The 102,098-nt window shown below is 38.0% G+C and carries 83 protein-coding genes and 1 pseudogene; 53 read left to right on the top strand and 31 right to left on the bottom strand.

Features of this window, described 5'->3' with window-relative positions; all coding sequences use genetic code 11:
* Positions 1 to 66: 66 nt before the first annotated feature.
* The 3 genes from CXF71_RS00410 to CXF71_RS00400 form a co-directional block, all read right to left on the bottom strand.
* Positions 67 to 2,181, bottom strand: a complete 2,115-nt coding sequence (locus CXF71_RS00410) for a S9 family peptidase (RefSeq protein ID WP_101231021.1) — start codon at positions 2,179 to 2,181, stop codon at positions 67 to 69.
* A 230-nt stretch (positions 2,182 to 2,411) separates the two neighbouring features.
* Positions 2,412 to 3,302 (bottom strand): protease HtpX, encoded by an 891-nt coding sequence (gene htpX / locus CXF71_RS00405; protein ID WP_101231020.1) that lies wholly within the window; start codon positions 3,300 to 3,302, stop codon positions 2,412 to 2,414.
* A 510-nt stretch (positions 3,303 to 3,812) separates the two neighbouring features.
* Complete coding sequence (locus CXF71_RS00400) at positions 3,813 to 5,909, bottom strand: MFS transporter (protein WP_101231019.1); 2,097 nt, start codon at positions 5,907 to 5,909, stop codon at positions 3,813 to 3,815.
* A 340-nt stretch (positions 5,910 to 6,249) separates the two neighbouring features.
* On the opposite strand from CXF71_RS00400, the gene CXF71_RS00395 reads away from it, so the two are divergent.
* The 4 genes from CXF71_RS00395 to CXF71_RS00380 all read left to right on the top strand — a co-directional run bounded on the left by CXF71_RS00395 (position 6,250) and on the right by CXF71_RS00380 (position 10,832).
* Complete coding sequence (locus CXF71_RS00395) at positions 6,250 to 7,137, top strand: LysR family transcriptional regulator (protein WP_101231018.1); 888 nt, start codon at positions 6,250 to 6,252, stop codon at positions 7,135 to 7,137.
* A gap of 141 nt (positions 7,138 to 7,278) precedes the next feature.
* Positions 7,279 to 7,521, top strand: coding sequence for a PA3496 family putative envelope integrity protein (locus CXF71_RS00390; protein WP_101231017.1), 243 nt, complete (start codon positions 7,279 to 7,281; stop codon positions 7,519 to 7,521).
* A 304-nt stretch (positions 7,522 to 7,825) separates the two neighbouring features.
* Positions 7,826 to 8,863 (top strand): glutathione synthase, encoded by a 1,038-nt coding sequence (gene gshB / locus CXF71_RS00385; RefSeq protein WP_101231016.1) that lies wholly within the window; start codon positions 7,826 to 7,828, stop codon positions 8,861 to 8,863.
* Positions 8,844 to 10,832 (top strand): flavohemoglobin expression-modulating QEGLA motif protein, encoded by a 1,989-nt coding sequence (locus tag CXF71_RS00380; RefSeq protein WP_232771324.1) that lies wholly within the window; start codon positions 8,844 to 8,846, stop codon positions 10,830 to 10,832. Before gshB ends, CXF71_RS00380 begins: the two co-directional genes overlap by 20 nt.
* Positions 10,833 to 10,948: 116 nt before the next feature.
* Here CXF71_RS00380 and CXF71_RS21385 read toward each other — a convergent pair whose 3' ends face one another.
* The gene (locus CXF71_RS21385; RefSeq protein ID WP_157826670.1) at positions 10,949 to 11,122 is read right to left on the bottom strand and encodes a hypothetical protein; all 174 of its coding nucleotides are present in this window, start codon (positions 11,120 to 11,122) and stop codon (positions 10,949 to 10,951) included.
* 308 nt (positions 11,123 to 11,430) lie between these two features.
* On the opposite strand from CXF71_RS21385, the gene CXF71_RS00375 reads away from it, so the two are divergent.
* The 3 genes from CXF71_RS00375 to CXF71_RS00365 all read left to right on the top strand — a co-directional run bounded on the left by CXF71_RS00375 (position 11,431) and on the right by CXF71_RS00365 (position 15,354).
* Complete coding sequence (locus CXF71_RS00375; protein WP_157826669.1) at positions 11,431 to 13,353, top strand: DUF3604 domain-containing protein; 1,923 nt, start codon at positions 11,431 to 11,433, stop codon at positions 13,351 to 13,353.
* A 119-nt stretch (positions 13,354 to 13,472) separates the two neighbouring features.
* On the top strand, positions 13,473 to 14,342 hold the full coding sequence (locus CXF71_RS00370) for a peptidyl-prolyl cis-trans isomerase (protein ID WP_101231013.1): 870 nt from the start codon (positions 13,473 to 13,475) through the stop codon (positions 14,340 to 14,342).
* 13 nt (positions 14,343 to 14,355) lie between these two features.
* Positions 14,356 to 15,354: a HupE/UreJ family protein gene (locus tag CXF71_RS00365; RefSeq protein ID WP_101231012.1), complete on the top strand. Its 999-nt coding sequence runs from the start codon at positions 14,356 to 14,358 to the stop codon at positions 15,352 to 15,354.
* A gap of 84 nt (positions 15,355 to 15,438) precedes the next feature.
* Here the strand turns inward: CXF71_RS00365 and CXF71_RS21470 are convergent, their stop codons facing one another.
* Positions 15,439 to 15,597 carry an alpha/beta hydrolase gene (locus CXF71_RS21470; RefSeq protein ID WP_198559791.1) on the bottom strand — a complete coding sequence of 53 codons (159 nt, stop codon included), beginning with the start codon at positions 15,595 to 15,597 and terminating at the stop codon, positions 15,439 to 15,441.
* The gene (locus CXF71_RS21465; protein ID WP_198559792.1) at positions 15,582 to 16,040 is read right to left on the bottom strand and encodes an alpha/beta hydrolase fold domain-containing protein; all 459 of its coding nucleotides are present in this window, start codon (positions 16,038 to 16,040) and stop codon (positions 15,582 to 15,584) included. Before CXF71_RS21465 ends, CXF71_RS21470 begins: the two co-directional genes overlap by 16 nt.
* 64 nt (positions 16,041 to 16,104) lie before the next feature.
* Here CXF71_RS21465 and CXF71_RS00355 point away from each other — a divergent pair, with 64 nt between their 5' ends.
* From CXF71_RS00355 to CXF71_RS00335, 5 genes are all read left to right on the top strand, one after another.
* Entirely contained in the window at positions 16,105 to 16,278 is a 174-nt protein-coding gene (locus CXF71_RS00355) for a lipid A-modifier LpxR family protein (RefSeq protein WP_232771323.1), read from the top strand.
* A 312-nt stretch (positions 16,279 to 16,590) separates the two neighbouring features.
* On the top strand, positions 16,591 to 17,487 hold the full coding sequence (gene htpX / locus CXF71_RS00350) for a protease HtpX (RefSeq protein ID WP_101231010.1): 897 nt from the start codon (positions 16,591 to 16,593) through the stop codon (positions 17,485 to 17,487).
* A 139-nt stretch (positions 17,488 to 17,626) separates the two neighbouring features.
* Positions 17,627 to 17,941 carry a MipA/OmpV family protein gene (locus CXF71_RS00345; protein ID WP_101231009.1) on the top strand — a complete coding sequence of 105 codons (315 nt, stop codon included), beginning with the start codon at positions 17,627 to 17,629 and terminating at the stop codon, positions 17,939 to 17,941.
* Between the two features lie 77 nt (positions 17,942 to 18,018).
* A complete protein-coding gene (locus tag CXF71_RS00340) occupies positions 18,019 to 18,927 on the top strand; it encodes a hypothetical protein (RefSeq protein ID WP_101231008.1) in 909 nt (302 codons plus the stop codon).
* A 799-nt stretch (positions 18,928 to 19,726) separates the two neighbouring features.
* Complete coding sequence (locus CXF71_RS00335) at positions 19,727 to 21,901, top strand: sensor domain-containing protein (protein WP_101231007.1); 2,175 nt, start codon at positions 19,727 to 19,729, stop codon at positions 21,899 to 21,901.
* 418 nt (positions 21,902 to 22,319) lie between these two features.
* Here the strand turns inward: CXF71_RS00335 and CXF71_RS00330 are convergent, their stop codons facing one another.
* The 7 genes from CXF71_RS00330 to CXF71_RS00300 form a co-directional block, all read right to left on the bottom strand.
* Entirely contained in the window at positions 22,320 to 23,102 is a 783-nt protein-coding gene (locus tag CXF71_RS00330; RefSeq protein WP_101231006.1) for a slipin family protein, read from the bottom strand.
* Positions 23,086 to 24,450, bottom strand: a complete 1,365-nt coding sequence (locus CXF71_RS00325) for an NfeD family protein (protein ID WP_101231005.1) — start codon at positions 24,448 to 24,450, stop codon at positions 23,086 to 23,088. The genes CXF71_RS00330 and CXF71_RS00325 overlap by 17 nt, the downstream gene beginning before the upstream one ends.
* Positions 24,451 to 24,530: 80 nt before the next feature.
* Entirely contained in the window at positions 24,531 to 24,848 is a 318-nt protein-coding gene (locus CXF71_RS00320; protein ID WP_101231004.1) for a chaperone modulator CbpM, read from the bottom strand.
* Between the two features lie 5 nt (positions 24,849 to 24,853).
* On the bottom strand, positions 24,854 to 25,795 hold the full coding sequence (locus CXF71_RS00315; protein WP_101231003.1) for a DnaJ C-terminal domain-containing protein: 942 nt from the start codon (positions 25,793 to 25,795) through the stop codon (positions 24,854 to 24,856).
* Between the two features lie 435 nt (positions 25,796 to 26,230).
* The gene (locus tag CXF71_RS00310) at positions 26,231 to 27,931 is read right to left on the bottom strand and encodes a phosphoethanolamine transferase (protein WP_232771322.1); all 1,701 of its coding nucleotides are present in this window, start codon (positions 27,929 to 27,931) and stop codon (positions 26,231 to 26,233) included.
* 447 nt (positions 27,932 to 28,378) lie between these two features.
* Complete coding sequence (locus CXF71_RS00305) at positions 28,379 to 28,744, bottom strand: diacylglycerol kinase (protein ID WP_101231001.1); 366 nt, start codon at positions 28,742 to 28,744, stop codon at positions 28,379 to 28,381.
* A 225-nt stretch (positions 28,745 to 28,969) separates the two neighbouring features.
* Positions 28,970 to 29,866: a sulfite exporter TauE/SafE family protein gene (locus CXF71_RS00300; protein WP_232771321.1), complete on the bottom strand. Its 897-nt coding sequence runs from the start codon at positions 29,864 to 29,866 to the stop codon at positions 28,970 to 28,972.
* 131 nt (positions 29,867 to 29,997) lie between these two features.
* Between CXF71_RS00300 and CXF71_RS00295 the strand changes: the two genes are divergently transcribed.
* From CXF71_RS00295 to CXF71_RS00285, 4 genes are all read left to right on the top strand, one after another.
* Entirely contained in the window at positions 29,998 to 30,261 is a 264-nt protein-coding gene (locus CXF71_RS00295; protein ID WP_232771320.1) for an alpha/beta fold hydrolase, read from the top strand.
* A 33-nt stretch (positions 30,262 to 30,294) separates the two neighbouring features.
* Complete coding sequence (locus tag CXF71_RS21590; protein ID WP_232771319.1) at positions 30,295 to 30,522, top strand: SDR family NAD(P)-dependent oxidoreductase; 228 nt, start codon at positions 30,295 to 30,297, stop codon at positions 30,520 to 30,522.
* Between the two features lie 62 nt (positions 30,523 to 30,584).
* Entirely contained in the window at positions 30,585 to 30,989 is a 405-nt protein-coding gene (locus CXF71_RS21585; protein WP_232771318.1) for an SDR family NAD(P)-dependent oxidoreductase, read from the top strand.
* Entirely contained in the window at positions 30,976 to 32,427 is a 1,452-nt protein-coding gene (locus CXF71_RS00285) for an NAD-dependent succinate-semialdehyde dehydrogenase (RefSeq protein WP_101230999.1), read from the top strand. Before CXF71_RS21585 ends, CXF71_RS00285 begins: the two co-directional genes overlap by 14 nt.
* 106 nt (positions 32,428 to 32,533) lie before the next feature.
* On the opposite strand, the gene CXF71_RS00280 is transcribed toward CXF71_RS00285, so the two are convergent.
* Positions 32,534 to 32,725, bottom strand: coding sequence for an acyl-CoA dehydrogenase N-terminal domain-containing protein (locus tag CXF71_RS00280; RefSeq protein WP_232771317.1), 192 nt, complete (start codon positions 32,723 to 32,725; stop codon positions 32,534 to 32,536).
* Positions 32,726 to 33,168: 443 nt separating this feature from the next.
* On the opposite strand from CXF71_RS00280, the gene CXF71_RS00275 reads away from it, so the two are divergent.
* The 6 genes from CXF71_RS00275 (at position 33,169) to CXF71_RS00245 (ending at position 42,133) form a co-directional block, all read left to right on the top strand.
* A complete protein-coding gene (locus CXF71_RS00275; RefSeq protein ID WP_101230998.1) occupies positions 33,169 to 34,002 on the top strand; it encodes an AAA family ATPase in 834 nt (277 codons plus the stop codon).
* A 7-nt stretch (positions 34,003 to 34,009) separates the two neighbouring features.
* Positions 34,010 to 35,182 carry a vWA domain-containing protein gene (locus tag CXF71_RS00270; RefSeq protein WP_101230997.1) on the top strand — a complete coding sequence of 391 codons (1,173 nt, stop codon included), beginning with the start codon at positions 34,010 to 34,012 and terminating at the stop codon, positions 35,180 to 35,182.
* A gap of 71 nt (positions 35,183 to 35,253) precedes the next feature.
* The gene (locus CXF71_RS00265; RefSeq protein WP_101230996.1) at positions 35,254 to 35,781 is read left to right on the top strand and encodes a DUF3750 domain-containing protein; all 528 of its coding nucleotides are present in this window, start codon (positions 35,254 to 35,256) and stop codon (positions 35,779 to 35,781) included.
* Positions 35,782 to 36,400: 619 nt separating this feature from the next.
* Positions 36,401 to 37,780 (top strand): Na+/H+ antiporter NhaA, encoded by a 1,380-nt coding sequence (nhaA, locus tag CXF71_RS00255; RefSeq protein WP_101230994.1) that lies wholly within the window; start codon positions 36,401 to 36,403, stop codon positions 37,778 to 37,780.
* A 292-nt stretch (positions 37,781 to 38,072) separates the two neighbouring features.
* Positions 38,073 to 40,754, top strand: coding sequence for an aconitate hydratase AcnA (acnA, locus tag CXF71_RS00250; protein ID WP_101230993.1), 2,682 nt, complete (start codon positions 38,073 to 38,075; stop codon positions 40,752 to 40,754).
* Positions 40,755 to 40,768: 14 nt separating this feature from the next.
* Positions 40,769 to 42,133, top strand: coding sequence for a class II fumarate hydratase (locus CXF71_RS00245; RefSeq protein WP_101230992.1), 1,365 nt, complete (start codon positions 40,769 to 40,771; stop codon positions 42,131 to 42,133).
* Between the two features lie 107 nt (positions 42,134 to 42,240).
* On the opposite strand, the pseudogene CXF71_RS00240 reads toward CXF71_RS00245, so the two are convergent.
* Positions 42,241 to 42,561, bottom strand: a pseudogene (locus tag CXF71_RS00240) (EAL domain-containing protein); the annotation flags it as partial.
* A 569-nt stretch (positions 42,562 to 43,130) separates the two neighbouring features.
* Between CXF71_RS00240 and CXF71_RS00235 the strand changes: the two are divergent.
* From CXF71_RS00235 to CXF71_RS00160, 15 genes are all read left to right on the top strand, one after another.
* Positions 43,131 to 44,534, top strand: coding sequence for an MFS transporter (locus CXF71_RS00235; RefSeq protein WP_101230991.1), 1,404 nt, complete (start codon positions 43,131 to 43,133; stop codon positions 44,532 to 44,534).
* Between the two features lie 328 nt (positions 44,535 to 44,862).
* Positions 44,863 to 45,576: a Crp/Fnr family transcriptional regulator gene (locus tag CXF71_RS00230; RefSeq protein ID WP_101230990.1), complete on the top strand. Its 714-nt coding sequence runs from the start codon at positions 44,863 to 44,865 to the stop codon at positions 45,574 to 45,576.
* 155 nt (positions 45,577 to 45,731) lie between these two features.
* Complete coding sequence (locus CXF71_RS00225) at positions 45,732 to 47,351, top strand: AMP-binding protein (protein ID WP_101230989.1); 1,620 nt, start codon at positions 45,732 to 45,734, stop codon at positions 47,349 to 47,351.
* A 128-nt stretch (positions 47,352 to 47,479) separates the two neighbouring features.
* Positions 47,480 to 48,883, top strand: coding sequence for an aldehyde dehydrogenase family protein (locus tag CXF71_RS00220; protein ID WP_101230988.1), 1,404 nt, complete (start codon positions 47,480 to 47,482; stop codon positions 48,881 to 48,883).
* A 55-nt stretch (positions 48,884 to 48,938) separates the two neighbouring features.
* A complete protein-coding gene (locus CXF71_RS00215) occupies positions 48,939 to 49,760 on the top strand; it encodes an acetoacetate decarboxylase family protein (RefSeq protein ID WP_198559790.1) in 822 nt (273 codons plus the stop codon).
* Complete coding sequence (locus tag CXF71_RS00210) at positions 49,757 to 50,929, top strand: 3-hydroxyacyl-CoA dehydrogenase NAD-binding domain-containing protein (RefSeq protein WP_101230987.1); 1,173 nt, start codon at positions 49,757 to 49,759, stop codon at positions 50,927 to 50,929. The genes CXF71_RS00215 and CXF71_RS00210 overlap by 4 nt, the downstream gene beginning before the upstream one ends.
* Before the next feature lie 51 nt (positions 50,930 to 50,980).
* Complete coding sequence (locus CXF71_RS00205) at positions 50,981 to 51,784, top strand: acetoacetate decarboxylase family protein (protein ID WP_101230986.1); 804 nt, start codon at positions 50,981 to 50,983, stop codon at positions 51,782 to 51,784.
* A gap of 43 nt (positions 51,785 to 51,827) precedes the next feature.
* Positions 51,828 to 52,808, top strand: a complete 981-nt coding sequence (locus CXF71_RS00200) for a 3-hydroxyacyl-CoA dehydrogenase family protein (protein ID WP_101230985.1) — start codon at positions 51,828 to 51,830, stop codon at positions 52,806 to 52,808.
* 244 nt (positions 52,809 to 53,052) lie between these two features.
* The gene (locus CXF71_RS00195; protein WP_101230984.1) at positions 53,053 to 53,859 is read left to right on the top strand and encodes a response regulator; all 807 of its coding nucleotides are present in this window, start codon (positions 53,053 to 53,055) and stop codon (positions 53,857 to 53,859) included.
* A gap of 21 nt (positions 53,860 to 53,880) precedes the next feature.
* Positions 53,881 to 54,984 (top strand): hybrid sensor histidine kinase/response regulator, encoded by a 1,104-nt coding sequence (locus CXF71_RS00190; protein WP_157826668.1) that lies wholly within the window; start codon positions 53,881 to 53,883, stop codon positions 54,982 to 54,984.
* Between the two features lie 443 nt (positions 54,985 to 55,427).
* The gene (locus CXF71_RS00185) at positions 55,428 to 56,231 is read left to right on the top strand and encodes an Npun_F0296 family exosortase-dependent surface protein (RefSeq protein ID WP_101230982.1); all 804 of its coding nucleotides are present in this window, start codon (positions 55,428 to 55,430) and stop codon (positions 56,229 to 56,231) included.
* A 434-nt stretch (positions 56,232 to 56,665) separates the two neighbouring features.
* Positions 56,666 to 57,562 (top strand): MBL fold metallo-hydrolase, encoded by an 897-nt coding sequence (locus tag CXF71_RS00175; RefSeq protein WP_232771316.1) that lies wholly within the window; start codon positions 56,666 to 56,668, stop codon positions 57,560 to 57,562.
* Between the two features lie 221 nt (positions 57,563 to 57,783).
* Positions 57,784 to 58,461 (top strand): hypothetical protein, encoded by a 678-nt coding sequence (locus CXF71_RS00170; protein WP_101230979.1) that lies wholly within the window; start codon positions 57,784 to 57,786, stop codon positions 58,459 to 58,461.
* 252 nt (positions 58,462 to 58,713) lie between these two features.
* Positions 58,714 to 59,646, top strand: coding sequence for a glutaminase A (glsA, locus tag CXF71_RS00165; RefSeq protein WP_101230978.1), 933 nt, complete (start codon positions 58,714 to 58,716; stop codon positions 59,644 to 59,646).
* Positions 59,647 to 59,737: 91 nt separating this feature from the next.
* Positions 59,738 to 59,995, top strand: a complete 258-nt coding sequence (locus CXF71_RS00160) for a hypothetical protein (protein WP_198559789.1) — start codon at positions 59,738 to 59,740, stop codon at positions 59,993 to 59,995.
* A 139-nt stretch (positions 59,996 to 60,134) separates the two neighbouring features.
* On the opposite strand, the gene CXF71_RS00155 is transcribed toward CXF71_RS00160, so the two are convergent.
* Positions 60,135 to 61,589 carry an FAD-dependent oxidoreductase gene (locus CXF71_RS00155; protein WP_101230977.1) on the bottom strand — a complete coding sequence of 485 codons (1,455 nt, stop codon included), beginning with the start codon at positions 61,587 to 61,589 and terminating at the stop codon, positions 60,135 to 60,137.
* 404 nt (positions 61,590 to 61,993) lie between these two features.
* On the opposite strand from CXF71_RS00155, the gene CXF71_RS00150 reads away from it, so the two are divergent.
* The 3 genes from CXF71_RS00150 to CXF71_RS00140 all read left to right on the top strand — a co-directional run bounded on the left by CXF71_RS00150 (position 61,994) and on the right by CXF71_RS00140 (position 70,386).
* Entirely contained in the window at positions 61,994 to 63,667 is a 1,674-nt protein-coding gene (locus CXF71_RS00150) for a DUF342 domain-containing protein (RefSeq protein WP_101230976.1), read from the top strand.
* Between the two features lie 600 nt (positions 63,668 to 64,267).
* On the top strand, positions 64,268 to 68,875 hold the full coding sequence (gene gltB / locus CXF71_RS00145) for a glutamate synthase large subunit (protein ID WP_101230975.1): 4,608 nt from the start codon (positions 64,268 to 64,270) through the stop codon (positions 68,873 to 68,875).
* Between the two features lie 20 nt (positions 68,876 to 68,895).
* Positions 68,896 to 70,386 (top strand): glutamate synthase subunit beta, encoded by a 1,491-nt coding sequence (locus tag CXF71_RS00140; RefSeq protein ID WP_101230974.1) that lies wholly within the window; start codon positions 68,896 to 68,898, stop codon positions 70,384 to 70,386.
* Positions 70,387 to 70,479: 93 nt separating this feature from the next.
* Here CXF71_RS00140 and CXF71_RS00135 read toward each other — a convergent pair whose 3' ends face one another.
* Entirely contained in the window at positions 70,480 to 71,499 is a 1,020-nt protein-coding gene (locus CXF71_RS00135; RefSeq protein WP_101230973.1) for a TIGR04552 family protein, read from the bottom strand.
* A gap of 544 nt (positions 71,500 to 72,043) precedes the next feature.
* On the bottom strand, positions 72,044 to 72,172 hold the full coding sequence (locus tag CXF71_RS21775; protein WP_269800787.1) for a hypothetical protein: 129 nt from the start codon (positions 72,170 to 72,172) through the stop codon (positions 72,044 to 72,046).
* Between the two features lie 317 nt (positions 72,173 to 72,489).
* Here CXF71_RS21775 and CXF71_RS00130 point away from each other — a divergent pair, with 317 nt between their 5' ends.
* Positions 72,490 to 72,786 carry a hypothetical protein gene (locus CXF71_RS00130; protein ID WP_101230972.1) on the top strand — a complete coding sequence of 99 codons (297 nt, stop codon included), beginning with the start codon at positions 72,490 to 72,492 and terminating at the stop codon, positions 72,784 to 72,786.
* Between the two features lie 157 nt (positions 72,787 to 72,943).
* Here the strand turns inward: CXF71_RS00130 and CXF71_RS00125 are convergent, their stop codons facing one another.
* From CXF71_RS00125 to CXF71_RS00080, 10 genes are all read right to left on the bottom strand, one after another.
* Positions 72,944 to 74,239 carry an HD domain-containing phosphohydrolase gene (locus CXF71_RS00125; RefSeq protein ID WP_101230971.1) on the bottom strand — a complete coding sequence of 432 codons (1,296 nt, stop codon included), beginning with the start codon at positions 74,237 to 74,239 and terminating at the stop codon, positions 72,944 to 72,946.
* A gap of 126 nt (positions 74,240 to 74,365) precedes the next feature.
* Positions 74,366 to 75,466, bottom strand: a complete 1,101-nt coding sequence (locus tag CXF71_RS00120) for an acyltransferase family protein (RefSeq protein ID WP_101230970.1) — start codon at positions 75,464 to 75,466, stop codon at positions 74,366 to 74,368.
* 42 nt (positions 75,467 to 75,508) lie between these two features.
* Complete coding sequence (locus CXF71_RS00115; protein ID WP_101230969.1) at positions 75,509 to 76,453, bottom strand: glycosyltransferase family 2 protein; 945 nt, start codon at positions 76,451 to 76,453, stop codon at positions 75,509 to 75,511.
* Entirely contained in the window at positions 76,413 to 77,555 is a 1,143-nt protein-coding gene (locus tag CXF71_RS00110) for a polysaccharide pyruvyl transferase family protein (protein ID WP_101230968.1), read from the bottom strand. Before CXF71_RS00110 ends, CXF71_RS00115 begins: the two co-directional genes overlap by 41 nt.
* Positions 77,548 to 78,816, bottom strand: a complete 1,269-nt coding sequence (locus tag CXF71_RS00105) for an O-antigen ligase family protein (protein ID WP_101230967.1) — start codon at positions 78,814 to 78,816, stop codon at positions 77,548 to 77,550. The genes CXF71_RS00110 and CXF71_RS00105 overlap by 8 nt, the downstream gene beginning before the upstream one ends.
* 283 nt (positions 78,817 to 79,099) lie before the next feature.
* Positions 79,100 to 80,491, bottom strand: a complete 1,392-nt coding sequence (locus CXF71_RS00100) for a GumC family protein (protein ID WP_101230966.1) — start codon at positions 80,489 to 80,491, stop codon at positions 79,100 to 79,102.
* Between the two features lie 7 nt (positions 80,492 to 80,498).
* Positions 80,499 to 81,776 carry a polysaccharide biosynthesis/export family protein gene (locus tag CXF71_RS00095; RefSeq protein WP_101230965.1) on the bottom strand — a complete coding sequence of 426 codons (1,278 nt, stop codon included), beginning with the start codon at positions 81,774 to 81,776 and terminating at the stop codon, positions 80,499 to 80,501.
* A 301-nt stretch (positions 81,777 to 82,077) separates the two neighbouring features.
* Entirely contained in the window at positions 82,078 to 82,758 is a 681-nt protein-coding gene (locus CXF71_RS00090) for a sugar transferase (RefSeq protein WP_101230964.1), read from the bottom strand.
* Positions 82,758 to 83,825, bottom strand: coding sequence for a WecB/TagA/CpsF family glycosyltransferase (locus CXF71_RS00085; protein ID WP_157826667.1), 1,068 nt, complete (start codon positions 83,823 to 83,825; stop codon positions 82,758 to 82,760). The genes CXF71_RS00090 and CXF71_RS00085 overlap by 1 nt, the downstream gene beginning before the upstream one ends.
* A 418-nt stretch (positions 83,826 to 84,243) precedes the next feature.
* Positions 84,244 to 84,975 carry a putative nucleotide-diphospho-sugar transferase gene (locus CXF71_RS00080; RefSeq protein WP_101230962.1) on the bottom strand — a complete coding sequence of 244 codons (732 nt, stop codon included), beginning with the start codon at positions 84,973 to 84,975 and terminating at the stop codon, positions 84,244 to 84,246.
* 492 nt (positions 84,976 to 85,467) lie between these two features.
* Here CXF71_RS00080 and CXF71_RS00075 point away from each other — a divergent pair, with 492 nt between their 5' ends.
* The 4 genes from CXF71_RS00075 (at position 85,468) to CXF71_RS00060 (ending at position 90,036) form a co-directional block, all read left to right on the top strand.
* A complete protein-coding gene (locus CXF71_RS00075; RefSeq protein ID WP_101230961.1) occupies positions 85,468 to 86,946 on the top strand; it encodes a sigma-54-dependent transcriptional regulator in 1,479 nt (492 codons plus the stop codon).
* A gap of 181 nt (positions 86,947 to 87,127) precedes the next feature.
* On the top strand, positions 87,128 to 88,396 hold the full coding sequence (locus CXF71_RS00070; protein ID WP_101230960.1) for an oligosaccharide flippase family protein: 1,269 nt from the start codon (positions 87,128 to 87,130) through the stop codon (positions 88,394 to 88,396).
* Between the two features lie 10 nt (positions 88,397 to 88,406).
* Positions 88,407 to 89,420 (top strand): glycosyltransferase family 2 protein, encoded by a 1,014-nt coding sequence (locus CXF71_RS00065; protein WP_101230959.1) that lies wholly within the window; start codon positions 88,407 to 88,409, stop codon positions 89,418 to 89,420.
* A gap of 205 nt (positions 89,421 to 89,625) precedes the next feature.
* Entirely contained in the window at positions 89,626 to 90,036 is a 411-nt protein-coding gene (locus tag CXF71_RS00060; protein WP_101230958.1) for a hypothetical protein, read from the top strand.
* Here the strand turns inward: CXF71_RS00060 and CXF71_RS00055 are convergent.
* Together CXF71_RS00055 and CXF71_RS00050 are read right to left on the bottom strand one after the other, a co-directional pair.
* Positions 90,020 to 91,867, bottom strand: coding sequence for a sensor histidine kinase (locus CXF71_RS00055; protein WP_101230957.1), 1,848 nt, complete (start codon positions 91,865 to 91,867; stop codon positions 90,020 to 90,022). The two genes, CXF71_RS00060 and CXF71_RS00055, sit on opposite strands and share 17 nt — an antisense overlap.
* A complete protein-coding gene (locus CXF71_RS00050; protein WP_101230956.1) occupies positions 91,854 to 93,116 on the bottom strand; it encodes an ABC transporter substrate-binding protein in 1,263 nt (420 codons plus the stop codon). The genes CXF71_RS00055 and CXF71_RS00050 overlap by 14 nt, the downstream gene beginning before the upstream one ends.
* 281 nt (positions 93,117 to 93,397) lie before the next feature.
* On the opposite strand from CXF71_RS00050, the gene CXF71_RS00045 reads away from it, so the two are divergent.
* The 8 genes from CXF71_RS00045 (at position 93,398) to CXF71_RS00010 (ending at position 100,110) form a co-directional block, all read left to right on the top strand.
* Entirely contained in the window at positions 93,398 to 93,805 is a 408-nt protein-coding gene (locus CXF71_RS00045; protein WP_101230955.1) for a MerR family transcriptional regulator, read from the top strand.
* Entirely contained in the window at positions 93,798 to 96,110 is a 2,313-nt protein-coding gene (locus tag CXF71_RS00040) for a heavy metal translocating P-type ATPase (protein ID WP_101230954.1), read from the top strand. The genes CXF71_RS00045 and CXF71_RS00040 overlap by 8 nt, the downstream gene beginning before the upstream one ends.
* A 10-nt stretch (positions 96,111 to 96,120) precedes the next feature.
* The gene (locus tag CXF71_RS00035) at positions 96,121 to 96,477 is read left to right on the top strand and encodes a cupredoxin domain-containing protein (RefSeq protein WP_101230953.1); all 357 of its coding nucleotides are present in this window, start codon (positions 96,121 to 96,123) and stop codon (positions 96,475 to 96,477) included.
* A gap of 98 nt (positions 96,478 to 96,575) precedes the next feature.
* Positions 96,576 to 96,947: a hypothetical protein gene (locus tag CXF71_RS00030; RefSeq protein ID WP_101230952.1), complete on the top strand. Its 372-nt coding sequence runs from the start codon at positions 96,576 to 96,578 to the stop codon at positions 96,945 to 96,947.
* Positions 96,948 to 97,494: 547 nt separating this feature from the next.
* Positions 97,495 to 97,755, top strand: coding sequence for a DnaJ domain-containing protein (locus CXF71_RS00025; RefSeq protein ID WP_101230951.1), 261 nt, complete (start codon positions 97,495 to 97,497; stop codon positions 97,753 to 97,755).
* 71 nt (positions 97,756 to 97,826) lie between these two features.
* Complete coding sequence (locus CXF71_RS00020; RefSeq protein ID WP_101230950.1) at positions 97,827 to 98,288, top strand: hypothetical protein; 462 nt, start codon at positions 97,827 to 97,829, stop codon at positions 98,286 to 98,288.
* A gap of 190 nt (positions 98,289 to 98,478) precedes the next feature.
* On the top strand, positions 98,479 to 99,126 hold the full coding sequence (locus tag CXF71_RS00015; protein WP_101230949.1) for a hypothetical protein: 648 nt from the start codon (positions 98,479 to 98,481) through the stop codon (positions 99,124 to 99,126).
* A 63-nt stretch (positions 99,127 to 99,189) separates the two neighbouring features.
* Positions 99,190 to 100,110, top strand: coding sequence for a hypothetical protein (locus tag CXF71_RS00010; RefSeq protein WP_101230948.1), 921 nt, complete (start codon positions 99,190 to 99,192; stop codon positions 100,108 to 100,110).
* 864 nt (positions 100,111 to 100,974) lie between these two features.
* On the opposite strand, the gene CXF71_RS00005 is transcribed toward CXF71_RS00010, so the two are convergent.
* Positions 100,975 to 101,715, bottom strand: coding sequence for a hypothetical protein (locus tag CXF71_RS00005; protein WP_101230947.1), 741 nt, complete (start codon positions 101,713 to 101,715; stop codon positions 100,975 to 100,977).
* Positions 101,716 to 102,098: the final 383 nt, after the last annotated feature.

The raw sequence follows: 102,098 nt of genomic DNA, 5'->3' as shown, positions 1-102,098 counted from the left end.
TCAAAACAACGAAGAAATTGGGGCTATTTAACGCGTAGATACGATAAAAATAATAAGGTTAACAATTTACTCTGCTAATAATGAGATAAAAAAGCTCATCTCTAAGGCCTTTTCTTTTAAACTTTTAAAACGGCCTGATGCGCCGCCATGTCCTGCCTCCATATCTGTTTTAAATAACAGTAAGTTATCATTTGTTTTAAGTTCTCGCATTTTTGCTACCCATTTCATTGGTTCAAAATACTGCACTTGAGAGTCGTGCAAGCCAGTCGTAACGAGTATATTTGGGTAGTGTTGAGCGCTGATATTATCAATCGGGGAATAAGCTAAAATATTATTGTAGGCTTGTGCTTCGTTTGGATTGCCCCATTCGTCATATTCATTAGTGGTTAGCGGTATGGTTTCATCGAGCATGGTCGTTAACACGTCTAAAAATGGCACATGAGCACCAATGGCTAGATATAGCTCTGGTGCTTGATTCACCACCGCGCCCATTAATAAACCCCCGGCGCTACCGCCAGAAGCGAATATTTTATCTGTAGCACCATAACCTTGTGCAACTAATGCCTTAGTGACATCAATAAAGTCATTAAATGTATTTTGTTTATGTTCTTTTTTACCTGTTTCGTACCACTGCCTACCCAACATTTCTGAGCCACGAATATGGGCGATAACGTAAACAAAGCCTCGGTCGAGTAAGCTTAAGGTTTGACTGGAAAAGTCTGGATCTATGGTAATCCCATAAGCACCATAACCGTATTGCAGTAGAGGATTAGTACCATCCTTTTTAAACGTATCACTGCGATAAACAATGGATACCGGAACGTCTATACCATCACGTGCGGTAATAAATAAACGCTCTGATTGATACTCTTCTTTGTTAAAATCACCTAATACTTTTTGTTGTTTAAGTAGCTTTCTTTCACCTGTCGCTAAGTCGAACTCAAAGAGTGAACCAGGGGTTGTTAAGCTTGAATAATATAACCTTGCAATGGTACTTTTGGGTTCAGGGTTTTCATCAAGACATGCAAAATAACAGGGGTCATCAAAAGATAATGGATATTGATGACCCATATTGTTTGGGTTAGTCGTGTGAACAATAAAACGAATTTGGCCATGTTCTCGTTCGGTAACCACAATGTAGTTATCAAATAATTCTATGCCTTCTAGCAGCACATCTTCTCGGTGTGAGATCACTTCTTGCCAGTTCTTAATATCATCAACTTTATCGGCAGCAACTTTCATTAATCGAAAGTTTTTAGCGTGATAGTTGGTCACAATATAAAAATGGTCACCCATTTTATCAGCGTGATATTCGTGTTGTTCTTGATATGGCAATAGATCAATAAATTCGCCATCAGGCTCATCGGCACTTAGCGCTAAATAATGTGTTGATTCAGTGGCGTGTAAACAAATATAAATTTGTGAATCATCTCTGCTCTTATCTAAACTCATATAAAAACTATGGTCGTCTTCTTCATAAACGAGAATATCATCAGATTGAGGCGAGCCTAGTTTGTGACGATAAACTTGGGTACCTAATAAGGTTTCTAGATCTTTTTTTACATAGAACACGCTTTTGTTGTCATTAGCCCAAACAATTTGTCCTTCTGTTTCAACGAGAACGTCCGCTAAGTATGCCTCTGGTGAATCAGAGCAGCTGCTTAACTTGCCTAAGTCTTTAAAATTAATAGTGTAAATACGGCGGCTGTCAGTGTCTTCAGATATTGACATTATTTTATCATTAGGACTGATGGATAAGTCACCTATATCATAAAATTCATGACCTTCGGCTCGCGCATTAACATCTAATATTAGGGTGTTATTTTCACCAGAAAAGCTTGTTGCTCGGTAATAATTTGAATACTCTTGCTCGCCATTAATTTCACTGTGATACCAATATTTACCATCTTTGGTTGGCACGGTATTATCGTCTTTTACTATCCTGTCTTTAAGTTCTTTATACAGTAATTCTTGTAAAGGTTTTTGCTCGGCTAACATAGCATCAGCGTAATTATTCTCAGCATTAAGATGTGACAATATTGTTTCATCGCTACGATGGTCATCACGCATCCAATAATAATTATCCACACGTTGATGATTATGTATTGTCATTTCATGGGGTATTTTCTTAGCGATTGGCGCGGCAATATTTTTGTTTGATGTGGGTAAAAGTATAGGCACTAAGTGCTCCTATTTAAAATAATAGTGATATTTACAATAACAATAACAATAACAATAACAGTTTATTAAACCATAAAAAAGTTGTCGCTACATCACAGAAGTAGTGGAACGGAAAGAGTAAAAGTATGGCTAATAGCAGGCTATGGGATGGTATGCCGCGCCAAATTGGAATGTTTTAACCAGCACAAGTAAACAATAACTTAGTGTCATTGGTATAACATTCCATTAATTTAGCGCGTTAGCATTCTTCGTTCTAACGCCTCAAGTCTATCTTCAATTGGTGGATGAGAAGCCCATAAATGGGTAAAGCCTTTCTTTGTTTTTTCACCTATACCAAATGCGGCTAATTGTTCAGGTAGTGCTTCAGGCTCATTTTGAGCTAAACGTTTTAAAGCTTTGACCATATTTTTATGGCCTGCTAAATCTGCACCACCGGTATCAGCTATAAATTCACGTTTCCTAGAGAAATACATCACAATAACGCTGGCGAGTATTGACAAGAGAACTTGTGATATAAGCACGGTAACCAAGTAGCCAATGCCATGCCCTTGTTCATTCTTTAATATTACGCGGTCAACTACATGACCAACGATGCGAGATAAAAAGACAACAAAGGTATTAACCACACCTTGAATTAGCGTTAACGTTACCATGTCACCATTAGCAATATGGCTCATTTCATGGCCAAGTACGGCTTCTATTTCACCTTGGGCCATTTTATCAAGTAGTCCTTGAGATACCGCGACTAAGGCATTGTTTTTACTTGCACCAGTAGCAAAAGCATTCATTTCAGAGGAAGGGAAAATGGCAACTTCAGGCATTTTAATACCAACAATGCTGGCTTGTTTTGCTACCGTTTCTATTAACCATTTATCAATGTTGGTTGTTGGCTCAGTAATAACTACTGCGCCAGTCATTCTTTTTGCCATCCATTTAGAGATGAATAAAGAAATAAATGAACCGCCAAAACCTATAACACCTGACAATATGACTAGAGATTGAATATTTAAGTCAGAGCCATTTTCTGCCAATATGCTATCAACACCTAACAAGCTTAACGTGACACTTAACACAAACATAATGGCGATATTAGTCAGTAAAAATAGAAATATTCGTTTCATTATCATTCCTAAATATTGAACCTTTAAATACATTTTAGATGTATCAAGGGTAAGATGAAAATATTTTATAAGATATACTGAAACATTTATGTATTAAATCAGGTTATGAATGTGGAAGGTACGGCTAGCTTGCTTACTGCTTTACTTAGACCAAGCAACTTGAAATAAACTATAGCCGTGCCAAGGGTGAGTATCGTTTTAATAGTGATACAAAATACGCTCAATACTAGAGCGATACATATCACCAATGTGAAACAGAACTGGAGGCGTTAGACAGACAAACACCTATGATTATCGGATGGTTTCAATGGACAACGAACGCAAGAGTAACTGTAATCATACTGCCCTTGATACGGTCAAAGGTCTTGATACATAGGTAAAAAAACAGATAAATTATGAACACTACCGTTACAGCGGTGAAATAGCCTATATTATTGAAAATATTGATTTTAATTAATAATGCCTGAAACACAGCAAGCAATATAAAAATTATTGTGTGGCTATTCAAACCTAAGTTATAATATTTTCTTCAGGTTTGTCATCAATAGAGACACTTAAATCAGTATTTTCGACGGCCTCTGACTCTTGTAATAACGCTACTATTTCAGAGGCAACCTCAGGGACAGAATCAATGATTGTACTGGCAATATCTACCGCATATTCTGGAATGGTTTCTACTACTTGAGATAAATAGTCATTAACAGCACTTTCAATATTTTCTAACGCATCAGTTGCACAGTTTTGTTCATTTTCACTTTGAATTAAGTTATTCACATAAGCACCAGCAATAACATTGGAGGATTCTGGTAATGCTTCGGATACGGCTAACGCTAATTCAGCGGAATATTCCGGAGATACATCGCTTAAGCGGTTATAAAGCTCAGATGCTGTTTGTTCAGAGGCAGCGGCACTACGATCCACCGGACGCATTTCATCTAAAGAGTTTGAAAATTCGGTCATATATTGTTCTGTCATTTCTAACAGCCCACCTGAATCGTCTGCAGACATATTTTCTGCGGCTAATTCCATTACTCGAACCCCATTATCAGGCATAGAATTGGCTATCGCGACAATAATATTTGTATATTGCTCTGGATAGGATGTTGTTATCCACTTAACTAACTCTTCTGCCTTTTCTGGAGAGGCATTGGTTAACGCTTCTGCTATATGAATAGCCATTTCAGGCGCAGCTGTTGTGATCGCGCCATACAATTTACCAATATCGATTTGTTCAATGGTACTTAGTGCAGCAGCTAAATTGGATGCGTTAGTAGGATCGCGCAGTGCTAAAGCTTTTGCCATATTAACGGCAGCTGCAGGATTTTTTGTCGCCAGACTTACCGCAACTTCAACTTCTGGACTGTTATCGAATGCCGGTTCAGCATAATCTGTGCGCGGATCTAATTCAGAAACAGCGCCAGAGGGAGTCTGCATAAAGAAGTTCTCTTGTTCATCATGGGGTAGGGCAGAACGTTGCTGCATACGCATAATAATAAAAATTAATAAGGTCGTAGCAGTAATAGCCATAAGGGTAAATAACGCGCTGCTACCAAATGAGTTCATAACAACTGAGGCAACATACGGCCCTAAAATACTGCCTAATGCATATATGACTAATAACGAAGACATTGCTGTTAAAATCTGTTCTTTTAATACTTTATCAAAGGTTTCGGACATACTCATAGGATATAGGCAGGCAGCCATGCCGGTAAGTACTGCAATGGCTAAGAGGCTTAAATTAAACATGCCTAGGGAAATAAGCATAGGAATTAAGAAAGAAATTAAAATAATGGTTAAGACCATTACCAACATTATTTTACGACGATCGAAATGGTCAGAGAGATAAGCAATGGGGAATTGTAATATTATTGCACCAGAAATAGCCGCTCCCATAAATATCGATAAATTCAGATCTTTAATGCCATTATCACTGGCGAAAATGGGAAGCATATTCAATAGCGCCGCATAGATGAGACCACAATAAAAGCAACTAACGGCCCCCAGAGGAGATAGCTTAAAAATAGTCACCAAAGACATCGATTGACTGTCTTCAATGTGTGGACCTTGCTGTTTACTGATAACAATAGGTGTAATTGCCAGGCTGAATAAAATACCCGATATAACAAATAAAGTCATACCCTCTATGGGGGCAATACTTAATAAAAATTGTCCAGAAAACAATGCGCTCATCAACACCATTTGGTTAATAGAAAGTATTTTAGCTCTATTTTTTTCAGTGGCACTGTAACTTAACCAGCTATCAAGCGTTGCATTAGCACACGCCATACAAAAACCAGTAATAATCCTCATACACCCTAGAATTATGGGGTCAGGATAAAGGCCGGACAATAAAATAGCCACAGATGTTAAACTGCCACACATTGCAAATATTCTGATATGGCCAACACGCTGCAATAACTTACGGCTATAAATAGCACCGACCAGAAACCCCACTGATAACATCGATAAAACGAGGCCGATACTATCAATGCTAACGCCATCATGTTGCATACGAACAGGCAATAAAATGTTGCTTAAGCCGTACCCCGTCATTAACAAAAAACAGCTTGTTAATAGCATAAGAAAAGGTCTGATTGTCATTATCATTACGATATTCTCTTATTTTCTGGAGAGAGGAACTATGTTACTAACAGTACATGTAATTGATGACGTATGTGGAGAAATTTTATTGGTTTCTCTAATTTAGATGGGCCTATAAACAAATAATATATAGGGTCAGATATTAATGAGACTTAAAATGGTTGTACCTTAAGTTGTAATATCTTGAGTGAATATACATTGTTATAGAAATTATTAATTAGAAATAAAACCTGTAATAATCTCACACTTACAGCTATTGACAGGCTATATTTTTTGGCGGATTATGCCGCTAACTAACTAGGTTGTAAAATAAATAATAATTATCGTATTGATAAGAGAAAATGTAATGGACATTGAGTTAATTAAGACTTTTTTGGAAGTTAAAGACTGTCGTCATTTTGGTAAAGCGGCCGAAAACTTGTATCTTACTCAGGCTGCTATCAGCACCCGAATTCGTCAGTTAGAAAGGTATTTTGGGGTGACATTATTTCAAAGAGCGAGAAATAATATACAACTAACATTGGCTGGTGAAAGGCTGGTTCCTCATGCTGAAAACATGTTAAATACCTTGCGAATGGCTAAACAAGATGTAGCACTCGCTTCTGAGCAGGTGACGCAAATATCTATTGCAGGTACACCCAATACTTGGGATGTTTATATTCATGATGCGATTTCAAAAATATATATGAATCAACCTCAGATTAGTTTGATTGCTGAAATTTTATCCCGAGAACAACTCACAAGACAATTACTTGAGCGCACGTTGGATGTTGCTATTTTGTTTGATCCCCCTAAAGTTGAAGAGTTAATGATTGAATCATTACATATGTTCAAATTAGTGCCCGTGACGACTTTTCAAAATAAGATAACAAATCCCTCCGAAGTTAAACGTTATATTATGATTGACTGGGGCACGAGTTTTATTAATTGGCATGCTAAAGAAGTGAAGGGAATATCTATACCCGCAATTAGAACCAGTACGGCACGAATTGCGCTTGATCTTATGTTGCAATGTGGTGGCAGTGCATACCTACCTGATATGCTAGTAAAACCATTTATTGAACAAGGTAAACTATTTGAAATTGATAAATTACCGGTATTTGAACGGGAATTATTTAGTGCTTTTCATAAAGAAAATGCGAATGAAGAACGTATTGTTGAAATTAAGAACCTGTTAAGAAAAGACGACCCCGAAGCGCCGGCTATTATGAAACCCAGTAATACCAGAAACTGATTATTCGATCGTACAATCATTTTTCAAATCAATATCAAAGTAAAATATTTTTATCGTTAACTTAAAAATATTTTACTTTTCTTACCGAGGAAAAACGTAGATTATCCGCTTTTAATGTGATTATTTTTGGTGAAAGAACAAATGGCCAATAATTCTACTTATGAATTATCTTCCTCTAACGAATTAGACTTTATCAATGAAGACCCTTCAAACGAAGGTGAAAATGATATTGCTGAATTTGAATTAAACATAAGCCCATCTGAAGGTGAAAGTTCAAAACAAAGTAATAAGCGTAATTTCCTCGCTAAGAAAAAAATTGAACAGTTACAAGAAGAACGCCGACTTAAAAAGTTTGATGATGATTATTATGACGATTGGGATTAATTAAGCTCATTTATAGCCGCTACCAATGAAAGTGTAATATTTCAGTGGAAATTAAAATGACGTTAGGCAAGATAAATACTTTAAACATAGTCTTTCTATGGTTTAAGTATTAATCGTAGTGTAACGTCATTTTTAAACCCATTAAATAAGCAAACTGGAACATACACCTTGAATGGTAACGGGCATATAGCCATATCATTATTTTCAAGCTAACGTTAAACTTAGCGTTATACTAATAACTTTATATAATTCTTATCAAATCACTGTCTTGTGATTTGAATGTTACTGATCAAAGGACAATCCATTGAATATACTTTTCTTGATGTACCCTTGGGATAAAATTGAACCCGAAACAGATTCCACTTTACGGTTAATACACGAGTGTGTTTCACGGGAGCATACTGTCGCAATTGCCACGCCTCATAATTTAACCATGAGAGATTCTGTTTCAAGCGCTTTTTGCCAAGTTTTTAAAAAAGGCTCATCGGCTTCTACAAATGTGGTGTCATTTTATAAAAAAGCCGTATTTAAAAAATCACAATTACCTCTGGCAGGCTTTGACGCGATTATTATGCGCGATAACCCGCCATTAAATCCGATAACCTTAAATTTTCTTGATTCGGTTCGTGAAGATGTTTTTATCATGAACGATATTGATGGTTTACGTATTGCTAATACTAAACTTTATACCGCTTCATTTGACGATCCTACAAATCATTTTATTCCCGTTACTCATGTATCTAAAACGCCTGAGTACTTAGTTGACGTATTAAACGAATCTGCGTCCGGAAGAATGATCATGAAACCACTAGATGGTTATGGTGGACAAGGAGTTATTTTAGTTGAGAAGAGTGCACAGAAAAGTTTCCTTTCCTTATTAGAGTTTTATATAAACAGCGGTGAAGGCGGGAATTACGTAATTTTACAGGAATATGTCGAAGGTGCCGATGCCGGTGATGTGCGTATTTTGATGTTAAACGGTGAGCCTATTGGCGCCATGAAGCGAGTTCCGGCCTCAAATGAAGTACGTTCAAACGTGCATGCTGGCGGTACCGTTATTAAGCACACCCTAACGAAAAATGAAAAAGCACTGTGTAAGCACATTGGTCCTAAATTAGTACGCGATGGTTTATATTTTGTTGGAATAGATGTAATTAATGAAAAATTAATCGAAGTTAATGTGCAAAGCCCTGGCGGAATTATGCGTATTAATAAATTAAATAATGTGAAATTACAAAAGAAAGTTATCGATTTTGTTGAAAGTGTCGTCAATGCCAAAGAAGCGTTAGCGCAACGTAAAAATGAGTTTAGAAAGGCGATTGATGATGCTCACGTTATCTGAAAAAGAATGTATCGCACTCATTAAAAAAGGTGAGTGTTTTCATGCTGAAGTAGAGTCGGGCGCTTTCATCATCAAAATTGATGAATACGCGCCTATTATCTGCGCGGCTATTCATAATGGCCAAAGACTGCGTTCAGAGCTTGAGAAGTCATTCTTATTATCTGATGAAGAACAATTCTATGAAGAAGATCCCTATACGGATGAACTAATTTCTTCTTTTCCTATACAGATTATTGGTAATGATTCTCGGTTTGAATATGATCTTAATCGCGCTAAAGCTTTATCAACCTATTTTAAGACAGCGTGGGATAAGCAAGTTTGGGATAAACCGTTAACTCCAAAGCAACGCGTAAAAAGTCATAACAAACATCAGTCATTTTACAATGTATTAGAAGCCATAATCGCCGTTATCGAAAAGCAATTTAACAACGCCATTGTCTTTGATATTCATGCTTATAATTACAAAACACTAGAAAAAAACACCCCAACGTTCAACATTGGCTCTGAACAAATAGACGTTGAACGATGGGGAAGAGTTGTTTCATTATTTGAGAAACAACTCAATCGAATCGTTTTACCTAACCTTAATGTCAGAGCAGCCACCGACGAAGTTTTACAAGGTCGCGGGTATTTGATTACCCATATAAATGCTCATTTCGACAATACCTTGGTTATTCCGACCGAAGTTAAAAAAATATTTATGGATGAATCATCGGGTGAGCTTTATCCACTGGTATTAGAAGAGCTCAAAGCGGGATTTAAAAATGCTATCAGTGAAACAGCAGCATTTTTTGTACGTCGCTATGGAAAAAGGAAAAAAACACAAAAAGCCGATATATTATCTTCTACCATTAGTCCTGAAGTTTTAGCTTTAGACAAAAAGCTTTTTGCACTGTGTAAGAGTGTTGAAACGCTAAACTTTATTAACCCTATTAACTTAATTGCCCAGCGAAGCAAATTCTTCAAGCAAAGAAATCACAACTCACCAAGTTTTAATTATAGACAGCTCAATATTGACCCCTACAAGTTCAGAGAAAACTTGTATAACTTACCCGTAAGTGACATATATGATGCCGATATTCAGCAATTATATCGCCATGTCATTGATAATTTGGCAAGTAAAATAGACTTGCTAACAACGATTGGGACCGATGATTTTGTTTATAATTCATTAAAATATTATGGTGAACCGAGTCTTAGTGACATTGCTAATGCGAGATTTATTCTGCATTTAAATGATGATGAGCAAGACGAAGTCTTACTGACTGCAGATGATGCTATAGAGTATTTTAGACACCAAGCAAAAGAATGGAAACTGCATTGTAAAATTGAAAAATCTGGGAAATTAGTCGCCAAAGCGATGGTGAATAATGAAAAAGCTTTGCTGCTTATAAACAAAGAAGCTTCATTTACCCAAAAAGAATTACATGCATATGCTTATCATGAACTTGGTATACACATGCTCACCACCATAAATTCAAAACAACACCCCTTAAAAGTATTTAGTTTAGGACTCACCGGTAATACTCATGCGCAAGAAGGTTTAGCACTTTATAGTGAATATCGCTCAGGTAGTCTAACTATTAAACGATTAAAAACCATCGCATTACGTGTGATAGCTGTTCAATATATGCTTGAGCATGGTGATTTTGTGAAAACCTATAATACCTTGATGAATGAATTCGAGTTAGATAAAGAGTTTGCCTTTACCCTAACTACCCGTGTATATCGTGGCGGTGGATTCACCAAAGATTATTTATATTTAAAAGGATTTAGAGATATTTTAGCCCTGGCCAAAGAAGGGCCTATTGATAACTTACTGGTGGGGAAAGTGGGTTTACTTGACTTTAACATCGTCTCTGAAGTTGTTGAAAGGGGTATGATCGCAAGGCCAAAATCACTGTTTGACTTGGCTTCTCAACCATCAGGTGATAGCGTGTTAGATTTTGTTGTCAACTCTATTAAGTAAGCTGACCTTTTGATAAACAGCACCTGTTCAATATTGATGCTTATCGTTAAAGCGTCGATAACAGGTGCTTTCAGTTGTTGATTTATCGCAATTATGATTGTTTTTCTTGTTTATATTTATACATTCATTGCTCGGCGAGAGATAAAAACAATGCAATAGGGGCCTGTTAAACTAGCCAGCTTTTCATTTTGAGCAAAACGATTACCAATTTTTGTTAAGGACGCTACATGGATGGTGTTCTTAGAGAATACAGGAGCATATTCTCCTGAATAACCATTCTCTTCAATCAATGCCTTGCCTCTAAGCCTTTTAATTCTCGCTGAGTGGGAAAGAACTTAATCAACTTGGTATAATATAAATTTACTGAGTATGTAGGTTTAAATCGAGTACATGGTAGTGAATACTCAGACCTACTTAGATAGCGGGCAACCTTTTATCCATTAGTGTAAGCCTGCAATATAGACTACATAATCAATTGGATAATTAAATTTTTTTTGATATAACGTATTTTGTAATAAATCTTTTAATTTTCCTCATCTTAAACTACTATTTATGTTCGAAAGTAATAATAACCTTTTAACTTGAATTGGAGTTCACCGTGAAATTAACTTACCTAAGCTGCTTAATTGGCGTTTTATTAGTGCAAGGATGTGGTCAGCCTTCGACCGAAAAAAATTCTGTAAACGCAGCAGCAGAGGACAGTAAGGTTGCTAAAGTAACAGTAGAACAAAAACCAGCACCAGCAAAAACACCTCAATATGCACAAAATGTTTATTTTGGCGATACCCATTTACATACATCTAACTCATTTGACGCCGGTGCTTTTGGTAATACACTGCCACCCGATGTCGCCTATCAATATGCTAGAGGCGAGCAAGTTACCGCTTCAATGGGACTAAAAACCAAATTAATCAAACCACTCGACTTCTTAGTCGTGGCCGATCATTCAGATAATATGGGTATGATCCCTGATTTATACGCAGGAAAAAAAGAAATTATTGCCAACCCTATGGGTAAAGAATTTTACGATGGCTTAAAAGCAGGTAAAAACCATGAAGTTGCTATTGAGTTAATCAAACAGTTTTCTCAAGGTACATTGCCTGAAGAATTAAATTACGATCCACAATCTCAGGGGTATAAAGATACTTGGAACCGTATTATTGATTCAGCGGAAAAATATAATGACCCGGGTAAGTTTACCGCTTTTATTGGTTATGAGTGGACCTCTTTAATTAAAGGGGGCAACATGCATCGTGTGGTTATTTATCGTGATGGTGAAGAGAAGGGCCGTCAAATGGTACCTTATACCACTACACCACCTTATGGTAACCAAAACCCACGGGAGTTATGGAAATGGATGCAAACCTACGAAGACAAAACTCAAGGTAAAATACTCGCCATTGCTCATAACGGTAACTTGTCTAACGGTATTATGTTTCCTATGGCCGAACAGTTTAATGGCAGCGCGCTGGATAAAGAATACGTAGAGTCTCGCGCTCGTTGGGAGCCTTTATATGAAGTAACTCAGATGAAGGGTGATGGTGAAAGCCATCCATTTTTATCACCTAATGATGAATTTGCTGATTTTGAAAACTGGGAGTTTGGTAACTTAGACTTGTCTGAGCACAAAACCAATGACATGCTTGCTGGCGAATATGGCCGTGAAGCCCTTAAAACGGGGTTAGTATTAGAGGAAAAATTTGGCACCAACCCTTATAAGTTTGGCTTAATTGGCTCAACTGATTCTCATACGAGTTTAGCAACTACTGAGGCAGATAACTTCTTCGGAAAAATGTCAACAATGGAACCCAGTGAAGCGCGATTAACGAAACCAGCGATGCAAGGTAAAGACATTACCATTAATTACCGTGCCGTTGTTTCTTCTGGTTTAGCCGCTGTTTGGGCAACCGAAAATACCCGAAAAGGTTTATTTGATGCTATGGAGCGTAAAGAAACTTACGCCACTACAGGACAACGCATTCAAGTGCGTTTCTTCGCAGGTTGGGATTATAACCAAGCTGATTTAGACGGTGACTTTGTAAAATCAGGTTACGAGAAAGGCGTACCAATGGGGGGCGATTTAGCGGCTAAAACAGCTAATGCACCAAGTTTTATGGTTGTTGGTATGAAAGACCCAGATGCAGCAAATTTAGACCGTTTACAAGTGGTTAAGGGTTGGATGGATACTAATGGTAAAACCCATGAACGTATTTTTGATGTCGCTTGTAGTGATAACCGCAGTATTGTTGAACGACGCTGTGACAAATTGGTAGGCAATACTGTCGATGTAAAAACGGCTACCTATACGAATGACATAGGTGAAACATCATTAAAAGCGCTATGGGTTGACCCTGAGTTTGATGCGGCACAAAATGCATTTTACTATGTACGGGTACTTGCCATTCCAACACCTCGTTGGACAACATATGATGCGGTTAGATACGGCGCAGAACTACCAACAGATGTACCTGCAACAATTCAAGACCGCGCTTATACCGCTCCTATTTGGTATAACCATTAGTTGCTACTAAACATTAACGTGAATTAGACTAGCTTTTACCTTAATTAATATCATTCCTGAGCGAACTGTTTGGGAATGGTATTTTTATTTTTCTTAATATTGATTATTCTATATACCGTATGTCACAGTTTCCTTTTAAAAAAATCCTCACAGAGCCTTTATTACATTTCATTTTAATCGCATTATTATTTTTTGTGCTTTACGAGCTTATTAATCCTAACGTTGCTGATGACTCAAAAATAATTACGATTAGTGATAACCGGATTGAGCAACTTAAAAAGGGCTTTGAAAAAACCTGGACGAGAAAGCCAACAAAACAAGAGCTTGATAAAATTATTGAAAGTTATGCCCTCGACGAAATTTATGCTCGAGAAGCTAAAGCATTAGGCTTAGGTGAAAATGATGAGGTGATCAGGCGTAGACTTCGCCAAAAAATGGAATTTATACTACAAGACATGTCAGTTTTACAACAACCATCAACAGAAGAGCTCAATAGTTATTATCAACGCAATATTGATAATTATAAACAAGATAACCAATACTCTTTTGAACAAGTTTATATTATGGATAGCCGACCAAAAAATCAATTAGCTGAGCTTTTAACACAGCAAAAACAGCGTATTCTTCTTGGAAAAGTTCCACAAGGCGACACAAGTATGTTGCCGACTACCCTTGATAATAAATATTCTCATCAAATTAATAGGCAGTTCGGTATTGGTTTTAATGCTGCTTTAGACGAAGCACCATTTAACCAATGGGTTGGACCGATAAAATCGGGTTTAGGCTTACATTTTATTAAGGTTAGTCAACGCAATACCGGAACGGCTTCAGCTTTATCTGAAATAAAAGATCGTGTCATTAAAGACTGGCGCTACCAACAGAACAAAATATTTATCGCGAACTATCAAATGTCATTACTCAAACAGTATCAATTGAACATCGAAAACAATAATGTTGTTAGCAATGCCACGTTATCTACCACTAGGTAATGAGGAATTAAACATGAACGTAATTAGAAGTTTATACGTTTTTTTATGGTTTTTATTCAGTCTGATTTTTATAAGTCCCAATGTTTGGGCCGATAATATGCGCCCGGCATCATTAACAATTGAAGCGATTGATGACAGTAATTTTACGGTTATTTGGAAAATACCAGCACTTGGCAATAAACGATTAAAACTCGCGGTTGATTTCGATAAAGACACCCAAATTAGCCAGCCTAAACAAGCACAGTTTTTTTCAAATGCATATATTGAAACCTGGCAAGTGCGCCGCACAGAAGGTTTAACAGGTATAGCGTTTACTATAAACGGTTTATCTAACACGGTTACCGATGTATTGGTTCGCATTATTGATCATCAAAAGCAAACGACTACAACGGTATTAACGCCAGATAATCCGAGTTATAAACAAGAAGGTAAAATATCTGATCAGGCAACGGTGAGTACCTATATTTTTTTAGGAATAGAGCATATTCTCATTGGTTTTGACCATTTACTGTTTGTTGCCTGTTTAGTTTTTATTTCTCGCAGTAAACGAAAACTATTATTCACCATTACAGGTTTTACCCTTGCCCATTCTCTGACGTTAATTATGGCGGCAACGGGTGTGGTGAGTATTGCTATTGCGCCAGTAGAGGCGGTTATCGCGCTCAGTATTGTATTTTTGGCGGTAGAAATAGCGAAACAAAACCCTAACAGTTTAAGTTTTAAATACCCCGTATTAGTGTCAGCAAGTTTTGGCTTATTGCACGGTTTTGGCTTTGCATCGGTATTAGCAGAAATAGGTTTACCGAAAGATGAAAAAATTACCGCGCTATTATGTTTCAATATTGGTGTTGAACTAGGACAATTATTTTTTATTACTTTGTTAATGTTTGTTTTTTGGTTAATTAAAGTGATTAAACGTGATGTGGTTTTGCATGATTTTCATCGAGTCATTAGCTACTTTTCAGGTTCGGTTGCGATGATTTGGCTGATCAATCGTTTATCTCAGTTTTAAATATTCTGATTTAACTTCCTCATTTAACATTGAATTATTGCCAACCAGTGCTTTACTATTTACTGGTTGGCAATATGAGCATGACTATTTAAGATGCTTTCTAAAAAAGTTGTCAATTTCATTTTGAGCATCTTTTGATTCAGGAAAGTCAGTTAATATTCCCAACATGTACTGGCCATGTGATAAACCATCATAAACATGTAAATCAGCAGCTACGCCAGCGTTTCTTAATTTACGATACATTCGAACCTTAATAACAAATCTCTGGTACCTGAAATTAAAATGGTAGGTGGAAAGCCTGTAACATCACCATATATTGGTGAAACTAGAGGACCCGTGAAGTTGCCTTTGGGCGCATAAAGGTCAAAGGTTGCATCAATTAATCCCTCACGCTTTCCTAATGGATCTAAACCTTCAAGTGTGTGCCAAGTATCTTTTTTAACTGATAAATCAGAAGAAGGTGTACCAACAAATATTGCGCCCGGTATTTCAAGTCCAAGTTCTTCAAGTTTATGCATGGTGGCTAACGTTATATTGCCTCCAGCAGAAGAACCAAACATTGCGGTTTTAGCAGCATCTTGAGTTTTTAATATTTCTGTCCAAACCGCTACGGTATCTTCTAGCACATCACTATAGTCATGTAATGGTGGCTGCCTGTAATCTATAGAGATAACTTTTGCATTCAATCCTTCTACAACCCAAATAGCTTCTCGTAATGAGGATTCACCACCACCGAAAACGAAAGCACATGTGGCGTTATATAGTGCTGATATTGCCCAAAAAAGTTGGCTAAGTATTGGCATCGTAGGGCCAGCATCTGGCACTGAGCAATTACAAGGTTCAATACATAAATTATTGGGCGCAAGTACACCACAAGGCTGGCCATATCAAGTTGAAAACACCGCTACCTTTCAACTTTTATAACAAAGAATATCTAAGTGATGATAAAAGCTGGCATGGTTATGGGCTATTACAGCTCTCTTGGCAAATGTAAAAATTAATGTATGGGTAAATTATTAACCATCAGCATAAAGATAACCTTTAGCGATCAGCCATTTCAAATTTATAATTAATTATGCTTAAGGTATAATTTTCAAAGTAATGGCATATTCACACATTGGCTTAGTTATTTAACACATCAAAAAGCCGGCATCTTAAATAAACTATGATCCACCAAGCTGATGAGTAGCAATGTTAACTTAACTTTTAGCTTAGCTTTTAACTTTAGGAATAAAAATGAAACGTATACTACTGTTTTTAATAACCAACATCGCCATTATGCTGATGTTAAGTATAACCCTCTCCCTTCTTGGGGTTGATAGCATATTGGCAGAGAATGGATCGGATTTAAATATTCAGTCTCTAGTGATACTTTCCGGTGTGATTGGTTTTGGTGGTTCATTTATATCATTGTTAATTTCTAAATGGATGGCAAAACGCATGACTGGCGCTGTTGTTATTAAACAGCCAAGCACTAACATTGAAAAATGGTTAATAAGCACAGTAGAAAAACAAGCAAAAATTGTCGGTATAAAAATGCCAGAAGTCGCTATATTCCCTTCAGAGCAAATGAATGCCTTTGCTACCGGCGCAAGTAAAAATAATGCCTTAGTTGCTGTGTCACAAGGCCTGCTCGATAATATGGCACAAGGTGAAATTGAAGCGGTAATGGGTCATGAAATGAGTCATGTAGCTAATGGCGACATGGTGACCTTGACACTTATTCAAGGCGTTGTGAATACCTTTGTGGTGTTCTTATCGCGCATTGTTGGTCATGTTGTTGACCGAGTCATATTAAAAAATGAACGTGGTCATGGTATTGGTTACTTTGTTACGGTTATGGTTTCACAAGTCGTGTTATCCATACTTGCGAGTACTATTGTGATGTATTTTTCAAGAAAACGTGAATTTATTGCTGATACCGGTGGCGCTGATTTAGCGGGTCATCAAAATATGATTAATGCATTAAAACGCTTAGCGCAAAAAGAGCCTGAAGCGCTTCCTGAGCAGTTAGCCGCTTTTGGTATTGGTGAAAAAACCAAACAAGGGATTAGTCATTTGTGGGCTTCGCATCCGCCAATAGAAGCGAGAATTGCTGCTTTAGAAAACCGCGCTTTGACAAAAAATAAGTAATCATCATTTTTTGGGTAAGCGGCGTTTAAGCTTGCAATTTACTGACATGCAGAGATTTACCATGTTTTACAGAATGTTAATAATAAGCCTTTTGTTTGCAGTCTCTTACACCTAGATCCTATTTTTTGCAGCAAGAGATGTGACGCAAATACACCTTGAGCCGGGTGACGGTAATTGGTCGTTAGGTATGGGGTTTAGAAATGGTACTTTTCCTTATGTAGGTAAAGATGATGTTGATGATTTATTACCTTTAATTACTTATAACGGTGAACATTTTTTCATTGATAGCACCCGAGCGGGCTTTCATCTGTATCAGTCAGACGATTGGTTAGTTGGTACCTATGCTGCTTACCGTTTTGCTGGTTTTAACGAAGATGATGCGCCTGAATTAGATGGCATGGACAGAAATGACGGCATTGATGGTCGTTTTTCCATTACCCGTCAAACATCTTAATGTACTCGGTGGTTAGTTTTTTCGGAAAAGCAACGTGAAAAAAAATACCAATGTAATGATAAAAATTTGATGAAAAAATGAAATTAACGTATTACTTTGCTCTCATATTTTCTCTTGTATCTTCTTGTTCGTTTGTTTTGGCGAACGAGCAAGAATCATTGTTGCGTTCAAAAGCAGATGTTTTGCAAAGCCGATTAAATACCATGATGCAAAACAGCGCATCATGGTTAGATAATATTGGGGCAGAAGAAAGTGAAGGTGCTTCAGCCCATGGTTATTTACAATTTTCATGGTTACCACGTACTGCCGATTTAGACGATATTGATACTAAATTCAAAGTGTCCTTAAATTTGCCGCAATGGAATGAAAGATTGGCCTTAGTTATTGATAATGATGATGAGGACGAACTGTTACTCGATTATGAAACTGATTATACTAGTGTTCCCCAACAGGGGGTGAATGTTGCCTTTCAATACATAAAGTCGTTTAGTGATGAACACCAAATTAAAAATAGAATAGGTGTTAGCAGAAAACAGTTCTACCTGCGCAGTGAAATGCAATTTGAATGGCAAGTTAATCAACTGAGGTGGCGTTTACAGCCACGTATCGATTATTTTTTGCAAGACGGTTGGGGGCCCAGCGTGAAAGGCGCGGTAAGTTATCAACTTGAAAGTAGCTACTTTTCACTTTCAGCCAGTTGGCAGAAAATTCAAAACGAAGCGAGATCTCGACGTAAAGTGGGCTTTTTTCATATCAAAAGTACTGGCCGTGATCAGCTATTAGTCAGTGGTGTTCAATATAATAAAAGTAATAATAAAGAGGATATTGCCAATGAAAGTTACTTTATCTCTACCCGATATCGCAATTTAATTTATAAAAAGTGGATGTATGTTGAAGTAGAGCCTTTCATTGAACTTAACCAGCTAAATGACTTTAGACGTGAAGTCGGTATCGGCTTAAGTTTAATCAGTTATTACGGCGAGTAATATATACTCGTTACTCTTCAAAGTGCGTGATTTCAGTGGGAGTTAAAAGTGCTTTAGGCAAGGCATTTATTTAACCAATGGTTACCCCTTGTTTAAATGAATAACGCCCCTCTGAGCCCACTAATTCACCGATAAATTGACAATCTTTAACTTATTCGTACGAGTAATAAAGCTTAACTGATTTTGCTTTATCTTGAAGTTGATGAAGGCATTTTACCTTCAAAAATATCTTTGGCTTTTGGGTCATTCATTTACGCTCATAGCAATACCTAATTTATTCCTGTAATAATCAAATCAATACGGGAATAAATTAGGTATTAATGCTTGGTTTATTGTGATGATTGGTACTATGCCAATGGTAGGAACAGGTCTATTTTGTTTAAGTTTAGGAATGATGGCTCGAGAGTTGAAGCTTGTTTTACATTTAGTTTATGGCGCAGTATTCCTAAATTAACAAGCAGCGATGCCTGAAATAAAATAAGCTGAATAGTTTTGACTACATATAATGTTTCAGATTAGTCTCAATTATCTTGATGAATGTTATAAAGCGGCTATAAAATGGGGTATTATTGAGATCACTTTGTGAGCATTGAATACATCAGGGTAAGATATTTTGACTTACCTTTTCTTATATAGAAATAGTCAAAATGTTACATTAATAAATGAGATATACTCAACCGAACCATACAGTTTCCGAGCTAAATCGGTGTTTTTTTGATAGCCTCACCTATAATTGAAGAGTTACCGTTTCTACTTACATCAACTAACGTTGAGCATTAATTTACATTAGGAATCGCATTTGTCTAACAAAGTCCCACACGTTAACGAACAACAAGATGATAGTCGAGAGCGTTTAGCACTTGTGATTAACGCTACTGGCGTCGGAATTTGGGATTGGCAGGTTCAAACAGGTGAGTTAACATTCAATAAGCGCTGGGCCGAAATCATTGGCTATACCGTTGAAGAATTACATCCCATTCAATTTGATACCTGGTCAACTAACCTTCACCCCGATGATCTAATAAAAGCTACAAAGCTACTAACACAACATTTTAATGGTGAATTAAAGCTTTATGAAGTTGAAGCTCGGATGAAACATAAATCAGGGCATTATGTATGGGTTCAGGCTTCAGGAAAATTAATAGAAAGGGATGATGAAGGTAAACCAAAGCGTATGATAGGTACGCATTTAGATATCACAGAGCGAAAAAATATTGAAGAGCAGATGGTTGTGGCCACTCAGTTGTTAAACGAATCACAGCAGCTGGGGAAGTTAGGCGGATGGAAATTAGATTTGAAAACAGGCGATTTGTTTTGGACTGATGAAACCTACCGGATACATGACACGTCCCCTGAAGAATTTGATCCTACAGTAGATGCAGGTGTTGACTATTTCCTTCCTAAGTCTAAAGATATTATAACGAAGGCACTGGATGAGGCCATCAATAATGGCATTGGTTATGATCTTGAATTAGAAACGTATACCACGAAAGGAAGAAAAATAGACGTAAGAACAACATGTACTGTTACGCTAGAAGAAGGAGTGCCGGTTCGTCTCACAGGGATTTTTCAAGATATTAGTACTCATAAAAATAATCTCAGAAAGCTCGAGAAGAGTAACCTTAATTTAGCGGAAGCAAACTCGGCTTTAAAACTATCAGCTCACTATGATCCATTAACGAAATTGCCTAATCGAAATTTATTAGCGGACAGAATTGAACAAGCAGTGAAAAAAAGTGCCCGTAATAAAACGTTTGTGGCCGTTGCGTTTATTGATTTAGATGGCTTTAAAGAAGTCAACGACCGCCATGGTCACAACATCGGTGACGAGTTATTGAAAAAAGTTGCTCACCAACTAACACATGTGCTGAGAGAGGGAGATACCTTAGCTCGTTTTGGCGGCGATGAGTTTGTCGCTGTTATTGACGATCTCTCTTCTCCCTCAGAAAGTGATTTAGTCGTATCTCGTATGCTTGAATCAGTTGCTACTACGTTGAACATTGAAGACAAATTATTAAAAGTTACTGCCAGTATCGGGGTTACCTTTTATCCGTTAGATAATGCTAGTCCAGATCAGTTATTAAGGCATGCAGATCAGGCCATGTATATAGCTAAGCAAAAAGGGAAAAATCGTAGTTATATTTTTGATATAGAGCAAGATACGGCGGTTAAACATCACAATGAGGAATTAAAAAGGATAGCTCTCGCGTTAAATAATAATGAGTTTGTACTTTATTATCAACCTAAAATTGACTTGAGAACGAGTGAAGTAATTGGCGTTGAAGCATTAATTCGTTGGAACCATCCAACGAGAGGATTGCTTGCTCCTGCTATGTTCTTACCCACAGTGGAGCATGATATATTAGATATTAAAATCGGGGAATGGGTCATCAAGACTGCTCTTGAGCAAATACAATATTGGCTATCTTCAGGGTATGATATTTCCATAAGCGTAAATATCAGCCCGCTACACTTGCAGCATGATAGATTCATTAGTGATTTGAAGGAGATGCTTGATCAGTATCCTAACTTTAAGCCTGAAAGTCTTGAGTTTGAAATATTGGAAAGCAGTGCACTGAAAGACATTGAGTTAGTTCACAATGTGATGAGAGAATGTCACCAACTAGGTGTGTGTTTTTCAATTGATGATTTTGGTACCGGTTATTCATCATTAACCTATTTAAAGCGCTTGCCCGCCAAGTGTTTGAAAATTGACCAGTCCTTTGTTAGAGATATGCTGATAGACACGGATGACAAAGCAATCATTCAAGGTATCATTGAGTTAGCCAAAGTATTTAATCTGAAAGTAATTGCTGAAGGAGTAGAAACTCCAAGCCATGGGGAACTATTATTATCTTTAGGTAGTTACTATGCACAAGGGTATGGCATTGCGAAACCTATGCCTGCAAACGAAATATTAACTTGGTTAGTTGAGTGGAAGAAAAATCCCTGTTTAGTTGATAGGAGTGTTTAACTCTTAATTTTAATTATTCTTAGCCTTTTAGATATAAAAACTAATCCGGTGCAGTATTTTTTACTCCAGAGCTTAACGTTTTCTTTGTGGCATAAGTGATTATTTTGTCATTCAATTTCCTCTGCTGATAAGCAATCTCAAACATTATCCGTAGTTTCACATTCACTAATAAATTTATATTCTTCAAGACACAAAAGTTGACATTATGGTATGTTGATTTTATAAAAATCACTTAATGATGGTTATTTAAATGCCCTCTACAGTTAACATTGCGCCATTAGTCAAGTTAGTCAATATGAAGTGACTAGACCCGATATTGATTTTAAAGTGCTGCATACACTGGGCTTAGGCATCATTTATTCTTTTTAATGCTAAATGGCATTAGCCTTTACTTAGTTTTGATAACTCACAGCAATGCTCATTGTTTGTTATCATGATCTTTGGGTGAAAATAATCCTTTCAGTAACTCCATAGGTAGAGGAAATAATATAGTAGAATTTTTCTCACCAGCAATTTCTGTCAATGTTTGTAAATAACGTAACATTATTGCATTAGGCTCTGTGCTCAATTTATTGGCTGCTTCACTCAATTTTTCGGCCGCTTCCATTTCTCCCATCGCATGAATAACTTTGGCTCGACGAGTTCTTTCTGCTTCTGCTTGTTTTGCTATGGCTCTGATCATGGTTTCATTAAGATCCACATGTTTTATTTCGACATTAGAAACTTTTATGCCCCAACCATCTGTTCTTGCGTCTAATATTTCTTGAATGTCGATATTTAGCATTTCTCTACTTGCCAACATTTCGTCTAATTCGTGTTGACCTAAAACAGAGCGCAAAGTAGTTTGCGCTAATTGTGATGTGGCTTGTAAGTAATTTTCAACATTGATTATTGCTTTTTGCGCGTCAATAACGCGGAAGTAAATTACCGCATTTACCCTGACGGATACGTTATCTCGACTGATGACATCTTGGCTTGGTACATCCATGACTACGGTACGTAAATCAACGCGCACCATTTGTTGAATTAATGGAATAATAATCACTAAACCAGGTCCTTTGACTTTGTCAAAACGTCCAAGAAAAAATACCACGCCACGCTCATATTCACGCAATATTCGAAAGGCACTTAACAGCAAGGCAATTAATAGAATAATGACTACAACGGTGAATATTTGTGGAATATTAAACACAACTTCCATGATTTTTCTCCTCTTCTTTATTTGGGGTGGTAATTAAGGTTAAGCCATTAATGGCCTTAATCTTAACCGCTTGGTTTTGTTTAACTGGCTGTGTAAATTCTGCCGCCCAACGTTCGCCATTAATCATTACAAAACCTTGATGTTCAAAACTTGCTTCGGCGAAAGCAATAGCGCCGATCAGTTCTTCTTGTCCGCTAACGATTTTGTTCTTTCTTTTACGCCACATTAATCCCAAAGAAAGCACAAAAAAGAGTATTGATACAAAGGAAAAACCAGCGATTAGTGGTAGTGAAATTTGATATTGAGGTTGTTCTGTGTCAATTAGAAAAACAGATCCAAGCACAAAAGCAATAGTCCCCCCAATACCAAATACACCAAAACTAGGCATGATAGATTCAATGATTAATAAACTTATCCCTACCAGTAACAAAGCAAAGCCTGAATAATTTAGCGGTAAAAGTTGGAAGGCATATAGTGCTACAAAAAGTGAAATAACCCCTGTAATTCCAGCGACTCCAAAACCAGGGCTATAAAACTCTAAGACTAAACCGTAAATGCCTATAATCATCAAAATATAGGCGATATTAGGATCTGTGATAGTGGCGATAAAATCATTACGCCAATTAGGCGAAATAGGCTTTAGTTGTGTATTTTCTAACGTCACATCAGCAAAACTCTGCTCTGAATATTTTTGCTTTATGATTGTGCTAAATAACGCCTTGGCAGTGGGTACAATAAAATTGATAACATTGTTTGCGAGGGCTTCTTCTGCAGTGAGTGTTGCCGCTTCAGATACGGCTAATTCAGCCCATTGCTCATTTCTATCACGCAGCTGTGCTAATGAACGGATATAAGCAATGGCATCATTTAATACTTTCTTTTCCATTGCTGAAGGCGATTCACTTTTTTTATTTGTCTCTTGATTCGATGCTGGAGGGGCAATGCTTACTGGCGTAGCAGCACCTAAAGTAGTTGCTGGCGCCATAGCAGCATAATGACATGCGTACAGCATATAAGTACCTGCACTTGCCGCCCGTGCACCTTGAGGATAAACCAAACAAGCAATGGGTACTGTGGAATTTAATATTTTTTGATTAATGTCACGTAGGCTTGAACTCAGCCCTCCTGGGGTATCAAGTTTGATTATTACCAAGGGAATGCTTGAATCATGATTGGCTTTGTTTATTTCTGTGACAATATACTCACTTACGGCTGGCCCTATTGCACCATTAATCGAAAGCACAGGCACAGTCCATTTACTTGTGATGAGCCCAGGACTTGACTGCGCATTGCCGTATTGTTGAATAAGCAAAATAATAGTAATAAGAAAAAAAATCTTTCTGCGCATTTGTATTTCCCCATTTTATCAATGTGTTGCGTATCGCCCTACACCCTAATGTTATGGTCATATAGTTTAGCGAATGACTATCACTCCTTAAAAACCGTGTTTATGGGATCTTCAATGATCCTTTTTAAACGTTGATTCTCATCCAAAAGCTCTAAAATTAATGCGGCTCCAGCAATGTTAATACCAAGATCTGCTTCTAAACGTTTTATCGTGTGTATAGATTGCAAACAATCACCTGAAAATTCCCAGCCACTTTGAGTTTGACCTTGGGGATCAAGAATACCTTCGTTCACCAATGTAATAACCCACGATGTTTGCACTACGCACGCTTTACATAGCTCTTCTAATGTTAAGGTTTGCTCATTGATAACCACGCCGATGCAGATGTTTTTATTCATAACCGTTACATTCCTAGTTTTTCACGTGGATTAAAAGCCAATTCTTTTGCCATTGTTTTATAGAGTGTTTTTGCTTTTACACTATTACCATCAGGTAACACTATTTTTAAAACAGCAAATAAATCGCCACAGGGCTCACCAGGAATACCACGACCTTTTATTCGTAACTTGCTGTTTGATTTTGAATTAGCGGGTATTTTCAAATCAATTTTTCCTGCCGGGGTAGGTGCGTTGATTGTTGCTCCTAAGGCCGCTTCCCAAGGCGTTATGGGTAAGTCTAATTCAATGTTTTTGCCATCAACACGAAATAACGGATGACTATTGAACTGAATCTGTAAATATAAGTCGCCTTTTATATCACCTGAAAGGTTATAGCCTTGACCCGCTAAACGTATTTGCTGATCTTGTGTTATGCCCACTGGGATTTTAATTTTTAACTGCCGTTCATGCGTTGAAACATGGCCTTGAGCATCCACTTCTGGGGAATGTAAGGTTACAGTACGGGTAGCACCATGGAAGGCATCTTCAATATCGATACTGATTTTTGCATGATGGTCATCGCCACGCTCTTGATGACCTGCGCGTGAACGATAACTGTTGTCTCGGGGCTGTGAACTAGGCTGACCAAAAATAGATTCAAAAAAGTCACTAAAATTTTGACCTTTACCTAAATCACTGTATTCAAAACCTTGGTCCCAATCTGGAGGAGGACTAAACGGTTGTCCCGATTGCCAATTTGACCCTAATTGATCATAAGCCGCACGTTTTTCGGGATCTTTCAATACCTCATAGGCTTCGCCTAATTCTTTAAATTGCACTTCAGCGTTATGCGCTTTACTTACATCAGGATGATGCTTTCGCGCTAATTTTTTGTATGCGCGTTTAATGTCAGCCTGGCTAGCCGTATTTTCAACCCCCATGACTTGATAATAATCTTTATATTCCATAAACATATCCATTCAATTGTAAGAATAAAATTTATTTATACACCAGTACCGTCAGCCGACATCTACTAAATTTTTACGTTTTTCCCCTGTACTAATTCATAATTATAGCTCACCAAACGACAGTATTTTTATTAACTGAATTCAAACGTGTATTTCTTGCTTTAACTGATTTAAGTATGTTGAATGCAATAAATGCTCTATCACAATAATGGTTATTGCTTACCTCACTATTTTTATGAGCTAGTTGTCAGTGGCATAAAATAAAAGCACCAAACTTAAAGAGTGGTATCTCCTAAGCGTGCCAGTAGGGACTCAGGAAGAGTGTTTATTCATTTGCGGTGATAACAACCGAACCTTAATCTTAGTTTTGAATCTTTAGTGCTGTAGCTTGCTTAGTTTTAGAAAACTGGGCTACGACAAAGATAAATGCTGTTGTTATTTCAATATCACGTCGTTCTCTTTTTTATTACTCTCGTTTATCGGCAATAAATTTTTAGCGATATCTAGGGTGTTCAAATTACATGAATTAAAGATATCAAATTTAGTTTGGTATGTTGATGATTCCACATTGAGTAAGCCAAGCATTGAATGGAACATATTGTCATGATTAAAAGAGGTGTTAGCACTTTCTAAAGCACAGTCAGTATTCATATTGCTTGTGATGTTGTTTGACCAAAATAACATAGGGATATGCGTTTGTTCGCTAGGTGCAATAGCGTAGGGTAAGCCATGTAAATATAGGCCATGTTCACCTAATGATTCGCCATGGTCTGATACATAAATCATTTCTGCATTGACTGTCTGTGCATTCTCATTGGTAAAGCTGGTTAATTTATTGACGACCTCAGCAATCACATAATCAGAGTAATGTATTGTATTATCGTAGGTATTTACGAGTTGTTCCGATGTACAGTTTTGTATATCACTTTGTTGACAGTCAGGAAGGAAGGTTGCAAATTTATGGGGATAACGGCGATAATATGTTGGTCCATGTGAGCCCATTAAATGCAGAACAATCAGTGTAGTTTGATGGCTTAAATTTGCGAGTTTGTTGTCAAGTTGTGTCAATAAAATTTCATCAAAACAATAGTCGCCATCGCATAAAGGGTTACTTTTATTTTTATCAATATTAATGGTCTTTACTCTTTTACATACGCCTTTACATCCTTCATTGTTATCTATCCATAAAACATCGACTCCTGCTAATTCTACGATGTCTAATAGGTTTTGCTGTGAAGAAGCTGAGCGTTTATTAAATTGCTCTTTATTTAATAATGAGAACATACAAGGTACAGATACTGCGGTTGCCGTGCCGCAAGAATACATTTGTTGAAAAGACTGTATATTAAGTTTTTCCGTATATTCATTTGTTTGCTTAGGGTATCCGTTTAATGAAAAGTTTTTAGCTCTGGCGGTTTCTCCCACAATCATCACAATAACATTTTTATCCTTATTATTGAGTGTTTTGAGTGTAGGGGTTTCGTCGAGTAATTTGAAAACAGTCGGTTCATAAAAGTAATTTCTATTCACGTATTTATAACTTGAAATTAATGTTGGAATGGGCACGATATACTTAACTAACTCCCTATTATTTCGATTAACAGAGGCATAACTTGAATACAGGCTAAAAACGATAATAAAAAAAATAGCCAATGTAGGGGAAATTAACTTTAAACGTTTATTTACGCTTACTTTAAAAGTGTTCTGCTTAGGATTTATTTTAAATAATATTGCTAAGGGCGTTATTATTAATAAGGTTACAAATAAAATAGCGGATGAATTCAGGTAGGTAAACGCTTCAGATGTTGATGTTTCAGCCATGTTTTCAACCATGCCGTAGTCAAAAATAATGCCATAGCTACTACTGGCATAACAGAATATTGCCGATAAAAAGATAAGTATCATAAGGACTGTTTTATAAATAACCCTTTTAGGTAATAAACTAAATAAAACAATAAAAACACTCGTTAAAAAGAGCGGCAGAGAAATAAAATAGGCGAGATCAAAATTATCTAATTTGACTAAATCAAGATACGTTTCGTGTAAAAAAGGGAAGTTAAAAATTAATGCAAAGTAAAAGCTTAACAGTATGGTTGCAAATTCTAATGAAAGTGTTTTAGAAAAAAATTTGGTCACAATGTTATCTCTTTTAATAAAAATAACATTGTGCACTGGCATACTTAAATAAGACTTAAGGTAAACTGAATTATTGCTGAATATTGGATTTATTCACCTGAAGCTATTAATGATAAAGTGTTTTTTTGATACAGTTTACTGCCTAATATAGCGTGGGCTTTTGCCTGTAAAATCATGTCCTATCATGGGATGAACACCACTCACTCTAGCTAATGATAATAAAGTAGGAGTGAGATTAATTTGGCTTATTGAACGGTTATTTTGTCTTTCAAAGGTAATTTTATTTATACGTCAGGAGAATTTTTTGAGCTAGTAAAAACCAAGCTTAACAGTGGTTGTTCTTTGTTCGCTAGATTAATACGTTCTTGATGGATTCGGATTTAGTAAGTCGAATATTTGATAATTCAATCTCAGTATTATTTAGTTCCGTGCTTAAGGCAGAATCAATTAGAGCTCCCATAAAACAACTCCCCATGTGGCAGCAGCTATAGCTAAACTAATAAAAACAGCGAGTGAGCCTAAGTCTTTTGCTAAGCCCGATAGAGCGTGATGTTCTAAACCTATACGATCAATAGTTACTTCTATTGCGGTGTTAATTACCTCAATTAATAAAACAAAAAGAAGTGAAACAATAAGCAGTAAATGTATTAATAAACTGGTATTCAAAAAAAAACTAATAATCGTTAACAATAAAATAAGCATTAATTCTTGTTGAAAAGCCGCCTCATTATTTACCAGCCATTTAAAACCTTGTACTGAATTAATAAACGCTAAGTAAATACGTTTAAAACCTTGTTGTTTTTGCACTGTCATCGATAACTCAAATAATAAAAGAATGTTTCATCTTTACGTTACCAAGTGATTCTTAAGGAAAACTGAGGGGAAACTTAAGGTATGCTGAAATAGGGGGTTTAGCGGATGATAAGGACTATTCTAATGACAGTGTTAAGCAATATTCAGTTAATCTTAAGTTTGACGTGATAAATTATATAAAAATAGCCTCTTTAATGACTATATTTACAGAATACTATTTAAGAGCTAGCCTGCATAAACATCAATAAAGAAATATAGCGTGGTAGCAACACTCGCTAATATAACAAATCGTCTGACATGTTTTTGGGGCAGTTGGCGCGACACATTCGCCGCAACATAACCTCCAGCTAACGTGCCACATAGTACAATAGAGCCTTCGTACCAGGCAATGACATCATGATAAATAAACAGTGCGATAGCAATTAATGACACTGTCGATGATATGACTAGTTTTAAACCATTCATAGCGTTGATATTAGTGTGACCAGCTAATGCTAAATAACTGAGTGTAATGATGCCAAGACCAGCGTTGAAGAAACCACCATAGGTCGAAACACCCAAGAGTATGATTAACAGTAAAATCCCGCCGATGGATGATGCATGACGGTGATTTGATGCCATTATTTTTAATTGAGTATTTATTTTTCCACCAAAAACAAACAGGACGGTAGCAAATAAAAGTAACCACGGAATAGCTTCTCGAAAGACTGCTTCAGGTGTTTTTAGTAGTAGCCATGCCCCCATTATCCCCCCAATTAGACTGATTGCTATGATGCGAAATAACTCATCTTTATGGTCAGCAATCTCTTTTCTAAAAGCATAAGTACCGCTCATATAACCGGCGCAGGACGCAAATGTATTTGTCGCACTTGCTACGATGGGAGGAATACCGACAAACATAAGCGCAGGAAATGTAATGAAACTTCCGCCCCCAGCAATTGAGTTAAGAACGCCGCCAAAAAGGCCGGCAAAGAAGAGAAAAACCAGTTCAAATAACATCGTTAACAACAAGCCTTTGAGCATAAATTGGCTAGACGATAACACATTTACATTGAGTTCAATAGGAGCATATATACCCGTACCACTTGAAGTTGCAATAGCACACCCTGCATGAACAGCCATTAAATTTAAGATAGGAATTTCACCTTAACAAATGGCAAGTAATTGGTAGTCCAAACTATCCTGCAAATGAGCAGTATTTACATGAATATGTCTCTGCTCAACTTGAAAGAGGCATTAGTGAAAAAGGTACTGTGAGGCAGATTTTAGCTATTTTAGCCGCGAGTAACCCAGAAGCATTACTTAAAGAGATCAACGTACCTAGCTTAATATTACATGGTGATCGTGACGGCCTTGTTCATGTTGACGGGGGTCGGGCAACCGCTAATTCCATCCCAAATTCCAAGTTAATTATTTATCCGGGTATGGGGCATGATTTTCCTATTGAGCTTGTCGCTGAAATAGCTAAAGACATAGTGGAATTCATTGAACTAGAAAGCACTACTGGTAACGCGTAACAAATAAGTGTGATAAATAACAAAGAGATAACTATGTCCCAACATAAAGATAAAGTGGCAGTGATCACAGGTGCCGCTTCAGGTATTGGACAAGCATTAGCGATTAAACTTGCCAAACAAGGCTGTCATTTAGCCCTAGTAGATCGTAATTTAAGTGGCTTGATGGAAGTTCAACAGCACGTTGAACAACTCGGTGTTCGTTGCATTATCCAAGTCTTAGATGTTGCTGACAATAATGCATTCAAAATTTTTCCGAGCTAGTTTTAACTGAATTTTAATCCGTTGACTTACTCTTTAATAATGCTGGCGTTAGTTTATTTGGCTTGTTATCTTTACCTTTACAAAGTGCTTATAACTCATCAAAGTTTGCAGTGCGAGGATTTACTGAAGCGTTAAAAATGGAAATGGCAGGCAGCAATGTATCTGTACATTGTGTTCATCCTGGCGGGATAAAAACAAATATTACTAACAATGCTAAGATATCTTCAGCCCATGTTGAAAAAAGCCAAATTTTAGCTGATTTTAATAGGCAAGCTAAAACTACGGCAGACCAAGCGGCTGAAGTTATTTTACATGGCATAGCTAAAAATAAACGCAGAATTTTAATTGGTGCTGATGCCAAGTTATTAGATCGCATCGTAAGATGGTTCCCAGATCAATATGAGAAGATACTCGGCTTTGAAAAAGGCGTTATCAATAAACGGAAAGAACGCAATGAAACAACTTAGTGATGTGCAACTTTTAAAAACTCGCTCTTTTATTAACGGTCAGTGGCAGAAAAATTCATCTACTTTTGATGTGATTAATCCGGCAAATAATGAGCGAGTCGCGACTGTTGATAATGCTGGCATTGAAGAAACTGAACTGGCGGTTATTGCGGCAAAAGCTGCACTGACATTGTGGTCTAAAAAATCAGCTAATGAGCGTGCTATTTTATTACGCCGTTGGTTTGATTTAGTGATGGAAAATAAAGATGATTTAGGACGGATATTAACCTTAGAGCAGGGTAAACCACTGGCTGAAGCGATTGGTGAAGTCAGTTATGGCGCTGCTTTCATTGAGTGGTTTGCTGAAGAAGGTAAACGCGTTTATGGTGATACTATTGCTGCGCCTTCAGCCGATAAACGTATTATCGTTATAAAGCAACCTGTTGGTGTGGTTGCCGCTATTACGCCTTGGAATTTCCCTAATGCGATGATCGCAAGAAAAGCCGCTGCGGCGTTAGCGGCAGGTTGTACTTTTGTTGTCAGACCAGCAACATTAACGCCCCTTTCTGCACTAGCTTTAGCAGAGCTTGCCCAACGTGCAGGGATTCCTGATGGCGTATTTAATGTGGTTGTTGGCAAAGACTCTGCAGGCATGGGTAAAGTCCTCACTCAACACCCAGATGTGGCTAAATTTACCTTTACTGGCTCTACTGGTGTAGGTAAAAAATTACTGACTCAGTGTGCAACTACCGTTAAAAAAGTGTCAATGGAATTAGGCGGTAACGCGCCTTTTATTGTCTTTGATGATGCAGATATTGATGCGGCTGTGGCCGGCGCTATTGTGTCAAAATATCGAAATGCAGGACAAACTTGTGTTTGTACTAATCGTATTTTGGTGCAAGACACAATTGCAGATAGCTTTATAGAAAAGTTTAGCCAAGCTGTTAAAAATCTATCCTTAGGTGAGGGTTTTACCCCTGGGGTTAATGTTGGTCCAATGATATCAATCGCAGCCATAGAGGATGTTAACAACCTTGTTAAATTGTCGATAGAGGCTGGGGCGACACTTATTGCGGGTGGAAAGGTAGATGAAAAAGGCGATAAATTCTATCAGCCAACGATTTTAATAAATGTCAGCAATGATATGCCGATTGCCAGTAATGAGATATTTGGCCCTGTTGCGCCTATTATCACCTTTACATCAGAAGAAGAGGCTATAGCCCTGGCTAATGATACAGAATATGGCTTAGCTGCCTATTTCTATGCTCGTGATATTGGCCGTGTTTGGCGTGTTGCTGAAGGCCTTGATTTTGGCATGATAGGGATTAACGAAGGCATCATATCGAATGCTGCAGCGCCTTTTGGTGGCGTTAAACAATCAGGCAATGGTAGAGAGGGCTCTAAATACGGTTTAGATGATTACCTAGAAATAAAGTATCTTTGTATGGGCGGTATATAACCACTTTTCGTTGACTGTTCGCGTTATTGTCTAGAACAGTCAACATGATTAGCCCTAAACTAAAGCCTTAGTAACTGCTGTGACAGCTACTAAGGTTTTTTTGCTATTAAGTCAGGATTCTGGATTTAGGATTTATTAAGGTGATTAATAAACCATTGTAATGCGCTACATCTATCGCGGCATTGAAGGTTTCTTTATCATGATCTTGATAACGTTCACGGCTGGTAAGAGATTCAACATCAAACATTTCATAAAGGAAAAACTCAATATCTCGGCGGTTTAAAATAGGTGCTGGCATAATTAATACTCATATCCAAAGAATAGCTAAATAATAAAGCTATCTAGTATTTGTTCTGTCACCTTGGTGACATTAGCCTTTTTGCTAACTTATTTCCTATGATAAAAGCAGTGTTACGAAGATAGTGAGAAGCTTACTTTTGTTGCTCTAAATGACGATAATGGACCAATCATAAAGTTTTGAAGAGTATTTTCTTTTATTAAAATAGTAACGTCTTTAACCCAGTACCCATAACAAGTCATGCTATGGCAACAGTTACATCAGTTACCGTTAAAGTTGCCACTTAATAGGATGAAACAGATAATTAAAACAATTGTTTTATTTTTACTCGCATTAATTGATGTTATTATTTTATGCACTAATGGTCTTTTAATTAATAAATCAGCTGGACTAAATTGTCATCTGACTAGGCTCTCGATAGCTTCCCAATAGGTAAAAACAACATGTTTAACAGTACAGAGAATTACATTGCATCAGACGATCTTCGCTTAGCCGTGAATGCTGCTATCACACTAGAAAAACCTTTATTAATTAAAGGTGAGCCAGGAACGGGGAAAACACAATTGGCTGAAGAATTGGCCAAATCACTCAACTGCAAATTGTACCAATGGCACATCAAATCGACCACCAAAGCGCAACAAGGTTTATACGAGTATGATGCAGTATCACGATTGCGAGATAGCCAACTAGGCGATGAACGTGTCAATGATATTGGTAACTACATTGTTAAAGGTAAGTTGTGGCAGGCGTTTGAAGAAGAACAAAGACCGATATTACTCATTGATGAAATTGATAAAGCGGATATTGAATTCCCTAACGATTTACTACAAGAACTCGATAAGATGGAGTTTTTTGTATATGAAACTCAACAGGTAATTAAAGCAAAACAAAGACCGATCATCATTATCACCTCGAATAACGAGAAAGAATTACCTGATGCTTTTTTAAGACGCTGCTTTTTCCACTACATCAAGTTCCCAACAAAAGTTGAAATGCAGAAAATTATAGATGTGCATCATCCCCATGTTAAACAAGACCTTTTAACACAAACATTAGAAGTATTTTTTGAATTAAGAGAATTAAAGGGCATTAAGAAAAAGCCCTCTACCTCTGAATTAATTGACTGGCTAAAGTTACTCATGGCTGATGACATCTCTCAAGATGTTTTAATGGATAATAAATCAGACATTATTCCGCTTTTTGGTGCGTTATTGAAAAATGAGCAAGATGTTACGTTATTGGAAAAGCTCGCCTTTATGAGCCGAAGAAACAGGTGATATAACCGTGTTTATTGATTTTTTTCTGGCACTAAAAAAACACAAAGTGCCGTGCAGCTTACGCGAGTTGTTAGATTTAATCGCCCTATTAAAAAAAGGTGTGATTTTTGCTGATGTCGATGATTTTTATAACCTTGCCAAAATAGTGATGGTTAAAGATGAAATTCACTACGACAAGTATGACCGTGCCTTTGCTGAATATTTTAAAGGTATTGAACAGATTGACATTTTTGACCGACTGTTACCTGAAGATTGGTTAAGAAAAGAGTTTGAAAAGAACTTAAGCCTTGAAGAAAAAGAAAAGCTTAAGTCGTTAGGCGGACTTGAAGAATTGATGAAGGCGTTAAAAGAGCGCCTCGAAGAGCAGAAAAAACGCCATGCTGGCGGAAGTAAATGGGTCGGCACGGGCGGTACTTCTCCCTTTGGTGCCTATGGTTATAATCCCGAAGGTATTAGAGTAGGGCAGGACAAAAACCGAAATAATAGCGCGGTAAAAGTTTGGGATAAACGTGAGTTTAAAAACTTTGACCAAGACCGAGAGTTGGGTTCTAGAAATATAAAACTGGCATTAAAAAAATTAAGAAAATTTGCCCGTACTGGCGCTAGTGAAAAGCTTGATATCAATACCACCATAAACTCAACGGCGAAAAATGGCGGCTTGTTAGACGTACATATGGAGCCAGAACGTCACAACGCAGTAAAAGTGTTGATGTTTTTTGATATTGGCGGCTCTATGGATGAATACATTCATACCTGCGAAGAACTATTCTCAGCGGCGCACAGTGAATTTAAATATTTAGAATTCTTTTATTTTCATAACTGCGTTTACGAAAAAGTATGGCGAGACAATGAAAGACGCTATACCGAAACTATTGATATAGAAGAAATAATAAGAACCTTTGGCTCGGATTATAAAGTAATCTTTGTCGGTGATGCGACGATGGGACCCTACGAAATAATTGCCCCAGGGGGAAGTGTTGAGCACTGGAATGAAAAACCAGGAAGTGACTATATGAATAGAATAACCAGTCACTTTACTAAAGTTGCTTGGTTAAACCCACAACCTGAGCCGCAATGGTCATATTATCATTCTATATCACTGATCAATCAGTTAATTGATAGCAAAATGTTTCCGCTAACGGTCGATGGAATAGGGCGAGCAATAAAAGAAATCAGCTAAGCCAAATATTGCAAAAATCGCACATTGTAAGGCAAGTTAATTTATAAATTAACCAGTGTATGGGAAGGAATATGAGATATTTTAGTATTATCTGCGTTGTATTACTTATCAGTGCTTGTTCGAATAATGATTGGCGTACAGCGAGTAGACAGCCTGCAGGTATTGCAACGTCGCCAAGTGAAGACAACAGAGCAATCATTGAATTTTATGCGGCGGATGCTTTTAGTTGGCGTGGCTGGTTTGCTGTTCACCCTTGGATCGCAATTAAAGCAGAGAAAGCGACTGAATATAGTGTTTATGAGGTTATAGGCTGGCAAGTAAAAAGAGGGTTACCTGCAATTAGGCAATATCAAACCCTTACACCAGATAGATACTGGTATGGATCAAAACCTGATTTATTACTTTCGATTAAAGGTGATAAAGCCTCAATACTCATTCCTAAGATTGAGCAAGCTATCGCTCTTTATCCCTGGATAAATGAGTACAGTGTTTTCCCTGGCCCAAATAGCAATACCTTTGTCGCTTGGATAGGCCTTCAAGTACCTGAGCTTGGATTAGAGCTTCCCTTTAGTGCCATTGGCAGTGGCTACGCGGATTAATTGTCGTCTGAGTAAGGCAGCGTGCCTGTTTATGATGTTATATATAATTACCTCATAAACAGGCACAATGAAAATCGAAGACTGACAGTTTTTATACTTCTTATTCTGACCTCAAAATGATAAATATTTCGATTTTAATCCATTTTATAATGGCAACAATCATCAAATACCTTTTCAAGTGAACCTCTACTTTTTTGTACGCGAGACTATAGTGTTGAGTAACATACCCGTTATTATCATCTAACACTGCCGCGCCAATCTTTAGCTGATGGACTATCCAAAGTTTACTCAGTACGATATGCCAAGCCAAAAAAGATGGTTGGGACTATACTTTAATGATTCCTTACTATTCCCCAAAAAGTATGGAAATAACCGTTTACCTTATAAAGTCTGAAACTCAGCTTATAGACGATATGAAAGTTGTTTTTGTTGAAGTTAATGTGCACATAACGAGTCGGGGCAACATTGTTAGTTACCTTGCTACATAAACTGACAACACTAATAGTAGCTATTAGCGTAACTTTTCGTGCCATTACACTTCAGGCCCTGTCAGAACACCGACTGTGTACTAACAAAAAATACCAAGAATAAACGCAACAAATCAAATTAGGTCGATAAAATGGTTGAAGACTCAAAAAATTTATTACAGCGTGGCGTTGAAAGTGTTCACATCCCTTTTTCAGGCTTTATCCACGCGCAAACAACAGCCAGCTGGTTTCTGCTATTAGCAACAATAGTGGCTCTATGGTGGGCGAACTCTGATGACTATGCTACCTACCAGAACCTGACACATACATCGTTTGGATTTTTTCTAGGTGATTTTAAATTGCACACCTCTGTCAAACACATAGTCAATGATGGATTTATGGTTATATTTTTCTTCCTACTTGGACTTGAAATCAAACGAGAATTACTCGTCGGCGACCTCTCTCTGCCGGAAAATCGGCGTATGCTAATTCTTTGTGCCATCGGCGGAATGTTATGTCCGGCGGTAATTTATTCGCTGTTCAACTGGTCATATGACTCCCTGATTGGATGGGGCATACCCATGGCAACCGATACGGCCTTTGCTCTTGGCGTGCTCACTATCGTCAGAAAACACATCCCTAGCAGTCTATTAGCTTTTCTCGTAGGTCTCGCAATCGTGGACGATATCGGCGCTATATTGGTCATCGCAATATTTTATACTCAAGATATATCTATAGTTCACTTATTAAGCGCATTTGCACTGATAGCATTTTTGGCATTAGGGAATTATGCCGGTGTACGTCAGCCGTATTTCTATGTTGTCATTGGAATAGCAACTTGGTGGATGATGCTTAAATCTGGCGTTCATCCTACGTTTTCCGGTGTCGTAATTGCGTTGACTATACCTGCACGACCAAAGTTAACATCGGAAAAACTGCTGGTTAAAGCGAAAAAAATAATTAATTCAATGCAGGAAAAATCAAGAGCTGTCGATGTGCTTGGTAGTCGTAAGGATCATAAACAGGTGAGAGAAGTACGTGATTTAGCGGGAAATGCCGGTACACCACTGCGTCGTTGGGAAGATGCACTGGCGTTACCCGTAGCACTATTTATCTTGCCCTTGTTTGTGCTGATCAATGCTGGGGTCCCGTTCAGCTTGACCTCATTTATCGAAAGTCTTCAACATCCAACTGGGTTAGGCATTATTATGGGGTTAGTCCTTGGTAAATTTATCGGAATTTCCGGAGCGTGCTGGCTGGGGCTACGCTACAATATCGGCTGTCTACCCAAGGGTGTTAGCCTTCAGCATGTCATTGGTGTTTCACTCATCGCAGGGATAGGTTTTACTATGTCCATATTTATCGCGACGCTGGGTTTTGACTCCCAGCCAGTTCATCTCCAAAATGCGAAGTCGGCGATTCTGGTTGCTTCATTAATTTCTGCAATTATCGGCCTGTTATATATTAGATTTGTTGCTGCAAAGAAACACAACACTTCTCTCAATTTAAAGCCAAAAAGTAGCGCGAATTAGTCCTTTTCGTGTCAAGCTCGTCTTTTTGCGCTTTCGTTTACCTCTTCAACCGCTCTCACATACTTGTTCTTACCTGAGGCAGTCATCGAAAGGTGTGGTCATACGTCCTTATAACGGGGGATTTGAAACAAGTGATATTCGGTATTTTCTGATTGGAAAGTAATCTTCTGCTGATGGCGGTCGGGTAATAATAGGTAAGATGTACTAGGCTATATGTATGCTGTATTTTTGTCTTCTAAGTTTTAAATATTTTCAAAGATGAAAAGCAAACAACCAGCTATAGAGATCTGTTATGTCTAAACAAACGGGTATTATCAATACAAAATCAAAATCTTCATTCACTGTCAATAATAAAATCTATCATTATTACTCGATAAAACAGCATGAATTGGCTGCGGATAAATCAGCAAATCGGTTACCTGTCTCAATTAAAATATTGCTAGAAAATTTATTACGTCATCAAAAAGGTAAAAACGATTACGCTGAAGACATAGAATCTTTGGCAACCTGTAGAGGCCGCGGTAGTACTACAGAAATTGCTTATCATCCGGCGCGGGTTTTAATGCAAGATTTCACTGGCGTACCGGCTATTGTTGATCTCGCGGCAATGCGTTATGCCCTAGTTCAAAAGGGATTGGATCCACAAAAAATTAACCCTATCTCTAACGTTGATCTTGTTATTGATCATTCAGTTAATGTCGACAAATTTTCCACCAAATCTGCATTTGAGCAGAATGTCGCCATTGAAATGAGTCGTAATAAAGAGCGCTATGAGTTCTTGAAATGGGGGCAAGCGGCGTTTAAAAATTTCAGCTTGGTGCCACCAGGCACCGGAATTTGTCATCAGGTTAATCTGGAATATCTGGCCAAAGTTGTATGCACAGAAATGAGCGACAATGAGTGCCTGATATATCCCGATACACTAGTTGGCACCGATAGTCATACCACTATGATTAATGGCTTGGGTGTTTTAGGCTGGGGCGTTGGCGGCATTGAAGCCGAAGCAGTAATGCTTGGCCAAGCTATTTCAATGCAGATCCCCGATGTCGTCGGGTTCGAGCTTACAGGACAATTAGCCGAAGGTATCACCGCAACGGATCTGGTTCTACATGTTGTGCAAATGCTAAGAAATCACGGTGTAGTAGGCAAATTCGTCGAATTTTATGGCAATGGTCTGACTCATTTGCCGTTAGCCGATCGCGCAACGATTGCCAATATGGCCCCCGAATATGGCGCTACTTGTGGCTTTTTTCCTGTCGACAAGCAAACCTTGGCATACTTGCATCTCACTGGTCGAGATCAGCAAGCCATCGATGTGATAGAAGCTTATTGTAAGGTGCAAGGAATGTGGCGCGATGACACTACTGCAATGCCAAATTTTGCCGAGTGTCTGCATCTAGATATGGACAGTATTGAAGCTAATCTTGCTGGTCCCAGCCGGCCACAAGACAGAGTTCCTGTGCGCAAGTTAAAATCCGCTATGGACGATTTTTTACAATTAAATGGAAGAAGCCAACAGCTAACCACAGACTTCCCCCTCGCTGAGGATGCTCAATCACTTCGGCATGGGCACTTAGTGATCGCTGCGATTACCTCTTGTACAAACACCTCTAATCCTGCGGTTATGTTGGCCGCAGGTCTGCTTGCTAAAAAAGCTGTAGCGAAGGGACTGGTAAAACGCCCTTGGGTTAAAGCCTCTCTTGCGCCTGGCTCCAGGGTCGTCACTGATTATTTAGAAGCAGCAGGGTTACAACAGTCACTAGATAAACTCGGCTTCAACCTGGTTGGCTATGGGTGTACAACTTGCATTGGCAACTCTGGGCCATTATCAAAAACGGTGAAAGATTGTATTGAAAAAAATGACTTGATAGTTTGTGCTGTTTTGTCAGGTAACCGTAATTTTGAAGGCCGGATCCACCCGCAAGTTAAAGCATCCTGGCTAGCCTCTCCCCCCTTAGTGGTGGCATACGCACTCGCTGGAACTACTCGAATTGATCTGAGTCAGGATTCAATTGGAACAGCGAGCAATGGCGAAGAAATTTACCTAAAAGACATCTGGCCGAGTAATGCCGAGATCGCAGCGTTACTTAAAAATGTTCGCCACGAGATGTTTGAAGATCGCTACAACTCGGTATTTGACGGAGATCAAGTGTGGCAAGCGATAGCGTCAGGAAAAGAGGCAAATTATAAATTTTCGCAAGACTCAACGTATATTCAACGACCGCCTTTCTTTGAGAAGAGATACCGCAATAACCATGCTGAGATCCTTGATGCACCGATTCTAGCAATGTATGGCGATTCGGTTACAACCGATCATATTTCACCTGCTGGAGCCATTCCCAAAGACAGCCCCGCAGCAGAGTATTTACGAGAGCATGGTGTCGCAGAAGCAGATTTTAACTCCTATGGCTCACGGCGTGGTAACCATGAAGTCATGATGCGAGGCACTTTTGGTAATATTCGGATCAGCAATACAATGACACCGGATAAGCAAGGTGGTTACACTCACTTACAAGGCCAGACAAAAGTCATATCCATTTTTGACGCCGCTCAAGCATATCAGCGACAACAAAAAGGCAGTGTAATCATAGCTGGTAAAGAATATGGCACTGGCTCGAGCCGAGATTGGGCGGCAAAGGGAACATTGCTGCTTGGTGTAAAGGCGGTTATCGCTGAAAGTTTCGAGCGGATCCACCGTTCTAATCTTGCCGGTATGGGTGTATTACCCTTGCAATTTATGAACGGTGAAGATCGTAAATCACTAATGTTAACGGGTGATGAATCGCTGGACATTCTTGGTTTGTGTGACGAGTTATGCGCAAATAAAAAGCTCGATGTTATTATTCATTATTCACCAGTTAAGCAGCGTAAACTTCAATTACTTTGCCGTCTTGATACTGCTATAGAAGTTGAATATTTTCGAGCGGGCGGCGTACTAACTTACGTTCTTAACCAAATTGTCGCTCCAGATTAAGGGATATGACTTAAATGGATTCAAAATATAGAATTGAAAATGATAGCTTAGGAGAGGTTAAAGTTCCGTTGCAGGCATTATACGGTGCTCAAACTCAGCGGGCACTCGACAACTTTAAAATTAGCAATCTGATAATGCCTCGACGCTTTATTCAAAGTCTTGGCTTGATCAAAGCTGCTGCTGCCAAATTGAACGGTAAGCTAGGCTTTCTTGAACCTCAATTAGCCGATGCCGTTTATAGCGCAGCAATGGAACTGGCCGAGGGCAAACACTTTAAGCATTTTCCAATTGATGTTTTTCAAACTGGCTCTGCAACAAGTACCAATATGAACGCCAATGAAGTAATCGCAAGTCTCGCAAGTCAGCAGCTTAAAAGAGTCGTTCATCCTAATGATGAGGTTAATTGCAGCCAGAGTAGCAATGATGTGATCCCAACAGCAATCCACCTCAGCGCCCAACTTAGCTTAGAGCAGCAATTACTGCCATCGCTCGTCGCTTTAAAAAAAGCCATTTTGAAAAAAGAAAGAGCTTTAGGTGACCAGTTAAAAACCGGCCGCACTCATTTAATGGACGCCATGCCACTGAGTTTTGCTCAGGAACTATCCGGATGGCGGTCGCAAATTTCTCTGGCAATAAATCGAATAACGGATAGCCAGAAAAGGTTATGTCAGATCGCTCAGGGCGGAACCGCGGTAGGAACGGGGGTTAATGCACCGCCAGATTTTGCGGATTTATTTGCCGAAGAACTATCGGCACTCTGCGGGATAAAATTTTGTACTGCGGATAACCTTTTTGCCGCTATAAGCAGTCAGGATACGGCCGTTGAACTTTCTGGACAACTTAAAACACTGGCGGTTGCTTTATTGAAAATAGCCAACGACTTGCGCTGGATGAACAGTGGACCTTTGGTTGGTCTGGCTGAAATCAGTCTCAAGCCGCTGCAACCCGGCAGCAGCATTATGCCTGGAAAAATTAATCCCGTTTTACCGGAGGCCGTTGCCATGGCAGCAGTTCAGGTGATAGGTAACGATACAATAATTACATTAGCCGGTGGTTCTGGTAACTTTCAATTGAATGTAATGTTGCCTGTGATCGCGTACAACCTTTTGTTAAGCATTGAATTATTAACGGGTAGTTGTCAAACATTGATGCACACCATTACCGATTTTACGGTTAACGCCGAAAAACTTAAAGAAAGTTTGGCACGCAATCCAATTTTGATCACGGCGTTGAATAAAGAGATTGGATATAACAAAGCTGCCGAGATCGCAAAGCGTGCTTATGTTGAAAAGCGATCGATCCTCGATGTTGCCAAGGAAATGACCGATTTGAACGGTGACTATCTTGCTCAATTATTAGATCCTAAAAGATTGATTTAATATAGTATTTTTGCTTAGCTAAAATGCTGTCAGTTTATCCAAAGGATAAAAAAGCAAGAATATTTCTCTTGAAGTGTCACAGATACCTCTTAAAAATTAAGGACTATTTATAGCTGCCAACTTACATCAGGCTTCCAATTACGAATCCACGCAGGAATATCACTGGCAGGCATGGGTTTGGCAATGCCAAAACCTTGTGCCAAATAGCAGCCCAGCTGCAATAACATCGTACCGTGTTCAATCGTTTCAACACCTTCAGCAATCACGTCACGTTTGAATGATTTAGCTAAGGCTATCACCACTTCAACAATAGCTAAATCATCAGCGTCAACCAACATGTCTCGTACGAAGCTCTGGTCTATTTTAATTAAATTTGCGGGTAATCGTCTAAGGTGAGTCAATGAGGAATACCCTGTGCCAAAATCATCATCAATATACATCTGTTCTCACCTATACCAATGTCCGGTATCAGGAAAACGGCTAATGCAATGTGGTTGTTAAGCCATGTCCGCTGTAGATCAAAATATACAAAGATTTTCAGTGAAAATTATCAAATGCTAACGTCTTTTTTGTGGTAAAAGTGACTGTTTAGATCTAACTCGTTATGGGGAACAAAGTGAGATAGTGCTACTGGTAAGTTACCGTTAATTAGATCATACATTCAAATATGTTATATAAGCCCCATTTCTAAATAGTTCAAAAAGGGCTTATCATTTCATCATTATAATTAATTCGAGAGACAAAGCCTATATTTTAGAAATTGTGACTAAACATGAAACTGAAATAGAAATAGAAATAGAAATATTTAATGATAATTTTCAAAGGTTTTTATTTCTTCTCTTACAATATTACCTGTGCTGTCTGTCACCTAGGTAACAGGTTTACTAAGTCTAACGGAGTAGGGTGTTCACATAATTAAAATCTTACCAAGTCATTTCTCAAAGACAAACTGTCTTAGGTTTTGATAAATAATAAAGGTTAGCAGGGTGATATTACGATGAAGTTATCAACAAAAATGGGTTACGGTATTGGGCAAATGTCTGATGGAATGAAAGCGGTATCTTTTAGTACCTTTTTATTTTTTTATTATAACCAAGTCTTAGGGTTGTCTGGAAGTCTTGCCGGCATAGCAGCATTGCTGGCCTTGTTTGTTGATGCGATTACTGACCCTATGGTGGGTCAACTCTCAGATCGTTATAAATCTAAGTGGGGAAGGCGTCATCCCTTTATGTTAGCGGGTGCCCTTACTTTTGGTGTTGCTTTTTATATCTTATTTAATCCTCCAGCTGGTTTAACTGAGATTGGCTTATTTGCTTGGATGCTATCATGGGCAATAGCGGTGAGATTAGCGTTAACCTTGTTTTATGTACCGCATTTGTCATTAGGTGCTGAAATGGTGAAAGATTATCATCAGCGCACGTCATTGATTAGTTATCGCGTTTTTTTTAGTTATTTAGCCGGTTTGTTACTAACAGTGATTGCTTTTACTATTTTTTTTCCAAAATCAGCAGCGTATCCTAATGGTATGCTCAATGGTGATAGCTATTCTGGTTTTGCTCTTTTCACTAGTGTTGTCGCAACCATTGCTATGTTATGGTCAATTTATGCCACGAAATCTGAAATTCCACATTTATCTAAACCGGTAGATAACCCAGATGCTAAGCATGCACTATTAGCGTGTATTACGGTATTTTCTACATTGAAGTTGAAATCATTTAGAATTTTATTTTTTACCCTGCTAGTTTTTATGACGATGGCAGGTATAACACAAACGCTTATAATTTATATTGCGAGTTATTTATATGGATTTTCGACTGAGCAGTTAGCTATCTTAATTGTGGCTCAGTTAGTTTCGTTACCCTTTGCCCCTTATATTGCTAAAAAGTTCTCTGCTCATTTTGATAAAACTAAAACGCTGACGCTTACCGTTTTGATAGCGGCATTTATTGCCTATACCCCCATCATTATGTATTTAGGCGATGTGTTTCAACCCTTAGCCATGACGACTAAATTGATACTGGTGTTTACGTGTTCAGGCATTGCACAAGCATTTTTTGTTGCATATATTATTGTATTTGATTCAATGCTGTCAGATACAATAGATGAACATGAATTAGCAACAGGAAGAAGAGAAGAAGGTTTGTTTTTTGCTGCACGTTCTTTTGCATTAAAAGCAAGTTTCGGTTTCGGCGCGTTTTTCGCCGGTATTGCCCTTGATGTGATTAAATTCCCCAAAGGTGCTGCCATTGCAGACATACCAGCAGAAGCGCTCACTAATTTAGCTGTTTTTGCGGGACCAGTATCATTATTTTTAACCTTATCTACCATCTTGATCTCAAGAAAATACGATTTACATCAGGAAAAACATATTGAAATTAGAAAAGCGATTATGGCTAAGTAATTTCAATTTTTAATCTTCAATCACTTCTCTCAACGTTTGGGCATAGTTAACGGGTATATGCTCAAACCTAGTTTTTCATCATTCCTTTCTTTTCTGCTTAGATAAACGCCATTCTATTAAATTTATTCACACCGCTGATAAATCGATTAGGCACTATGGAATATGCAGGCGGTAGAGCTCCTTAGTTATCTTCAAGAGGTTTGTTTTATGTGTCAATCCTTGTCATTCATTATAATTGGTATTCATTATGATAAGTGATATTGTCAGTTTTAATAAAAACCAATAACCTCATTATTCATAGTCTTAAAATAGCTATGACGGAAAGAATATGAAAGTAAAATTCGATATTGAAACTATTCAAAAAGCTATCGATAGTTCGCCTTGGTTTAAGGATATGCCTGAACAAGGCCGTAACCAGCTTGCGCGCGCCGCTAAAATTAAACAATACGCTAAAAAAAGTTATGTCTTTCAAAATGGTGATTCAGACACTGATATTTACTGTGTGATGTCAGGACGTCTTCGTCTGGGCACAACGAGTAGTACCGGACAAGAGTTTACATTTACTGACTATAACCAAGGTTCTTGGTTTGGTGAAGCAACGCTGAGTATTGAAGAGCCTAGATTATTTGATGTACTGGTACTTGAAACGTCTATTGTTTTAGTTATTCCTCGTAAAGATGTACTCAGTGTTGGTGAAGAATTTCCTACTATGTATCGACATATATTTATTGATCATACCGTAAAAGCACGAGGTTTATATCGCTTACTTGAAGGTATACTTTTTTATCCTTTGAGTGCCCGTCTTGCTGGTCGATTATTAGAACAAGCACAACTGCATGGTGTTCAAACGGAGCAGGGGGTTCGCTTAGATATTTCTTTAAGCCAAAGTGATTTTGCCAATTTAGTGATGGGGTCTCGCCCTAGGGTAAACAAGATCTTTGGACAATGGCGAGACAAAGATATAGTTGTTATGGAACAGGGTAAATATTTAATAAAAAACCTTGCTGCGTTAGAAGATGAACTAGCGCTTATTGATGAATAACTTTATTTATAAATAAAGGTTATAAACAAATTTTTAAAGAGGAAAAAAGTAAAAACAATATTGTTTATTTGATGATTTCTGTTACCTAAGTAACAACTGATACGTTTATTAAGTTGCTACTGTAGAATTATATTCTGGCAATGTAATTAGACAATATGACTGTAACTCCCCTTGTTCAATCATTTGATTATTCGCAACAACAACTTAAGTTGTTAAATCCTAAAAACTATCAAAGTATCATCGAACTTTTCAATGATTCTTGTCGCCTGTATCGAAATAAGCCAGCTTTTAGTTGTTTAGAGCACACATTATCTTTTGACGATGTTGACATCATGAGCCGAAACTTTGCCGCCTATTTGCTCAACGAGACAAACTTGCAGCAGGGTGACCGCATTGCTATTCAACTACCCAATTTGGCTCAATACCCCGTTGCTGCATGGGGAGCATTACGAGCAGGTTTAATTCTAGTTAATACCAACCCGTTATATACCCAAAGAGAATTAATACACCAATTTAATGATGCAGAGGTTAAAGCGCTGGTTGTGCTAGCGGATATCTTACCTAACGTTGAGGCTATTGTTGAGCAAACATCGATTGAACACGTAATAGTGACCAACCCAATTGACTTTATTCAAGCACAACCATTAGCAACAACTACTCTACCTAGTGTTATTACTTTCCTTGATGCAATCGCCATTGGTAGTGCTTGTGTATTGCCTAAATTAACGCATGAAATGAACGATATCGCTGTTTTACAGTACACCGGAGGAACCACCGGTCTCTCCAAAGGCGTTATTCTTACCCAAGGTAATTTGTATGCCAGTAATAGAATGGCATCGATGTTGTTGGACGATGAGTTATCTGATGTTGATGATATCGTTATTGCGCCAATGCCGCTTTATCATGTTTATGGTTTTACCTTTAATATCATTCGTACTTTTGTTAATGGTGGGCTTTCAGTGCTCATTCCAGAGCCACGAAACATTGAAAGCCTGATTGCCACAATGAAACGTTATCCCTTTAACGGTTTAGCTGGCGTTAATACTTTATTTGTTGCACTACTTAATCATCCCGACTTTGCTTCAATCGATTTCACTCATCTTAACAGTGTCATTTCTGGTGGAGCTGCACTTGTTGAAGAAATAGCAGAGGAGTGGTTTGCCAGAACTGAAAGTACTATATATGAAGCATACGGGTTGTCTGAGTCGAGCGCAGCGCTTTCATGTAATACCCCTGTAAATCGTCAATTGGGCACTGTTGGGCAACCCATGCCGCACTTGGAAATTAAAACCATTGATACTGACGGTAATAAACTGCCTTTTGGGGACGCAGGAGAACTCTTAGTTCGTGGGCCTCATATTATGAGAGGTTATTGGCAGGCACCTGAGGCGACAGAAGAAGTATTAGATGCACAAGGTTGGTTTAAAACCGGTGACATCGCGATAATTCAAGCAGACGGTTACCTTAAAATAGTTGACCGACTAAAAGACATGGTGCTCGTTTCTGGCTTTAATGTTTATCCCAACGAGGTAGAAGCAGTTGTTTATGGGCATCCTGACGTATTGGAGTGTGCTGCAATTGGTATTGCTGATCAGCGTACCGGTGAAGCCGTTAAATTATTCGTTGTTGCAACTTGTCCAGAATTAGATGAAGCCAAATTAAAAGCCTTTTGCCGTGAAAGATTGGCTGGCTATAAAGTCCCTAAACATTATGAATTCAGAGACGTTTTACCTAAGTCAAATGTAGGTAAGGTTTTACGTAGAGCGTTACGATGAATTAAGAACAGCCATTGGCTAACTAGCTTTTTAAGCTAAAAAATTTCGGTTGGCTTTCAGCTTTAAAGTTGATGTATTTTCAATCACTTAAGTTTTACTACAATAATAAATTTAATAGGGTAAATAAAATGACGAATTATCGGTTACTCATAAACGGTGAACTTATCGCTGGTGATAAAACTATGGCGGTGATAAATCCAGCAGACGAAACGTTAGTGGCTAATAGCCCGCATGCTTCTCTCAATCAATTAAATCAAGCGGTCGCTGCAGCTAAGGCGGCATTGCCCAGTTGGAGCGCAACACCGATGGCCGCACGGCAAGCTTTGCTTGCCAAAGTTGCTGACGTAGTAGAAGCCAGTGCCCAAGAGTTAGGTGAATTGTTAGTACAAGAGCAGGGCAAGCCGATTGCAGATGCGGTGATGGAAGTTTATGGTTTTTCGGCTTTTTGTCGCTATTTTTGTGGGTTAACGTTACCGGTTAAAATATTAGAAGACAATACGCAGCGCCGTGTTGAAGTTCATGCAAAACCTTTAGGTGTCATTGCTGCCATGGTGCCGTGGAATTTCCCATTGATGTTAATGGCCTTTAAATTATCGCCGGCCTTGATAGCCGGTAATACCATGGTGTTGAAACCCGCATCTACCACTCCGTTAAGCACTTTGCGCATCGGTGAGTTAATTAAAGACATTTTACCCGCCGGTACACTCAATATAATTACCGACAATAACGAATTGGGCGAACCGCTGACGGCTCATCCAGATGTCAATAAAGTTTCGTTCACCGGCTCTACGGCGACCGGTGCAAAAGTGATGGCTGGGGCCGCCAATTCGATTAAACGTATTACGCTAGAGCTTGGTGGTAATGATGCGGCTGTGGTCATGGCGGATACTAAACTTGATGATGCGCTGCCGAAAATATTTGGATTGGCCTTTCATAACGCCGGCCAAATTTGCATCGCGGTTAAACGCCTGTATGTGCACGACAGTATTTACGACGATGTTTGTGAGCGGTTGGCCGTCATGGCCGATGGCATTGTGCTAGGCAATGGCATGGCAGAAACTACCACCATGGGCCCGTTACAAAACGCGCTGCAATATAACAAGGTGAAAGCGCTGATTGCACAATCCCAATCTGATGGTACCCAAATTACGGCTAAGCAAACTCTGCCAAGTACAGGCTATTTTATTCGCCCAACTCTATTTAAAGATATTAGCGAAGGGGCACGCTTGGTCGATGAAGAGCAATTTGGTCCAGTATTACCGATTATTCGCTATGTCGATGAAGAGGCGTTATTGGCAAGTATAAACTCTAGCATTTTTGGCTTGGGTGCTTCGGTATGGGGCGAGAATAGTGAAGCGGTATATCACTTGGCCAATAGTATAGAAGCCGGAACTGTGTGGATTAATAAACACGGCGAGCTAGATCCTGCAATTCCTTTTGGTGGTGCCAAACAATCGGGTTTAGGCAGTGAGTTAGGTGAGTCAGGTTTGAGTGAGTTTACCCAAACTAAAATCATCAATATTGCTAAATAAGCATTGCCAAATACACAGAGCTAAATAAAAATAACGAAACAAAAGAGAGCCTGAGATGTTTACGCCTAGCCCAAATAAGTTATACACCATGCCCGCACATTTTGGTGAAATTGATAATAATCAGCAAGATACCGCCCCCACGGGCTGGTATCACGATGTCACGGTTATTGCGGTGTCATATATTACCGACCGCGAAGCGATTGCACGTTATTTACCTTCGGGATTTGAGCCAACATCGGTTCCGGTGATCACCGTTTATTATTGTTGTAATAAGCAGGTCGATTGGCTCGCGGGTCATGGTTATAACATGATCGGTGTAAATGCTTCAGTGATCTTTAAAGGCAAGGATGAAACCTTAGAGGGCTCATACAGTTTAGCTATCTGGGAAAATTTAACCGACCCCATTCTGCGCGGCCGCGAGGTGCAGGGGATACCAAAGGTGTTTGCTGATATTCCAGATCATTCTGAGCGATTAGGAACACTGGCTACTAACGCCAGCCATTTTGGTCATAAGATTGTCGATCTTTCCATTAAAAACTTAACCGCGTTAAGCGCTCAAGAAATTACAGCAATGATGCAAAGCCAGTTAGGAAAAGATCATCCGATGGCATGTCGATACTTGCCAAATATTGGCATGAGTGGGGCGGCACTGAACGAGGTTACCACCTTTCCAAGTGAAAGTTTTCATCGTGAAGTGTTTGTCGGCGAAGGCGAGGTCGATTGGCACAGTCTTACTTGGCAGCAAAACCCGACTCAGTTTCACATTGTTAATGCCATTGCTGCGCTGCCGATTATTTCGTATTTACCCTCGGTGGTGACAAAAGGCAGTGTGAATTTAACCTTAACGGAACGACCAACTCGAGTACTTAAGGTATGACTGCTCATGAAATACAAACAGTTTGCTTTGTTGGCAGTGGCACTATGGGCTGTTACAACTCACTTATCGCTGCGTTGGCTGGTTATCAGGTGGTTTTGTACGATGTGTCAGCGCAAAATTTAGCGGCTACCGATTTGAAATACTCACAACTTGCAGAGCCGATGTTAGCGGCGGGTACCATAAGCAAACATGATTTCACGATGGCTATGCAACGAGTAAAATTAAGTGGTGATGCGACAACGGCATTAGGCTCGGCAGACTTAGTCAGTGAATCGGTGTTTGAACAGCGAGAGTTAAAACGCAAAGTACTTAAAGAAATAGAAGATCATTGCCAAGCCCATTGCATCATAACCACCAATACCTCGGCATTATTAGTCTCTGAATTGGATTCAGCACTTAAAGATGGGTGTCGATTCGCGGCGCTTCATTCTTATCTCGGCATCGCCTTAATGGATATTGTTGGTGGCCCACGGTGCGAGCCCAAAACATTGCAGACCTTAAAGCGTTATGTGAAAAGTTTGCATTGCCAGCCGTTGCTGTTAAAAAAAGAATATCCTGGCTACTTACTCAATGCGTTATTGGGCTCTTTTTTTACCAGCGCTATTTTATTGGCGGCAAACGGTGAAGACACAATTGAAGAAATTGATCGCGCTTGGTTAGCCTATAGTGGTGGTGCTATAGGGCCTTTTGGTTTGATGGATTATATCGGTATAAACGTAATCTATGACAGTTGGGCCGACGAAAAAACAGAGGTCCACGAGCAAGTTATTTCTAAACGAGTCACCGCCTATCTAAAACCTTTTATGGAGCGAGGTGAACTGGGTATTAGTACAGGAAAAGGTTTTTATAGCTACCCAAAGGCCTGTTGGCAGGCGCCAGAGTTCATGAAAAACAAGGATATTCCTAAACGACTTTATCAGACGTTAAGCACCGCCATCATGCAACGGGCCATTTTGGTCTATGACGCGGGCGTCGCCGAACGAGAGATGATTGATCAAACCTGGGTGAACGGCGTTTCATTGGCAAAAGGACCGTTTGCCATGTTTAACGAATGGGGCGTTAGAGAATTTGATGTCTTATCAAAGGCAACACAAGCTGATATTTCCTTATTTTCAGAAGAGCAAATGAACGCTATTCAAGGGTGTATCGCCCTAGGAGAATACTTGTAATGTCAGCACTCCTCGAAAATATTGATCATAATAAAATGACGGGTGATTATCATGTTTTTTGATAAAAATGAAGAATACCTTATGCCCGGCTTTTTCGGGCCTCTTCCGCGCAAGGTTATAGGAAGAAAATATAATGATGTCACCACCATTACTGTCTCTTATCTCACCGACCGAGAGCAGCTTGCTAAATACCTGCCCCCGTCTTTTGAGGTTGGTGAAGTGCCAGTTATCACGGTTTCCTATGCCTGCAACAAAGGGGTTGAATGGCTAGCCGGCCGGTCTTATAACCTGATCGGCGTTAGTGCTTCGGTGAAATTCAAGGGAAAAGAGGACCAATTGCAAGGGGCTTTAACTTTGGCGATGTGGGAAAACCTTACCGATCCCATTCTAACCGGTCGTGAAATTAAGGGTATTCCCAAAATCTTTGCGGACATTCCCGATCACCAGATAAGCAATGGCCAATGGCAAGCCAATGCCAGCCATTTTGGTAACCAGATTGTGAAGATAAGCGCCGATAATCTTACTCCCCTCAGTGAAAAAGAGATTGCTGAAGCGAAAAAGTCCATGCAAGGAAAAGACAACTGGATGGGTTACAAATATATTCCGAATCCAAATGGTATTGGCTGTGCAGTGAGTTACCCCACGCTTTTCCCCTCTGAGAATATCGCCACACAGGTATGGCTTGGGCAGGGAGAGGTTCACTGGGAGCATCTTACCTGGGAGCAAAATCCGACACAGTTTCACATTATTAATGCCTTGGCGGATTTGCCGAATTTGGGGGTTGTTTACACGGCCGTCACCAAAGGTACCACAGAGCTGGAACCTGCAGGCAAACTTATTCGAGCGTTAAAATAGCCTTTCTTATAGCGCTGATAGCATCAACAATAAAAAGAGACTAATGCAAATGAATCAACCGGATAACCAAGCTGCAATTAAAAATAAAACCATTAAGCAAGTGACCGTTTTAGGGCAGGGAGTGATGGGTGTCGACATTGCCCTTACTTTTGCTATCGCAGGGTATGACGTTACGGCAGTGGATCTTTTTGAGACGCAACTGGAAAAGGCGGAAAAAAGAGCCGAAGCCAATTGTATGCAGATGGTCGCAGGCGGTCTACTCGATAAAGAGCAGGCTCAAAGTGCGCTGCAACGTATCAATCGATCAATGGATTGGGATGCCGCCATTGTTAAGGCTGATTTCATCATGGAGGTCATTCCTGAAGATCTGGCGAAAAAGAAAGCGCTGTTTACTCGCTGCGACAAGTTGTGTGCCTCCGATGTGATTATCGCCTCTAATACCTCTTCCATGAGTATTACTCGCATTAGCGAACAGATGAAATATCCAGAAAGGGCAATCACTGCGCACTGGACTATTCCTGGGCATTTAAGTCCTCTGGTGGAACTTGTCTCTGGTGTGCAGACCGCTAAAGTGACAGAAGCAAAAGCCATGACTTTGTTTCAGCAGATGGGTAAACACCCAGTGATCTGCAAAGACACCCCAGGTTTCATCCATAATATTCTCCAAGGAGCACTGATCGGAGCAGCTATGGGGCTGATGGATGCAGAAATTGCCACCGCCGAGGAGATTGATAATGTCGTCAAAAATGGCTTCGGGCTGAGGTTGCCCAGCGTAGGGCCCATTCAATTTATGGACATGGTCGGGCTGGATTCAATCGTCAATGTCGGCGAGTATCTTGCCGAGGCGCTTGATGAGCCAGGTTATAGATCGCACAAACGTATCCGCGACAAAGTCCAAAGAGGAGATCTGGGGGTTAAAACAGGTAAAGGATTTTTTGAATACCAAAATGCCGATTCAGATGAGTTCTGGGAAAAGATTAACGATGGCATCATCAGAACGCTGAAAGCAAATAAGCGGAATTAAAGATTACTGTCAAAGACTTTGATCAAATTTGGATATGAGCACTATCCAAGCATTCATCGAAAACAGCCATTCGTCATAACTAAGCGTGCATAAGTTTTAAGGATTGTGTCCGAAGTCTAGAAGGGATCTTTCTGTGTGCCAAAATCTATTTATAGAGGTTATTAGCAATCGATAGTGGTGGATTGAAACAATAATAACCCAATTCACTTGGTATTAATGCTCATTGTGTATGGATTGAACAAGAATGGATATACTGATTATTGAACCCAGCAGCACCTTCCAGAGTATTATTGATCAAGAACTAAGGGTACATGGTATTGCATATAAATTAGTCAGTACCGCAACGCAAGCAAAAGAGATTATTTCACATCAACGATTTGATCTGATTTGTATGTCGTTACATCTCCCCGATATGTGTGGACTCGATTTTTGTAAACTACTACGTCAATCGGATACAACCAGTTTAACGCCAATATTGTTGCTCACTGCCGAAGAAGATAACACCATGCAGATCCGGGCATTTAAACTCGGTGTTACTGATATTTTCCACAAACAAGATATAAATGGCTTGTTGCAATATATTACCTATTTAAGCAAGCAATCCAATTTATATAACAAAGTCGACGGTCATATTCTCTATGTGGAAGATATACAGTCACAAGCTGAGGCTGTCATCTCAATTTTGCGAGATGAAGGGCTAACTGTGAATCACCATTTAACCGCCGAAACAGCATATAAAGACTTTTGTGAATCCGACTATGATTTATTGATCACCGATGTTGTCTTGCAAGGTAATATGAGTGGTCTTGGACTAGTCAGGATGGTGCGTTCTGCTGAAATAGCTAAAAGCATGATTCCTGTATTAGCAGTGTCAGGGGTAGAGCATCCATCAAGAAAAATAGAGCTGCTAAGAAGTGGTGTAAATGATTATGTGTCCAAGCCCTTTGTGCCCGAAGAACTGACAACCCGAGTTAAAAATTTGGTTCTGACGAAAAAGCTTGTAGAGGAAGCTGATAGAACCAATAAAGAATTGTTTGATCGGAACATCTAACTAAAAGACACACAGGATCAATTGATCAATTCTCAAAAGTTAGAAGCCTTGGGTGTCATGGCTGGCGGCATTGCCCATGAGTTTAATAATGCTCTAGCTATCATCTCAGGTAGCGCTGAAATGTTATTGGGCGACTCACCGGACACCTCCCAAAAACAGGCAAAAAGAATATTGCATACAACCGATAGAACATCGAAGTTGGTGAAGCAAATATTAACGTTTAGTCGAATGGATGCTAGCAGCATAAAACCTATCAACCTTGCCGTTACTATCCAAGAATCAGTAGAAATGGTCCGCTCGGTTATCCCTGCTAACATTGAAATAAGACAAGATATTGCTGGTGAATGTCTCAATATCATGGGGGATACAACTCAGATACATCAGGTTGTCGTCAATCTTTGCATGAATGCTTGCCATGCCATGGAAGAAAAAGGTGGGATATTACAAATATCATTAAAAAATGATGATGAGTCATTGGTGCTTAGAGTTAGCGACACTGGAGGCGGTATAACACAAGAAAATAAGAAAAGGATCTTTGATCCTTTTTTCACTACGAAAGAAGTAGACAAGGGCACAGGGCTTGGCTTATCGGTCGTTTATCGAATTATCGAAAACCATCAAGGCAATATATTCGTTGATAGTGAGTTTGGCATAGGATCAACTTTTACTATCATATTGCCAAAGACGACAGAGGTTATTCTAGTCGAACAAGCTTGCGTAGATAATAAGGAAGGTGCAGGTCATATTCTTATTGTTGAAGATGAAGAAGATCTTGCTCAATTATACAAAGAATACCTAGAAACTGTAGGTTATAAGACAACCGTTCGAAATAATGGTGAAGCGGCATTAAGTACATTCAAGCAGCACGTAAATAGATTTGACCTCGTATTGACAGATAATTCTATGCCCAAAATGACAGGGGAAGAGCTTGCTAAAGAGTTGTTAACCATTCGTCCTGACTTACCCATTATTTTGGCGACAGGATACAGCAATGTGGCTACAGAAAAAAAAGCTCAGCATGGAGGTATTCTTCAGTATTTAGTCAAACCCGTCAAACTCGGATTACTAACCCAGGCTATAGCGAGCTGTTTAGCCAAAGATATCAATATGAATTCACGTAAATAAAGTTGAAAGCTGAGGGTAGTTCCAAGCCTTTATGTCGCTTTTTCCGTGTCCGTGAAACCATCGACAATGGAAACTTGACTGTAGTACCGATAATTATTTTTTGAGCATAAAACAGGTATGAGATTTATTTAATGGGTGAACAAGCCCGTTACTATTCAATGGCCCTGAGTATATGCTCCTCAAATATATTGCTATTTATTTTTTAATAATCATAAAAAGTCATAAAAATAAAACTGTGATGAATAATTTAATTTATTGATCAGAATTAATTGTCAGGTATTTTTACACAATATTTTATAACAACACAACTTCGATATTCAGCATATTGAAATACAAACGGTTTTCTTCTTTGGTGTATAAATTGCTTAAAATCTATACACAGCCTGTTTTGTAAGGGTGTAAATAATTTTATTTATAATGAGTACTATTAAAAGGAATACATCATGAAAAAACATAGCTTAGCTGTTGCGTTGTTGTCTTCTCTGGCTTTTATGTCTTTGCAGGCAAATGCAACTTTAATTACATTTGATGGCCAACTAGCCGCAGATGGCTCAGGTTTAACCAGCCAACTTGTCGACGCGTCTAATCAACTAGATGCATCGGGTGGTCTGTTCATTGAAACTTTCGATGCAGCAACTCAAATGACAGGTTTTCCACAAAATCAAGATACGTCTTACAATTACAATAACACAGCTACTAATACTGGTGGTTGTGGTATCAATACCCTGGGGGCACCTGGCATTACAATAGACACAACGGGTGGCGGTTTAGGTGTTATGAAAGGTAGTGTTAGCGGTGTAGCAGCGCAACCTGGTGGTACAAACCTTACAATAGGAGACTCTACTTGTTATGGCTTTACCCCTAAAACAGGTAGTAGCGGTACCGTAACCGTTGATTATGACGGTTTGGGAGTCAATCTTGATTATTTTGGATTTTATTGGGGCTCAGTTGATACGTATAACGACTTTGAGTTTTTCTCTGATGACCAAAGTATATTTCAAATTACAGGGACAGCATTGTTAGCAACACTTACAGGTTCTTCTGGAAATCAAAATAGTACTAGTTCAAATACTTATGTAAATCTATTCTTTGAAAATGGGGAGAGCTTTAATAAATTTACTGTAACCAGTAACTCGGTTGCTGGTGAGTTTGATAACATAGTGGTTCGTGCCGTACCGGAACCAACATCGTTAGCCATATTTAGTCTTGCTTTACTGGGACTCGCCTATAGGGTAAAAAAGAATTAATAGTAATATTCTACCACTCATAGAAAGCGATGGGACCATTGGCGTATGTCAATGGTCTTATTATTTATTCAGCTAAAAATTATAAACAACAAGGGTGTAAATGTGTTCTTTACATTGGAAAAATTTTAATAATAAATTTTCGCTATATTCTTATCCTACAGAAGACTGTAAAAATAACTGACAACATCAACGGATTATTTCGTTTTGCACAAACTCATTCTAAAATTAAATACTGTAAACACTCTTTTCTTTAAAAACTAAACTAGCGAATCAATTCAAATACCAGCTTAACTTAAGCAATGGTTAGTTCATCTCAAAGCCGTTTATTTAAAATCAATGCTTTGTTATAAAAATGGAACCAATCGAATAGATCATAGATAGTCATGTTGAAAATGTTTAAAAAAGTTTTATTAACTCTCGGCCTAATGAGCTCGATGACAAGCAGCATCTGGGCTGCAAACGCTAGCATTGATTTTATGGTTACACCCATTAGCGACAATGTGTATAGCATCGTTTCACCATCAATTGGCCTACCTACTCCTGAGAACAAAGGCTGGAATTCAAATAGTCACTTTGTGGTAACCAATAAAGGGGTTTTATTGTTTGATACGGGATCTTCTGAGTTAATAGGTAACGAAATTAAAAATGCCATTAAGTCAGTCACAGATAAACCCGTTCGTTGGGTGATTAATTCACACAGTCATGCGGATCATTGGCTAGGTAATGCGGCCTTTACTGATACTGGCGCTGAAATTATTGCCAGTAAGCAAGCGTTGGCAACAATGAAAAACGATGGACCTAGTGCTGTGGAGTTTTATGCTCGTGTGACTAAAGGTGCAATCGGCCCGACTCAACTTGTTTATCCGACTTTGACACTGACTCAAGAAGAAAAATGGCATGTAGGGGGAATAGATATTGAATTTATTTTTTCTAATGATGGTCATTCGCCAGGAGATATTTTGATGTGGTTACCACAACAAAAAATCATCTTTGGTGGCGATGTATTAAGCTCTGATTGGATGCCGATTATTACTGGCCATGGAAATGTTCCTAATCTCATTGAAACCCTTAACGTTATAGTAAAATTAAAACCCGCTATTGTTCTCACGGGACACGGTCGTTCAACGACCTTAAAGTCAGTAAGACGAGATGCCGATCTATTATCCAGTGTATGGAAACAAGTAACTTCGGGTTATAACAATGGCAAAAACTCTAATGAAATTCTTTCAGATGTTAGTGCTAAATTAGGTCAAAAATATAGACCTTTATATCAAGATTTCGATGCTGAAATTGAGCGACATGTTAAGTTAATGTATAAACTACAAAAGTAGTTCTTTTCAAACCTATCAGACCTTGTGCCTTTAAATGCATAAATTGAGATAAGATAAATTGCGATAAGATAAATTTCCAAGTGCTTTAATCAACAAATTAAGTTGAAAAGACTACTTAATTTGGATTATTTTGCTTTAAAAAAATCTATAATGTTACAAATCGGGTCTGAAATTTTGGTTGCTGAAAATATCTGCAACCTATCTATTGTGAGAATTTTTCTATGAAAAAAGTGTTATTTGGTCTTTTGATTTTATTAAGTCATGTAAGTTTTGCTGAAGATGAAGTAAAAAAATTACCACCATTAGACCCCGGGTATATGGGGGTACATGGTATGGTTTTAGTCACTCAGGGCTCTAGCATTTATGCATCACATTTACCGCTTTATAAAAAACCTCATAACGTTCAACTACTCTATAAATTAGATAATAAAGATTTGGCGATATTACAAACGGTCAGAGATAGTCAGCTTATTACTATTAAGCCCAAGCCATTTAATTTACAACGCTTAATGCGTGGAGAGAAAATGGTCATACAGGCTGATTTATATGCAGGGCATTTTGAGCGTGGTGGCATGTTAGTTTATGAAAATATTTCATTGTCTTTTGACAAAAAACTCTATGTTCGTACTTTTGATGACATTAAGCCTTCAAGTAAACAACAAGAATATGATGTTGTGTCATTAAGACAAAATTATAAAATTTATATCCATAGAATTCAGCAAGCACCGAGCTTTGACCATATATTAGGTATCGATTTAGAAGCCGGTTGTTTAGGACGTTTTAACACCTCATCACCAGTGCCAAAAGAAACTGAACTTCAATATAAGTTTCTAAATTGCGGCACGATAAAGCCTTTGTATTTTGAAACTGAAGATTTTCAGGCCGTCATCTCTCAGTAAATGGTTCAACGGTGTTGATGCTATCGCACTGATTAATTAGTTAGTTAGTTAGTTAGTTGATAGTTAAATTTTTCTGTTAACAGTTGATGGAATAGGGCATGCAATAAAAGAAATAAGCTAAGCAAGTATTTTTTATATGACATACTCGAAAGGTTACCCCCTCATTTGGATAAGTATACGCTAAGGACTATACCTCACATTTATATTGTGCATAATAGGCTGTTCTAAAGTCACCCAATAGCAAGATGATTAATGAATAAAAACATTGTTGATTTACATGAAAAACTGCAGGCATTATTGCTTACTCAGCGCGATAGTTCTATTCAAGGGAAAGTGGCAGACTATATTCCTGCGTTAGCTAGCGTCAAACCTGACTTAGCAGGAATATCAGTGGCAACTATTGCTGGCAATGTTGTTAGCGCGGGTGAATATCAACATCCCTTTTCAATTCAAAGTATTTCTAAAGTCTTTGGTTTAGTCATGGCAATGAATCGAATTGGTGATTCTTTATGGCAACGTGTAAGAATGGAACCGTCGGGCCAACCCTTTAACTCTATAATCCAGCTAGAATGGGAAAAAGGCATCCCACGAAATCCAGTTATAAATGCGGGGGCTTTGCTGGTATCAGATGTATTAACAAGTCATTTCTCATCAAGTAAACTCGCCTTTTTAACTTTTGTTAGAAAGCTTGCTGGCAATGAAAGTATTTTCGTAGATAATCAAGTTTATCAATCAGAACTTACTCATGGCAATGGCAATGCTGCATTAGCCTATTTAATGAAGAGTTTTGGCAATATAGAGTCTGAAATTCCAGAGGTATTAAGTCACTATTTTACCCAGTGTTCAATAGCAATGAGCTGTGAACAATTAGCAAAAAGCTTTCTTTTCTTGGCTAACAAAGGCATTGACCCTAGAACGAAAAAGACCATTTGCACTGCACGAGATGCACATAGAGTGAATGCAATATTATCCACCAGTGGTATGTATGACCAGTCTGGAGAGTTCGCTTTCTCGGTAGGCTTACCTGCAAAAAGTGGTGTTGGTGGCGGTGTTATGGCTGTTGTACCAGGTTATGGTGTTATCTGTTCTTGGAGTCCACCGCTAAACAGTTTTGGCAATTCAGTTGTTGGCATGAGCCTAGTGGCAGGTGTTGCAGAAGAGTTAGGTTTATCTATTTACCATTAGTTTTGTCTAGTGATGGCAAAGGGTAGGTTTTGTGTTTGTGCTAGCAATCAGTTAATTCTACTTTCATGCCGCCCTTATAAGGAGTAATTCAATGCAAAATTGGATTGACCGTATCGTATTTAATGAAAACAGTACGTTACAGTCCCAAGGTTACGAGAATAGCTTTGGATTTCAGCGGCATAAGCCGAAAATCATGGGTTGTAGTCACTGGCATGGTCATATTGAAATTAACTATTTATTCAATTGCTCAGCAGATTATTTAATTAACGGTAAAAAATTAGTGTACCTGAAGGAAAATGCAGAAGACTTGAAGGATGATTTAACATCAGCTTTGGCCTTAATTGTTTAATGGAGAATAAACTGAGGTGGGTCAACTACAACACAAGCAACTGTTTATACTGAGGAAATACTTGGGAAGCAGTGAGCTTAAGATATGCTACTTAGTGCAGTATATCTTAAGTACTTAATAGTGATTAATTGATCACTTGTTATGTCTCTTTTCGCTGTAGACATCTTCCTCTGGGCTCATCGCCTTCGTGGAGCACAGTGTCGGAATGCAGGAATTGCGCAGCCTCTGCTGAATCATTCACTTTGGAAGCACTACGCGTTAACATTTCTGCTTCAAAGGCTGTTAAGACACTTGCCCTTACTCCCGTTTTCCTCCATTGAGATAAGGGTCTACAGCCAATTGAAATACCCCGAGCCAGTGCCAGCGCATCTAGCAGTGCTTGATTTGCACCTTGCCCTTTGAATGGACTCATCGGGTGTGCTGCATCGCCGATCAGCGTTATTTGCGCCTTTTTCTCCAACCAATGTGATTCGAGTAGTGCTCGGTCATATACGGGATAACCAGAAACCTGAGAGACTAGAGTAGCGGCTAAAATTTGCGGAATGGGATCGTGCCACTGACATCGACGACACGCTTCTTCTTTAAGCGCCTGAGCACCTAGAGCGCTCAGCGCCTTAGCCTCTTCTTCAGGCATTGGGAAGCTCAGCTGCCACATTACAGAATCAGAATCATAAGGCATCATGTAGATACGTTCATGACCGTTGGCCGTTTGAAATACCGTCGCCGAGTCCAGTAAAGAATGCTCAAGACCGTCGAGGGCCGCCAAAGGACAAATCCCCAAAATCACAATACAACCGAGATAACGGAGCGGGGAAGTGCCTTCACCAATCATTAACTCACGTACCGAACTACGAATACCATCCGCACCAACCACCAGATCCGCCTTGGCATGTTTTATCTCATCTTCAGTTTTAAGCTGAAAACTCAGTTCAACAGGCTCACCTTCGCATTCTTTAACATCGACTAACTGGTGGCCCCATTGCACTTGATCATGTCCACCGAGTTGTTCAAGCAAAGCTTGGCGTAAAGACTGCCGTGCGATATGAATATTAGTACGCTTAGGTGACTTTTTAGCCTCTGATGGCAGCCACTTTCTTATACCCCATTCGCCAATCTCTTTACCTGTTGTGGTATGAACTACATGTCTTGTTGAAATTACGCCGTCTTCTAATGATAAAATGCCCAACCCTTCAATGGCTTTACTCGCTTGTTGCAACGTAAGGCCATAACCTTGCGAACGAGCATCGAAGCCGCTATCGCGTTCATAAAGAGTGAAAGGGATCCCGCGGTGCTTAAAAGCCACGGCCAAAGCCACGCCACCAATACCCCCACCAATAATAGCTACGTGTGGGTAGTTTTGGCTATCCGCGTCACAATGGTTAGCAGCTTGTTCGAGCCCAGTTCCACCACAGTTTAAGCAGTCATAGAGGTGTCCCTTAGGACGAATGGGAGCGGTGCCTTCGTTATTATTTTTTTCATAGAGGTCTAGTTCTCTTTGAAAACTGAGTCTAACTTTCTTGCGAAGTCGCCTGCTTTTTTTTCCGCGCCCCTGACATTCTTGACAAGTAGTCCAGCTAACCTTTTCATTTTTCAACTTTTACGACCTTTTTATTTAACCAGAAAGACAAAAAATAGTCTGACATTGTTTTACGTAGTGATCATCGGGCATAGTTATTTTGGAAAATATACTGTGTAATGGATTATCCCTACCATCAAAAAATTGTAAACAATGCTCCCAAGTAACAATCATTTAATGGGATTGATATTATATAATGATTCCTTTGTAACTTCATTTATTGAAACAAATTAGTGTTACTGATTTAAATCACCAATGAATATTGGCAGTGTTTTTTATCTTTATTAGCCGTTAGTTGGCATTCTTGAAATTATTAATAATAATATAACTACCAACTTAAATTACTATATTTATCAAAGTTGAATAACAATTTTTTAACTGTGATAAGTTTCATTAGTCTAATACCACTCGATGAATAATATATGTCTGATATAACGTTAACTGTCGAAGAAGAAAGCGCCGATTTATTAATGACTATTACTCCCGCAGAGGGACAGCCTAAAGTTAACGTTAAAAAGATGGAAAAAGCGTTTAAATCCTCTCCGTATTCAACTTTTTTACTTATTGATGGTGCGTTGGAATTATTATTTGAAGCAGTAAATAAAGCCGATGACAATGATGAGGGGAAGGATAATTCAGCTGTTTTTGCCATCATAGCCAATGCGGTAGACTCGACAGCAAAAGTTTCTTTAAGCCCAGATAACATGTCTGCCACACTCGAAATTACTGCCGGCTATGGTGGTAAGCAATTTAATAATTCGAGTGTTGTTGAGCTGCTAAAGGAGCACAATGTAACCAAGGGAATAAGCAAAGAGAACCTAGTAAACATCGTACAACAAAGTCTGCTACTTAAGGGAGGCAAAAGCATTTCTACTGAAATAGCCTTAGGGAAAAATAGCGTTAATGGTGAAAATGGTTATATAAAATATTTAGTAGGTGATCCCGTTGATCGAATATTACGCCCTAAAAGATTAGAAAATGGCAAGGTAGACATGCGTGAGTTGGGTGATTTAGTTGTTGTTAAAAAAGGACGTAAATTAGCACGATTGATTCCGCCTACTGATGGTCAAGAGGGCTTTAATGTTATTGGTGATATTGTTGAAGCAACACGCGGCGATGCAGTTTGTTTAGAAGAAACGGAAGGCTCATCTTTTTTAAATGAAAATAAGAATATTATAATTTCTACCACGGATGGTATGCCTAAACATTTAGATAATAGTGTTGCTGTGCATAAGGTCTTAGAAATAGAGAATATTGATGTCGGCACGGGAAATATCCGTTTCGATGGTTCGATTTATGTTAAAGGTAATGTATGCGAAGGCATGGAATTATTTGCAAGTGAAGATATAGTCATAGGAGGAATTGTTGAATCGGCCATGATTACCTCGGGCGGTAGTATATCTATCGCACAGGGGGTTATCGGGAAAAAAGTGTCAGAAAACGATGAGAATGAAAACAGTACCATGTTGCAAGCACAAGGCGATATTAATGCTCAGTTTGTTCAATATACCGATATTTTTGCTAAAAATGACATCAAAATCACACAATATATCTCCCATAGCCAAATTATTGTTGAAGGCGACTTATGGGTGGGTAATATTGAAAAAGACAAAGCGGACGGTAAGATTTTTGGTTCTTTAGTGCAATCGGGAGGTTCAATTAATGTGGGGACACTCGGCTCTACTAGTGGTGCTAGGACTACATTGGATTTCAGCTATTGGGCCAATACGGTAGAAGATTTACGTATTGATGCAGATGAACAAAGCACTAAAATTATTAGACGTTTACCTAAGATATATAAATTATTAGCAAAGGCGGTTAAGCAAGAAGATAATAACCCGACAAAAATAGAGCGCATTAAAAAAGCATTACAACAGCATTTACACATATTAGGTAAGCTGGATAAAGAATGGTTAGAAAAAGAAGATAAAATAAGCGACCATTTAGAGACATTAGAACTTTGTGTATACCAATCAATATTGTCAGGTGTAGATGTCACCATTTCAAGTAAAACGTGTGCTTTTAAGCGGGATTACGATGCAACTAAATTACAGTGGCTTGAAAATGACATCAGTGTGGAGCCAATAGTGACTTAGTCTATTTTGATGGTGCTTATAATTTGCAACTAGCGGTGCCTTTAAAAACCTTTAAATAATTCAATTCTCTATCTTATCGCCACTAATTAACAGACCGCAACTTTATAAGTTGCTTTTTTTTGTCCTAATTTTGGCACCATCACAAATATAGAGCTTTTACCCTATCGTAAGTCATATCTTTAATAAGTTATATTGATGAAATAACACTTTATGTGAATGGGGAATATTCCTAATAAAAATACCTAATAACCTTAATTAGCTGATACAAAAGAGGTGAGGGTGTTCTTTAGAGTAAACACTAGTAATTTCTAATAATTACTTAATCTTGTATATATTCAAATAATCAGCATATATATTCACAAAAGGTTTGACTCAGAACCCTTTTACAGGTACTTTTTCCGACCGCATTAAATAATGATTTTCATTAATGGCCGTTCGTTCTAATAAAGACTTAGTAGAAGTCTGATGTTCAATGTTCAAGAAATTCTAAATAATATTCTGAAGGATCAGTAGCGCACACTTTGAGCATTAAAAATATATGCCTTAATTAGCAAGCGAAGTTTAGCTAATAGAAATAGGTTGATGAAATAGGAATAAGCAATGAATAATATAAGCAAAAAATCCCAAGGCCTTTATCGCGCCGAATTTGAACATGACAGTTGTGGTATTGGTTTTGTTGCCAACCTCAAGGGTAAAAAATCACACGATATTATTGAAAATGCACTCACTATGCTGAGTTGTATGGAACATCGTGGTGGTACTGGCTTTGACGTCAAAAGTGGTGACGGAGCGGGTATTCTTATTCAAATCCCACATGATTTTTTAAGCCAAGAAACCGCAAAATTAAGCATTAACTTACCTGATGCTGGAAATTACGGCGTAGGTATGATTTTCTTTCCGCGCGACAAAGCACAACAAGAAGCGTGCCGAGACATTTTAAACCAAAATATTACGGAACTGGATTTAACCTTACTCGGTTATCGTAATGTCCCTGGTGATAACTCTATGTTGGGTGCCGCTTCATTTGATAGCGAGCCGAACATTGAGCAAGTGTTTATTGCCAAACCAGCAGCGTTAACTGCACAAGAGTTTGAGCGTAAGTTGTTTGTGTTACGTAAATATACCTCGCATAAAATTAATGCCAGCATTGCTAAAGAACGTGACGAGTTTTATGTCACTTCGATGTCATCGACCAAGATTGTCTATAAGGGACAGTTTACTACCAAGCAAGTTCGTCAATATTATCTTGATCTACAAGACGAACGTACTATCTCTGGTATGGCGATGTTTCATTCTCGTTTCTCAACAAATACTTTTCCAGCTTGGCGCCGTGCGCAACCATTTCGTTATATTGCTCACAACGGTGAAATCAACACAGTACGCGGTAACATCAACTGGATGAATGCCCGTGAAGCATTGTTTAGTTCAGTTAACTTTAGTGATGCTGAATTGAAAATGTTGAATCCGGTTTGTAATAACGATAACTCTGATTCTGCCAACCTTGATATGGCCATTGAACTATTAGTGCTTAGCGGACGTTCGTTAGCGCAAGTCATGATGATGATGGTGCCTGAAGCTTGGCAAACTCAAGCCGATATGGATCCAACAAAGCGTGCATTTTATGAGTATTATGCGTGTATTATGGAGCCGTGGGATGGCCCAGCTTCATTATCGTTTACTGATGGCAATGTGATCGGCGCGACACTTGATCGTAATGGTTTACGTCCTTCTCGTTATTTATTAACTGAAGATGGCACGTTAGTGATGGGATCTGAAACAGGCACTTTGTGTGTTGATCAGTCAACAGTTGTTGAAAAAGGTCGTCTGCAGCCGGGTAAAATATTCATTGCTGATTTAAAGCAAGGTCGTATCATTAGTGATGATGAAGTCAAAGCTCAAGTGAGTTCTGCGCAGCCTTATGCTCAATGGTTAGAAGAAAATAAAATTGAATTAGAGCAGTTACCGGTACCAACAGCTTCTATTGCCCAACCACCACTAGCTGAATTACGTAAAATACAAAAAGCCTTTGGTTATACTAGTGAAGACCTTAATTTGGTACTTGCTGGTATGGTTGGTACGTCAAAAGAGCCATTAGGTGCTATGGGTACAGATACGCCTTTAGCGGTACTATCGCATCGACCACAACAACTATCACATTACTTTAAACAGTTGTTTGCTCAGGTTACTAACCCACCAATTGACCCAATTCGTGAAGAGTTGGTTATGTCATTACGTGGTTATGTCGGTAAGTCACTTAACTTACTTGAAGAAACTGCGGCGCATTGTCATAAGGTTGAAATTGATCAACCTGTACTAACAAACGAGCAACTACGTAAGTTACAGCATATTGATAATGATCACTTACAATCAAAAACCATTAGCATCACCTTTAAAGCGAATGGTGAAGCTGGCTCGCTTAAAAAAGCGCTTGATCGCGTCTGTTTGTACGCAAAAAATGCTGTTGAAGACGGTTATGCCTTATTAATATTAAGTGACCGTGAAGTTGACAGCGACCATGTCGCTATTCCATCGGTTTTAGCTACAGCAGCGGTTCATCATTTTTTAATTCGTGAAAAATTACGTTCTTACGCAGACATTATTCTTGAGTCAGCAGATATTCGTGAAACACATCATTTTGCTACGGTTATTGGTTATGGCGCAGCGGCGGTAAACCCATACTTAGCGCTAGAAAGTATGTATGGTTTGCGAGATGAAGGTATACTTGATAGCAAATTATCAGATAGCCAAATTACAGCTAAATACACAGCAGCGGTAGGTAGTGGTTTACTGAAAACGTTCTCAAAGATGGGTATTTCAACATTACAGTCTTATTTAGGCGCGCAAATTTTTGAAGCCTTAGGTATTAACTCGGATGTAATTAACGAATACTTTACCGGCACTGTTAGTCGAATCGAAGGCTTGAGTTTAGATCAAATCGCTCAAGAAGCGCTATTACGCCATCGTGAAGGTTTCCCAGAAGCGAGTCGTATTGCCATTGAAAACTTATTGCCAACAGGTGGTGAGTACTCGTGGCGTCATGATGGCGAACGTCATCTATTTAGCCCAACGGTTATTCGTTTACTGCAGCATTCAACCGCAAGTAACGATACTAACCAATTTAAACAGTACACAAAAACCGTTGATGATCAGAGTAAAGAGGCCTTTACCTTACGTGGTTTACTTGAACTGAGTAGCGATCGTGCTTCAATTCCATTGAGTGACGTTGAACCGATTGAAAATATTTTCAAACGTTTTGCTTCAGGTGCCATGTCATTTGGTTCAATTTCTTGGGAAGCACATACCACGTTAGCTATTGCTATGAACCGCATTGGTGGTAAAAGTAACAGTGGTGAGGGTGGTGAAGATCCTATCCGTTATACACCGTTAGAAAATGGCGATTCAATGAATTCGCGCATTAAGCAAGTAGCATCAGGTCGTTTTGGCGTTACTAGTCATTACCTAGCGAATGCGGATGAGTTACAAATTAAGATGGCGCAGGGTGCAAAACCAGGCGAGGGTGGTCAATTACCGGGTGACAAAGTTGATGCTTGGATTGGTAAAACGCGTGGTTCAACGCCGGGCGTAGGCTTGATTTCTCCGCCACCACATCATGATATTTATTCTATTGAAGATTTATCACAGCTAATTTTTGATCTTAAAAATGCTAACCGCGATGCACGCGTTAACGTTAAGTTAGTGTCTGAAGCAGGTGTTGGTACTATCGCATCGGGCGTGGCGAAGGCTTATGCTGATGTGGTACTGATTGCAGGTCACGATGGCGGCACAGGTGCTTCACCACTAAGTTCAATCAAACATACTGGCTTACCTTGGGAACTTGGTTTGGCTGAAACCCATCAAACCTTGGTACGTAATAAACTGCGTAGCCGAATTACCGTACAAACAGATGGGCAACTTAAAACACCACGTGATTTAGCCATTGCAACGTTACTTGGCGCTGAAGAATACGGCATGGCAACAACGGCATTAGTTGTTGAAGGTTGTATCATGATGCGTAAATGTCATTTAAATACTTGTCCAGTTGGCATCGCTACGCAAGATAAAGGTTTACGCGACAAATTTACTGGCCGTGCTGATATTTTAGTTAACTTCTTTACCCTAATGGCTGAAGGGTTACGTGAAATAATGGCTGAGCTAGGTTTTAGCAGCATTGAAGAAATGGTTGGTCAAACGCAATGTCTTAAGCAACGAGAAGATGTTGACCATTGGAAATACAAGGGTGTTGATTTAAAACCATTACTTTTCAAAGAAGAATGTGGTGAGAACGAAACGCTTTATAAATCAATTGATCAGAAACACCTGATTGACGATATTATTGACCGTAAGATGATAGCTGATGCTCAAGTTGCGCTAGATAGTCAGCAAAGCGTTGAACTTGAATATGATGTTATCAACACGGATAGAACCATTGGTGCAATGATTTCAAATGAAATCTCTAAGAAGTACCAAGACAAAGGTTTACCAGAAAATACTATCAAGGTTAAGTTTAACGGCTCAGCGGGTCAAAGTTTTGGTTGTTTCTCCGCTAAAGGTCTACGTTTTGAGCTTGAAGGCGATGCAAATGATTATTTTGGTAAAGGCCTTTCTGGCGCAAACTTAGTCGTATACCCAAGTAAACAAGCTAAGTTCTCAGCCAGTGAAAATATCCTTATCGGTAATGTTGCTTTCTTTGGCGCGACCTCAGGTAGCGCGTTTATTCGTGGTATTGCCGGTGAGCGTTTCTGTGTTCGTAACTCTGGTGCTACGGCGGTTGTTGAAGGTGTTGGTGATCATGGTTGTGAATATATGACCGGTGGTAAAGTGGTAATTCTCGGCGCAACGGGTCGTAACTTTGCCGCAGGTATGTCGGGTGGTGTTGCTTATGTACTTGATGTTAATAATGACTTCGCACCTAAATGCAACATGGAAATGGTTTCATTAGAAACGATTGACAGTGATGCTGAAAGCCTTGAGTTAAAAGCGTTAATTACTCAACATTTTGATGATACAGGCTCAGATGTTGCGAGTGAATTATTAAGTGATTGGCACAACAGTGTTAAGCGTTTCGTGAAAGTAATGCCGGTTGATTTCAAACGCATGCAAGGTTACATGAATGACGTACGTGAAAGCGGTAAATTCGAGTCAGAATATGACATTGCCGTACAAGCATTCGATATCCATTTAAACAAACTAGCAAGCGCAAAAGCTTAAGCTGCCAAGGAGAATATATTATGGGAAATCCAACAGGGTTTATCAACGTAGGTCGTGCCTTGCCAACTGAACGCAACGCAGGTGAACGTTTAATTGATTGGCTTGAAGTATATGAAGAAATTCCACAAGCCGCTGTCGAGAAGCAAGCTTCTCGCTGTATGGACTGTGGTGTACCATTTTGTCAGTCAGCAAAGTCGGAGTTTGCTCCAGTCGTTGCCGGTTGTCCGGTAAACAATGTTATTCCTGAATGGAATGACTTGATTTACCGTGGTCGTTGGAAAGATGCAATAGAGTTATTACATAAAACCAATAACTTCCCTGAGTTTACCGGTCGAGTATGTCCTGCGCCTTGTGAAGGCGCCTGTGTACTGGGTATCAATGCTGATCCTGTCGCTATTAAATTGCATGAAAAAGAAATTATTGATCATGCCTTCAAAGAAGGTTGGGTTGTTGCCGTACCGCCAACAGCACGTACCGGTAAAAATGTTGCAGTAATTGGCTCAGGACCTGCAGGTCTTGCTGCTGCGGCGCAGCTAAATAAAGCGGGTCATATGGTTACTGTGTATGAGCGCGCCGATCGTATCGGTGGTTTGCTCATGTATGGTATTCCAAACATGAAATTGCAAAAGGAATTAGTGCAACGCCGTGTTGATATTTTAGCGGAAGAGGGCATTGTTTTTGTGACTAACACTGAAGTTGGTACTGACATTAGTGTTGAACAGCTTGAAACAGATTTTGACTCGGTAGTGCTATGTATTGGTGCTACGGTACCTCGCGATTTACCAGTTGAAGGGCGTGAACTTAACGGTGTTCATTTTGCTATGGATTTCTTGAAAGCAAATACCAAAAGCTTACTCGATAGCGAACATAAAGATGGTCAGTACATTAATGCGCAAGGCAAAAATGTGGTGGTTATTGGTGGTGGTGATACCGGTACCGATTGTATTGGTACCTCATTACGTCATCAGTGTAGCAGTGCTATCCAACTAGAAATCATGCCACGTCCGCCAGAAAAACGTGAAGAGAACAGCAATCCATGGCCACAATGGCCAAAACGTTTGTTGGTTGATTATGGTCAAAAGGAAGCCATTGCCATTCAAGGGCAAGACCCTCGTCAATACTTAGTGATGACTAAGAAAATTGAAAGTGATGACCAAGGTAATGTTAAAGCCGTTCATACTGTAGATATTACATGGGAGCGTAACGACAAGGGACAAATGTTCCCGCAAGAAGTCCCTGGTAGTGAAAAAGCTATTCCAGCTGATATCGTACTTATCGCGATGGGCTTTATGGGTCCTGAAGGTGGCTTGATTGAGCAATTTGGTCTTGAGCAAGACAATCGCTCTAACATCGCTGCAGAATACGATAAGTTTGCGACAAGCAAGCCAGGTGTTTTTGCTGCCGGTGATGGTCGTCGTGGTCAAAGTTTGATTGTGTGGGCTATTGATGAAGGAAGACGTTGTGCACGTGAGGTTGACAGTTACCTCATGGGTAAGAGTTATTTGCCTTAAGCACTTATTTTATGGAACTAACGACTAAACGTTAGTCTAGCGTTCGATAATTCATAACAAGCCTCACCGTATTAAGTACAGTGGGGCTTTATTTTATAAAAAAGGTAATACCCGCTTTCTTACTGCACTTTTTTGACGCTTTTTATATTCACCATGTGACGCGAGTCCTTCTCTCGTTTTAAGAAAACTACGGTAATCCATCATTTGAATTTCAAAAGGAAAGTAGAAACACAATTTTTGGCCATCCGGCTGCGTTATTTTAATGCGTTGTCGATACGTTATTTGCACAGAATGATAAGATAATTCACTAAACTCATTATTCATTTTAGCTTTGTCGGAAGAAGGGTAATCCATTGATTCCATGGTTTTTTTAATATCGTCGATAGGTATTCCTCGGCTAAGACATTGGTTTATCCATTCAATATCTAACAAGGTATTTCTAGAGCGAGATGGCTTTAAATTTGCGTAGGTAACAACATGTTTTTCCCGTAAATAAACAAGAATATCAAGCACATCAGACCGGGTGTGCGTTACAAAACGAATACCTATCCAATCGAAGATATCTGCGGCAACATTTTCTGCTTTATGTAATAACTTCATAGCGACAGCGCGCTTTGATTTAGCTTCACGAAATTCCACATCAACTAAGGTTATATTGCCAAATAAACATTCACTGTCTTGACGAACTATATGCTTTTCAAATCGACTGAATATTTGTTCTCTAATATCATCATAATAGATGTCGTTTAAATAGGAATAACTATGAGTTAAGGTATGTAAAACACGTAAAATAGCACCACTCCAAGGTGTAAATACTTTAGGCCCATGGCCTGAGGCATAGAGCAAATATTGACGGACATCTTTTTCAACCAACAATGCTTGAGGTATTGTTTCACCATCGAGCAATAACTCTTCTTGAATTAACTGTATCGCTTCTACTCTTATATTCTCGAGTTCAATAACATCCATGGCATCATGAATATCAAAACCATAACAAGTTAGATATTCCTCAGCTTCTTCGGCTGAATGTATGTGAATACGCTTAGTATCAATGAATGAACGTCCTTCTAAGGCTGTTCTAATAGAAGTACTTCTCCAAGGGTTAATATTCATAAAGGCCTTTATATAGATAGTTTGCAGTGATTTTTAACGGATATAGGGTTGATAAATATAATTTTGTATATTAACTATGATAGTTAAGACTCAGAACTATGGGGGTATTTTTGTACAGGAAGGGATAATTTAAAAGGTAGTGGTAATTGGCAATCACTTACCGGCAGTAAATTTTATTCAGAATACGCATGTGACGTTATTAAAGATCCAAATGGAAAAATGATGGCGCAGTGATAACTTTTAAAGATAATACTAAAGAAAAAGAGACCAAAGAAAAATTACTACACTTAGCTAATTTTGATTATTTAACTAATATCTCAAGCCGAGTTTATTTTCATGAGACTTTAAACAAGTCAATCGCGCGAGTAAACGTTACTTTATCAACCTAAAGTTTCATTGTTACACAAAAAAATTGGTCGGTTGTAAAGCGTTAATACGTTGGCTTCCTGAAGAGGGAGGCATAAAGTCTACAGTACATTGTGTCCCATTATCCTCAATAAAACCTAATTGAAACTTGCTAATGTAGCTTTTAGATAACCAAAAATTAATACGTTCGGCTTGATGCACCTTTAGCATTAACAATGGCACCTTCTGCTAGCGTGCGACATGAGAAGAATGAACTCAACAATTCTTCTCTTGTCGCACGGTGAAGTATTTTTTTACTCGTTTTCATGATACCCACTCATTTATGCTAATAAATAACCTGAACTTCGGATAAGCGAATTTGCCCAATAACGCTATTTAAGCGCCTATCAGCGTTATTTTTACTCCCAATAACCAGTTATTGGTTTGTAAAAATATCTTAATAGACACTTAAATTTCGTCACTGGAACTTTAAGTTACTTTGTTCATCTAACTTCAATAAGTTACAAAACTCTTATCCAAACCTCAGGTTAAATAAGCTAATTTCAATATAATTTAATCTCTTATAGACAAAGTGTTTTATTGATGTAATCTAAAATAACACTTTAATTTAATAAGAATAAAAATATGGAAAGACTTAAAGAATCTCAAGCAGCGCTCACTCTTATCTATAATGCTTATAATAAAGTAACAATTAATCCTTTAGCACCTTTAGATATTGATGATGAAGAGGGATTGAAGAAATTACTTAATACTGTGATGAACCGAGAGTCGGTCTCGCATATGCAAAATAAAAAAGCACTTAAAGAAAGTGTTGAGCTTCGTAGCTCTATAGCTGATGTACTCTTGTTGCTAGATAATTGTGATATTAAAGAAATTAAAGCTAATATGAAAAAAGCGGCAGCGGCAGAAGCTGTAGAATAAGGCTTTACGCACGGTTAAAACTAATAACGTGTATTTTCAGACCCTGTAACAAAATCTGTTACAGGGTCATTTATTGAAGTCCTAGCCGGCAGCTTACACAATATTTTTATATAACCTTAAGTCTTTCGGAAGGTATATTATTTAAGTTCGGTCAGCTTTACTCTGCTCTTTGAATGAAAATAGAGAATTGTTCGTTACGCTCATTGCTTATCTCTACTAATTTATCTATATGACTTTGCTCAATGATCGTCCCTTTTGTTAGTAAGACACTAGATGAGTTGTTTACCACGTCTTGCGTTAATATTAAACCCTCACACAACTGCATTAAGTCTATTGGAATTTCTAGGTTATTCACTTTTGTACTCCCAGGCAGTGCTGAAAGCATATCGAGATATCGTGATATTAATTTAGGTTCAAATCGGCTTCCTGACATTTTATTCAGTCGTTGTTTTGCTTCAATGACTGAAATGGGTTTTATATGTTGTCTCCCGATCACTAAATTATCAAAGTGAGTTACCATCGCTAGTATACGTGAACCAAGTGGTATATCGTCAGCGCTTAAGTGTTCAGGTAAGCCCGTTCCATCGAAGTGCTCGGGGATATGCTTGATTATTTCAACAACAAACGCAAGCTCATCAACGTCATTCAATAAATCAGCACCTATTTGGTAAAAACTATCAAACAGAGATTGCTCCTGATGATTAAGTTGGTCATAAGGTTTTTTTAGCAATGTTTGCGGTAATGCTATTTTTCCTGCCTCATATAATAAACCAGCGATATAGATTTGATAGCTCAGTAATTTATCACAGTCTAATAGTTCGGCAATATAACGGGCGTGCGAGGCTATTCTATAATTGTGTTGGCTGTATTCTTCATTATGTAAAGCAATACTGTTGGCGTATACGCCGACAAAGGTATTAAAGGTTCTTTTCAAACGTGAAAAACTCTTTGCTTCCTTGGTTGAAATTAAATCGAGTTTCTTTTTACTTTCATTAATTTCGAGCTCCATCGAGCTATTTAATAAAGAGAGTTTAGCGTTTTTCTCTTTATTAACTCTGATCAACTTCTTGGTACTTAATTCAGATAAATAAACTGTAAAAGCAGCTTTCAATTCACCAACGAGCTCGATATTATCCCAAGGCTTAGCAAAGTAGTGGCTGATTTTTCCTTCATTAACGGCTGCAACAGTTAGGTTAATATCTGCATGACCAGTCAATAAAAATCGCTTTGAGCTAGGGTTAATTTCACTAATATGACCTAAGAGCGTTGCACCATCCATTGTGGGCATTCTCATATCAGACAATACTAACGGTATTGGCTTGTCTCGATAAAATTCAAGCGCAGCAAGGGGGTCAGAAAAAAGAAACAATTCAAATTCTTTTCTTAAGGCTCTATTTAGTGCACTGAGAACCTCCTTTTCATCATCAATAACCAATAAAGCCGGTTTGCTCATCTCTTCATCCTTAGGTTTTACCAATGTCTCAATTTAATATAATACTTCTACATAATAATAGGGGGTTTTCTCTAAAAATTATTTAGTTATTGCTCTATATTGTCAAACGTTTCGCTATAAAACCGATTATTTCAGGCTTGCATTAGCTAACTTGTTAAACACATTGACCACCTTATTAGGGAGGCATTGTATTTTAATAATTAATTCATACAGCGTACTCATAAACATCCTTCTCCATACTGTTGACAGGCGTACTTCTATCACTCTATACATAAAATATGAAACAGATAAAACAATGGATATTGTGACGATATATATAAAAAATTTGTTTTCTTCTGTGCCGTATTTTGAAATAAACATATAACCAAAATGGGCATGAATCAAATATACAGGATAGGTTAATGCACCCAGTGTTTTTGACAAGGGAAGTGTTAATGATTGTGCCTTTTGTGTATTCATAAAAATAAAAAAAGCAAAGAAACAAATAATAATTAACCCGACAATATATTCTGAAAAAACTACGCCCATAGATTCTGACTTTACTAATGCTTGCTCTGTTGAATACAACAAACCTAAGCCAAAAGAGATGATGATTGATAAGATATTCTTGAGCGATTTATCTATTTGCAATAGCGCAAATAAAGCCCCAGCAGAAAAATAGTAGAAATATCCACCAAGATAGGGAAGGTCATCATGACCTGTGATAAATGCACCTAGCATTGCGATAGGCCATAGCATGAATAACTGATTTAAATGATTTTTCAAACCAATAATCAGTAAAAAGAAAACCAAGGCATAAAACTTTACTTCATAGACTAATGTCCAGTAAACACCGTCAACATGATCAATACTTAGGTAATTCTGTAGCAGTGTAAAGTTCATCATTATTTGACTAGGAGTTACTGACATAAGATCGCCTCCCCAATACCATGCAAAGAGAGATGTAAAAATCACTGCAAACCAATAGGAAGGATAAAGCCGGATTGCTCTAGATAACGCAAACTCGGCAGGAGTCCTATTTTTAGCCGAGTTAAAAATAACAAATCCACTTATCATAAAAAACAATTCAACCCCAAGATATCCATATTTGGTGAATTCAATGAGTGAATCTACATGCTTTAAGGACTCAATTTTTCCATTAGCTATGCCATTAAAAGTATAATGGAAGAACACAACGATTACAGCGGCAAAAAACCGACCATAATCTAACAATTCTAATCTTCTCATTTGTAATACTCCCTAATTATAGATTCATCAATTAATTGCTAATTACGACTGCTTGTTATAAATAATATTTGTTAACCACTGACTGGTTTGTTGTATCCATGACAGTCCATATAGGCCAACTAAATGCTTAGGTTTTAATTTGCAACGAGGGTCTGATAACAATGTTCTCGCTTGAGAAAAATGCCCATTACCAATATTAAGTTTTGCCAGATGACACAAATGCGTAGCACTATATTTAAGCATATCTTTAGCACTGCTTCTTTTTGTATCTTTTCTGGCTTCTTTAGTAATACGGACGCTAAAGCCACATTCCGTTGATGGGATATTATTTTTACTTGCTTGGTTTTGAGCATCTTTATGATAAAGAGAATGAATATTGGGTGAATAGGCAATAGGGGTATTTAAAGCAACACGACAAAATAAATCTTGATCCTCTCCAATGGGTTCATTTAGCGGAAAACCTCCAATTGACTGAAATAATGAACGCTCAATTACCATAGAAGACATGGTAAAAGGTAAATCGCCTTGTGCCGCAATATTAAAATAATTGTCTAGTATCACGCCTTCGGGATTCATATTTTCTAGCTTAATTTTAGCATCACAATAAGTGTTTTCAGAGGCGACTATTTGATAGCGTGTGCCAAAAAATTTCGCTTGTGGAAACTTCACAATTAATCGTGCAACTTCATCTAAAAATAGTGGTAACCACTGGTCATCGGCATCTAAAAAGGCAATATATTCATGACTCGCTAAGGATACACCGTTATTACGAGCTGCAGATACTCCCTGATTTTCTTGATGAATCAGCCTAACATTCTTCATGTTAGCATTTTTGACTATTGCAGGGCCTTCATCGGTAGAGCCATCGTCGATAATTATAATCTCTGCTGCAGGGTATTTCTGCCACTCAACACTTTTTAGCGTTCTTAAAATATGTTCTGCTTTATTAAATAGTGGAATAACGACTGTAAAATTTAAATTGTTCATTTTTAATACTCCAGTTAGATAAAGAATTTTTTAAAGCGTTGTTTACAGATAATGTAGGTTGTTGAAATTTAGTTGAGACACCGAGTTTTATTTGAGCAACGATTTGTTCAATGGGTAGGTTAAATAAATCTATTTGATAGTCTTCAGGCATACCAATATCGTCGCACCATCCTTTGCATTTACTATGATAATTGATAGATAAAACGGGGGTGTTAGCTAAATAGCCAAGAATAGAACCATGTAAACGCATACTTAAAATAGCTTTATAACTTGATAGATTGTTAAGTAATGCAATAGGGTTTGGTTCATATTTTTTGATTGATACAGGAATGCTTTTATCTAAACGAGCAAGAATATTGTTATTAATTTTCCAATCACCTAATACATCGTGACCGTTAAATTCTATTAACGTAATAGGCTCGCCGGTTTGTACATAGAGTTGGGTAATTAATTGCACAAATTGTTCTACTCTTTTTTCTTCTTTAGTTTTATCGGTTTTTCCCATGGCATCAATGGCAACTGAGCATAATGTTAAAGCAATACCTTGGCGTTCGTTAACCGTTGGCTTGTATTGATTTGAACACAATAACAATGGCGCTAAATCAAATGTTTTATGCACGTTTGCATGCGGAGCAATGGCTTGTGCTATATCTAAACTGGCGCTATCTCTAACACCTATGTAACCACATTCATTTAAAAATTTTGCGCAAGACTTTTCAGCAGCGCTAGAGTTAAAAGGTCCTATACCAACACCTACAGCTAAGCTTTTTTTCTGGTTAGCTAAAGACATTAACTGTCTTTTAAGATTGATGTCAGTCTCACTATGTAATACTGAACCGCCACCAAAAATGATACGTTTACTCTGAATGGCTGTTTTATAATGTAATAGTCTGTTTTGTCCCGAAAATTGTTGAGTAAACTTTAACGAAAGCTGGTGATCACTTTGTGTTTCTCTGCTGTAATCACCATATAAACCTACTTTCGTGTTATTACATCCAAGAATGTTTTTAGCCGCCCATGCAGTGGCATACATTAGGGCGTCATCACCGCTATTGCGCATACCGTAATAACCGACTAAATATGCATCATATTTCTTAAACATACTTTTCTCCTGATTTTAATGGGTTAAGTGCAATACCAATCCATAAAAGTGCTGGCCAGTAAATAAAACTTAAAATTTCTAGGTTTTCAAAAAAAGAGTAACAAATAAAAACAACAAGCATTAACGCTGCGGTATAACAAATTTTGCTTTTCAGACTGTGCCAAAATAAGTAAATACAAGTAAAAGCTAAGGGAATTGCTAACGCTAATAATCCCACAATCCCTTTTACAAATAACAATCCGTACCAACTATGATGTGAGCCGATAGGCATACCCTCAACAATTTTAGGACCTTTCTCTACAATGCCGTGCCCCCAAATAGGTGCTTCGGATTCCCAGCGCTGTAGTGCTAAAACTTCTAAGGTGTTACGGACACGTGTTGAACCAGGACGCGAAGCTTTAATATCTAAATAGCTATTGTTTAGCCAATTAAATAAAGGCTCACCTAATAAGACGATGGCAGGAATTACGACACCAATAACGATTAATAACACAGGGTTTTTAAAATATTTATGTAGTAAACATAACGGTGTTAAAGCGATATAAATAACCCAGCCAGCACGCGATTGAGACAACAAAGACATCACAAAACTGCCTAATAAACCGGTATTTCTCCAAAAATTATCTTTTTCTTGGCAAGTAAAAATCAAAAATATACATGCCATAAAACCTGCAGCCGGAGCCCAAGGGGTGAAAAACCTCCAACGTCCGGCACCTGTTTCAGGGTTTAAGCCGAATAAACTCACGGTAAAAAAGGTTTCGCCAGGGCCACCAATAACTTTTAGAGGAGAAACAAATAAATCGCCATGAACGCCAGCCATATAAAGAACAATGGTGATAACAGCAAAAATTAATGAATGGAATGAAACAATGCATACGGCTCTGATCAGTAATTGCGGTTTGATATCTACAAATGCACCAATAAATAAAAATAGTGGCATAAGGGCCCAACCTTTAGCCCAACCAAGGGACGATTTAATTGTTTTCGCTATGCCTAAGTCCCAATTTGAATGACCAATGAATAACGCCAACAGCATAAACAGACCTCCAATTACCCATAACCAAACAATGACAGGTATGGCTGCAAGTTCGTCTTTACCGTTGACATACCAGCGTAGTAAAACGACGGCAAATATCATCCAACCTAGCACTGAACCCATAATATAAAGACCACCAAAAGCAAAGAATGGATAAGTTAGTGTTAACCCGAACCAGATCAGCTTTTCTTCAGTAGATTGTGGGTTAAGTCGTTTAGTTGTCATGTGAGCATCAGTCCAAATATGAATAATTAACGTTTTTAATAAAGGTAATGTGTTACTTCTGTTTACTTTGTTTATTCACTAAAACGGTTTTGTTACTCCTTGTATTGCTAAAGGTGTGCCAACACCATTAATAAATTTCAGGCTATTGATATCTTTGGTTTTATTTGTTTTTGGCGGTTTTGTGTTGAAGGAAGGTAAATCAGTAAATTGCAAAATAAAAAGGTTATTTTCATTTTGCAATTCATTATAAATTGTTGATTAGTTATTAATTACTTAAACTAATTTAATCCCTTTTAAGAATTATGTTAATTAACTTATTACGTTGCGATAAGATAATTAATCCTAAGGTGATAAATATAAATCCGGTTATTGCGCCAATAAAAGCAATGATATTTTTAGGGCTACTTTGTTTCGTTGGATAAGAGGGCGTTGTTAACATTTGCAGTACAGGATAAGACGCAAAAACATCTGATTTACTTGCTTCAAGTCTTGCTGCTGCTGAGGTAAATATTGCTTCCGCCATGTTAAATTCTCTTTGTAAACGTTCTAATTCAACAATTTCTCGTGAATAAATTTTTAATTGATCACCTAAATGGAGTGCGGAGCGACCTAAGTCTTCTAACATTGACTCTTGTCCCTTTTGCTTTGCATAAGCGTCAATTAAATCAGCAAACAATTCAGATCGTTTTGGATTTAAATCTAAATTCAATGAATTAAATATTTCATTAGAATTAACACCGTACATTTGACTACTTCTTTCGTTAATCGCAATACGGGTAAAATTTAATCTTTTCTGTTGCGCTTTAACTTTTGGATGATTAACTCCCCACCGTGAACTGTATTCTGTGAGTTGGGTTATGCTTTCTTTTAGTTCTGTAATGTAAGCACGAAACTCGACATCTGATTGAAGGGCAAACGCTTGCCCAGCTAATTTTGGTGACACACCTAACTCTTCACTTAACTGATATATATATTCTTGTAATTGTTTTGCTTCGGCTTTGATATAAAGGTGCTTTTCTCGAACACCTGAAAGGGTTCTCACCAGTTGGTTCATTTGATCTGTTGACACCACAATAGAGCGTTGTTGAAAATCAACAATAGCGTTACGCGTTATGTTCATTCGTTCTCTATATTGGTCAAGCACTTGTTTAATGCTGCGATCACGACGTAATACTTCGTCAGCTCTTAAGTTATTTAACTCATCTTGTAAAGATTCATATAGCGCAAGCGTTTTTGCTTGTGCTAGGTCCTTGCCATTAGCACTCATCTCAAGTGAAATAATTGAAGTTTGTTCGGTAAGTTTAATTTTAGGCTTACCAAGGCTTTCAATTGAGATATGTAGTTTTTTTGCTGCACGCGCTCTTACACCTCTACTCGATAACATCTCTTTATAATTAACACGAGGGTTAAAGCCACCACCAGAAAAAGGCGTGTTAGTTTGTGAGACAACTTGACCAACATTATCAAGAGATACGCTGTTACTACTGCCAGTACCGGGCAATACCATTTCCATATCGCTGCTAAATGATGGCGCTTTATTTAAATAAATGAGTACAAGTAGAGCAACCATGACATAAGAAGCTAAAGCGACAACCAAATATGGGCGCTTCAATACAGCGTATGTTTGTGCTCTAAATAACCCAAACTTTGTTAATGGAATAATAGGGTACTTCATAAATCACCTATAATAATTTGAATGGAATAATAAGATCGGTAAGGGTTTTGGCAATATCTCGGTAGTTGGTAATATCTGAATCGTAACAAGCAACCGCATCATTTGGCATAAGGTAAGGATTAATTTGCCCTTTATTAGGCATAGTCATCAACTCTTCAACGGAACGTTCAATAACTTGCGTTTCACCTGTGATTGGATTTCTACTTGAAAGCACGACTCTACGCGGTGCATTAGTCCACTCTTTACCACCAACGCAATTAGCAGAAACCGCAGCCTGAAGTAAACGTGTGCCATAGGGCAAACTTGTTGCAAATTTACCGATACCAGCACTCGCATTATCTCCCGCAGAATCAATCAGGTTAGACATAAAAACACGAAAACCTTTAGGGGTAATTTGGCTTGGTCTAACTAAATGCGGTTGAAAGCAACCTGTACTAGGCACTATTACTCGGTCACCGGCCACTAAAGGGTAATCTTTTACCAAGTCACCCGTTAACATGCCCGTCATATCTATTTGTACTTGCCAGCCTTTACGTATCAAAATTATCTGGTCTAATTTAGCGTCCGGTCTAATACCTGATGCTGTTCTAATTGCTTCAGACAATAAACGCGTGGGTGAATAATCACCGTAAGCTGCTAAATGTTCGGCGTTTTGAACGCCCTTAGGTCTTCTATTGATTAATACGGTACCGGGATTAAATACAGCACCAGCAACAGAAACTGAAATAGATGACCAATTCAACACATGTATCGTGACACTTGCGTTGGCGGGTTGAAATATCTCAGCCCTAACAAGGGCCAATTCAATTTTATCCTCTAATGTATTAGTTGTTGCTCCTCCCGCTTCTATAATACCTATCAATGGAAGTTTTACATATCCAGCGTTATCAATAATATAACGTCCATTAAAACCTTCACCATCTTCTATTAATACTTCAACTAAATCTCCAGGACTTAATATTAAGCCTTGAGCCAAAATAAGGTCATTCTCACCCGTCGCTATAATGCTGGTAGTCGTTAAATTAATGGGTTTGTCTGTTCTATAATTTAATGCTGCCCCCATATCTTTAAATTGACTACAATTTAAACCCTCAGCGAAGACGCTATTGGGGGCCTTTTCATGAATAAAGTCATCGCCATTATCAGCAGGCATGCCATAAAATCGAAGTGCAGACTTATCCATGTTTTCTGAAGAATGCCTAGCACAACCTTGTAAAGCCAAAGTTGCAAACAAGGCAACGAGTAGGGGTATCATTTTATAATTGTTAAATGGCTGATACAGCATAATATTCTCCATGATAAGGTTAACGCTCTAAACACTAATCATTAATTGCACTTAACGTACCAACTGTAGGTTTGTTCTTTAGTTATTGTTTTATATGGTATTTATGTTTTTTAATGAGGGGAGGGATATTGTGTTTTGCAATGTGCAATGCGTTTTCTCAATTTTGCAAAATGCTATTTACAAGGAAATAACCAAAATTGGTAGAGATACATCATAAAAAAGTGAATTGATAATAGGCTTTATCAATTCACTTTTTTAGTTCATGCCTAAATGATGCTGTTGTGCGCAGTGCTTGTTAATTTTAATAAGCACCTTTTGCACTTAAAACAGCAGGAATGGTGAGCGCTATTATTTTACAATCCATTAAAAAGCTTTGCTGCTTAATATACGTTTTGTCTAACTTTAACTGTTCTTCAAAATTAGTATCTGCACGACCAGACACTTGCCATAAGCCCGTTAGACCCGGTTTGGTAAATAATCGTGTTTGAACGTCGTTATCATACTCATAAGTTTCAATAGATAAGGCAGGCCTAGGTCCTACCAAACACATATCACCTCTAACAATATTAAATAACTGCGGGATCTCATCTATCGAATATTTTCTAATAAATTGGCCTGTTTTGGTAATTCGAGGGTCATTAATATACTTCTTACAAACACCTTCACGAGAGCTTTGTGTAGGGTCTGGCTCTTGATAATGAGGGTCAGTTTTTAAGTACATAGAGCGGAACTTATACATTTTGAAATGTCGACCATTTTCACCGACTCTTGTTTGCGAGAATAAGGCACTACCCGTACTTTCAGTTTTGATGAAAATAAACACTAATAAAAGTAATGGGCTTATTAATAGTAACGCAATTAGCGCAACGCTTTGTTGCAAGATAACTGGTATCCCTTTATGTTTGAAATTTTTTATTATATGTTGAGGAGTACCCGTAATTAATACGTTGTTTTTAACTTGTTGCATAATTTGAATAGTCATTATTTTTCCCCTGTATTCACTAAACCAAGAAAGAAAGTTCTATATAAAAAAAGCGGGTTACCAATAACATAACGATTGAACTTATTACGAGGTTCTTGTATTAAACGCCAAACCCATTCCATACCAATTTCTCTTAGCCACATAGGTGACCGTGAGATATTGCCAGAATAAAAATCAAATAGTCCACCTACAGCTAATGCGGTTTTGCACTGCAACTTATCTCTATGTTCGAGTAACCATTTCTCCTGTACGGGTGATCCCATAGCGACTAATAATATGTCGCAACCACTGTTATTTATTGATTCAATAATTTCATCGGCATTATTATCTTCGTTAAAGCCATGTTCAGTACCCGCAATATTGAGTCCTGGGAATTGATTGCATAATTGACTTGCGGCCTGTTTAGCAATACCTGGTTTTGCCCCAAAGAAATATAAAGATTGCTTGCTTTGAACACAGCTCCGACAAAGGTGAGGCAACATGTCCGTACCATTATTATTACCGTTAAGAAGAAAACCCGCTTTTTTCGCTGCTAATCTCATGCCTGATCCATCAGCAAATAAGGCATTTGCTTTACTTAGTTGATTAAAAAATTCAGGGTCGCTTATTGACAAGTTAATTGAATTTACGTTGATGAAAAAACCTATATTAGTTTTATTTTGATGTGTCTGTGTTATCCAATCGACAGCTTCTGCCATCGAGGTGTTGTTAACGTTTAAACCAAATAAAGATAAGACCTTAGCTTTGTGAAGTTTTTGTATTGTTCGACCATAAAAAACAACGGACATAAAACTTTTTATCATAAGCGCTAAATAGTCAACGGCATTACCATTAAGCTGCTGTTCAAGTAATTGCTCTTTACTCATTATTGTTAAACCCGTTTTAATGTGTAAATCATACAAACTAAAAACGCCTGCTTTACACTTTATTTGGTTGATAACACAAAATTGCATGTCGGGTGAAAGTCGGTGAGTTAAAGGAATACCGCAAAAAGAAATCCTTCCTGAGTAAATATCAAATAGCGCAGCAGTTTTGACCCAAATACCACAACTAAAGTTATGTAACATTACCGTTCTACTTAAAGCATCTGTTTTATGCTGTATTGAGAAGATGTTTCTTTTAGTGCATAAAGCCAACAGTATATTTATCAGGAAGCAGGGGAGGAGCATTATAATAAGCACAAGGGCTACAGGGCGATCTATAAAAGTTCCACTGTACTGATGATTAATGGAATCGTAATGCTTGAAGGATTGAGTCATCGTTTGAAGTGAAAATTTAGTATTTATCATTTCGGTTAACCTGAAGTAGTGGTAGTTAACCTGTACATTGCTTAAGGTATGCCAACCTGTAGTTTTATTTTAGTGAGCTGTAATTAAAGGGGTTTTTATATTTATGGTTGTATCTTTGTTATTTTTCTTAAAATAGGAAGCATGATATATTGCAAAATAAAAATTAAATTATCACTTTGCAATATACCGATGATTTTTAAAGACAGACAAGTTTTGAATAGATAGATAGAATGACATTTGTTTCTCGTGACAAAATATCTTCATTAGGTTTTATAGCTGTAACTGATTTGTTTTTATTGACTAAAGCCAATAGTCGGGCAGATAGGAAAAAAACTATTTTATGAAAAAAATTATTTACAAAGCCAGTTCTCATAGGACCACAATTATGATGACGAATATAATCTTTTAACTGATAATCGAAGGTGTTATTCCACTTTTGATCTAGCTCTACTATAAAAGGCACACCTTTACTTAGTTCAATCACATGGCCATTTTCCCCCCAGCCCACATCGTTTTCGGTTTGAACTTTATTAAATCTGGCATCAATAATACGCGTAAGCCATGTTATGGTTTGTGCATTATTTCTTGCTAAAAGCACACCTGAATTGAATCGATTAGAATATCCTTTTGCCATATAAACATATTTTCCGGCTTGAAATACATCGGTTAAACTAGGGCAATTTGGGTTAACCATAGTATCGGCATCCAAAAATAGCACATTTTCATACCCTGACAATAAAGCTGCTCGTATTAATGTCAACTTAAGCCAACAACACTCTACCCCTAAAGCAGAAACATAAGGACGCGTTACTGCTTGGTGAACATAGCCGTATTTTTTTGCATAATGTAGATGAGACTTCAGCTCTCGTTGATACATCCATTGATAACCGTTTAGAGCAATACTAAGTATTAACGTTTTATGTTCCATAAATTTCACCTTTGCAGTTAACCAACAATGTTTATCTCATTGAAGGTTAACTGCAATATTTGCTCCATCTATTTCACGAGTGTATTTCTTCAGCATAAATGGTCACTACAGAAGATATTCGGTTAAACCCTTTTTAACCATTTGATCATTGCATTGCATAATGCGAATGTATTCGGCTATCAAGGGTAATAATTTATGATGAGTTATGTTGTTGTTATAGTTAGTACTCTCTAATGTTTTACTTACTATTTTTCATTATTGTATTTCAGTATGTTTGCTATTATGGCTAAGTAATGGATATATTTATTTATCAACCGTATATTAATCACGAATATCAACTATTCTTTATCTATATAAAAAATAAATGTTTATTATCGGTACACACTTTCTCCATTAAATAATTATAAATTTAACCACTGTTATTCAACATTCTACTTAGCTTATGTTGAATGCTATTTATATGATCGATAATCACAATTTTAAGGGTTGGGAATGCAGAACTTAAATAAACCAAGAATTTTATTTGTAGATGACGAACGTGCAATCCTGCATGCTCTCGAACGTATTACCAAAAAATTGGATGCTGTTATTTTAACGGCTTCTTCTGGGCAAGCCGCACTTGATATCATTAATGAGTGTCCTGTCGATGTGATCGTGTCTGATTTTAATATGCCAAACATGGATGGCAATCAATTGCTGCAACAAGTCGCTAAAATTTCTCCTGAAACAGTTCGTATGGTGCTGACAGCCCATGGCGATATGGAAATGATTGTTAATTTAATTAATAATGGCCATATTTGGGGGTTTCTTCAAAAACCCTGGGATAACTTCGATCTTATCGTAAAGTTAAAACAAGCCTTACAATTACAGCAAGTTTTGGCTGAAAGAACGTTAATGCGAAGAACAATTGATCAATATCAAAAATATCATAAGTCTAATTTTGAAGGCTTCATCGGTGACTCAGTCGCTATGCAATTTGTTTATTCGTGTATTGAACAAAGCGCACCCAGTAATGCTTCTGTCTTTATCACTGGACCTAGTGGCGCAGGTAAAGAAGTGGCTGCACAAGCAATTCATCGATTAAGCAAAAAGAAAAATGGACCCTTTATTGCGTTAAACTGTGCAGCTATTCCATCAGAGTTAATGGAGTCAGAAGTGTTTGGTCATATTAAAGGAGCATTCTCTGGCGCTGTTTCTAACCGGGATGGGGCTGCTTCTCTGGCAAATGGTGGTAGCTTATTTCTTGATGAAATAGGTGAGATGGATATTGGTTTGCAAGCAAAGTTATTGCGATTTATTCAAACAGGTTGTTTTCAAAAGGTGGGGAGTGGTAAAGAAGAAAAAGTGGATATTCGTTTTATTAGTGCTACGAATAGAGAGCCACAAATGGCCATCAATGAAAAGAAATTACGTGAAGATCTTTTTTATCGCTTAAACGTTATTTCAATCGATTTACCGGCCTTAAATGAGCGAGATAATGATATTTTGAAATTAGCTGAACATTTTTTAAGCCACTTTAGTGAAATTGAAGGTAAAGTGTTTGCTGGATTCTCTTCTGGCGCGGAAGCGTTAATAAAATCTTATTCGTGGCCAGGTAATGTTCGCCAGTTACAAAATATCGTTCATAGTTCAACCGTTATGTCTGAAGGACCTCTTATTTCTGAAAAGATTATTGTTCAACAACTTGGTAGGCAGAGTAAACAACCAGAGCCTAAGCGTTATACTCAAAAAGAAAGCAGTAATCCTCCAATAACTCAGCACAATCAAAATACCAATGTTCATCCGGTTAATCATTCATCACCATCACCATCACCATCAATTATCACACTGGCTGAAGTTGAAAGACAAACCATTGAACAGGCTATAGAGTTATGCCAAGACAATATAGTAAAGGCTGCAAGCGAATTAGGTGTGAGTCCATCAACACTCTATCGCAAAATTCAGCAATGGCAAACATCACCAGTAGATTAAGTGCATTCCTAATATGCAAATAACCACCGTAATGATTTTCATCATGCAAATAGTCGCGGTGGGTAGATTTATTATTAAATAAAATACATATTAATCAGTCGATTAAAAAAAACTACAGAGTGGAATGAATCTTGAAGCAGTCTTGTTAATTGTTAATTAATGATGATTCAGGAATATTCTAATGCAGTTGATACAATTTTTTAGAATACAATTAAATTCAGTCATTGAGCTTTTATCAAATGCCGTTTGGTTACTCAGTGCTGAATTTGTAGCAAAAATATCACGAATATTCACTATTATCGTGCTAGCTGCACAATTATCCCCCACGTCCTACGGTACTGCCATTTTAGCCTTAGCATTTCATGATGTTTTTGGATTGTTGTTACGTGCAGGTGTTGGCAGTCAAATTATCAATTGTAAACCCCATAAACTAGAAGGTTTTGCTAAAAATGGCATCATAATCCAATGGGGTATTTGCTTAACCATAGCGGTAGGTCAATTCAGCTCAGCCAGCTACCTTTCATCACTTTATGATAATGATAATATTACTATTTTATTACAAATTATGGCGGTAATTTACCTTTTGTATCCTTGGGTAAGTATTAAAATATTTCTGTTACAACGTGAAAATCAAATGCGCTGGTTCAGTATTAGAAATGGCCTGTGCGTAATCATTGAAAATTGCACAATAGCCATTTCGGCTTTATTAGGGGCCGATATCTTATCAGTCGCTTTAGGTAAGGTTGCTTTTTCAATATTTTGGTTATTGTTATTTTCATTTTCACCCGTTAAAACATTTGGAGTGGGTTTTAACCTCTCTATTATTAATCAGATGCTACAAACCTCAGGTAAATTATTCAATACTGAATTTCTACGTGGCATACGACTGCACGCTGATACTTTTATTGCTGGTAAGTTGTTAACCCCTGAGCTTTTTGGCTTCTATAGCTTTGCGAAGAACGCTGGGGTTGGCTTAAGTCAGTCAATTAGCCAAGTCTATATTGGTGCTTTATACCCTTACTTGTGTAAATTAGAGAGAAAAGGGCAGTTGTTAGCACAACAAAATAAAGTCTTGGCTATTTCTTTATGCATTGGCTTTCTTTTTGTTATTCAAGCGCTAGTAGCGCCCATTTATGTCCCTATTTTATTTGATGAAAAATGGTCTTCAGCAGTACCTATCATCACAATATTATGTTTAGTCGCGCTCCCTAATTTAATGATAGATATTGTCTGTTGTATGCAGCGCGTAACAGAGCAATACCACCGTGAAACAATGACTCGATTCATATGCCTTTTTATTAGCCTAGTAACGCTTTTCATATTTACGCCGAATGAGCCTATGGAGTTTGCTTTGGTTATCTTTTTTAGTAGTTTATTTTGTTTGGTTCCAATTTTTTTTATTAATGTAATTAAGCCCGTTAACAACATTTTACGTACTGTAATTCGATAGGAGAAAACACATGTTAGCTAATTCAATTCCCGTAGTGTCGGTCGTTATTCCAATGTATAACGTAGCAAAATATATAGAGCAAAGCATTAATAGTGTCTTACAACAAAGTTACCATCATTTCGAACTTATTCTCGTTGATGATGGTTGTGTTGATGATACCTTGAATATAGTTAATAACTTTACTGATCCGCGTATTCGGATTGTTCGCCAAGCTAACAGAGGTTTATCGGGTGCTCGAAATACCGGTATAGAGGCTGCTAGAGGAATATACATTGCCTTATTAGATGCCGATGATTATTGGGCAGCGGATAAACTAACAAAGCACATTAAGCATTTAAGTGCCAACCCTAAAGTAGGGATTAGTTATTGCCCCTCTTTATTCATCAATGAAGACGGTGAACTTTTAGGTGTTGGCCAATTTCCTAAGCTTAAGAACATCACGAAACAGCATATATTTTGTCGAAACCCTGTTGGCAATGGCTCTTCCCCTGTCATTAGAAGATCCGTATTATCAGAAGTAGGCTATTTTGGTGTTAATAAAGATAAATACCGTAGAATGTATTTTGATGAAAGTTTAAGGCAATCTGAAGACATTGAACTTTGGACAAGAATAGCCTTAAACACAACATGGCAGTTTGAAGGAATTAGCCAACCGCTAACGTATTATCGTGTTAACGATTCAGGTCTGTCGTCCGATGTAGATAAACAGTTTGCCAGTTGGCAACACGCGGTAATGTTAAATAAAGCGTCTGATCCAACGTTCTTCAAACAGTTTTACAGCTTAGCTAAAGCGTATCAGTTAAGGTATCTAGCCCGAAGAGCGGTACAATCAAAAAATAAGCTCTCTGCATTTAAACTTATTCACCAAGCAATATACTGTGACTACAGAATTATTTTTCAAGAGCCTAATCGAACGATTATGACGTTGTGTTGTGCTTGGTTGAAGTTTTTACCAAGTAAGCTTTATAGTCGTATAGAGAAATTTGCCATGTTAAATTTTGGTAACAGTTCAATCAAACATTAATTTTATATATTGAACCTCAACTCTATTTATGAATTCAATTGTATCTTATCGACTAAGCTTAATAACTATTAGGTTGTCGATAACTCAGCTAGATGTTGTGTGATGTAAATAGGAACTAAACAGCAGGTGGGTTTATTGATTTATATTAATAAACGATGTAATTCAAATATCATTCAATTAATCTACATTGACATATCGAGGCAATATGAATCGTATTAAGCCAGCTGATAAAAATTTAAAAGTTAATCAACTATTAAATGGTATGGAAAAGTCGGTTGCTGACAGTTTTACGGCTAAACAGCGTAAAGCATTGCAAAAGAGCATAAGCACGCAAGACTGGCGCCAACACGATGTTGATTTTAGGCCTACGTTAGCAGTCCCGTTCCTACCTTGGAGCTTTTATCTTGTGTTTCTTGTTGGGGTAAATAGAAGAGGGCTTTTGCCAGCAGAACGTTTTATAGCATTTACTATGTTTTTATTGGCGATATTTATTTTTGGATTAACGATTATTGGTTGTGCTTTATTACTTCTCTATCTACTAAAATCATGGTTAGGTATTGATTTATTTCCTAATGAATCTTTAGGTATTTGGGATAATATCAAAAGTTATTTTTAACACTCTCTATTTTATTACTCGAATATTTAGTTTTTTTACTTAAATTGGTAGGAATATAAACAGAAAAACAACTACCTTTACCTTCTTCGGATGTTACTTCTATTCTGCCATCATGTTGCTTGATAATTCCATGGCTGATAGACAACCCTAGGCCCGTTCCTTGGCCTACCGGCTTAGAGGTAAAAAACGGCGTGAAAATATGTGGTAATACACCAGGAGCAATACCACTGCCGTTATCTTTAATCTCTATGACAATATCGGTTTCTTTCTGGAAGGTTCTAACAAAAATTTCGCCACTACCTGTTATCGATTGGCCTGCATTAATGAGTAGGTTCATAAACACTTGATTCAATTTACTTGGGTAAGCATAAATTATAGGCAAGGGGTCTAGTTCAACATGTACTTCACAATTATATTTGAGTTCATTGTTAACCATGTTAAGTGTTGCGGTTAAACCTTCGTTTATATCTGTTTTACTTTTAGTCGACTCTTCTATGCGTGCAAAGGTTTTCAAACTTTGCACAATCTCGGTTATTTTTTCGACACCGCCAATACTACTGGTTAATAAGGCTGGCATATCCTCGAAAATGAATTCAATATCATATTTTTTAGTTAATGCTACATGCCATTCCTTTGAAGCTTCTGTTGTTAGGTGTTCATTTATTTCTTGGTGGTATTTTTGAATGTCGGTTAAATATTCATTTAGAACATCGAGATTGCTTTTAACAAACCCTAGGGGATTATTGATTTCGTGAGCAACACCAGCGGCTAACACACCAATACTTGCCATTTTTTCTGATTGAATCAGTTGGGACTCACTTAAAATCAACTCATCATTAACTTTTGATAATTTGTCGTAACTGAGCTTTAATGAGCTTTCTCTTTGGTGCACCTTATTTGTCATGACATTGAATTTTTGAAACAACTCTGATAGTTCTTTGATGGTGATATTGTCCTGAAGTAACTCAAATTCACTACCTTTATGTAATTTACTTGTCGCTTGAGACAACAGCAGCAAGGGTTTTACAAAGTACCGGTAACCAAAAACATAGGCGAGTAGACTTGTTGCAATGAGTGCTAATAAAATTAACGTACTCAACTTGATTATCGCATCATTTAATTCTTCATTATTGGCGCTGTCGTCAAAAGTAAAACTGAAAACAACGCCAATATTTGGCCAATAAACCGAGTGCTGTTTACCGTGTCTTTCTTGTCCAAAAGAGCTTAACTCTTCACCATTCCTTGTTATTTTTATCATCAAACTATCGAGTTTTTCATCTTGTTCATCTATATCTTCGATTGGTATTAACGTGGTAAGTACACCTTCAAAATTGTTGTTATACATAATGATTACCGCTAAACACCAAAAGTAATTATCGTTGAGTTTTAGAATGGCTATATGATTAGGCGCTTCGTCGTTTATTATATCCTTTAACCAAGGTTCATTATGATAATCAGGGGCTTTTTTATCTTGCTTTGAATAAATGACATTACCTTCAAAGTCCAATAAATTTTGCTGATATTGATGGCCTAAAATAGTAAGGTCAGCCATGAAATCTTGTAATTTCCCTATATTCGCTTCTGGCTGCATTAAGGCTTGTACCATAATGGGGTTCTTTGCTTGATCGGCGAGTAAGGTAAGCCGATGCTTGAGAAATAAGCGATAGCCGTGAGTTATTGCGGTGGTTTCTCTTTTTATTAACTGCTCTTGTTGGCGTTGTGCAGAATCAACCGCATAGTTGATAACTAAAACGGTAGAAATAAGTGCGAGTGCAAAACAGCTCAAAAACACAAATCGTGCTAAGGCAAAAGAAATACTAATTTTTTTCATTAAGTACCTTATTTAAATGGATATTAGGCAATAGCTCTACACTATCATCAGCTTGGTAGTAGCCCATAGCATAATCGGTTTCATCCAGGGCCTCATGGGCATTAATGTTTTCTAAGGTATAGGGAGAATAGGGGGTTAAATAGTTTTTAATGAGTCCCTGCACGGGCTTCTTTAAATGTTCAAGGGCTAACTTAATCGTGTTAATATCGTGATGTTTATCTCCGGTTAACCCCGACTGCTTAATCGCGGTGATAAGTAGTTTGGTGAGATCATAGGCATGAACAAAACCTGTTGCTGCTTTGATGTCATTGGCCACACTAATTTCAGGGTACATAGCTATTGCTTGCGCTAGTACTTGTTGCGCTAATAATGATTGCGGTTTTGTGACAAAGGAAAATTGTGTTTGAATAAACTGTAGGTCAATTTTTTCTCGTGCTTCGCTATTGATGACCTCTGCAAAATCTCCCCCTGTAATGCCCCAATGGCTTCTTATAGGTAATTTCAGCGCTGTTTCAAGCGCTAACATCGCTTTTGCAAAGGTTTTACCTTCTGTAGCATTACCCACAAAAAATATTACATCTGCACCAGAAGATTGTGCTTGTCTTAACAAAATCTTCGCGTGATTTATGCCAAGCCCCCAGTTGAACCAGCTAATTCCCTTGGGTTTAATGCCATTGTCAGCTAACGCTTTAACCATGGTATTGTTATTTGAACGTCCCCAACCAGTATCTTCTAATAATAAAAAGGGATTTTTAAAACCTTCTTTGAACGCATGATTACTGATAAAGCTACCGGCATTACTGTCATCAATAGATAACCGGAATATCCAGTTGTTGTTATCTGTTGCACGCGTAATAGGTCCCGCGGCTGCCCAAGGATTTAAAACCAGAATGCGGTTGTTATTTATAAAATCTTTGTGGGCGAGTAATGGTGGTGAATGTAAGCCAGAAAATACTAATAGTGCATTGCTATCAGCAAGGAAAGCTTCCAAATTTCTTTTACTACGCAGCGAGCTTCCTCTGTGATCTTTCGCAATGATCTCAAACTGATAACCATTGATGTGGAAGTTCTCTTCGGCTAATGCGACATTGATGCCTTGCTGTATTGAAAGGCTAGCAGTTTTGGTTCCTGTGAAGTCGGCGTCTAGGTAAATGCTATAGTTTCCATTAGCCGTTGCCGGAAGTGTCATGAATAAAATGAGAAATAAAGCGACTATATTTATTGTTGTTTTATTGAGGTACCTTTCCATTTTATCTATTCCATTGTTTAGCGATAAAGCTAAGTGACATCGCGACATTATTTTAACTATATAAAATAGTTATAGTAAAAATACTTACTTATTGCCTATTTCATCTTATTTTTAATTACAGCTTAGTGGGAGTAATTTTTTAGCAGGTATAAACCACGTTTTTTAGTTCTACTATGAAAGTTTCTACTTAGTAAAATAGTCAGGGTAACTAAAGCTTGATCTGTGTCTTAGACACAGGTGTAAACTAGGTGTAGGTTATAATTACTAGATAGGGGGATGCAATGAAAGTAACAGAATTTGCCAGTTATATGAGCACAACACCTGATACAGTTCGTTATTATACTCGAATTGGTCTGCTGACACCGAATAAAAGCGCCGCAAATGGCTACAAAGTCTTTGGCAAGCTAGAAATAACAAGATTGAAGTTTATACTTAGTGCAAGGCAATTAGGTTTTTCTGTCGAAGATATCACCGATATTTTAACGCAAGCGGACAAAGGTCATAGTGCTTGTCCTATGGTAAGAGACATTGTTGAACAAAGATTGGTTGCCACTGAAAAGCAGTTTCAAGAAGCAATGCGATTAAGAGAAAGGTTAAAAAAAGCGATAAGTGATTGGCAAGACAAACCCAATAATGAACCGACAAGTAAAATGATTTGCCATCTTATTGAAGGAGAAGACGATGAATGAACTAAAAGACAATTTTGCAGGAGCCAAAATCGCAGCAAAGAGTTGTCATCCTGATGAAAGTCATGCTGCTCATTTTAATCAGGAACTTATTATCGAAGGTGCGGGCTGCGCAAGTTGTGTTGGTAAAATTGAAAAAGCATTGATAGCCGTGGCAGGGGTTAAACAGGCAACAATGAACTTTGTCTTAAGAACCGTTTCAGTCACTGGCAATGTCGACACAAAGACATTAATAAAAGCCGTTGAAAGCATAGGTTATAATGCAAAGGCCACCTCAGATTCAGGTGATGAACAGTTACTTAATGAAAAAGAACAAGCCGAACAAAAATATTATCAACGTTTAATGCGCCAAATGTGGACTGCATTGGGACTTGGCATACCTTTGATGCTTTACAGTATCGCTGGTGGGCCTATGACAGTAGCAACGATATTTGAGCGCGGTGTTTGGTTTACTGTCGGATTATTTTGCGCTGGCATAATGTACTTTTCAGGCAAACATTTTTATGTAGGCGCTTGGAAATCATTTGTGAATCATTCCGCCAATATGGATACGCTCATTGCCCTAGGTACGGGTACTGCTTGGCTATATTCCATGGTGGTGGTTTTCTTTCCTCTGGCATTGCCCGAAATGGCCAGACATGTTTATTTTGAAGCAACCGCCATGATTATCGGTTTAATTAATTTAGGTCTAGCGCTGGAAGTCAAAGCACGGGGCCGAACGAGTGAAGCGATTAAAAGGCTAATAGGTTTACAGACAAAAACTGCGCGTGTGGTACGTGATAAGAAAGAAATTAATATCGCTATCGAGCAAGTTCTACTCAATGATATTGTTCGTATTCGTCCTGGCGAAAAAATCCCCGTAGATGGTATTGTGACACAAGGGCACACCTCAATTGATGAATCCATGTTAACAGGTGAGCCAATGCCGGTTAAAAAAGCGGTAGGCGATGAGGTTGTTACAGGAACGCTAAATAAGTCAGGTTCAATATTATTTAAAGCGACCCGTATTGGTAAAGATACAGCCCTAGCGCAAATCATCAATATGGTCAAACGCGCTCAAAACTCAAAGCCTCCTATTGGCCGTTTAGCCGATATGATTGCTGCTTACTTTGTCCCTGTTATCATGATTATCGCTATTGTCAGTGCCTTAGCTTGGCTTAATTTTGGACCAGATCCAGCCATTGCCTTTGCTGTGATATCGGCGACCACAGTGTTAATTATTGCTTGCCCCTGTGCATTAGGATTAGCAACACCTATGTCAGTTATGGTTGGTATCGGTAAAGCGGCTGAAGCCGGTGTACTGATTCGTAACGGTGAAGCATTACAAACGGCTTCTAAAATCACCGCAATGATATTAGATAAAACAGGCACTATTACTGAGGGAGCCCCCAAAGTGACGGACTTTATCATTGTAGATAATTCTTATAGCGAAAATGAGATGTTAACGTTAGTTGCTAGTTTAGAGAGGGGCTCTGAACACCCTTTGGCGCAAGCAATCGTAGAATCTGCCATCGAACGTGACCTTGATTTAGAAAATGTAAGTGATTTTCTCGCTATTACTGGGCATGGAGTATCAGCGACCTTCAAAACTCAACAGTTACTATTTGGCAATCAAAAGTTGATGTTAGAAAATGGTATTGCCCTTAACAACTTTGTTGAACAGGCACAAGCACTTGCTGATGAAGCGAAAACGCCAATGTACTTCGCTATAGATAACACGTTGGCCGCTATTATTGCGGTATCGGATCCAATAAAAAAGGATTCTATTTCTGCGATAAAACGTCTGCAAAAAAATGGCATTCGAGTCGTAATGATCACCGGAGACAATAACGCGACTGCACTAGCCGTGGCCAAAAAGGTGGGCATCACTGAAGTATTCGCGGAAGTATTGCCACAAGACAAATCTAGAAAAGTGGCCGAGTTACAAGCACAAGACGAAATTGTTGGGATGACGGGTGATGGCATTAATGATGCGCCAGCTCTAGCATTAGCTAATGTTGGCTTTGCCATTGGTACAGGTACTGATGTTGCGATAGAAAGTGCTGATATCACCTTGATGCGAGGTTCATTACATGGCCTTGCTGATGCGATTGCCATAAGTAAGGCAACGTTGCGTAATATCAAACAAAACCTTTTTGGTGCTTTTATTTATAACGTTGCAGGGGTGCCATTTGCTGCGGGGGTATTATATCCGTTTTTTGGTATTTTACTTAATCCGGTTATTGCCGGAGCAGCAATGGCTTTTTCATCATTAACCGTGGTGAGTAATGCCAACCGATTACGCTTTTTCAAAGCGAAGGACCATTAGGAGATTCGTTATGATGATGATTAATATTGCAGGGTTAGTCCTTATATCGCTCATTATATGGTGGTTTTGGTTGTATAAGCCAAAGGCTGTTGATGCTGCGATCGATAATGAGATTAAGATTGTGGTGAATAACGGTATTTACCAACCCGCAAGGATAAAAATTAAAGCAGGACAGCAAACCGTTCTTCAGTTTATTCGTAAAGACAGTAGCCCTTGTGCGGCTATGGTGATATTTCCTCACGTTGACATAAGTGAAGAACTACCGCTTGATATCGATAAATCAGTGCTACTGCCACCTATGACATTGGGAGAATATCCATTTCATTGTCAGATGCAAATGTATCAAGGTACGCTGATAGTAGAATAAGCCTTGTTAGTAAATGACGGCATCACTGATAACTAACCTGAAAGCATCAAGTACCATTATGTAGGGTTCAGGTTAAAGAGTAACTATAGGAGGATCACATGACTGATTTTGACCACCGAGTAGGCGTTAAAGAAGCAAACTTAGTTATTAGGAACTTACGATTAATAAATGTTACTGATGACAACAGAAATGCGTTGATGGAAGATATTGATCATCAGTTTGGGATTGATGAGGTATCGTATAAGTCCACCGACGCTACCCTTTACCTCGCCTATGATGCAACGAACATAAACCTTGATGGTATTGAAGAAATCATTAAAAAGCATGGTGCTGACATCCATAATGATTGGTGGACACATACTAAAGATCAGTATTACAAATTCGTTGACCAAAACGTTAAAGATAACGCAACCCATGTGCCTTGGAGTTGCCACAAACCGCCTTCAGGTACAGGTAGAAAACACAAATAGTGAGTATTATCGTTATATACCCAAGCTCCTTGATAATGCGTGTTTCAGAGTTACTCAGGTGAGGTAGCACAAGGTACATCAATGGAGGAATGCTTATTGCCTTTCAAATTGATATTACGCTGTGATTACTTACCTGAGAAACTCCCTACGGGCGGGTTTTAAATGGCCAACTACCGCGTTATTGATAATAAGCATAGAATGACTATGCTTAAGATAAATACTTTGCAATTACCCCTGTAAACTCCCACTGAAATCATGCATTTCCAATGGGTTTGGTTATAAGTAAATAAAGTTAGCAAGAATGTGATGATTAGATTAAAATACTTTTAACATTTATCCCCTAAGTTACTCAATATATTAGTCTAATTGATATGCTATCTTGTTTGAGCTATATTCGGCTTTCATAAGCATTCGCTTATATATTTAGCAATATTATCAACTTCTTAAATCAACGTTATTGATTGAATTAGTACCATTTCTTAGGGTAAACAAGTACATTTAATCATGTTGTTAAGGTAAACCTTCAACAAGAGGTCGTAGTAAAAGTATGGATTATTTTGAACAGTTAGGTGTCGGTAGAGACGCATCGACCATTGAGATCAAAAAAGCCTATCGAAAACTCGCTAATAAATATCACCCAGATAAAAATAGCGGCAGTGAAGTTGAAGAAATATTTCAATTAATTAAAAAAGCTTATGATGCTATTGTGGATCCTAAAAAGCGTTCTTTATATTTGAAAAGTAACTATACAGTTATTACAGACCCCCGAGAGGTTGCTGATTCATTTTGGCACAATGCTTTGAGTTAAACGCCAATCAATACTCTCTATAAAAATGCACATTACGCTTAATTAGAAAACACGCAATAAAGGAATACTCTTTGCAATCTGACAAAAACATACCTAATTATTTAACTGATGATTTTTCTATGTATTTAGAAAATATGACCTCGTTAACTGATCCCGAAAATCCTGAATTATTATCTATCTATTTATCGAGTTTATTTGACCAGTTAAAAACGACACCTTTGTTATTCAAGGGGATGGTCGATCAATTGGCGATGGCTATCACAACAAAAATTAGAATTGATAGTAAAAATTTGGCACTCGTTGATTTAAGCGAAGAGCCAACTTGGATGGAAGTAAAAGCATTCGTTGGTGTTCACGCCGATGCCCGAGCCTGTATAACTGAAATGATGAACCATGCAGAACAGGATTTAAAAACTGCCGTATTATTGATTCATTATTATAATCGTTATGATGCTACACCCTTAAAAGCCGTAGAAGATGATTACGAACAAGTCGATGATTATGCATCAGATGACTTTGATGAAAACTATTAGCTTTTAAACGACTACCAAGTTAAACAATCGCTTTTCAAATCACTATCTTTTTTGAAATACTGATGGTCCTAATTGATTGAATTAGATCGTCTAATGAAAAATATATTAACCAATGAATTATCTATTTAGAGTGCTGTAGCATGTTCTATTTTTTATTTTACTTGGTATAAATACCCTCTAAGGAATAACCGTGACAAATAATGCACTCATTCTAGCCACCGATATTATCGAATTAGCTCAACAAAGCGGTAGACGCGCAGGCACTTCTTTAGAGGCTATCGCTTCTGAGCAAGGTGATGAAACTATGTTAGCTGTACTAACCGAGATGGATATTCTAACGGTCGCTAAAATTGTTAGAGAACACGATGCCACCATTCCTTCTATCGCTACCTGGTTAATGGATGCGGAGTCAATTAAGCAGCTACTAAATGTTGAACCATCTTATTGGCAAAATATAGATGAAGACCATGTTTTCTGTGCGCAAACGGAAGCACATAGCTTATTGTCACAAATTTTTCTTTCTTCAGATGATGAAGAAAAACAGTTAGAAGTCTTAAAAGCCATTGTAGAAGATGACTTTGGCCTTTTATATCTGTCTCTGCCATTTGTCGGTCATGATTTTTCTGAAATTGAAGAAGACGAAGAGCAAACATCAGGCAGCATTGAAGAACTATTGATGAAAATCAAGAGTTTAGATGAAGACGCTTATCGTGAAGTGATGGTGGTAAGTACCAATGGCTCGTTAGAAAACGTTGAGAAAGCGTTGAAAGACAATGCAAATAAGCAACGCGTTACCTCAGTGGCAATAGATACTGATGATATGTTCGCACCACTTTAGAATATCAATAAACACCTATCACCCTAGTGGTTATGAACAGTTTTATATAAGTAGGATTCATTAATGAGAATTGCAGAGTTAAGAAACCATCCGTTTCTACTTTTGGTCTTAAAAGACGGAGAAGATGAAGGCTATTTTTCTCCCGAGTTGGTGCATAAAATTAAGCAACAATTAGTTGATATGTCTTTGAGGATCGCCTCTGATAATTTATCAATCATTTATGCGGATCAAATTAACAAAGGCTGTGAAATTGTACTGGGTATTAGCAACTTAGGTTTACTCGAACTATGTGATAACGATGCTGATAAAGCCAAAGAGATTATAAAAACGCAGGGTATTGTTTATTGCTTTAGGGCCGGTTGGGCTAAATATGCGCAATTAAAGAAGATATCTCCTTCGTATTTTGAAAGTATCTCAATCACCACGTATGCTTTAGGTATCAGTGATACATCGGATATTAGAGTATTACATGCCAGCTTAATGAAAGAAGGCTATAAAAGCGCAAAACTTTTAGATGTATATAAAAACATCGCCGCGAGTTATTGTGCAAGTACGCTACTGATTGATAATGACGAAGATGTTTTATTGTATGAATTACAACGATTTCTTAATAGCGCTATTGCCTTATTACTGATTGATTCAGATAGAAAAATGTTTACCAGTTCTTTATATCAGCAATTTAATACCTACCTTATTAGTACTGACAAAGACGTGTTACTTGAAAAAATAGAAACGTGTATTGTAAAACTCACGGGACAATTGTCGATACTCACTAAAAGTTACTTACAAGAAATAGAGCTATTAGATTTTTCTGAATTTAAAAGCATCATTAATCAGCAGATTGATGTTGCCATTCATATACAAGAAATATTAGAACTACCCATTACAGTCGCTAATGAATTACATGATGACTTTGAGGGGGGCTATGATTTTCATGCAGACGATGAAGATGACCTCGCTTATTTAATGCCTGACGATAGGTAAATCATCTGAATTTATAGCGTTATTAGCTAAGTAAGTGAGGGTAATCACGGCAAGAGCCTACCAACTTATCTATCAGATACCGACATTAAGAAAGCCCGTTAGGAAAGTTTCGGGCTTTTTGCTTTTCAGAACATTGTTGTAGAAGCTAAATAAAGTTCGAAACAAAAACCCCAAGCAAGCCTACTTATGCCGTTGAGCAAAAATGGCCTTTTGTGAATAAAGATAGGAACAAATGTGGTAGTAAGTTTTATTTAATAAAAAAGTACCAAAAACACTTCAAATAAAGTTGGAACCTGACTTCAACTAGTATAAGTCAACCTTAATAATCATTCGAAACACATCATGAAATGACTGTGTTAACGTCTTCTGCGCTTAGCGAAAGCTTCAAGTGACTAAATTAAAACTTCGGCTCCTAGCCAAAAGCGGAAGTTAGCTTTTGAATTACTAACGGCAGTTCAACGAGCATGAAACTGACATTAAGATTTTGTGAAACGATGAACTATAAGAACAAATTTAATCAAAATTTACTGGATGTATGTGTGACTGGCTTATGCATCTTTGCTGACGGTGGAGTTCAATTACAAATTCACTACATCCCTTGGTCAGCCAAAAGAAAAAACTGTAGATGCAACGTATTCTTCGCTCTGTCTTGGTGGGCCATCATACTTGTAACCAATCGTTTTATATCCATTTTTCGCACTTACCAAGCCCTCGCGATCAAGAAGGTTAGCTACCTGTTGGCCAATCCGATAAACGAATCCTTCTAAATGGTAATTGTGGATAATGCCGCATATGGCCAAGATAATTTGTTAGGGTGCTACTTAATTGATGGGCAAATATATACGTTAAGACAGGTAATAAAAACTATATTTTTGTAATATTATATTTACTGAGTAACGATTTTATTAAACGGTCGTTGCATTTCATAAAGGCATTGAACTGGTCAATAATGTCTTTGCCGTGAATAGTTGACAGATAATAATGATTTTGAATAAAAGGTAGTTTTTTTGCGAATCTAATGGGTGCCTTGCCTTTAAATAATAGAGATGTTTGATGTTTGGCTACGTCTATATTTATAAATGCACCATCAATTATTCCCTTATTGACTGCTAATAATAACTCTGAGGTATTGCTGAACTCTATCAATTGAATTTCATTTCTAGCTATTTTTTCAACAAAGGGAACTGGCGTAAAACCTCTAATAGTCCCCAAAATTTCAAGCTTGAATGTTTCAGAGTCAATATTTTCTGCTTCAACCATTACACCACCAATATCTTGGATAATGGGATCACTATAAATCAACGGCAAACTCGACTTTGAGTGATAAATGGAACGCCACTTGGGGTTATCAGGAAACTTCAAATCGATGCTTTTATCAACCAACAAAGATTTAAAAAGCCGGTTAACCGGTAAAGGCACATAGTTGATGTCTACGTTGCTTCGCGCGCTAAATTCATCAAAGAGCTCCCGAGCAAATCCCGAAAACTCATCTGATTGATTGTCTGACCGGCCAAAAATAGGGAAGTAAAAAATATCTTCTGTGCCTAAATTGGTCTCGACAGCAAATGTAGGAACACACAGGAAAAGTAACGCAAGTCCTGTCATCAACCTCTTTTTGGTCACTCTAACCTGACCACATCCTATCGACAATATACGCCCGCCTACTTGTTAAAATTAAAAATTTCGTCCAAAAAACACTCGTTTCTTTGTGATAATTATGAACCAACTGTAGCTGTTTGACAAATTATAAAGTACACAACTGTATTTAATTAATTTATGCGCTGTTAAGCGTCATAAATGGTGATGTAGCCACCTTTATAGCTTACTTGGTACAGTTTAGCGCTTGGTAAGGCATTCCTACATAGTCAATCAATAGTGCTATTCCGGCTGTCTGCTTGTCGGATCACTTGTCGCTAGATAAGCCAAGGCTAATGTACGGTTTCGTATCATTGTTAACATTAAGCTAGTGACCATTAGAGACTTCTTCA

Origin of the sequence: Colwellia sp. 12G3 (assembly GCF_002836775.1) — a bacterium.
GTDB lineage: Bacteria > Pseudomonadota > Gammaproteobacteria > Enterobacterales > Alteromonadaceae > Colwellia.
Note: the sequence above shows the minus strand (reverse complement) of the source record. Positions and strands in the feature narration are given on the sequence as shown.

Bases quoted from the DNA above. Each gene is read 5' to 3' on its own strand.
- CXF71_RS00380 (WP_232771324.1), top strand. From the start codon at position 8,844: ATGATGCTCACGTTATCTGAAAAAGAATGTATCGCACTCATTAAAAAA.
- htpX (WP_101231010.1), top strand. From the start codon at position 16,591: ATGAAACGTATACTACTGTTTTTAATAACCAACATCGCCATTATGCTG.
- htpX (WP_101231020.1), bottom strand. From the start codon at position 3,302: ATGAAACGAATATTTCTATTTTTACTGACTAATATCGCCATTATGTTT.
- CXF71_RS00325 (WP_101231005.1), bottom strand. From the start codon at position 24,450: ATGCGCAGAAAGATTTTTTTTCTTATTACTATTATTTTGCTTATTCAA.
- CXF71_RS00175 (WP_232771316.1), top strand. From the start codon at position 56,666: ATGACAAGCAGCATCTGGGCTGCAAACGCTAGCATTGATTTTATGGTT.
- CXF71_RS00055 (WP_101230957.1), bottom strand. From the start codon at position 91,867: ATGAAAAAAATTAGTATTTCTTTTGCCTTAGCACGATTTGTGTTTTTG.
- CXF71_RS00010 (WP_101230948.1), top strand. From the start codon at position 99,190: ATGAGAATTGCAGAGTTAAGAAACCATCCGTTTCTACTTTTGGTCTTA.
- CXF71_RS00205 (WP_101230986.1), top strand. From the start codon at position 50,981: ATGTTTTTTGATAAAAATGAAGAATACCTTATGCCCGGCTTTTTCGGG.
- CXF71_RS00200 (WP_101230985.1), top strand. From the start codon at position 51,828: ATGCAAATGAATCAACCGGATAACCAAGCTGCAATTAAAAATAAAACC.
- CXF71_RS00005 (WP_101230947.1), bottom strand. From the start codon at position 101,715: ATGACAGGACTTGCGTTACTTTTCCTGTGTGTTCCTACATTTGCTGTC.
- CXF71_RS00390 (WP_101231017.1), top strand. From the start codon at position 7,279: ATGGCCAATAATTCTACTTATGAATTATCTTCCTCTAACGAATTAGAC.
- CXF71_RS00265 (WP_101230996.1), top strand. From the start codon at position 35,254: ATGAGATATTTTAGTATTATCTGCGTTGTATTACTTATCAGTGCTTGT.
- acnA (WP_101230993.1), top strand. From the start codon at position 38,073: ATGTCTAAACAAACGGGTATTATCAATACAAAATCAAAATCTTCATTC.
- gltB (WP_101230975.1), top strand. From the start codon at position 64,268: ATGAATAATATAAGCAAAAAATCCCAAGGCCTTTATCGCGCCGAATTT.
- CXF71_RS00210 (WP_101230987.1), top strand. From the start codon at position 49,757: ATGACTGCTCATGAAATACAAACAGTTTGCTTTGTTGGCAGTGGCACT.
- CXF71_RS00305 (WP_101231001.1), bottom strand. From the start codon at position 28,744: ATGACAGTGCAAAAACAACAAGGTTTTAAACGTATTTACTTAGCGTTT.
- CXF71_RS00275 (WP_101230998.1), top strand. From the start codon at position 33,169: ATGTTTAACAGTACAGAGAATTACATTGCATCAGACGATCTTCGCTTA.
- CXF71_RS00025 (WP_101230951.1), top strand. From the start codon at position 97,495: ATGGATTATTTTGAACAGTTAGGTGTCGGTAGAGACGCATCGACCATT.
- glsA (WP_101230978.1), top strand. From the start codon at position 58,714: ATGAATAAAAACATTGTTGATTTACATGAAAAACTGCAGGCATTATTG.
- CXF71_RS00315 (WP_101231003.1), bottom strand. From the start codon at position 25,795: ATGGAATATAAAGATTATTATCAAGTCATGGGGGTTGAAAATACGGCT.
- CXF71_RS00400 (WP_101231019.1), bottom strand. From the start codon at position 5,909: ATGATAATGACAATCAGACCTTTTCTTATGCTATTAACAAGCTGTTTT.
- CXF71_RS00030 (WP_101230952.1), top strand. From the start codon at position 96,576: ATGACTGATTTTGACCACCGAGTAGGCGTTAAAGAAGCAAACTTAGTT.
- CXF71_RS00050 (WP_101230956.1), bottom strand. From the start codon at position 93,116: ATGGAAAGGTACCTCAATAAAACAACAATAAATATAGTCGCTTTATTT.
- CXF71_RS00320 (WP_101231004.1), bottom strand. From the start codon at position 24,848: ATGAATAAAAACATCTGCATCGGCGTGGTTATCAATGAGCAAACCTTA.
- CXF71_RS00300 (WP_232771321.1), bottom strand. From the start codon at position 29,866: ATGGCTGTTCATGCAGGGTGTGCTATTGCAACTTCAAGTGGTACGGGT.
- CXF71_RS21775 (WP_269800787.1), bottom strand. From the start codon at position 72,172: ATGAAAACGAGTAAAAAAATACTTCACCGTGCGACAAGAGAAGAATTG.
- CXF71_RS00100 (WP_101230966.1), bottom strand. From the start codon at position 80,491: ATGAAGTACCCTATTATTCCATTAACAAAGTTTGGGTTATTTAGAGCA.
- CXF71_RS00220 (WP_101230988.1), top strand. From the start codon at position 47,480: ATGACGAATTATCGGTTACTCATAAACGGTGAACTTATCGCTGGTGAT.
- CXF71_RS00060 (WP_101230958.1), top strand. From the start codon at position 89,626: ATGAATCGTATTAAGCCAGCTGATAAAAATTTAAAAGTTAATCAACTA.
- CXF71_RS00215 (WP_198559790.1), top strand. From the start codon at position 48,939: ATGTTTACGCCTAGCCCAAATAAGTTATACACCATGCCCGCACATTTT.
- CXF71_RS00045 (WP_101230955.1), top strand. From the start codon at position 93,398: ATGAAAGTAACAGAATTTGCCAGTTATATGAGCACAACACCTGATACA.
- CXF71_RS00065 (WP_101230959.1), top strand. From the start codon at position 88,407: ATGTTAGCTAATTCAATTCCCGTAGTGTCGGTCGTTATTCCAATGTAT.
- CXF71_RS00160 (WP_198559789.1), top strand. From the start codon at position 59,738: ATGCAAAATTGGATTGACCGTATCGTATTTAATGAAAACAGTACGTTA.
- CXF71_RS00150 (WP_101230976.1), top strand. From the start codon at position 61,994: ATGTCTGATATAACGTTAACTGTCGAAGAAGAAAGCGCCGATTTATTA.
- CXF71_RS00230 (WP_101230990.1), top strand. From the start codon at position 44,863: ATGAAAGTAAAATTCGATATTGAAACTATTCAAAAAGCTATCGATAGT.
- CXF71_RS00235 (WP_101230991.1), top strand. From the start codon at position 43,131: ATGAAGTTATCAACAAAAATGGGTTACGGTATTGGGCAAATGTCTGAT.
- CXF71_RS00130 (WP_101230972.1), top strand. From the start codon at position 72,490: ATGGAAAGACTTAAAGAATCTCAAGCAGCGCTCACTCTTATCTATAAT.
- CXF71_RS00115 (WP_101230969.1), bottom strand. From the start codon at position 76,453: ATGAACAATTTAAATTTTACAGTCGTTATTCCACTATTTAATAAAGCA.
- CXF71_RS00120 (WP_101230970.1), bottom strand. From the start codon at position 75,466: ATGAGAAGATTAGAATTGTTAGATTATGGTCGGTTTTTTGCCGCTGTA.
- CXF71_RS00395 (WP_101231018.1), top strand. From the start codon at position 6,250: ATGGACATTGAGTTAATTAAGACTTTTTTGGAAGTTAAAGACTGTCGT.
- CXF71_RS00075 (WP_101230961.1), top strand. From the start codon at position 85,468: ATGCAGAACTTAAATAAACCAAGAATTTTATTTGTAGATGACGAACGT.
- CXF71_RS00095 (WP_101230965.1), bottom strand. From the start codon at position 81,776: ATGCTGTATCAGCCATTTAACAATTATAAAATGATACCCCTACTCGTT.
- CXF71_RS00245 (WP_101230992.1), top strand. From the start codon at position 40,769: ATGGATTCAAAATATAGAATTGAAAATGATAGCTTAGGAGAGGTTAAA.
- CXF71_RS00225 (WP_101230989.1), top strand. From the start codon at position 45,732: ATGACTGTAACTCCCCTTGTTCAATCATTTGATTATTCGCAACAACAA.
- CXF71_RS00105 (WP_101230967.1), bottom strand. From the start codon at position 78,816: ATGACAACTAAACGACTTAACCCACAATCTACTGAAGAAAAGCTGATC.
- CXF71_RS00070 (WP_101230960.1), top strand. From the start codon at position 87,128: ATGCAGTTGATACAATTTTTTAGAATACAATTAAATTCAGTCATTGAG.
- CXF71_RS00185 (WP_101230982.1), top strand. From the start codon at position 55,428: ATGAAAAAACATAGCTTAGCTGTTGCGTTGTTGTCTTCTCTGGCTTTT.
- CXF71_RS00370 (WP_101231013.1), top strand. From the start codon at position 13,473: ATGTCACAGTTTCCTTTTAAAAAAATCCTCACAGAGCCTTTATTACAT.
- nhaA (WP_101230994.1), top strand. From the start codon at position 36,401: ATGGTTGAAGACTCAAAAAATTTATTACAGCGTGGCGTTGAAAGTGTT.
- CXF71_RS00080 (WP_101230962.1), bottom strand. From the start codon at position 84,975: ATGGAACATAAAACGTTAATACTTAGTATTGCTCTAAACGGTTATCAA.
- CXF71_RS21470 (WP_198559791.1), bottom strand. From the start codon at position 15,597: ATGTATCGTAAATTAAGAAACGCTGGCGTAGCTGCTGATTTACATGTT.
- CXF71_RS00195 (WP_101230984.1), top strand. From the start codon at position 53,053: ATGGATATACTGATTATTGAACCCAGCAGCACCTTCCAGAGTATTATT.
- CXF71_RS00285 (WP_101230999.1), top strand. From the start codon at position 30,976: ATGAAACAACTTAGTGATGTGCAACTTTTAAAAACTCGCTCTTTTATT.
- CXF71_RS21590 (WP_232771319.1), top strand. From the start codon at position 30,295: ATGTCCCAACATAAAGATAAAGTGGCAGTGATCACAGGTGCCGCTTCA.
- CXF71_RS00365 (WP_101231012.1), top strand. From the start codon at position 14,356: ATGAACGTAATTAGAAGTTTATACGTTTTTTTATGGTTTTTATTCAGT.
- CXF71_RS00135 (WP_101230973.1), bottom strand. From the start codon at position 71,499: ATGAATATTAACCCTTGGAGAAGTACTTCTATTAGAACAGCCTTAGAA.
- CXF71_RS00125 (WP_101230971.1), bottom strand. From the start codon at position 74,239: ATGAGCAAACCGGCTTTATTGGTTATTGATGATGAAAAGGAGGTTCTC.
- CXF71_RS00140 (WP_101230974.1), top strand. From the start codon at position 68,896: ATGGGAAATCCAACAGGGTTTATCAACGTAGGTCGTGCCTTGCCAACT.
- CXF71_RS00110 (WP_101230968.1), bottom strand. From the start codon at position 77,555: ATGTTTAAGAAATATGATGCATATTTAGTCGGTTATTACGGTATGCGC.
- CXF71_RS00340 (WP_101231008.1), top strand. From the start codon at position 18,019: ATGAAATTAACGTATTACTTTGCTCTCATATTTTCTCTTGTATCTTCT.
- CXF71_RS00170 (WP_101230979.1), top strand. From the start codon at position 57,784: ATGAAAAAAGTGTTATTTGGTCTTTTGATTTTATTAAGTCATGTAAGT.
- CXF71_RS00090 (WP_101230964.1), bottom strand. From the start codon at position 82,758: ATGACTATTCAAATTATGCAACAAGTTAAAAACAACGTATTAATTACG.
- CXF71_RS00085 (WP_157826667.1), bottom strand. From the start codon at position 83,825: ATGTTACATAACTTTAGTTGTGGTATTTGGGTCAAAACTGCTGCGCTA.
- CXF71_RS00035 (WP_101230953.1), top strand. From the start codon at position 96,121: ATGATGATGATTAATATTGCAGGGTTAGTCCTTATATCGCTCATTATA.
- CXF71_RS00280 (WP_232771317.1), bottom strand. From the start codon at position 32,725: ATGCCAGCACCTATTTTAAACCGCCGAGATATTGAGTTTTTCCTTTAT.
- CXF71_RS00040 (WP_101230954.1), top strand. From the start codon at position 93,798: ATGAATGAACTAAAAGACAATTTTGCAGGAGCCAAAATCGCAGCAAAG.
- CXF71_RS00330 (WP_101231006.1), bottom strand. From the start codon at position 23,102: ATGGAAGTTGTGTTTAATATTCCACAAATATTCACCGTTGTAGTCATT.